Below are 115,343 nucleotides of genomic sequence, written 5' to 3' on the forward strand. Positions count from 1 at the left end.
CAAATAAACAATTAAATTTATGCCTGCAGTTACAGGGACTGATTTTTACGGTTGGTACCATATGCGTAGCTTTGATCATTGGTCTGCCGCTCGGCTATGCACTTTTTTCCTATGCAAAACATAATGGAATATTTGGAATGAATATCTATCATGTTCCAATCGTACCAATTTTTATTATGATTTTTTTGGTCGGTCTGTTGCAGATTGTACTTTCCTGCGTTTTAAGCAGTAATCTGAAAAAGGAAACGCTGGTAGAAAGAATAAGGTATCAGGGATAGCAAGTAATATGTAATGAACTAGGTCTTAACGAAGAGGAGAAATAGATAACTTCCATTTTGTATGTATGATAAATCTAAACAGTATTTTAGCAACATTTCCTACTGGTTAATTAAATTGAATAGAAATTAAACACTGTTCAATTGAGCAATCTATGTGAATCTGATATGCTGAGTATACAAAAGCTTTTGAATTTTTTAGGAGATGAAGCAAATGGATATAGGCGTTGTTATAAAAAAATATAGAAAAGAAGCTGGTATGACGCAGGAGGAGATGGCAAACAGATTAGGCGTGACGACACCGGCTGTAAACAAATGGGAGAATAGTAATTCCAAGCCGGATATTGAACTGCTGGCACCAATTGCAAGACTGCTTGATATTTCACTTGATACATTACTTTCTTTTCATGAAAAACTTTCAGATACTGAAATCGAAGAAATTATCAGGAAGATGGACAGGATGTTTTCAGAAGAAGGCTATGAAAAGACTTATGAATGGGCATTGAGACTTATAAAGGAATATCCGAATTGTAACATGCTTATCTGGCAGACCGCGGTAATGCTTGATGCAAGAAGAATAACGGATAAATGCACGAATCAGGAAAAATATGATAAGCAGATTAACGCATGGTATGAGCTGGCACTACATGATGAGAATGAAGAGATACAGCATCATGCAGCAGATTCCTTATTTGGATTTTATTTACATTACACCAAGGCAGAAAAATATCTGGACTATTTTTCAGAATACGATCCTATGAAAAGTTATTATCAGGGAAGATTACTCCAGAAGCAGGGAAAAATCAAAGAAGCATATGAAAAATATGAAAATATTATTTTTTCCGGCTTTAGTACACTTAATTTTGTTCTTTCCACAATGGCGGGACTGGCATTGCGGGAAAATGATATCGGTTATGCGAGATTTTTGTCAGGGAAGGTACAGGCAGTTGCACATACATTGGAAATGGGAAAATATAATGAGTATTCGCCAATGCTTGATATTGTATGTGCAGGGAAAGATGTAGAGGGAACATATAAGGTGGTAAAACATCTTCTTGATAATGTGGGTACTATGTATGATTTTAGAAAGTCCGGTTTATATAAGCATATGAAGTTCAGAGATATTGATGAAGCTATATTAGATGGTGTAAAAGAAAAACTTCTTGAAGGATTCAGAAATGAGGAAGAATTCGGCTACATGGCAGGATATGAACCGTGGGAGAAATTAATTTTTGACAGATAAGTTTTTTGAAAACTGTCGTTTGGTAAAATCTATTCCATTTTTAAAAGTCTTGCGATAAAATATGTTCTGTGAGACGGTGTGCCTGTTGACGAGGAAGAAATAGTAAAGAGAATATAGGAATGAGAAGGAATCGAGAGATCGGTTCCTTTTTTATGCTTAGAATTAATTGATGACAAAATCAAATTGACATATAGAAGCTTGATTGATATGATATAGACAAAATGAAAATGGCATATTGGAGGAACATTAAGATGGATAAAGTTATAAATATTGAAGAGGCATTAAAAAGAATTGAGGAGTTGGAAAAAGAGAATGCAAAACTTCGGGAGGAATTGGAGTATTACAGAAATCGTAAGTTAAGCGGTCGTCAGAAACATAACGCCAAGTGGATGGCAATTTATAATGATTTTGTTGTTGGGTATGAGAGCGGCATGACAATGGTAGAAATTGCGAAGAGGAACAATGTCAGTGAGAGGACGATTTATAGGTATAAAGCGTATTATGACAAAATAAAGAGAAAAGAGGAATAGACCATATTGCTGATGTCAGCAATATGTTATATGAGAGTTGCGGACGATTTTTTTGACCGCAAAATGGATGGAGGAGTTCTATGGCAGAAGATAAAAAGAAAGAAGAAATTGCTGTGATTGATATTACAGAAGAATATTTGAAAGAAAGAATTTATGAAATTCGAGGACAAAGAGTAATCTTAGATGCCGATCTTTCTGAAATATATGGTTATACTACAAAAGCATTTAATCAACAAGTAAAAAATAATATTGAGAAATTTGATGAAGATTTTATGTTTGAACTTACGGATGACGAGGTGGAAAATTTGCGGTCAAATTTTTTGACCGCAAATCTTAACAGTAAGAGCAGATATAATCCTCATGTATTTACAGAGCAAGGATTATATATGCTGATGACTGTTTTGAAAGGACCGTTGGCTGTTAAGCAGAGCAAGGCATTAATAAGAACCTTTAAGAAAATGAAAGATTACATATTAGAAAATCGTGATTTAATAGGTCAGCGGGAAATACTTCAGTTAAGCATGGAAACTGCTAACAACAGAATAGAAATTAACAAAATCAACTCAGATATGATATCTCTTGAAAAGCAGATTTCAGATGTTGCAGAAGGCTTGAAGGATGTTGTGACAAAATCTGAGTTGGCTGATATGATGAACAGCTTTGTTTCAGATGATGATGAAAAGTGGCTCATGTTTAATGCAAAATTTAGTAGTGCAGATGAGGTATATGAGTCCATTTATAAGCAGGCAAAGTCGTCAATATATGTCGTTGACAATTATATTGGATTAAGAACGCTGGTACATCTTAAAAATTCTCCTACAGGAGTAAATATTATTTTATTCAGTGATAATGTTGGAAATAATAAACTTCACAACATAGAATTTGCAGATTTCTGCAAGGAGTACCCAACAGTAAATTTGTCAATGAAAAAGACAGGCGGTATATTTCATGATCGATTTATCGTATTGGATTATGGAACTGCTGATGAAAGGGTTTTCTTATGTGGTGCTTCATCAAAAGATGCAGGCGCTAGAATAACCAGTATTGTTGAAGACTATGGAGTATCTAAATATACCCCGGTTATTGCCACACTGTTGAAAAATCCAACTTTGAATTTACCACAGTAGGTGGAAAGAGAGTAATTTTCACTTTTACAGAGACAATCCAATATCCCATATGATAAAATAAAAAACAGAAGAAAATAATATTCATCCCAAATGGATATTGGAAAGCAAAAAGGATATAAAAGACCTATGACATTAAAGAAAACAATAGAACAACATAAATACACCATATTGTTTTGTCTCATATTAGTATTTGGTTCTATATTGCGGCTGGCGCAGTTAGGAAAGGTTCCGGGCGGTTACCAGATGGACGAGGCTTATGGGGCTTTTAATGCGTATTCACTGTTTCACAGTGGGATCGATTCCACAGGACACTCCTATCCTGTGTATTTCGAGTCCTGGGGAGGCGGGCAGAATGCACTGAACTCGTATCTCATGCTTCCTTTTATGGTGTTCACCGGAGGTAAAATCACTCCACTGGTAGTAAGACTACCGCAGGCCATTGTAGCAATTTTATCTCTGGTGGCGGTTTCTTTTCTGATGAAAGAGATGGTGAATGAAGCGGCCGGACTGTGGGCCATGCTTCTTCTCAGTGTATGTCCCTGGCATATTATGATGTCAAGATGGGGGCTGGAGTCCAATCTGGCACCCGGGTTCCTGCTTTTTGGACTGACCTTTTTTGTTTATGGCCTGAAAAAACCGAGATTACTTATTCTGTCGGCACTTTCCTACGGTTTGAGCCTGTATTGTTATGCGACCATCTGGCCTATTGTTCCACTCCTTCTGTTGTTGGAATGGGGATACGGATTTCTTACAAAGACTTTGAAGATCGACAAATATTTCGTGATCCATGTGGTGATCATTGGATTACTGGCACTTCCGTTGCTGGCGTTTTTACTGGTAAACAGAGGAATCCTCCCAGAGTTCTCCATAGGCCCTTTTTCGGTCTATGTAATGACGGATTTCAGAGTGAATGAAATAGCATCCTCTTTCCGTGATATTTTATACAATTTCAAAAATCTGCTGTATCTTCTGTATCGGCAGGATATCGGTCGTCCCTACGATGTGATCATGCCGTTTGGATTTTTCGGAATCACAGCCAGAGTACTGATCTTTCTGGGAGTTTTTTTACTGGTGATCCGCCTGATCCTAGCCTTACAGAAGAGACAGACAACATTATTATGGATGATATTCTTTCAACTGACCGGCGCATTGCTGCTGGGATTACTGGTTACCGTGGGAATGACCCAGATCAACTGCATCTATATTCCTCTTGTTCTGTGCGGAGCATTGTGCGTGTCTTCTTTGACAGATTTTCTGGGGAAAAAAGTGAATTTCTATGGAAAAATTGCAGTAAGCATTCTTTTGGCAGCACTTCTGCTGGGGGAAAATGTACAATTTGAAAAGGCATATTTTACTTCTTATAAAGAGCTGGTCAGTGCCTATTTTCAGGAAGGCAGCGAGGAAGCTGTACAGAAAGCCATGGAGATTGCGGCGGAAAGCGGTCGTGAGATCGAGATCGAAGATGCCATCAAATATCCCAGTGTTTTGCTCTACGGAGAGATTGACGCTGCAGAATACCTTGCCAACAGGAACTTAAGCGATGTACCTCCCAAGCCGAAGGATTTTCTGGGAAAAGGAATCCGCTTCACCATGGGAATCGACTGGGAGCACATCGACAGAAATAAGATATATATCATTTACTATACAGATGCGGAAAAATTCGATGGATTCGCTCTCCTGCCCTGCCGGGACTGGTATGTGGCGTATTAAAATGAAAATAAAAAAGCCCTCACATATCATAAAAGGTGGGGGCTTTCGCGTGTCAAAAATTATGTTTCATTTACGCACTCAGATCCAGATTCCGTCCAATCAGCATGGCGGCATCGGCAGATTTTTTGTTCTGCTGGTAAGGATTGCTCTCGTCACGGTAACTGATCTTGGTCGTGGTGGTGCCGCCGGCGGTGTAGACGGTGCCGCATTCGGGACATACCGCGGTTCGCAGGGACACTGTGGCGGAGAGAACCTTGCCGTTGTTCTGTGCGGCCTTGTTGTAAGCGTTCGTTACATGCTCCTGTTCGTGGGCACGAACTCTGGAGGAGGAAGCCTGTGGTGAAATATGAGATGCAGATTTGAAGGAGACCATTTCGTTGGAACCATCCTGATATTTCCGGTTCTTGCAGGTTTCGCATTCTGCGGGAGAAGACTTTCTGCCAGGCTTTTCTACATCGGATTTTCCGGGATTTACCACCATACCCTTCTCTTCGGGCTGTGCGGAAGATACCGCACCGGTAGAATAAGCGTATCCGTAATTGCCGGTCAGACTATAATTATTAGAATAATTGATTCCGTAAATACCTGTCATGGGACTTCTCCTTTCTACTACAATATATTTATGGTTAATATCCCTTACAGCCAGTAAGGAATTATCCATCTTGTTGCTTAAGCTGTTAGAATGTAGGTAGCAATTGGATATCTTCTCCTTTCTTGGACTTCGCGTCCGTAACACAGACTGATAACCAGCTCCTCATTCGCAGCGTTCGTTTTATGCAGGTTGAATCACCTCAGGTGCATTCGTGTCACACCACAGTAGATTGAATAGGCAATGAGTAAAACTGGTACTTATCCATTGCAATAATCTTAAGGAGTGACAAATTTATGAACGCAGTAGGTATCGATGTTTCAAAAGGTAAAAGTATGGTTGCTATTATGCGGCCTTTTGGCGAAATTGTTTCCACACCCTTTGAAATTAAACACACATCCAGTGACATCAATTCGCTTGTAAAACTTATCAAGTCTATCGAAGGTGAGTCCCGAATTGTAATGGAGCATACCGGACGCTATTACGAAGTCCTTGCCCATCAACTTTCCGAAGCAAATCTTTTCGTTAGTGCCATTAACCCAAAGCTTATCAAGGATTTTGATAACGATTCCCTTCGTAAAGTCAAAACAGATAAAGCTGACTCTGTTAAAATTGCCCGATATGCACTTGACAAGTGGCAAAATCTGAAACAGTATAGCGTTATGGATGAATTACGCAATCAACTCAAAACCATGAACCGTCAGTTTGGCTTTTACATGAAGCACAAGACGGCTATGAAGAATAACCTTATCGGCATCCTTGACCAAACCTATCCTGGTGTTAATACTTATTTTGACAGTCCTGCACGTAGTGACGGCAGCCAGAAATGGGTCGATTTTGCATCTACATACTGGCATGTAGACTGTGTCCGTAAAATGTCCATAAACGCTTTTATTGATCACTATGAAAACTGGTGCAAACGCAAGAAGTACAACTTCAGCAAGTCAAAAGCTGAAGAAATCTATGGAAAAGCAAAGGAGCTTGTTCCTGTACTTCCTAAGGATGACATTACAAAGCTTATTATCAAGCAGGCAGTTGACCAACTTAACAGTGCTTCTATTACTGTTGAGTCGCTACGCACTCTCATGAACGAAACTGCATCCAAGCTTCCGGAGTATCCCGTTGTTATGGCAATGAAAGGGGTTGGAACGTCACTCGGTCCTCAACTGATGGCTGAGATTGGTGATGTTTCCCGTTTCACTCACAAGGGTGCCATTACTGCTTTTGCCGGTGTAGACCCTGGTGTTAACGAATCCGGCTCTTATGAACAGAAAAGTGTTCCAACTTCAAAACGAGGTTCTTCTGACCTCAGGAAAACACTATTTCAGGTAATGGATGTCTTAATCAAAACACATCCACAAGATGATCCTGTGTATCAGTTCTTAGACAAAAAACGGGCTCAAAAGAAACCGTATTATGTCTATATGACTGCCGGTGCTAACAAGTTTCTACGCATCTACTATGGACGAGTGAAAGAATATCTTGCATCTCTTCCAGAATCTTAATTATCTACTATACCTTTCAGACCAGCACTGGTGTGGTGGTCTTGTTTTGATGTCTAATTTTCAACCTGTATAAAATTTTCAAAGTTCTTTCATTTTAGCCTTGACTTTTTATTTGCAGGCTGCGTAATGTTTTGCTACTCTTCTATTTGCCCTCATTGTAGCACCTGTATCCGGTGAGGGCAAGTTAAGATTGCTGAAAAATCTGCTCTACTTCGGAAATTACCGAAGTCGTTCCCAAGATTACAATGGGATCCGGACAAGAACCGGCCAGAGTCAGTGCCTGTTTCACGGAATCTGTCCATATTGTGCCAATATCTTCTTCTGCCAATGTCTCCTGCTGTTTTTGGGAAAAATGATAATGCGGATTCCCAGATCTGGTGAGGATAATCCGGTTTGCCATACCTTTCATGGATCTGACCACACCGGCATAATCCTTATCCTCCGGAATTCCCACAATAACAGTGCAATTCCAACCCCCCAGATGTCGCAGGACTTCCTTTACATTCTCACAGCTGGTGGCATTGATACAGGCATCCAGCAGAACAAACGGCTTGGAACGCAGGACTTCCATGCGTCCCGGCCAGTGTAGCAGAGACAGATTTTTCCGGATGTCTGGCAAAGAAAAAACTGCGGATTCCCTGCGCAGATCAGACAGCACATCCACACACACAGCAAGTGCCAGAGCACAGTTTTTCGCCTGATGTTCTCCCAGCAACGGAATTTGTAAATCCGCATAAATGTTGTCTCCGATTTCAACATCAAACTGCATTCCGAAGCAGGTATAACGGATGTTTTCCGCATGAAAATCCCGACCGTAGATCTTATAGGGAATATGCAGAGTTTCGGCACGGCGCTGCAGAATTTCCAGAACTTCCGGTTCCTGCTCCGCAAAATAGACACACTTCTGCTCTCCGGTGATAACGTGGGATTTATCTTCCGCAATGGCAGTCAGCGTATCACCCAGTTCCCTCGTATGCTCCAGAAAAATCCGGTTGATCACGGCATAATCGTGACGTACATTATTTACATCATCGTATTTTGCACCTTTACCGCATTCCAGTACATTGAAATCCGTATGTTTTTCCGAAAAATAAGCCAGTGCCAGATCGGCCTGGATTCCCATGGGACTGATACATACTGACTCCGGCAGATCAGAGGCAATATTCAGAATCTCTGGCTGGATCTCTGTCATCAGACGGCAGAAGTCAGATTCACTGATCATCGTATCATTGACACGGAAGCGTTCGCGAAAGTCCGTGATATGAGGGCTGGTCATCAGTCCCACAGAGAATCTTGTCTGCAGGATTCGGGAGATCATGTTGGAAACGGAGCCTTTTCCCTTGCTTCCGGTGACAACGATGCAGGGAGTAACGGATTTTTGCCAAAGCAGGGATCTGGTCAGTTCCGGGTGTCGTTTTCTGGCGTCCTTTGCAGCATAATCCTGATGTGAGGCAGCTCGCAGATAAGAGGCATAGACAAAGTCTTCCGCCTCCTTACGCGTAGTGATTTTATGAAATTGCAGTGATGTTTCGGAAGTGTTATTCATATAAATACCTTTTTGTAGCCTGCAATTTTCCAGATACTTTAGTATCATGTATTTTCGTACACTGTGCAGGCACATATTTGCGCATGAAAAAACTATTTTTTACACTAAGTCTTTTATGTAAAGTCAGATTGTATCGTCTCAATAATTTTTCCCGCAACATTTATGCCGGAAGCCTTTTCAATACCTTCCAGTCCCGGCATGACATTGATTTCGCAAAAATAAGGTTTTTCTCTGCCAAAAAGCAGATCAATTCCCAGAAAATCCAGTCCGGTCTGCTCGTAAATATCTGCGGCTATGGTACGGATGCCGGAAGTGACAGGGTAAGGCTCTACCGAAGCGCCCAGAGCTACATTTGCACGGAAATCCCCCTGGGATATGCGCTGCATACAGGCAACGGCTTCTCCGCGGATGCTGTAAAAGCGCAGATCTCTGCCGTAGCTTTCTGAGATAAATTCTTCGAAGAGCCATTCCTTGGAGGAAGGGTAGTTAAGAGAGAGTTCCTCATAAGAAGCTTTATCCCGGATGCAGACGATTTCTTCTCCCATGGAGCTTTCCAGTCCTTTACCGACAAAGGGAAGGCCCAGTTGTTCTACAATAGAAGAAAAAGGCAACCGTGAAGTTCCCAGAAGATATTTTGGGATCAAAAAGGCTTTGGAATGAAGCCTTCGTACCTGTTCAAATTTATTAATATAGATATTATAAGCAGTTAATGGATTATAGCTTCGGGTGGCAAGTGCATTTATAGCATCCTTTTCCCGTCCCCATTTATAGCGGTTGATGACAAAATCCACGGGTTCCAGTATTTTACCATGATTTATAACACCATGCGGAGAGACCACAGTATCATGGATCCCTACAATCTGCAGATCCATATCCAGGGCAGAAGCTTCCTGTACCAGGCGGTTGCAGGTATAAGCGTTAGTCATAGTATTATATTTTTCTATGATATATCCTCTGATAGGCATAAGGCACCTCGTGATTTCAGTATTCTCATGGTTAACATAGCAAAATGTTGTCAAAATAGCAAGAAATATAGTTCTTCTATTGAAAAAGGACTAATATCCTGCGTATAATAAAAGACATAAGAGCATAAAAGTGGGATGATAATTCCACGATATGCGAATATTGGGTAGAATTGTGGTAGTGCGTAGCACGAAGCAATTCGTAGGTATCAAAGTCGGGGGCTTTTGACCCCGACATCATTAAAATATATTAAGAAGAAACAAAAGAGGAGACATACAATGAAATTACTCGAAGAGCGCATTCGCAAAGACGGTACGGTAAAAGCAGGGAATGTATTAAAAGTAGATTCTTTTCTGAATCATCAGATGGACATTGATCTGTTCAATGAAATGGGAAAAGAGTGGGCGCATCTGTTTGCAGACCGTAAGATTACGAAGATTCTGACTGTGGAGGCTTCCGGTATCGGTATCGCCTGTGTGGCAGCCCAGCATTTTCATGTGCCTGTGGTATTTGCAAAAAAGTCCCAGTCCGTAAATATTGACGGTGAAGTATATTCCACCAAGATCGAATCCTTTACGCACAAGAGAGTATATGACGTGATCGTTTCCAAAAAATTCCTGCATCCGGAAGATCATATTCTGATCATTGATGATTTTCTGGCCAACGGATGCGCACTGGAGGGTCTGATCGACATTGTCAATAAAGCGGGAGCTTCTGTAGAGGGTGTCGGCATTGCCGTTGAGAAGGGATTCCAGAAGGGCGGCGACCTGATCCGTTCCAAGGGTATCCGTGTAGAGTCGCTCGCTATTGTGGAAAGCATGGATGACAAGACCGGAGAGATCACATTTCGATCTTAAGAGTTAGATAAGTTAGATAACTATTCAGAACCACATTCGCAAACGAGTTAATAAAAATTTAATACTTCTCTTGACAAGAAGTCAGACAAATGCTTATACTGACTAATGTTGAGAGAGTACAATAAAGGGGTTGTATGAAGGTGTCATACACCCTTTTTGCGTTGACTCACCGGTTTATCTGCAGATCTGTGCCCGCGCTGCTACATGGATCTGTAACGAAGCAGCAGCGCAGAAAGAGGAGAATTATGAAAAAGAAAGTCGTAAGTTTACTCGCAGCTATGGCTCTCGCAGTTACTGCTCTGGCAGGCTGCGGATCCAATGATGCAGCTACCACCGGCACAGATGCAGCAACCGTTGCAGCTACCACCGAGGCAGCAGGTACTACCGAAGCAGCAGGTACTACCGAAGCAGCAACCGACAGTGAAGCTGTTACCGGTGTAAAGGCAGGTTTCATTTTCCTGCATGATGAGAACTCTACTTATGATCTGAACTTCCTGAATGCAGCAAAAGCAGCTTGTGAGAAGCTTGGTATTGAGTACATGACCAAGACCAACATTCCTGAAGGACAGGAAGCTTATGAAGCAGCTTGTGAGCTTGCTGATGCAGGTTGTAATTTCATTTTCGCAGACAGCTTCGGACATGAGGACTACATCATCGAGGCCGCTAAGGAATATCCCGATGTTCAGTTCAGCCATGCAACCGGAACCAAGGCTCATACAGAAGGCCTTGATAACTTCCACAATGCATTTGCTTCCATCTATGATGGCCGTTATCTTGCAGGTATCGTTGCAGGTATGAAGCTGAATGAGATGATCGCTAACGGTGATATCACCGAGGATCAGGCTAAGATGGGTTATGTAGGTGCTTATACCTATGCTGAAGTTATGTCCGGTTATACCTCTTTCTTCCTGGGCGCTCGTTCCGTATGCCCCAGCGCTACCATGGATGTAACCTTTACCGGTTCCTGGTATGATGAGACCGCTGAGAAGGAAGCAGCTAACAAGCTGATCGAGGGCGGATGTGTACTGATCAGCCAGCATGCAGACTCCATGGGTGCTCCTACCGCATGTGAGACCGCAGGCGTTCCCAACGTATCTTACAACGGAAGCACTGAGGCAGCCTGCCCCAATACCTTCCTGGTATCTTCCAGAGTTAACTGGGAGCCTTACTTTGAGTATGCTATTAAATGTGTAGCAGATGGAACTCCTATCGATACCGATTGGTGTGGTACTCTGGAGACCGGCTCTGTAGAGCTGAGCGATCTTGGTGCTGCTGTAGCAGATGGTACCGCAGAAGCAGTAGAAGCTGCAAAGGCTGATCTGATCGCAGGCAAGGCTCATGTATATGATATCACCACCTTTACTGTAGACGGTAAGACCCTGGACAGCTATGAAGCTGATATTGATACTGATCCTGATTATACTCCCGACCATGAGGTAGTAAGTGACGGATACTTCCATGAGTCCGATGTTGCATTCCGTTCCGCTCCTTACTTCAATGTAAGAATTGATGGAATCAACCTGTTGGATGAGCAGTATTAATTGACTTATTGAAATAGCCCGGACGGCGCAGCGTTTATTGCCGCGCCGCCCTTTTTCTACCTTATGGATCTTTTGCTTTTGCGGATGGATGAGGTAGAAAAGGGGCGGCCAGTGTGCTTATGCCAGGTATTAAAAGACCTGAAAATTGCAGGTCATGGATAAATTGGAAAGGTGACTAGGATGGAAAAAGAGACAAAAGTAGCTGCGGTTTCGATGAAAAACATTACCAAGACTTTTGGATCCGTGATTGCCAATGATAAGGTAAATCTGGATATCTATAAGGGTGAGATATTATCACTGCTTGGGGAAAACGGCAGCGGTAAGACGACACTGATGAATATGCTCTCCGGTATTTATTTTCCGGATGAGGGACAGATCTTTATTAACGGTAAGGAAGAGGTCATCAAATCCCCCAAGGATGCGTTACGGCTGGGAATCGGTATGGTGCATCAGCATTTTAAGCTGATCGATGTACTTTCCGCTACCGAGAATATCATCCTGGGTCTGGAAGGCAGGCTTAATATCAAGGAGGCATCCCGTAAAATAGAGGAGATCTGTGACAAATACGGTTTTGAAGTAGATCCGAAGCAGAAAATCTATGATATGACGGTATCCCAGAAGCAGACCGTGGAGATTGTAAAGGTGCTGTATCGTGGTGCGGATATCCTGATCCTGGATGAGCCTACCGCTGTACTGACACCGCAGGAGACAGAGAAGCTCTTTAACGTTCTCCGGAAAATGAGAGATGACGGCAAGGCTATTGTCATTATTACCCATAAAATGCATGAAGTGGAATCTCTGTCCGACAGGGTGGCTGTGCTTCGTAACGGTCAGTATATTGGAAGCATGCTGACAAAGGATACCACCGTTACGGAAATGACCAATATGATGGTGGGACATGCGGTTACTTTGAATATTGTCAGACCGGAACCTGTGAATCCGAAGCCCCGTATCGAAGTACAGGGACTGACCGTACGTAACGAAGAAGGTATCGTTAAGCTGAAGGACGTCTCCTTTACCGCCAATAGTGGTGAGATCCTGGGAATCGCCGGTATCTCCGGCTGTGGACAGAAGGAGCTTTTGGAAGCCATTGCAGGTCTGCAGGTAACAGAAGCCGGCACAATCAGCTATGTGGAAGATGATGGAAGTAAGGAAATGCTGATCGGCAAGGATCCGTTGAAGATCGCAGAGATGGGTGTATCGCTTTCTTTTGTACCGGAGGATCGTCTTGGCATGGGCCTGGTAGGCAATATGGATCTGACCGATAATATGATGTTACGTTCCTTCCGACAGGGACATACACCGTTTACGAACCGAAAGCCTTCCAAACAGCTTGCAACTGATGTGGTAGAAAATCTGGAGGTTGTAACCCCGGGTATCACCACTCCGGTACGCAGATTGTCCGGTGGTAATGTACAGAAGGTTCTCGTTGGAAGAGAGATTGCGTCTGCACCTACCGTACTGTTGACGGCTTATGTGGTACGTGGACTGGATATTAATTCTTCGTATACTATATATGACCTGATCAATGAACAGAAGAAAAAGGGCGTTGCCGTAATCTTCGTCGGTGAGGATCTGGATGTGCTGATGGAGTTGTCCGACCGTATCATGGTGCTGTGCGGCGGAGAAGTCAGCGGTATCCTCGATGCGAGAAAGACAGATAAAAATGAGGTCGGTATGCTGATGACCAGAGTAGGAGGCAAAGAACATGAAGGAGAAGAATAAAGAGCCTTTGTTTCATATCGTAAAAAGAGATGCTCTCCCCTGGTATAAATCTCTGGGTATCCGTTTCGTAGCGATTCTGTTGGCGTTGATCCTGTGCGGTATCATTACGACGATCACCACGGGAATCAATCCTTTACAGGTATATCAGTCTATTATTCTGGGAGCTTTCGGATCCGTCCGTAAGACCTGGGTTACTTTTCAGAATATTGCGATCCTGTTGTTGATTGCATTGGCACTGACTCCGGCATTCAAGATGAAATTCTGGAATATCGGCGGTGAGGGACAGGTCTTGATCGGGGGTCTGGCATCCGCAGCCTGCATGATCTGCCTGGGGGACAAGCTTCCGGGTGCAGTTGTGATCCTGTGCATGATCGTGGCCAGCCTGGCAGCAGGAGCCATCTGGGGCTTCATTCCTGCATTTTTCAAGGCAAAATGGAATACCAATGAGACACTGTCTACACTGATGATGAACTACATAGCTACCCAGCTTGTGGCATTCTATACCATTGTATGGGAGGTTCCCAAGGGATCCGGTAAGATCGGTATCATCAACCAGAATACCAACGTGGGCTGGCTGCCGCAGATCTTCGGTTCCAAATATCTGTTAAGTATTGTAGTGGCAGTAGTGATTACGATTTTCATGTATGTATATCTCAACTATAGCAAGCAGGGATATGAGATCTCCGTTGTGGGTGAGAGTGAAAATACCGCAAAATATGTGGGTATCAAGGTAGAAAAGGTAATCATCCGTACTATGCTTCTGTCCGGTGCGCTGTGCGGACTGGTAGGTTTGCTTCTGGTAGGCGGTATCAACCATACTGTTACCACCACCATTGCAGGTGGACAGGGATTTACTGCTGTACTGGTATCCTGGATGTCCAAGTTCAATCCTCTGACCATGGTGTTTTCCAGCTTCCTGATCATTTTCATGGATCGTGGTGCCAGTGAGATCTCTACCAATTTTGGACTGAATCATTCCTACTCCGATATTCTGACAGGTATTATCCTGTTCTTTATTATCGGCTGTGAGTTCTTCATTACCTATCGCCTGCAGTTCCGTAAAAAGGCAGAAAAGGAGGAACAGTAATTATGTGGACATTTTTACTTGCATTTATTCCGAGAGCTATTGTACAGGGAATTCCTCTGTTATACGGAAGTACCGGTGAGATCATCACGGAGAAATCCGGTAACCTGAATCTGGGAATCCCCGGCGTTATGTATGTGGGAGGTATCTGCGGTGTCATCGGCTCCTTCTTCTATGAGAGATCGGCAGGCGGTGCGGCAAATATGAACGGATTCCTCGCTATTGCGATTCCTATGCTTTGTTGTCTGTTGGGTTCCCTGCTGATGGGACTGCTGTACTGTTTTCTGACCGTTACCCTGCGGGCGAACCAGAACGTGACCGGTCTGGCCATGACCACCTTCGGTGTCGGCTTCGGTAACTTCTTCGGCGGCTCCCTGATCAAGCTGGTAAACAGTGATGTGCCTTCCATTGCATTGTCCGCTACCAGCAGCTATTTCAGCAAATCCCTTCCTTTTGCGGTGAAGCTGGGATGGTTCGGCAAGTTGTTTTTATCCTATGGATTCCTGGCGTATCTGGCAGTGATCATAGCGTTTGCGGCATCTTATATTCTGAGTCATACCAGAACCGGTCTGCATTTGAGAGCGGTCGGTGAAGGTCCCAATACCGCAGATGCGGCTGGCATCAACGTATCCCGGTACAAATACATTGCTACCTGTGTGGGATGTATGATCGCAGGTCTGGGAGGTCTGTATTATGTAATGGACTATGCCTGCGGTGTCTGGTCCAACGATGCCTTTGGTGACAGAGGCTGGCTTGCCATCGCACTGGTCATCTTCACCATCTGGAGACCGAATATCAGCGTATTCGCATCCTTCCTTTTCGGCGGACTGTATATCCTGTATCTGTATCTGCCCACCGGTATCGAGCATATGGAGTACCAGGAGCTGTATAAGATGATCCCTTATGTTGTGACCTTACTGGTACTGGTCATCACCAGTATGCGGAGCAAGAGAGAGAATCAGCCCCCCGCAAGTCTGGGACTGGCGTACTTCAGAGAAGAAAGATAATAATTTTATAGAAAGACGATTAAAAACGGCGTTTTCCGGAAATTTCCGGAGAATGCTGTTTTTTAGTGCACATTTTGGAAAAAACTCACAGAAACTTTAGGAAAACTTTTGATTTTATTCGGATGGAATTTACCTGTGTCTGTTATGCTGAGATCAATTCAGAGAAAATAAACGGAAGGGAGAAAAAAGATGAAAGTATTGATCACAACAGACTGGTACAAGCCGGCCATCAACGGAGTTGTTACTTCGGTATGCAATCTGCGGGAGGAATTACAGCAAAGAGGACATGAAGTGAAGATCCTGACCTTGTCCCGTACAGCTCGTTCCTACGAAGAAGAGGGTGTGATCTATATGGGTTCCGTGAATGCCGGATATATTTATCCGGGAGCAAGACTTCGGGTGTCCCCGGGACGCGAACTGTATCGCGGGATTATAGAGTGGAATCCGGATATTGTACATTCCCAGTGTGAATTTTCTACCTTTTTCATGGCAAAAAAGATCGCAGAGGAATGTAAGATCCCTCTGGTGCATACTTACCATACTGTATACGAAGATTATACCCACTATTTTTCCCCTTACAAGAAATGGGGCAGGGATATGGTACAGTTCCTGACGCGACAGATCTCCGAGAAGGTGGACAGTATGATCGCTCCCAGCACAAAAATAGAGACATTACTAAAAGACTATGGCATTCATTGTCCGGTATCAGTGATCCCATCGGGGATTGATCTGAGTAAATATGACGCGCAGACCCGGACGGATTCCCGGGAGAGAATCCGAAGAAAATATAAAATGGACCGGAAGACCACAGTGCTTTTATATGTAGGTCGTCTGGCAAAAGAGAAGAATGTGGAAGAATTGCTGGAGTACCAGCAGAAAGTTCAGGAGAGCGGCACAATACTGATGATTGTAGGCGGCGGTCCTTATTTGGAGACTTTACGGAAAAAGGCAGCAGAGCTGGGTGTGACGGGAAGCGTTATTTTTACCGGAATGGTATCACCCGCTGAAGTAGCATCTTATTATCCGGCAGGAGATCTGTTCGTCAGCGCTTCCACCAGTGAGACCCAGGGGCTTACCTATGCGGAAGCACTGGCAGCAGGATTACCGTTATTATGCAGAAGGGATCAATGCCTGCGGGCGGTTGTGGAAGAGGGAAAAAACGGCTGGCAGTACCGGACCGAAGAGGAATTCTTGAAAGACCTGAAGAACTGGAAGGAGAAAGAAGACGATGAACGCAGAGGAATGTGCAGTTATGCAAAACAGTCCGCAGAAATATTTTCCCAAAAAAGATTTGCGGGAAGTATGGAGCAACTATACCAGCGACAGATCGAAGAAAAACAGGTCGAAAGAGAAAAACACCTGGCAAAGGGCCATCAATATTGCATCCTGGGTTAGTCTGATCCTCTGTGGAATACTGGCAGTCTGGGGCTATCAGAGCGGCATTTTCCAATCGGTGGAGACCATGCAGCAGTTTGTGAACCGCTTCGGAATGATCGGTGCACTGATCTTCGTGCTGATCCAGATCGTTCAGGTGGTGTTTCCCATCATACCGGGTGGCATCAGCTGTCTGGCAGGAGTGCTGCTCTTTGGAGTGGTGCCGGGATTTTTCTATAATTATATAGGAATCAGTGTGGGTTCCTGTATTGCTTTTGGAATAGCAAGAAGTCTGGGAAGACCGGTGCTGTACAAGATGTTTCCCGGGAAAATGATTGAAAAATACCTGACATGGACGGAGTTGAAGGGGAGATTTTTGAAATTATTTGCACTGGCAATCTTCCTGCCGGTGGCACCGGATGATTTTCTCTGTTATCTCGCCGGAACAACGAACATGACATGGAAACAGTTTGTGACAGTCATCTTTCTGGGGAAGCCTTTCTCCATTGCGCTGTATAGTCTGGGACTGACGACACTGTTCCAGGTGATTTTCCACCTGGTATAGGAGAGTATACTTATGAAAATTTATATATATAAAGGCGGACTTTCACTGGTGGCAAAAAGCGGCGTCGGCAGCGCCATCCGCCATCAGGAGAAGATGCTGCGAGCAGCAAAAGTGACCGTGACGGACGTCTGGAAAGAGGCGGATATCGTACAGATCAATACTGTATTGCCTGATTCGCCGCTGATGGCACGGCGGGCAAGACGGCAGGGGAAAAAGGTCGTCTATTACGGACATTCCACCATGGAAGATTTTAAGAATTCTTTTATCGGTTCCAATCTGGCGGCTCCTTTATTCAAAAAATGGATCCGCCATTGTTATAGACAGGGAGATGTGGTTATCACACCAACGGAATACTCACGGAAATTGTTAATGAAATATGATCTGCATCGGGAGATTTATGCACTGACCAATGGTGTGGACACTGAATTTTTCCACAAAACAGAGCAGGCAGGTGGACGATTCCGGATATTTTTTCATCTTCCTGTGGATAAAAAGGTCGTGATATCCGCCGGGCATCTGATTCACAGAAAAGGAATCGAGGATTTTCTGGAAATGGCAAAAAGGATGCCAGACATTATTTTTCTATGGTTTGGGGGCGGGAACAATGCGTTGATTCCGGCAGAGATCAAAAAGGCTGTGGCAGAGAAGCCGGAAAATGTGATCTTTGCCGGTTTCCAATCGTCCGGGATCCTGCGGGATGCGTACTGTGGTGCGGATGCATTTGCTTTTTTCAGTTATGAAGAGACGGAAGGAATCGTGGTATTGGAGGCATTATCCTGTGAGATTCCTGTGATCGTGAGAGACATTCCGGTGTATGAAGGGTGGCTTACCGACGGCGAGCAGGTGCGCAAAGCCAGCAATCTGGATTCCTACGAGCAGGCAGTCCGAGACATCTTGTATGAAGAACCGCGGGAAAAAGTAAGACGCAGAATCCGGGCAGGCAGGGCACTGGCGGAGGAACACAGCATGCGGGCGACAGGTGAGAAACTGTATCAGATAGAGCAGAAGCTTTTGTAGACATCCCTCTTGCAAATTCAGAGTCTTTATCATAAAATGAGAGTACCTTACAAAGGAGGTGCTTACGATGAACCTTGTAATTACTATCAGCCGAAGATTCGGAACAGGAGCCAGTCTGATCGCACAGGAGTTGTCTGAGAAGTTGGGGGTGCCGGTGTATGATAAGGCGTACATAGAGCATGAGCTGGATGATGACAGTTATGCTACGGAAGCGGAGGTTATTAAGGGGTTGGCGGAACATCCCTGTATTATTCTGGGACGCTGCGCATCTGAGATCCTGAAGGATCAGCCGAATGTATTTAACGTGTATGTGTGCGCAGATAAGGAAGATCGTATCGAACGTATCATGAAGAAGGAAAGTCTTTCCCACGATGAGGCGAAGGAAATGCTTGAGAAAAATGATGCAGAACGCGCCGCCTATTATTATGAGAATACCGGTAAGGTGTGGGGCGATGTGAACAACTACCACATGATCCTGGATACCACTAAGCTGGGAATCGAGAACTGCGCGGATATTCTGATCCGGTATTTTGAGAGAGTGGAAATCATTTGATAGAATAAACTTACCCATGAAAAGCCCTTTCGGACAGCTTGCTGTCAAGAAGGGCTTTTTATGCGGGAAGTAAACGAACATGAGCAAGTAGGACGATAGTCCGGAATGCGAATGGGCGTTACGATTTCGAGAGTACGCAGTACGGAGAAATCGTTTAGACTATGAATAGTGTATAAATGCGAAACAGATGCCCAATACGGACATCTGTTTTTGTATATACAAGAATCGGTTATTAATAGATGCTTGTACAGAAATCGGTATCTGGCAAATATATAATAATAAAATCAATCAATAACGTAACAACACAAAGTTAAAAATATATTTTTAAATATAACAAAAAATGATATATGCAATTAAAATTTTTAATCAAATTATAAAACGAGAGAAATACGGAATAAAATAGCATTTTTCCAGAATTTATAGGTATATGACAAAAATGTCACATTAAAATACATCAATTAACAAGATAAGAACATAACTTGCTTACAGAAATTATGAGTGTTAAGATAGTGCAATCAGATAAGTAAAAATAGTAAAAATAACAGGTTTTGAAAATAAAAAGTAATCATATGGCAGGAGGATTTCCATGAACAGCGCAGACATAGCAGCAAAATATCAGAAAACTTATTATATGCCCCCCGAGGTGACCTACGACTGGGTGAAGAAGGACAGCATTACCAAGCCCCCCATCTGGTGCAGCGTTGACTTGAGAGATGGTAACCAGGCTTTGATCGATCCCATGAGCCTGGAAGATAAGCTGGAATTCTTCAAGCTGTTGGTAAAGATCGGTTTCAAGGAGATCGAGGTTGGTTTTCCTGCTTCTTCCGATACCGAGTACAATTTTATCCGTGCCTTGATCGAACGCGACATGATTCCCAATGATGTGACCATTCAGGTGTTGACGCAGGCGAGAGAACATATCATCCGCAAGACCTTTGAAGCGGTAAAAGGTGCGCCCCACGCAGTGATCCATCTATACAACTCTACTTCCGTAGAGCAGAGAGAACAGGTATTTAAGAAAGATAAAGAAGCCATCAAGAAGCTGGCAGTAGACGGCGCCCAGATGTTAAAGAATCTGGCAGACGAGACCGAAGGCAACTTCACCTTTGAGTACAGCCCTGAGAGCTTTTCTCAGACCGAGGTGGATTATGCACTGGAAGTCTGCAATGCAGTACTGGATGTATGGAAGCCTACCGCTGACCGCAAGGCCATCATCAATCTGCCCACCACCGTACAGGTGGCAATGCCCCATGTATTTGCCTGTCAGGTAGAATATATGCACAAGCATTTGAAATATCGTGACAATGTAGTACTCAGCGTACATCCTCACAATGACAGGGGCTGTGGCATCAGTGATGCGGAGTTCGGCGTACTGGCCGGAGCAGACCGTGTGGAAGGTACTTTGTTCGGCAACGGCGAACGTACCGGTAACGTGGATCTGGTAACTGTTGCACTGAACATGATGTGCCACGGCGTGGACAGTGGACTGGATTTCTCCCATATTATGGAGATCCGCGAAGCTTATGAGAACTTCACCGGCATGAAGGTACATGAAAGAGTGCCCTATGCAGGAGATCTGGTATTTACCGCATTTTCCGGTTCCCATCAGGATGCCATCAGCAAAGGTATGGCATGGCAGAAGGAAGGCAAGACCGGCAAGCGTTGGGATATCCCTTATCTGCCCATCGATCCTGCGGATGTGGGAAGAGAGTACGAATCCGATGTTATCCGTATCAACAGTGTATCCGGTAAGGGTGGCGTAGCGTTCGTATTGAAGCAGCAGTTTGGCTTCTCGCTGCCCGCAGCCATGAAGGAAGAGGTTGGTTACCTTGTGAAAGGTATTTCCGACAGACGTCATCAGGAATTACTTCCCAAGGAGATCTATGCGATCTTCGAGGAAAATTATATTTATCCCCGCAGCATCTTCAACATTCCGGAGTGCCACTTCAAACAGGAGAACGGCATTCAGGCAGAGGTGACTATCGAGCAGGGCGGAGCTTCCAGAGCCATTACTACTATGGGTAACGGACGTCTGGATGCAGTCAGCAATGCCATCAAGACATACTTTGGTATTACCTACGAGTTGTCTGTATATGAAGAGCATGCAATTTCCAGAGGCTCCAATTCCAAGGCTGCCACCTATGTTGGTATCGTCCATGACGGTAAATTCTACTGGGGCGTCGGCGTAGATGAAGATATTATCAAGAGTTCTATCGCCGCACTGGTGTCCGCGGTGAATAAGCTGGCAGCAGAACAGCATATTACCTCCGGCAGAGAAGAGCGGATCGTGGAGATCATCAGTTTCATCCAGAAGAACTATGTGGATGTGACACTGGATATGCTGGTAGATACTTTCCATCTCTCCAAGCCTTACCTGTCCAAGTACATTAAGGAAAAGGCCGGCATGACCTTCCAGGAGGTCGTTCGGGAAGAGCGCATGAAAAAAGCAAGAATGCTCTTAAAGGAGACCAATCAGACGGTGGAGACCATTGCAGCCAACGTTGGTTACGAGAATGTGGAGCACTTTAACCGCCTATTCAAAAAGGCATATGACATGACTCCGGTACAGTATCGAAAACAGAGCGCGGAATAAAGTACGCCGTGGAACTGCGCCATGCACATTCGTAGACGTACTGCGTCTACTTCATGTACGGCTGTCGCCGTATAAATCCAAAAAGAAAAGCACGTCCTCGTGAGCAAGCTCCCAGGGCGTGTTTTTCTTTTTGGATTTGCATGGCTCGTAGCTTTTAACATAATGACAGGTTTGGAAAACATAAATAAATAGAAAAAACCGTTTTTTTTTATTATGATGAAAACATAGAGCAAGAGAATTCGCAGTCTGGCATTCCGCCGGAGCGTAACGAAAGAAAACATAAATGTAAGAGGCTTACATCGTAAGCAGACAGGAGTAGAAAAATGGAAATGAAAGAGACGATTCTGAAAACTTTCGCAGAAGTATTTGGAGATGCAGAGGGCACCAAGGCTTATTTTGCACCGGGACGTGTGAATCTGATCGGTGAACATACCGACTATAACGGCGGACACGTTTTCCCCTGCGCACTGACCATCGGTACCTATGGTGTGGCAAGAAAGAGAAACGACAATAAGCTGCGTTTCTATTCCATGAATTTCGGACATCTGGGAGTGATCGAATCTTCTCTGGAGGATCTGGTACCCAGCAAGGAAGCAGGCTGGACCAATTATCCCAAGGGAGTGATCTGGGCTTTCGGTGAGAAGGGCATGAAAGTGACTTCCGGTATGGATCTGCTGCTGAACGGTAATATTCCCAACGGTTCCGGACTTTCCTCTTCCGCTTCTGTAGAAGTGCTGACCGGCTATATTCTGAGAGATTTCTTCGGATTTGATGTGACCAATCAGGATCTTGCACTGATCGGACAGTTCTCCGAGAACAAATACAACAAGGTAAACTGCGGTATCATGGACCAGTTTGCCATTGCCATGGGCAAAAAGGATAATGCTATTTTTCTGGACACCGCAACTCTGGAATATGAGTACGCACCGATCCATCTGGAAAATGCGAAGATCGTGATCGCATGCAGTAATAAAAAGAGAGGCCTGGGAGATTCCAAGTACAATGAGCGCCGCAGCGAGTGCGAGACTGCACTGGCAGAACTGCAGCAGGTAGTGAAGATCAAGACTCTGGGTGATCTGGACGAGGAGACTTTCGAGAAGTTCAAAGCTATTATCAAGAGCGATGTCCGCAGAAAGCGCGCAAAGCACGCTGTATATGAGAATCAGAGAACCGTTCGTGCGGTAGAAGCGCTGAAGAACAATGATGTGAAGCTGTTTGGTGAGCTGATGAATGCTTCCCATGTATCTTTGCGGGATGATTATGAGGTAACAGGTATCGAGCTGGATACTCTGGTAGAAGAAGCATGGAAGGTAGACGGTGTTATTGGTTCCCGTATGACAGGTGCCGGTTTCGGCGGATGTACCGTAAGCATTGTAAAGGATGAGGCTATTGACACCTTTATCGATCAGGTAGGCAAGGCATATAAGGAGAAGATCGGTTATGCAGCTGATTTCTATGTAGTAGAGATCGGTGACGGCCCCCAGACCCTGTAAGAAATTAAGATCCGACGAGAATAGAGAGTGCGATGCCGGAGAAATCCGGTATTGCAGAATGGAGAAAAAATGGATATTCAGGTATTAATTCGTAAATTGGTATCCTACGGAGTACAGACAGGACTGGTTCCGGAGGAAGATGTGATCTACACGACCAACCGTTTGTTGGAGCTGTTTGAACTGGATGAACTGGAAGAGCGCGACAATGTGACCATGCGTGAGGATGAACTGGAAGAGGTTCTGAAGGGTATGCTGGATTATGCTTACGAAAAAGGCATTCTCAAGGAGAACAGTGTGGTGTATCGTGACCTTTTCGATACGAAGATCATGGGCATGCTGATGCCCAGACCCAGTGAAGTAATCCGTCATTTCCACGAACTGTACGAGCAGGTATCTCCCGAGGCAGCTACCGACTATTATTACAAATTAAGCAGAGATTCCGACTATATCCGCCGTTATCGTATCTGCAAGGATATGAAATGGGTAGCACCCACCAAATACGGCGATCTGGACATTACTATCAACCTGTCCAAGCCTGAGAAGGATCCCAAGGCTATTGCTGCAGCGAAGCTGGCAAAACAGGCCGGTTATCCGAAATGCCTGCTGTGCCGTGAAAATGAAGGTTATGCAGGCCGTGTGAATCATCCCGCCCGCCAGAACCACCGCATCATTCCGGTGACCATCAATGGCAGCCAGTGGGGATTCCAGTATTCTCCGTATGTATATTATAATGAGCACTGCATCGTATTTAACTCTCAGCATGTGCCTATGAAAATCGAGCATGCGACCTTCTGTAAGCTGTTTGATTTCGTAAAGCAGTTCCCTCATTATTTTGTAGGTTCCAATGCGGATCTGCCCATCGTAGGCGGTTCCATCTTAAGCCACGATCATTTCCAGGGTGGGCATTACGAGTTTGCCATGGCAAAAGCTCCTGTAGAGAGAACCTTCTCTGTAGCCGGTTTCGAGGATGTGGATGCCGGTATCGTGGCATGGCCTATGTCTGTCATCCGTCTCAGCGGTACGGATACTGATCGTATCATTGCACTGGCAGATGTGATCCTGAACAAGTGGAGAGAATATACGGATGAAGAGGCATTTATCTATGCCTACACCGATAACGAGCCTCATAACACCATCACTCCCATTGCCAGAAAGAGAGGAGACAAGTTCGAACTGGATCTGGTGCTGCGTAACAATATCACCACAGAGGAGCATCCGCTGGGAGTCTATCATCCCCATGCAAAGCTGCATCATATCAAAAAAGAGAATATCGGCCTGATCGAGGTTATGGGTCTGGCAGTACTGCCTGCCCGCCTGAAGGGTGAGATGGCGCATCTGAAGGAAGCAATCCTCGCCGGTAAAGACTTAAGAGCTGATGAGGAATTGGCAAAGCATGCAGACTGGGTAGACGAGTTCCGTCCGAAATACGATGCCATCACTGCTGAGAACATCGACGGTATCGTAGAGAAGGAGATCGGTCTGGTATTCATGCAGGTATTGGAAGATGCCGGTGTCTATAAGAGAACCGAGGAAGGACAGAAGGCTTTCGACCGTTTTATTAAATGCTTGTAATAATAGTTCAGCCATAGAATGACAGAACCGGCGATTGGGTGCTTGCACACAAAGCGACGGAGAGCGTGATAACGCGACTTTGCGAATGGCGCGGTCTGAACGTTTGTTGTAAAATGTTTGTTGCGAGGAAAAGGAATTGTGGTGACACAATTCTTCAGACTGTAGACAAAGCTCCTTCCTGTGAGGGAGCTTTGTCTACAGTCTGTTTATTTACCGTTATCTTCTCTTTTCCGAATCATGCCTCTTACTTTTTATAGTACCATCTTCCTGTATAGGGTGTAAGTCGTCACTGATGGTTCGTATAAATAATTTTACGCGTTTTTGCTGTATTTTTTAAGGCGCAAGATTTGTATAATTCCGATAATTGTAGTATACTGTAGGAAAAAATTTTCGTAACACATCAGTTCACCATGTATTACAGAAAAGAGGTTATATTTCAAATGAAAAAGCAAAGCAAAGTAACCAGTCAGTCTGCCATGCTGCAGCAAAACACAAGATCAACCTATCGGATACTGATCATCAGCATCGTTATGCTGATCCTGTTCATCGGATCCAACATGTATCTGAGCCGGATCAATTCCCAGCAGCTGGAAGCTACCATGTATCTGAACCAGTATCGTCTGGGTTCCAAGACGCTGACCGCTGCCGTACAGTCTTACGCAGTCACCGGAGACCAGACCTACTATGACAATTATATGAAGGAATTAAACGAGGACAAAAATCGTGACATTGCCTGGGAAGGTCTTCAGAAAGACGGTCTGACCGACAATGAATGGGCACTGTTAAACCATATTGCTGAAATGTCCAACGGTCTGGTTCCTCTGGAAGAAGAAGCCATGGATAAGGCCGGTTCCGGAGATACACAAGCAGCTATTTCTTATGTATTTGGTGAGGAATATGAATCTACCGTACAGGAGATCACTGCAACCACAGATAATTGTATCAATGATATCCAGGCACGTATGGCTCAGAAGCAAAATACTCTGAATCTGATAATGATCACTACCATGGTGATTTTCATTCTCTGCTTCCTGACCATTGCCCGCAAGATTGTCACCACACTGACCTTTGCAAAACAGGAACTGCTGATTCCCATTGTAAAAGTATCCGAGCAGATGAAAGTACTTGCGCAGGGACATTTTGACAGCCGTCTGGATCTGCCGGAGGATGACAGTGAAGTCGGCATCATGGTGCAGGCCGTTCATTTCATGAACGACAACTTTACCAAGATGATCACCGAGATTTCCGAGATCTTAGGTCAGATGGGTCAGGGCAATTACCGTGTAGAGCCTACGGAAGAATATGTCGGTGACTTTGTACAGATCAAGGATTCCATGGTGAAGATCATTGCCGATATGAAGAAGACACTGTCCACCATTCAGGTCAGCGCACAGGAGATCGATGGTGGTTCCGAGCAGCTGGCACAGGCAGCTACCGATCTGGCAGAAGGTTGTACCGCACAGGCCTCCAAGATTTCCGAAGCATCCCAGATGATCGACGCCATGGCAAAGAGTATTGAAGAAAAAGCCAGAGTTGCACAGGAGACCGCAGATATCTCCAAGCAGTCCGCACAGACGGTTGCTGATGGCAATGCCAAGATGCAGGAACTGAAAGTCGCAATCGGTGAGATCAGTAAATGTTCCGAGGAGATTCGTTCTATCATTCAGGTCATTGAGGATATCGCTTCCCAGACCAACCTCCTGTCACTGAATGCCTCCATCGAGGCTGCCCGTGCCGGAGAAGCAGGCCGCGGATTTGCTGTCGTAGCCGAGCAGGTCAAGAATCTGGCGGAACAGTCCACCGAGGCTGCCGGAGAGACCACAAAGCTGATCGTGAGCACCATCGATGCTGTCAACAAGGGAATCGCCATTGCAGAAGAAACCGAAGCCAGCATGGATCAGGTAATGAAAGAAGCCGAGGCTTCTACCAAGCGTATGGTTGATATGGCACAGGCCCTTCAGGCTGAAGTGTCCAGCGTCCAGCAGATTGATGAAAACATCGCTCATGTGGCCGGAATCGTGGACAACAACTCCGCATCTTCGCAGGAGACCGCCGCTGTCAGCGAAGAACAGTCCGCGCAGGTACATACTATGTTACAGCTGATGCATCAGTTCCAGATCTAGTTTTCAGAATGATAAAGCCTGAGTGCTTCTAAAGAAGCCTCAGGCTCAGACTGTAGACAAAGCTCCTTCCTGTGAGGGAGCTTTTCTTGTGTCATGACTGCAAAAATTATGTACTTACAAGCATATAAGAAGTAGTGAAAATGCCGTATTTACGGGACTTTTCACTACTTTTTTGGTATAATGAAAGTATCAAAATAAAGGCGGTGTTTCCTATGATGACACAGAATGCAGATAAGAAAAGAGAGCAGATTCAGATGTTCTGCATGGATGACCTTGTTCCGCAGGATCATCTGCTGCGCCTGATTGACCAGGCAATCGACTGGAGTTTTATCTATGATCTTGTGATCGATAAATACAGTGCAGACAATGGCCGCCCCAGCATGGATCCGGTCATGCTCATTAAAATTCCATTCATCCAGTATCTGTACGGCATCCGAAGTATGCGCCAGACAGTAAAAGAAATCGAAGTCAATGTCGCATACCGATGGTTCCTCGGTCTGGAAATGATGGACAAGGTTCCCCATTTCTCTACGTTTGGAAAGAATTATACCAGACGCTTTAAGGATACTGATCTTTTTGAACAGATCTTTTCCCGTATCCTGCAGGAATGCTATAAATACAGACTGATTGATCCTTCCGAGGTCTTCGTGGATGCCACCCATGTAAAAGCACGGGCAAACAGCAAAAAGATGCGGAAACGGATTGCAGATGAGGAAGCACTGTTCTTCGAAGAGCAGTTAAAGAAGGAAATCAACGAAGACCGGGAAGCGCATGGGAAAAAGCCTCTGAAAGAAAAGAAGGAAGATCCCAAAGATCCCCCCTCCTGTGGTGGCAGCTCTGATGGAAAAGAAGAAAAAACGGTCAAGGAAAGTACAACGGATCCGGAAAGCGGATGGTTCCGAAAGGGTGAACATAAAAATGTTTTTGCGTATTCCGTGCAGACAGCCTGTGACAAAAACGGATGGATTCTGGGTTATAGTGTAAATCCCGGCAACCAGCATGACAGCCGGACATTTAAATCCCTGTATGATAAGATAAAAGACATTGGCATTCAGACACTGGTAGCCGATGCAGGATACAAAACACCAGCGATAGCAAAGTTACTTCTGGATGATGGTATCACACCGCTTCTACCGTATAAACGCCCCATGACCAAAGATGGTTTTTTCAAAAAAGCCGAGTATGTGTATGATGAATATTTTGACTGCTATGTATGCCCGAATGATCAGGTGCTGGCTTATCATACGACGAACCGTTCCGGATACCGGGAATACAAGAGCTGCGGAATCGTCTGTGAAGGATGTCCATATCTGAAGCAGTGCACAGAAAGCAGGGATCATGTGAAGGTAGTGACCCGGCATATCTGGGAGCCGTACATGGAAAAGTGTGAGGATATCCGGCATACGATTGGGATGAAGGAAGTGTATGCGCAACGGAAAGAGACCGTAGAGCGCCTCTTCGGAACAGCAAAAGAAAACCACGGATTCCGCTATACACAGATGATAGGAAAAGCCCGGATGGAAATGAAAGTCGGGCTTACGTTTGCCTGCATGAATCTGAAAAAACTGGCAAAGATGATAGCCAGGAAGGGAAAAAGGGGAGCCCAAAAGTGTTTATTATTGATCAAGTACACACTTTTTGAACCGAAAACAAGAAAAACGCTTCTGGAGTGCTGACCAAAAGCGTTTTGTCTACAGTCTGAGGAATTGTGGTGACACAATTCTTTTTTCTTAGTATAATAAACCCATGAAATTCTTATTAACAGCTATTAATGCAAAATTCATACATTCCAATCCCGCCATATACAGCCTGCGGGCCGGTGCGGGAGAAAAGTTACAGCCCTATGTGGAACTGGCGGAGTTCACCATCAATGAGTCTCTGGAAAGTATTCTGGAGGGGATCTGGAAGCGTCAGCCCAAGGTAATAGGATTTTCCTGTTATATCTGGAACTGGAAGCTGATCCGGGAAATTCTGACGGAATTGCCGAAGATCCTGCCGAATACGGAGATCTGGCTGGGAGGACCTGAGGTGACTTATGATGGACCGGGACTTTTAAGAGAGTTCCCTCAGGTTACCGGAATTATGGTGGGAGAAGGAGAAGTCACCTTCCGGGAGGTACTGGACCAATATGTGCGGGAAGCAGAAAGCACCGGACAGTCCGAACAACAACCCGAATCCGGCAGCACAGAACAGCAGGCAGCAGACCGAATGGGAACGGTTGCAGGAAAGACCGTTGCAGAACGCTTTGGGCAGATCTCCGGCCTGTGTCTTGCCTCCGGTTATACGGCACCTAGAGAACTGACGGATTTAACCACACTTCCTTTTCTCTATGAGGATATGGAGCCTTTTACGAATCGTATCATCTATTATGAGACCAGCAGAGGATGCCCTTACCGATGCAGCTATTGCCTGTCCTCCATAGATAAGAAAGTGAGACTACGTGACATAGATGTCGTAAAAAGAGAACTGCAGTTTTTTCTGGATCAAAACGTAAAACAGGTGAAGTTCATTGACCGGACGTTCAATTGTGACCACAAGCATGCCATGGAGATCTGGCGGTATATTTATGAACATGACAATGGCGTCACCAACTTTCATTTCGAGATTTCCGCCGATATTTTGCGGGAAGAGGAGATTGCCCTGCTGAATCGCTTCCGTCCGGGACTGGCACAGCTGGAGATCGGGGTACAGTCTACGAATCCGGAGACGATAAGAGCCATTCACCGTGTCATGGATGTGGACAAGCTGGAGAAAATTGTAGCGGCCATTCACAGAGGACAGAATATTCATCAGCATCTGGATCTGATCGCGGGTCTTCCCTATGAAGATTATGAGAGTTTCAGCAGATCCTTTGACAGGGTGTATGCAATGCAGCCGGAGCAGTTACAGTTAGGCTTCCTGAAGGTATTAAAGGGATCCGATATGCATGAGCACGCACAGGAGTATGGAATCCGCTATCTGGAACTGCCGCCCTATGAAGTGTTGTACACGAACTGGATCAGCTATGGAGAGATCCGGAGATTGAAACGGATCGAAGAGATGGTAGAGCTATATTATAACAGCGGCCAGTTTACTCATACCCTGCCTGTATTGGAAAAAGCATTTTCCGGTCCCTTTGCCATGTATGAGGCGCTGGCGGATTATTATCAGGAGCAGGGATATTTTACCAACAGTCCGGCCAGAGCTTACAGATATCAGATCTTATTGGAGTTTGCAGCGATGAAAGATCCGGCCAACCGTGAGATTTACAGAGAACTTCTGACTTATGATATGTACCTTCGGGAGAATCTGAAGAGCAGGCCTGCGTTTGCGGCAGAGATCACGGAAGAGGAAAAACAGGATATTCGCCGCTTTTATCAGACAGAAGAGCATGAGAGACATTATCTTTCTGCCTATGATCAGTATGACTGGAAACAGTTAAGCCGAATGACACACTTAGAACTGTTCCGATATCCGGAACCCCATTACGTGTTGTTTGATTATCAGGAGCGGAATCCGCTCAATTATGAAGCCAAGGTACAAGTGATCGGGTATCCGATACTATAAGTACAGGAGGAGCTCGGTTCATAAGAATTGAGGTAGGCAGTCAGAATATATCAGAAGTACTGTGGAAGGATAAGAAAATAGTATGTATGACACTTATGTCAGTATAGATTTGGAGACCACGGGCCTGAATCCCAAGAGAGATCGGATCATAGAGATCGGTGCGATCCGTGTGGAGCAGGGACAGATTGCGGAAGAATTTTCTACGTTTGTGGATCCGGGGCGGAAATTGGAAGAACGGATCACAGAACTGACAGGAATCCGGGACGAAGACCTTGCGGATGCACCTCAGCTGGATGAGGTTTTCCCCCAATTATTAGAATTTATGGGAGAATTACCGTTGCTGGGACACAGAATTTTGTTTGATTATTCTTTTTTGAAAAAAGCGGCAGTGGACCGGAAGATTACTTTTGAGAGATCGGCGGTGGACACTTTGCAGGTCGCCCGGAAATATCTGCCGGAACTGCCTCATCGTAATCTGGGGTATCTATGTCAGTATTATGAGATCCCGCATCATGCACACCGGGCTCTGGAGGATGCGAAAGCCACGGACCGGTTGTTCCGAAAGCTGGCAGAATTGTTTTATCAGGAGGAAACCGGTGGACAGGCATCGACAGAATCCGTCGAAAAGAAAGCAAACAATAATCTGTTTGAGCCGCAGCCATTACATTTTCAGGTAAAAAGAGATACGCCCGCGACGAAACCGCAAAAAGAGCGGTTATATCGTCTGGCAGAGCAGCATAAGATAACTTTGGAGGTCGATGTGGAAAAGCTTACCCGCAGTGATGCGAGCAGGCTTGCGGATAAGATTCTTGCAAAGTACGGACGATAGAATTACGTAAAGCGGAACGCAGTTCTTCCGCACGGAGGATCAGATCGGCAATTTTGTCATATTCCTCCCGGCCGGCATAGATTTTAGCCAGCGCATAGTAAGTATGGCTGACGTCGGTGCCGATGGAGACGGCATACGCGAGAACCGTTTCCGCATCTTCTGTCAGACCGGATTCCAGAAGCAGATCGGCCCATTGCTGCAGAGTACGTACCAGTACGGTGTAATTCTGATCATACTGGGACAGCGGTGTAATGTTCGCAGTGCCGTATTCCAACTTGAGGTCGGTGTTGGTGAAGCCTGTGAGATTTACGACCGGCTGTGTGGATAGATAGGTCAAAAGCTCCTTATATTCCCGGGCTTTTTCATCCTCCGACAGAGCATTCATGGGAAGTTTTTCCAGAGGAATCTTTACATAATCCAGACCATCAAGGGGTTTTTTGCGGACAGAGTTGGCCTTTTTTTCCCGGTCCCAGAATTCCTGCTCTTTCTTCTCGGTAAGGGCTCGCTGACGACGTGTATTCTGTGCCACAACAAGGATGGTATACACGAAAACAATAAATATGAATAAACTTGCCAAAAACTTTAAACTCATATATAATATCCTTTCAGAGTAAAAGTGATTTTTGAAGCATTTATGGAGGTTTTTACCATGTTTAATATGAATAATAAAAAAGTAAAACAGCGAATCTCCGCAGCTATCATCGTGCTGCTTGTGATTGCTATGATCGTACCTACTATAACATCTATTTTCTACTAATTCAACTGCGGATGGAACAGTAGATGTGCCCGAAGGAAGGGCAGAGGAGTATTATGAATAAGTATCGTAAGGGGTTTTACGGCATTCTGTTATTGACTTTGACAATGCTGTTCGGAATGACAGCGCAGGCCAAGACAGATGATACTATTAAGACAGGAATTTATGCCGGGGATGTGGAACTATCCGGAATGACGGCACAGGAAGCAACAGCGGTTATCGAAGAACATATCGAAAGTCTGAAGGATGTGGAGATCACACTGCTTGCGGCAAATGATCACGATGTGACCACCACAGCCGGAGATCTGGGTGTGACCTGGAAAAATCCTGAGCTGGTGCAGGAAGCATTGGAACTGGGGACACATGGAAATGTCATTGAGCGTTACAAGATCCTGATGGATCTGCAGCATGAAAATTACGTATATCCCATTGAACTGGATTTTGACTTACAGGCGATCAACGATCTGCTGACCAGATGCACTAAGTATGATCAGGAAGCCATCAACGTCTCTCTGAAGCGGGACGGCGGTAAATTTACCGTAGTGGAAGGTCAGACCGGATATGTGTTGGATGTGGAGAAATCTATCGATGCGGTATATGACTATCTGACAGAAGAATGGAATCATGAGGCCTGCAGCATTCCTTTGGAGATCGTAGTGGATGAGCCGAAGGGAAGTGCTGAGGAACTGGCACAGGTAACGGATGTATTGGGAAGCTTTACCACATCTTATAAGACATCCGGATCCTCCAGAAGTGCAAATGTGGCGAACGGCTGCAGTCTGATCAACGGAACGACTCTGTATCCGGGAGAAGAATTTTCTACTTATAAGACGGTATCTCCTTTTTCCGTGGCGAACGGCTATTACATGGCGGGTTCTTATGTCAGCGGAAAAGTGGTAGACAGTCTGGGCGGCGGTATCTGCCAGGTATCCACTACCCTGTACAATGCAGTATTACTTGCGGAGCTGGAAGTAACGGAACGTTATAATCATTCCATGATCGTAGGCTATGTGGATCCTTCCGCAGATGCAGCGATCGCGGAGAGCTCCGGCAAAGATTTTAAGTTTGTAAATAATACAGATGCACCGATCTACATAGAAGGCTATACGCATGACAAGCAGATCACGTTTAACATCTATGGCAAGGAGACCAGAGCTGCCGGACATTCGGTACGTTATGAAAGTGAAGTGCTGGAGACGATCACACCCCCTGCGGATCAGATTTATGCGGATGCCGGTCAACCCATCGGTTATATCGTAACAGAGAGTGCGCATATCGGCTATAAGGCAAGACTGTGGAAGATCACGATGGAAAACGGTGTAGAGGTCAGCAGAGAACAGGTCAACAGCAGTACTTATAAGATGGTGCCCCGCAGTGCCACTGTGGGAACCGCTACCTCGGATCCCCAGGCGTATGAAGAGATCATGGCAGCTATCAGTACAGCGAATATTGACCATGTGAAAAATGTGGCAGCAGCGTTAAATGCAAGAGCAGCAGCGGCTGCTGGGCAGACAGAAATCGTAGACGACTAAAGGTGAGACAATGAACAGCGGTAAGGTACCCGTGAACGTCTTGAAACGTTCCGTTCTCAGACAACTGAAGAATAAAAGATCGGAAATAGCAAATAGCGCAGGTCTGGGGGCAGACTGCGCTATTTTTGAGCCTTTTTCGGAGGGGCAGCTGGTGACCTGTGTTCAGGAGGGCGTAGTGGAGCTTTGCTGTGAGAACGATCTGGCGGAAGCGGAAAGAGAAGATCCATCCGTGATGCCTATGCGTCGCTTTTTCCAGAAATGTGCCAACAATCTGGCAACTGCCGGTGCAGAGCCCGTGGCAGCGGAATTGGTGATCTTCCTGCCGGAGAGCGTGGAAGAACCGGAATTGAAAGCACTGATGTCCGAAGCGGAAGGTATTGCCGCAGAGTTAAACATACAGATTATCGGCGGACAGACCAGAGTAAGTTCCGCGGTACGGCAGCCCCTGGCCACGGTGACCGGATATGGCATCCGCAAGACTGGTGCGGTGCAGATGGATGTGCGGAAGAAGCTGGCGGGACAGGATATTATCATTACGAAATGGATCGGCCTGGAAGGCACTGCGGATCTGGCGGCCCGGAACCAGGAAGAACTCCTGACGAGATACCCGGCGTATCTGGTGGAAGAAGCTGCGGCGTTTGATCGGTATTATTCTATTTTGCCGGAGGCCGCTACCGCCGTGAAGTCCGGCGGTTGTACCATGCATGATATTTCCGAAGGCGGTGTATTTGCAGCGCTGTGGGAGATGGCAGAGGGTGCAGGTGTTGGACTGACAATAGATATGAAGAAACTTCCTCTCAGACAGGAGACAGTGGAGGTATGTGAATTCTGTAATGTAAATCCGTATGAACTCAGATCCGGCGGCAGCCTGATCATTGCAAGCCCGGAGGGAACCGCAGTGGTGGAAGCACTGGCGGCAGAGGGAATTCCGGCAGTGATCGTAGGAAGATTTACAGACAGTAATGAACGACTGATCCTGAATGAGGACGAAGTTCGTTATATGGATCGTCCTCAGAGAGATGAGATCTATAAAGAAACAGAATAAAAGGAGATAGAGGCATGAGAGAAGAATTATTAGCGATCATAGAGAAGAACAGCAGGATCGATCTGAAGGAACTGGCAGTGATCCTGGGAGTGGAAGAGATCGATGTGGTAAATGAACTGGCAGCACTGGAAGCAGAAGGGATCATCTGCGGTTATCATACCCTGATTAACTGGGAGAAGACAGACATTGAAAAAGTAAGCGCTCTGATCGAGGTACGTGTAACTCCCCAGAGAGGCCAGGGCTTTGACAGTATTGCAGAGCGTATCTACAAATATCCTGAAGTACGCAGTGTGTATCTGATGTCCGGAGCGTATGATCTGATGGTCATTCTGGAGGGTAAGACCCTGCGGGAGGTATCTAATTTTGTATCTGACAAGCTGTCCACACTGGATTCCGTGCTGAGTACAGCAACGCATTTTATCCTGAAGAAATACAAGGATCACGGAACCGCATTTGCTGTAAAAAAAGAAGATGAAAGAGAGATGATCACCCCATGAGAAATCCATTAGCTGATAAAGTAGTGGATATCAAACCATCGGGTATCCGCAAATTTTTTGATATTGTAAGTGAGATGCAGGATGCAATCTCTCTCGGTGTGGGAGAACCGGACTTCGACACTCCCTGGCACATCCGGGATGAGGGCATCTATTCCCTGGAAAAGGGAAGAACCTTTTACACCTCCAATGCAGGTCTGAAGGATCTGCGTCAGGAGATCTGCAACACGATCCAGAGAAAACAGGGTGTAACCTATGACTGGCAGCACGAAGTGCTGGTAACGGTCGGTGGTTCCGAGGCTATCGACATCGGACTGCGTGCCATGTGTAATCCGGGAGACGAAGTGCTGATCCCCCAGCCCAGTTATGTATCCTATGAGCCCTGTGCGGTCCTGGCAGGAGCAACGCCGGTGATCATTGATCTGAAGGCGGAGAATGAATTCCGCCTGACTGCAGAGGAACTGGAAGCAGCGATCACGGACAAGACAAAAGTGTTGATCCTTCCTTTCCCGAACAACCCTACCGGTGCCATCATGGAGAAGTCTGATCTGGAAGCCATTGCGAAAGTTATCGAAGAACATGACATTTTTGTTATGTCTGACGAGATCTATTCTGAGCTTACTTATAAAGAGAAGCATGTGTCCATCGTCAGCCTGCCCGGCATGAAGGAGCGTACCATTTACATTAACGGTTTCTCCAAGGCTTATGCCATGACCGGTTGGAGACTGGGCTATTGCTGCGGACCGGCTGCTATCATCCAGCAGATGACGAAGATCCATCAGTTTGCCATTATGTGTGCACCTACCACCAGCCAGTATGCGGCAGTGGAAGCATTGAAAAACGGAGATCCCGACATCGAGGAGATGCGCACGGCCTATAATCAGAGAAGACGCTTTTTGATGAATGCGTTCCGTGAGATGGGACTGGAATGCTTTGAGCCTTACGGTGCATTCTATGTATTCCCCTGCATCAAGGAATTCGGCATGACCAGTGAAGAGTTCGCCACCAGATTCCTGGAGGAGGAAAAAGTAGCTGCCGTGCCCGGAACCGCATTTGGTGACAGTGGCGAGGGGTATCTTAGAATCTCCTATGCGTACTCCCTGGAGAAGCTGAAGACCGCCATCGGCAGACTGGGACATTTTGTAGAGAAATTAAGAGCAGAACAAAATAATAAATAGTTACAAGCATTTTTAAGTAACTATCCGGAATCGCAGTCCATAAGCGGTGTCGGATAGTTACTATGCTGTAGAGGATAAATTATGCATATGATATTACACCAGCCTGCACTGGAAAGAGTGCTCTTCTTGAATTATTAATCTGTTTTTATCGGCAAGATATAAATGGATTTTAAAAGTAAAAAATTTGAGATATATTGCCGATGGTGATATAATATTTCCGGTGAGCCGTTTTACGGAGGTTGTGTATGAAATATGTAAATGTAAATGAAATAGCTGCAAAATGGAATTTATCAGAAAGAAGTGTAAGAAATTATTGTGCCCATGGAAAAATTCCGGGTGTAATTCTTGATGGGAAAACATGGAGGATTCCGGAGGATGCCGTAAAGCCGGTCAGAAAGAAACGAGCGGAAAAAATAGCAAAAGATCTTTTGACCAGATTAAAAATGGAAAAGGAAGCAGGGATACCGGGAGGAATATATCATAAGGTTCAGATCGAACTGACATATAATTCGAATCATATGGAAGGCAGCCGCTTGACCCATGATCAAACCAGATATATTTTTGAAACGAATACCATTGGAATTCAGGATGAAGTTGTGAATGTGGATGATATTGTTGAAACAGTCAATCATTTCCGATGCATTGATCAAATAATAGAGTTGGCAAACTATAATCTGAGTGAGGCATTTATTAAACAGTTACATTATATTTTGAAATCAGGAACGTCAGATAGCAGAAAAACGTGGTTTGCTGTTGGTGAATATAAACGTTTTGAAAATGAGGTCGGAGGAAGCGCAACAGCAAAGCCCGCCGATGTATCCGGAGAAATGCGGAATTTATTAAGCAGATATAATCTTTCAAAACAAAAGACGTTGAAGGAAATAATACAATTTCATTATGAATTTGAGAAGATACATCCTTTTCAGGATGGAAATGGCCGTGTTGGAAGATTAATTATGTTTAAGGAGTGCCTCCGTAATGGAATTACCCCTTTTATTATCGAGGATGATATAAAGGAATTCTACTATCGGGGGCTGAAGGAATGGAAGAACGAACAGGGATATCTTATGGATACCTGTCTGACTGCTCAGGATAGATTTAAGGTATACATGGATTATTTTGGACTGGAGTATAAGGATTAAAAACTATATTTTTTACGGAATCAGGAATGAATTCAAGTCTTAATTGCATACCGGGTCCCTGAGCCAGCTTCTGGACTCATTAGCGGAATATCCTGCAAAGCAGGATATAAAGTGCGATAGCACGAATTCGTGAGCTTATAATTGATATAAAAGAAGACAGATAAATTGAGGTGAAGACTATGGATTATCAGGGAGTACTTGGTCGTTTTACATATGATAACGGAACAGATATCCGGAACCGCATATCGGCAGTAGAAGCCGGTGATTATCGGGAAAATAGGGATATTATCAACGAGATCGTCCTGTGGAAGATGAATCGCAGACCGCAGGTGACAGAGGAATTGATAGATGCCATCTTTTCATTAAAGGAGATCAAAACCCCGTTACAGGTACTGATGGATGAAAAGACAGAGAGGGTTGTAGAAAAATTACTGCAAACGAAGGGAATGCAGCTTCCAATGGCGAGTACGGTATTGCATTTTTATTACCCAGAGATATTCCCCATTATTGATCAGAGGGCGTATCGGGAGCTTTATGCTATGGATTATCCCAAAACGATGACGAAGATCCCCATGCTGACAGAGCTCTATCTCAAGTACATAAAAGATTGTTGGGAGTATCAACAGGAGAAGTGCCCGGAAATTGCATTTTCTCAGATAGATAAAATCCTGTATCAGTTAGATAAGGAAAAAGGTAATAAAGTAATATATTAAGATGCCAGGGTCAAAAGGTCTAAGCCCACATGAGCTTGCTCATAAGTGGGTGAAAGACCTTTTGACCCGCCCCGATATGAGCATAAAAGTGGGATGATAATCCCACGATATGCGAATAGAGGGTAGGATTGTGAGAGTGCGTAGCACGGAACAATCCGTATGCATCAAAGTCGGGGGCTTTTGACCCCGACATCATATTAATTGAGCAATAGAACGAAAAGGAGAATTATGCATATTATATTACACCAGCCGGAGATCCCGGCAAACACCGGAAATATTGGAAGAACCTGCGTGGCTACCGGCACCAGCCTGCATCTGATCGAGCCGTTAGGCTTCCGTTTAAATGAAAAAGAGATCAAGAGAGCCGGTATGGACTACTGGCAGCATCTGGATGTCACCCGATATATGAATTTTCAGGAGTTCCAGGAAATGCATCCCGGAGCGAAGATCTGGATGGCAACCACAAAAGCACATCAGACCTACACCGATGTAAAATTCGGACCGGACGATTACATCATGTTCGGCAAGGAAAGCGCCGGAATCCCCGAAGAGATCCTGGTAGAGCATGAAGAGACCTGCATCCGTATCCCTATGCTTCCCGAGATCCGTTCCCTGAATCTGTCCAACTCTGTAGCAATCGTATTATATGAGGCGCTCAGACAGCAGGGGTTTGAGAGCATGCAAAGGGATGGAGAATTGCACCGGCTGCATTGGAAGGAATCATAAGACTGTAAAAGGAACAATTCGGAGGAATGTTCCTTTTTGATTGGAAAAAATGTATTAAATCATAAAATATTGGTCAGAAAAAATGTTGAATATACAATTGATTTGATCGGAAAAAATGTGATAAACTATATTATGTAAGAAAGGAGGCCGCCAATGAAACGATTTGCCATGAAACAATTACAAAGCTGGAAAGAAAAGGGAAAAAGAAAGCCCATGATTATTATGGGCGCAAGACAGGTGGGAAAAACATGGTTAATGAAGGAATTCGGAAGACAATTTTTCCCCAAAGTGGCATATGTATCCTTTTATAATAATAAGAGAATGAGCGATGTCTTTGAGATGGATTTTGACATTCAGAGAATTCTTATGAATCTTAATATCGAAACAGGGGTCACAATTACTCCCGGAGATACGTTGATCATTCTGGATGAAATTCAGGATGCACCGAGAGTCCTGGAATCTCTGAAGTATTTCTGCGAAGATGCACCGGAGTATCATGTTCTTGCAGCGGGGTCCCTGTTAGGAGTAGCGATTCATCAGGGAGTATCTTATCCGGTAGGCAAGGTGGAACTGTTGGACCTCTATCCTTTGAATTTTAGGGAATTTCTATGCGCCATGGGGGAAGAAGCTTTGTCTGGGGCATTGGACAGCAAGGACTTTTCCATTATAGACAACTTTTCGGATAAATACCTATTTTGGCTAAAAAACTATTATTATACCGGTGGAATGCCTGCAGTAGTTGATCTTTTCAGAGAGCAGAAGGACTATGCCGGTGTTCGGGAGTTACAAAAAGACATAGTACGTCAGTACCGGGGAGACTTTGGAAAACATATAGATGCCAAAGATCTTCCCAGAATTCGTATGGTATGGGAATCCATTCCGATACAGCTGGCAAAGGAAAATAAGAAGTTTTTCTTCGGACAGATAAAAAAAGGTGCCAGAAGTGCAGATTTTGAAATTGCGATACAGTGGCTCTTGGATTGCGGACTGATTTACAAGGTAAATCGTGTGAATGAGCCACATGTACCGCTGGCTGCATACAAAGAGATGAACGTATATAAACTGTTTGTACTGGATGTAGGACTGCTGGGGGCAATGAGTGATTTAGATGCCATGAGTATTCTGGAGGGCAATGATATTTTTGTTGAATTTAAAGGCGCATTGACGGAACAATACGTATTACAACAGATTATTTCGGATACAAAATATACACCTTATTATTACGGAACGGAAAAAGCAACCTTTGAACAGGATTTTATGATACAAATGGGAAAAGATGTTGTTCCCATCGAAGTAAAAGCAGAGACCAACCTGAAATCGCAGAGCCTGAAATGTTATTGTGAAAAGTATCATCCGCAGAAAGCTATCCGCTTTTCGGCAAAGAAATATATTGATCAGGGTTGGATGAAAAATGTACCGTTATATGCGGTGTGCACTTTGTAATGAGTAGATAAAAGTACAAGGAGAAAATATTTATGCAGATCCATGATACAGCATTTATAGCTCCCGGTGCGGTGGTGCTGGGAGATGTGACGATCGGAGAAAACAGCGGAATCTGGTACAATGCGGTGGTCCGGGGCGACAGAGATTCCATTGTCATCGGCAGAGAGAGCAATATTCAGGACAATGCGGTAGTGCATCTGGGCAGCGGATATCCGGTGGAGATCGGAGACCATGTGACCATAGGACACGGTGCGATCGTCCATGGCTGTAAGATCGGTGACAATACCATGATCGGTATGGGAGCCATTCTGATGAACGGCTGTAAGATTGGGAAAAACTGCATCATCGGTGCCGGAGCACTGGTGACGCAGAATGTGGAGATCCCGGATAATTCCCTGGTCGTCGGTAATCCCGGGAAAGTAAAACGTGCTGTTACCGAAGAAGAGATTCGGTGGAATCTGGAGAATGCGCAACTTTATGTGGATGAGGCGCAGGAAGAGATAAAAAGAGCATTTCCTTAACGGAAGTGCTCTTCAAATAATGTAATATTTAGCAAACTATATTCAAAATTATATCTTATGAGAGTGTACGAAAATCTTTGCTAGTTGATATTAGCTGTTGAATTTATATAATTTGATTTCTGGATCTGAAGTAGTAAGTAGATCATCTACAAAATATTGATGCATACGTGGATTGTTAATATCTGCTATTTTCATTAATAAATTTCGGATAATAGGGTTTTTAGCATGATCAATGTCATTTTGTTCTAGGCCGATACCTAATAAAAATTTTTCTAAGTTTTCAGCAATACGAACAGATTCATTTTCAATAAGATGTTCTTTGTAAAATAATTGTTTCATTGGGTAACCTCCTGTTTTTTTATATCTTTAATATGACAGAAAATAGTGGTGTAAAGTTTTTTAATAGGAAAGTTACACAATGCGATCCGTTAGAATCTCTTTTTCATATTTTTTTGGAGAAACATGAAAGGTTTTTGTAAAGGTTTTAATAAAATGAGAGTAGTTCTTGAAGCCAACCGCATAACAGATTTCGGTAATTGATTTTTGCTCAAGAATCATTTTGTGAGCCATGAGCATACGTTTGGATATTACATAGTTCCACAGAGTATTCCCAGTGTAATATTTAAAAAGGTGATTGAGATGGGAACTACTTATATTCAGGTATCTGGATATTGAAGCTACTGATATATTTTCCGTGTAATGATCATCTACATATTGGATAGCATTTTTAACAAGATCAGGAAAAACAGTAATCCCTTCATTTACTTTATTCTGATTTTTTTGGAGAAATTGTATTAAATGTATCAGCGTGATACTTAACCATGTTTCCAAAAGAATATCGGATCCAAACTCATTTTTGGTATTATAATATTGTTGAATCATCCTTTCATTATTTAGAAATTGATTTAAAATTTCATCGGGCAGATGGAAGAAACAGCAGTTATACTGTTCTAAAAATCTGTATATATTGCTGACAGGAGTAGACAATTTCTTTATTACATCTTGGTTTACATGGATAATGACACGCTCATACGCCGTTTCTTTTATAAGATATGGACGATGGAGTTCGTTAGGAGATACTATCAGAGCATCTCCGCGAACCAGATGCTTTCTGATGTTACCCGCAAAGTAATCAATATCTCCTCTAAGAAATACATATATTTCATACTGATCTGAGTGAATGTGTAAGTCAGAGCAGTCTTCTCCTTTTGAAATGACATGGGAGATACTGATGGGCAGATTTAATTCCTCTATTGTATAATTGTTTTCCTGAAAATCTGTTGACAAGCTGATCCTCTCTTTTGACATGGTAAATACCGTATAATATCCACTCCTAAATTGATTTACATTAGTATAGCATGATATGACATAAACACAATAGAAAATGCAAAGATTTCTTTTACAGTTGAGGTACAATATAGATATCAAAACGTTTTGAAGATGAAAAGTTACTATGTGGATAAGAACAGATGATGCCAGGGAAAAGGAGATTTGATATGTTATTTCCGGTAGATAATGAAGCAAGACAGATTAAAGAGTTAAACGGTATCTGGAAATTTAAGAGAGATAACTATTATAAACAGGGATTTGAAGAAAAATGGTTTGAAAAACCATTGGAAGATGTAATCGATATGCCTGTACCATCAAGCTATAATGATATTACTACAGATCAAGAACTGAGAGATCATGTAGGGTGGGTATGGTATGAGAGAAAATTTGCAGTTCCAAGATTATGGAAAGATCAGAGGCTTGTACTACGATTTGGAAGTGTGACGCATCATGCTGTAATATATCTGAACGGAAAAGAAATTACTCGCCATAAGGGTGGTTTTTTGCCCTTTGAGGCAGATGTGACGGAAATGGCCAATGAAGGGGAAAATCGTTTGACAGTAGCAGTAGGAAATATACTGGAATGGGATTGCCTTCCTGTTGGTCATATAGAATATGTTAGGGATGAGATGCATCCCGAAGGCCAGATGGAACAAAAGTTTGATTTTGATTTCTTTAATTATTCGGGTATTCATAGACCGGTCAGATTATATTGTACGCCCAAAGAATATATTGAGGACATTTCGGTTAGAACGACAGTAGATGATAAGGATGGGATGGTACATTATGAAATAAAAACTAATGCAGAAGAGAAATTCATAAAAGTATATATCCGGGATGAAAAGAATCAGGTAGTTGCTGAGAGTAATGAGATGAAAGATATGGTTTTGGTAAAGGACGCACAACTCTGGCAGCCGGGATCAGCTTATTTATATAAACTGGATATTTATTTTGGACAGGATCATTATACTTTGCCATTTGGAATTAGGACGATTCAGCTGACAGAAAAACAATTCTTAATCAATGGAAAGCCTTTTTACTTTAAAGGATTTGGTAAACATGAAGACAGTGATATCAGAGGCAAGGGATTGGATGAGGCATTAAATGTCAGAGACTGTGAATTGCTGAAATGGATCGGTGCAAATTCCTTTAGAACTTCACATTATCCTTACGCAGAAGAAATGATGCAAATGGCCGATCAAAAAGGAATTGTGGTTATTGATGAAGTACCGGCGGTTGGAATGAACTTTTTTGATGGCGAAAATGGAGGTATTTTCACAGAAGATAAAGTAAATGAAAAAACACTAGCATATCATAAGCAGGTATTGAAGGAATTATACCAAAGGGATAAGAACCATCCTTGTGTTGTTATGTGGAGTATTACAAACGAACCGCATTCCAGCGAAGAGGCCTCAAGAAATTATTTTGAGGAAGTTACAAAATATATTAGAAAACTGGATAGTGAAAGACCAATAACAGGAACCATGAATGTTGATGTGGAGGAGGATAAGATATCACAGTTTTTTGATGTAGTATGCATTAACAGATATTTTGGCTGGTATGTCGGAGCTGGCAAAATAGAAAGGATATATCCTAGCCTAAAGACAGATTTGATAAAGTGGCATGAAAAATACGGAAAACCTGTCATTGTGACAGAATATGGTGCAGATACAATAGCAGGATTGCATAAACTCCCCGAAGTGATTTTTTCAGAGGAATATCAAAAGAGGTGTATTGAAGAAAACAATAAAGCCATGGATGAATGCGATTTTGTGATAGGGGAACATATTTGGGCATTTGCAGATTTTATGACGGCATTTGGACTAAAGAGGGTTGATGGTAATAAAAAGGGTATATTTACGAGGGAACGACAGCCTAAGACAGCAGCGTTTGCAATACGTGAACGATGGAGAAAAATGTTATAATTGCACATTAAGTAATGCCAGAAACAGAATGGTAAAAATCTGTTTCTGGCATTTTATAATGTGAGAAATTATTGTGATTGCCTATTCGGCTAAACCGATTCGTTCAAATTGTTCTTTAGGTGCCTGATTATCCTTCATCATTTTCTTCATTGCTTGGCAGAGGTGGTCTTCTATATTACTGTCATGAATAGGGCATTTTTGCTCAGGATCTGTAAGGAGATCAAACAACATAGTACCAAAACGATAAGAATCTGTAGAGCGATGAACAGGAACTTTAAAAACCCCACTTTCTTTCATAAAATTGAAAGCATTCTTATCACAAAGTTCTGCTTCTGACATTTCTTCCCGGGAAAAAGGCCGATCCATATGGCAAGGCATAGCAGTATATTCATATAACGGCTGATTCTCAGGATCTTTACAGGAACGCATATAAACATATCGTCCGTCTGTAATACAGATATGACCACCAAAGATACCGAAAAGTGCATAATTACGTATGGGTGTATCATTTCTTATGACAGGGGTCAAACTATGACCATCCATATACTCTGGGGGAGCAATTTGAAAGAATTCGGCTAATGTAGGTACAATATCAATAGTTTGGGCAAGCTGATTCCTCCGTTCACCTTGAATGGGATTTCGTGGGTCATAGATGAAGAACGGGATGTGGATCAGTTCTTCATACATAGGCTGAACATTTTTACCCATCCATTCTTTTTCACCAAGCATAAAGCCATGGTCAGTATTGACAATAAGCATGGTATCTTTCCAAAGGTCGTATTTATCCATCATATCTAATACTTTTCCAAGATAGTGGTCACACATACTCATAAGTGAGGCGTATTCATAGCGGACATGTCTGGTAGCGGCCTCTCCATATTCGTTCTTTCCATAATCGGGCCAATCCAGATTTTTACCATGGTAGTTATCAGGATATAATTTTTTATATTCATTTTGGGTATAAAAAGGTTCATGAGGGTCGAAAGCCTCTATCTGTAAGAACCACAGGTCTTCATTATGATTTCGTTCAATAAAATCAAGGCCGCTTGTAAAGGTTTTACATTGTGGCATAGCAGTTTCAGTTGTGATAAATTGCCGGTTTACCCAGTCGTGACGCCAACTTTGTGTATTTTTGCGTCGAGAAAGCGTATCAGGGTAGTCAGGCCAGGCAACCTGTCCCATCCATGGATCTCCCTGTTGTCCACGAACAATTTCATGACTGTCAAATTTGGTTAAATAGCAAGAGCCGCCATCCTGCCAGTAATGAAAATGGTCCGTGGAAATATGAGTGTAAATTCCCGCATCTTTCATACGCTTAATGACAGAGTCGTCAAACGGTTGCATAGGGCACCAGGATGAGTGAAGAAAATTGTAGCGCCCTGTGTGCAATTCTCTGCGTGCGGGCATACAGGGCATGCTTCCGCCATAGAAACAGTCAAAAGTAAGAGCCTTTTCAGCCAGGCGCTGAAATTGTGGCATGACGGTCCAGCTGCAGCCATAGTTGGGAAGAAAATGCCGGTTTAAGGAATCAAACATTATCATAATTGCTTTCATAAATATATAGCCTCCTGTTTTATATTTCTTTACCACGATAGGAAGAAGGGGAAATTCCTTTTACTCTCATAAACGCTTTGTACATTGTGTTGCTGGATGAAAACCCTGTTTTCTTTGCAATCGTAGTAATCGTCAAATCGGTAGTTGTCAAAAGCCGGATCCCCTCATCAATTCTAAGGCGTAGTATTCTGTCGTTTAAAGTTTCGTTGCAACAACTTTTTAGTAACTGAAATACATATTTTTCAGAGATATGGAAAACATCTGCAATGACTCCTGCACAAAGGTTAGGATCGGTATAATTCTGATCTATGTAAGCCAAAATATCTGTCCCGAGGCTTCTGGCGGTACGAGCCATTACAATCTCATATTGCTGTTGCAATTCAATATTCAGACTACGGAATACTTCATAAACGGAATCCAGATCGTATTCGTCCAAATCATTTGGAAGAATAGGAGCGTGGTAGCGTGTTTCCCCGTTTCGTTCTGCTTCCAATGAAAACTGATTGCAGACAGTTGCATAAACGGAACGAAGAGAAAAGAACATCTGGCGCAGTTCTACAGAATTTTGTTCGGAGTGACTGATTGTCTGGTGGATGGTTTCCAAAATCCGATCAGCATTTTGACCATTTCCACTAAGCAAAGCGCGTTGAAGGTTGTCAAGATCCTGAATGCTAATCAAAGAGCGGACAGCACGAGAGGAATAAGTGTGAGTAAATACATATACACCGTCAATGCGGTATCCGGCGGATAAACGTCGTTTTGCCTGAGTGGAAGCATGCTGGGTGTAGGAAATATCCTGAAAAGGATTGCTGATGCCCACTTTAACAGACTGATTATGGAGTTCACGTATATGTTTTAAACAATTGCTCAACAGATCTGACAGACCTGAAACAGATTCCATTAGGCAGTATATATAGTTTTCTGCCTGATATAATATAATGGTTTTCTGACTTAGCTGTAAAAGCTGCTCATAAAGCAATTCTTTTAATGATATTTCTTTAGAAAAAGTCGTTTTTTCCGGTATAGAAAAAACAAGGGCATTCATAGAAAAAGAAAAATCCCCAAAATACTGTTGAAAAGAGTGAATCTCCTGCTCTGTACTTAGACCAGAAATAAAAAGTTTTTCTTTTAAGCTGTCGGCAACCATAGTATCAAGACTTTCGATGGTTGTCTTGCAATGATTGATTTCCGAGATCATATTTAATACAGTGCCTTCAATTTCCAAAAAAGAATTCTGCACATTGGGCTGTCGATCCATATCGTGAATGATATGAAGGATTCGTTCAATAGGGCGCGAGCGTCTGTAAGCAAAGTAAATGGATGCAATCGTGCCTAAAAGAAATGCTATCCCCAGATCAGCAAAAACTAAACGGATCGTAGCCTGATGAATTGGTTTGAAGTATTCATTTTTGACTCCGATTGTAAGATAACCTTGATCGCTTTGCGGTAAATTTATTATTTCCCACGATTTTTCTGCTAAATTATCTGGATAGTTATGTTGAACTAGAACCTCACCATCGCCATTTTTCAATACAGTAAATCCATAGTCAGAAGCAGACTTTAAGAGAAAACTTTTAGCAACAGCATCCGGGTCTAACTGAACAATCACCAGCATTCTTACATTGGGATCTCCGTAAGTAGGAAAATAATAGGAAAAGTTCAAGGAGTTTCTTATTTCTTCGGAATTAACGCAATCTGTTAGTTGGTCACTATAAAAAGAAATGCCAGTATTATTTAACGGAAAGGTTTCTAACCAGTCAGGAGTTCCTTCGAAGGCACTTGATTTTATATAGGAATAAAAAGAATCTCGGCTGTCAAAAATATAATTTTGTGTAAGTACATAATTGAATTTGGGAAGGTATACCAATACATCCTGAACATACTCAAGATTTTGATAGTACAGTTTAATTCGTTTTTGCAACAGTGTCATGTCATAGAATAAGGAAGAAGATGAACTGCGCGTACTGTTATAATAAATGGACGTAAAATCGCGATCACTGTATAGATTTCTGGTGGCGTTAAAAATAGCCTGCTCTTGGAGATCCAGTTCTCCTAACATACTGGAGGCGTAATCACGTATTTCCGCAATAGCCTGATTTTGTTCAGAACGTTCAAATGCCCGGCATACAGGAAAAAAACATAAAAGAACCAAAAAAATAATTGCAACATAGGTAGATGCAAAAATAAAAAAATCTTTTTTGGCAAAATTGTATATTTTTTCCATATAATCACCTCAATTTTTTGTAATGTGTATACATAATATAGGATGTTTGAAAGGAATGTCAATGGCATAAAGTGAAATTCGTATGGAAGTGTACTAATTTCATTGCCAAGGAAAAATGTCAACTTTACTTTTTTAATTGTGCAGTTTAGAGTAAAAAACACAAAAATGATACGTGAATTCGTCATTTTGACAATTACAAAGAGGAGGCATTGTATGAAACGAAAAGAAACGTTGACAGGAATCTGTTTCGTTCTTCCAGGGCTGATTGGATTCATCATATTTATATTGATACCCGTGATCATGTCATTGGGAATCAGTTTTACGGAATGGAACTTTCTGAAGGGGTGGGATTCAATAAAATTTACAGGATTGAGAAATTATTTGAAACTGTTTAAAGATGATTGGTTTGTTGTATCCTTAAGAAATAACATTTTATTTACTGCGGTGACAGTACCTTGTCTGTTAATTTTGGGATTAGTGATGGCAGATCTGATTAACAGACATACATATGGAGGGTCTGCTATACGGGTAATGATATTTATTCCATACATTGCCAGTGTAGTAGCAGTATGTACAGTATGGCAGGTAATGCTTCAACCGAGTTACGGCCCGATCAATGAGTTCCTGCGTACTATTGGAATTGAAAACCCTCCGAAATGGTTGGTTGATGAACATTGGGCATTGATTGCAATTATGTTGATTAATATCTGGTCGCAGGTAGGATATTATGTTGCGGTATATATGTCAGGACTTAAAAATGTTCCTGCTGATTTGTATGAGGCAGCACAGATTGATGGCGCATCCAGCATTCAGCAATTCCGGTATATTACAGTACCGCAGGTAAGTCCGACGACTTTTTTCCTGGCTATAATGGGAATTATCGGTTCATTTAAGGTATTCGATATGATCAGCGTATTAACAGCAGGTGGACCGGGAAATTCTACTTCAGTAATGGCTTATTACATATATAAGACAGCATTTACAGATTTTAAAATGGGCTACGCCTGTGCACTGGCATGGGTCTTGTTCCTTTTGATTTTCGCAGTTACATTAGTACAGTGGAAATTCCAAGATCGTTTTGCTAATGAATAGGAAGGAGGCAGTATATGAAAAAGATACAGATACACAAAGTGATTTTTACAGTTTTTTTATTTGCGATTGGCTTCACTATGCTGACTCCGTTACTATGGATGATTTCCACATCATTTAAACCGGAAAACGAAGTATTTCAGTTTCCTATCAAATGGATTCCGGAACACAGTGTCGGACTTGCCAACTATAAAGAAGTGTGGGGATCTGCCTATAATTTTGGAATGTACTACCTGAATAGCATTAAGGTGACGGTAATATCCACGGTTCTTCAAATTTTGGTATCAGCTTTAGGAGCTTACGGATTTACAAAGATTAAGTGGAAAGGCAGAGATCAGCTTTTTTTAGTGTATTTGGCAACAATGATGATCCCGGCACAGGTTATGATTGTCAGTCGATTTGTAATTATGCAGAAAATGAACCTTTATAATACACACATGGGAATTATCATGATGACCATGTTTAGCCTATATGGAGTATTTTTGCTACGTCAGGCCATGATGGCAATTCCGGATTCGCTCTGTGAATCTGCCAAAATAGATGGTGCTGGTCACTTGAGAATATTTTTTCAAATTATATTCCCGTTGGTAAAGCCCTCTATTGCTACATTAGCGGTATTGAAATTCGTATGGACGTGGAATGATTATCAAACACCATTGATTTTTTTAAGCAACCGTAAACTATTTACAATTCAGCTAGGTATGAAATTATTTGCTTCTGAATCTGGAAGCATCTATTCCCTGACTATGGCTGCAGCTGTATCAGCAACGATACCATTAATTATTCTGTTCCTGTTCGGGCAACGTTATATTATTGATGGAATTGCTTCGGGTGCGGTAAAGGGTTGATGTAAGGGTATTTGTAACATTTACATATACACACATGAAAGGAGAAGAATTATTATGAGAAAGATGAAGAGAGGACTCAGCCTGGTACTGGCTTCCATTATGGCAACCGCCTTAGTAGGATGTTCCGGTGGAGAAAACACAGAAACAACGAATACAGCTACCACGACTGAGAACAAGGAAACAACAGGAACTACTCAGGTAGCAGATGAAAATCAGGAGGAAATTACTCTGCGTTTTGTCAGCTGGCAGACCAATCATGATGAACAGAACCAAAAGGTTGCGGCAGCATACAAGGAACTCCATCCTAATATTAATGTGCAGTTTGATTATGTAGGTGACATGAACAGTAATGACTATCTGACAAAGACTGATATTATGCTGATGGGTGGCGAAGCAATGGATATTCTGATGGCGCCTAATTACGCTTCCTATATTGTGCGTGCGGAGTCTGGATCCTACCTGTCTCTCGATGATTATTTTACTGAGGAAGGAACTACTGCAGAGGACGCATACAATGTAATTGTAAGAGTAAACGATCAGACATATGGTATTCCGGGAGAAATGAAATATAATCTGGTTCTTATCAACAAAGATATGTTGGATGCAGCCGGACTGGATGTACCTTCTTTGGATTGGACCTGGGATGATTATCGTGAATATGCTGAAAAGCTGACAAGTGGAAGTGGAGCGGACACAAAATATGGTTCCTATTTTCACTCTTGGGGGAGCTGTAACTTATGGGGAATCAGTAGTGGAAAGGGTGGAAGCACAATCTTTAATGATGATAAAACCTTAACTTTTGATAATCCCAACTTAGCTAAGTTCTTGCAGCTGCGTTATGATATGGAAAATGTAGATCATAGTTCTACACCGTTGGCAGATGTTAAAGCTCTGAACATGAATTATCGCGATCAGTTCTTTAATGGAAATATTGCAATGCTTCCCATGGGAACAGCTATGCTTAGTGACATTGGAAATGAAAAATATGCACATGATTTCGTAACTACATTTGCACGCCAGCCTTTATGGGACAAAGATGGTGAACATTATAATGAAGCAGGTGGAAATATCTTTTCTATTGCAAAGACATCCGAGCATCCCAAGGAAGCATATGATTTCTTACGGTTCTGGACAACGGAAGGTGTAGATATTAAGGGAATGTTTATTTCTAATGAAAAGGGAGCTGTGAAATCTGATAGTGTAAAGCAGATTATTGCCGGATTTGAGGATAAGCTTGACACAGATACCTTAACCAAGATTATGGATGATCCGGATTGGGTTGACAGCTATGGAACATACATTCCTGATTATCAGAGTGAAATTGATAACATTCTTACAGAGGAAACAGATAAGTATCTTCTCGGATCTCAGTCTCTGGATGACACCATCAAGAATTTGATGGATCGTGGTAATGAAGTAATAGAAGAAAATAAGTAGAGATATAGAAAAATCGCTTAAGTCGGAAGATTTAAGCGATTTTTCTAAAAAGGAGTCTATGGAAGAAAAAAATAAAAAAATAGTACTATTGAAATTGTTTATATCTACGCTATATTTGAGCACTTTTACATTTGGTGGGGGATATGTCATTGTTACACTGATGAAGAAAAAGTTTGTGGACGAATATCATTGGATAGAGGAAAATGAAATGCTTGATCTGGTGGCAATAGCACAATCCTCTCCGGGAGCCATAGCGGTAAATGGTGCGATTGTTGTAGGTTATAAACTAGCAGGAGCTGCAGGGATCTTTGTGGCAATTCTGGGGACCGTTCTGCCTCCTTTTGTCATTTTATCAGTAATATCTATATTTTATAATGCTTTCAGAAATAATTGGCTGATCAGTCAGTTGTTGGAGGGAATGCAGGCAGGAGTTGGTGCAGTGATAGCTTCTGTTACGGTGGATATGGGGCTGCCTATTATTAAGGAAAAGGATCCTTTATCTCTGGTCATTATGGTGGGAGCGTTTATTGCAGCATGCGTGTTTAGCATAAATGTAGTGTACATTGTGCTAACGTGCGGAATAATTGGTGTAATACGTACACTTCTTTCAAAAAGGAGAAGCGGAAAATGATATATTTACAATTATTCTGGAGCTTTATTCAGATTGGGATGTTCAGCTTTGGTGGTGGATATGCCGCCATGCCCTTGATTCAGGGACAGGTAGTCACTGACCATGGATGGCTGACTATGTCAGAGTTTACGGATCTTATTACGATATCACAGATGACACCGGGGCCGATTGCGGTTAATTCTGCAACCTTTGTAGGACTGAAGATTGCAGGTATACCTGGGGCAGTAGTAGCAACACTTGGATGTATTTTGCCGTCCTGTATTATTGTGACAGTGTTAGCAAAATTGTACTTGAAATACCGGAGTATGGATATGCTACAGGGAGTATTGCGTTCACTTCGTCCGGCAGTAGTGGCGATGATTGCATCAGCTGGAATTTTGATTCTTATGACGGCCTTCTGGGGAAACAATACGATAACTTTTACTGGAACAAAATGGGTCATGGTATTGATTTTTGCCATATGTGTAGTTATACTGCGAAAAACAAAGATGAATCCTATCTGGGTTATGGTATTGGCCGGGGTAATTAAAGTGTTTGTATCACTTGTATAAGGCGAAAGACAGGAGAACAATATGCCACCAATTAGTGTACTGATAAAACCCTCGTCGGGAATGTGCAATATGAAATGCGATTATTGCTTTTATTGCGATGAAATGAAAAAAAGGATGCGGGAATCCTATGGATTCATGACAGAGCAGACACTTAAGAATGTTATTCGTAAAACAATGTTTCATGCGGAAGGCATGATAAGCTATGCGTATCAAGGTGGTGAACCGACTTTACGTGGAATTGCGTTTTACGAAAAAGCGATGGAATATCAAAGACATTACAATAAGTGCGGAATACGTGTAAATAATGCGATGCAGACAAATGGGTACTTGATAGATGATGAATGGTGCAAATTTTTTAGGGAGAATCATTTTTTGATTGGCCTTTCGGTAGATGGTACGAAGCAGATACATGACCTTTATCGTCATGGCAGAAGAGGGGAACCGACATTTGACAGGATTAAGAAGGCAGCGGAACTTATGGATCAATATGGTGTGGATTACAATATTCTCACAGTAGTAACACAAAAAACGGCCGGTCACGCAGCGGAAATTTATAATTATTATAAGGAACAGGGATGGAAATATCAACAGTATATTGCATGTCTGGATCCTTTGGGAGAAGACAGAGGGAAGACACCATATGCTTTAAATCCTGAACAATACGGGATGTTTTTGACGGAATTGTTCAACTTATGGTATGAGGACTGGAAAAAGGGTGAACAACCGTATATAAGACAGTTCGAAAATTATATAGGGATTCTTTTAGGCTATCAGCCGGAATCGTGTGAGCAAAGAGGAAGCTGTGGTACACAGAATGTTGTGGAAGCAGATGGAAGTGTGTACCCTTGTGATTTTTATGCGTTAGACGAATATAAACTAGGTAACTTTAACTGCAATCGTTTGGAAGAAATTGATAAGAAAAGAAAAGAAATTGCATTTGTGGAACAGTCTCAAATAGTGGCAGAAAATTGTAAAAATTGCAAATTCTATAAAATATGTAAAGGAGGATGCCGAAGAAATAAGGATTTTAATGCCATGAATGGAGAATATGAAAATTATTTTTGCAAAAGTTATCGAATATTTTTTGATATATGTCTGGAAAGAATGATTCAGATAGTTGAAATAATTAAAAATCAAAAAGGATAAATGCAGAAAATGGACAAATATAAAGCGAGGTATAAGATGAAAGCAGATATCAGATGGCTAGATGATCCAGAAATATACCAAGTAAACCGAATGGATGCACATAGCGACTATGGGAACCACATGTAGGTAGATGCATTACGGAAAAAGAAATGCTTTTAGATCTGGAATATTTTCAAAAGAATCATATTAATGCGGTAAGGACAAGTCATTATCCTAATCAAATTCCTTTTTATTATATGTGCGATGAGATGGGGATCTATATGATGGCGGAAACAAATCTGGAAAGTCATGGCTCATGGCAAAAAATGGGAGCAATAGAACCGTCCTATAATGTTCCGGGATCATTGCCTCAGTGGAAAGAAGCTGTACTGGATAGGGCTAAAAGCAATTATGAAACTTTTAAAAATCATACTTCTATATTGTTCTGGTCTTTGGGAAATGAGTCAGTATTTATAACTTAATTCTGTGTCATCAAACTGAAATTCATATTGAAACGTTGCCGCATCCTCTTTAGAATCTGCATTAAGTAAAATTCCATTACCTGTATATCTTATTATACCGAACATTGTTAAAGTAATATTCAGAAGTGCTTTTCCAAGATTCGTCTTTCCAGTTGCATTGCACCCATAAATTAACATTTTTCCAATAACACCATCCGAAAGACAATCTGTATTAAACTGATAACCTGCAATATTTTCAAAATCTATTGTAATTTCATCTTTAAAGTTTTTATAATTTTTCAAGGTGAACCTTTTAAGCATATCTTATACCATCCTTCACAAAAGCACTAATGAGTAATCTCCTATGCTTACAGTATAACCAAATTTTAGCTTCTCTGCAGTAATATGGTGTAAAAAAATTACGGCATATTGCAACTTAAAATTACAATACATCCACAGAAATATTTGCTTTCTTCTGGCGGCATATAAGCAAAAAGAGCATTTCCCTAGCGGAAGTGCTCTTTTGCGAATTCCATATCCTGTACCAGTTCCAGTGTTCCAAGATATTGCTCCTGCTTATCCCGGACAGCGTAATAAGTCACTAAGAATGTCCGGCCGCCCTTGTCCATCCAGACCGGTACCTGGTCCAGATTCCCTGCACGGAATTCTCCGATAATGCGGCGAACCCGTTCTTCGATCTTAGGCGGGTGACAGGTGAAGACCTCCCGGCCCAATGCCATACCGGGACGTTTGAATACCTTGGGGCCTTCGTTGAAGTAGCGATTGATATTATCGATATCTACGAAAGAGATCTCCAAAGGAATCGTATTCAACATGGCGGTCAGCTGTGACAGGGTCAGACTGCCGCCGGAAAGGTGGATTCTGGTCTCACCATCTGCAAAAGCATGTTCCGCAGACATGGTGCCAACCGTAGAGGCAGTGTCAGCCAGATGTGCTTCCGCAGCCTCCCAACTGTCACCCCGGATACCGAAGCATTCCGCATAATCTTTGGCATCCCGGTAGATGTGATACCATTCCTCCTCCGAGAAATTCAGTGCGCAGTTGGGGAAGAGGATATTGGATTCCTTGTAGATCATTTCTTCCATGCGGTTCAATACGGCATTCAAACGTTGTTTCCATGCATCGGTTTCTTTTTGGTGTTTTTGTTTTGCAAGCGCATTCAGTTCATCCCGGATCTCATCATCCACTGTCCACATGACTGCAGAGGGGCCGCTGATCCCATATTGCACCTTCAAATGTGGATAAAGTAAGTCTCCCTTTCTGGCATAGTGGATAGCAATCTGGCGCAGCTCGTCAAGCAGTTCATTGGAAATTCCATTATTTTCCAATGCCTGCCTCGCACGGGCAATCAGCTTTTCCAGTGCTGCATTTTCCAGCGTAAAAGTTTGCAGGGGATGTCCGGAGATCTGGATCAGGGCGGCAGCGGCGGAGAGCCGTTGGTCCTTTATGTCTTTAGAGTGTAGTTCCTGGGCAGCTAGAGAAGGGGCTGCTGTTTTTTCGGCATTGGCAATTTTCTCTTCTGTCGTGGAACCATGGAACAGGGCGGAATGCACATCACAGAGCCGTTGCAATTCTTCGATGGAAGTACCCTCCCGCAGCAGCTCCTGCTCGGCATGCATAATCTCGGCAGGATCCACATCCTTACATTCCCGGACGAAATCCGCCTGGACATTTTCCAGAGCTTCTCCGTGATTCAAACGTTGTAAGTAAGACTTAATCTGATCTTTCATATAAAAATTCCTCCGGAACCAGTATGCCCCGGAGGAAAGTTTGTTATTCTTTTATTTTTATGATTAATCATCGTAGTGTGTTTTGATAAATTCGCAATCCACTACCAATACATAGAAAACCGAGCCATAATGTTCACTCTCCACGATACGCCCATAATCCAGAACCGTCTTATAAGTTCCATCTTTGACAGCAAGTCGGTATTTGACATAATCATTGTATCCGTTCATGCCGGATTCTATCTGCTGCCAGATGCTTTCTTCTACCTGTGTCAGATCTTCAGGATGCACCAGATTACGGAATTGATGTTTCGTAAAATGCATAAAATCATCCAGATCCGTACATCCTGTCAGCTGAAGCATTTCCTGATTAGCATACAGGATGCGTTCATCCTCCTTTTCGGCCCGGTAGATGAAAAAGGCACCCGGCAGGTTGTCAGAAATATCCGATAATGAAAAACCAAGCTGTGTCCGTTTCGAATTGTGGAAATCCGACCGGTAGGCCAGAGCACCATGTTTTCCCTGTAATTTTACCTCATAGAGTGCAATGTCGGCATAACGGAGAATGTCAGAGACTTTTTCTGCGTTGGCGGGGTATTCCGCATAGCCCAGGGAAATGCTGTAATTGTGTTCGACGCCTTTGGCTGAAAAAGAGCGGGAAGCCTTGCTGAAAGCGTCTATCATTGGGGCAGCCTCTTCTGCACTGCAATCCTTCAGGATAATACAGAACTCATCACCGCCATTTCTGGCAATAATGGAATTATCCGGAAAAGCCTGCACTAAGGATTGTGAAAGCTGCAATAGAACCTGATCACCGATAGTATGACCATAGACATCATTGATAAATTTAAAATTATCCACGTCAAGTAATATACCGACACAGTTTTTTTGCTTATTTCCTTCCAGATACTCCTCCAGCTGCGAATTAAACCCGGTACGATTTAAGAGACCGGTCATAGAATCCGTCAGGGAGAGTCTGCGGAACTTTTTGCGTTGCTCGTCAACGAGCAGTATAGATATCGTAAGAACCTCCAGCAGTAAGATTATTGTAACATCACAGAATACTATCAGTTGTAAAAGTGTGTCATTCTTCCAGCCGCCGGTGGGCATGACTTCCAGCTTCCAGCTACAGCCTCCCAGAGTAAAATCATAAGAGACGGGATCCGTCAGCGTCTCCTCTGACTGGTCTACCACGGCATATTCATCGGTCAGAGGGGAGAGGGTCTTCGATAGCCGGTATTGATAACCGAAACCGGACAAAGAATCAACAGAGTCCCTGAAAATTTCCGGAGTTTTGATGATAACAATAGTCAGTCCCCAAAAATAGGAATTGCCGTTTTCATCTTGTAAAAAAACAGGATTGCGGATAGCAATGCCGTAACCTCCCTGCTTCAGTTCAAAAGGCCCGTGTATGACAAGCAGATCATGATCAATTCCATAATTGACGATCTCTCCGCGGTCTTTGTCGTGGATCAGATCTATTTTACCTGCTTCATTTCCTTCAGTGGAGTAGATATCTGTTACGATACCTCCGGGAGCCAGCTGGATACTTTGGACGTAATCTGCCATCATTCTGTCTGCAATGGTATCAAATTTGTCAATTCTGCCGTCCGCACTGATCAGAAGCTGCTCCAGTGTATCCGTGATACTGATACCGGCATACAGATCTGCGATCATGTTATCACCGTAGGTTACAGCATTCAGTTCCGCAAGAGTGCGGAGATGCCTGGAGTCGGACAGCTGTACCGCATGAGCGATCATATATAAGACGATGCTGCCGATAAGAAGTACCCATAACGGCAGCAGCCATTTGGTATGAGAAAAATTGATTCTATTTCGTGTCATAGTGCTATGCTTCCTTCGTATGTGTTGGCAAAATGATTCAAATTTAATTATAGCATTTTGAAGCTTTTTTGTATAGATACGAAAAGCCATTTCATCCTGTGTGAAAATGCCAAAAACACCGGGCTTCTGATTTGGCACACGGGATCGCTGGGGACGGAGAACTTGAGAAATACCACGATGCTGCATGAGGTGAGTATTCTTTATTTTTAACAGATCAGATTTTTATAGCTGCCAATACACTGTCTGCGATAACGGCTCGGAGAGATACTTTTATAGCGGCGGAAAATGCGGTTAAAATAGCTTAAGTCGTGGAAACCGCAGGAATACGCAATTTCCGTGATACTGTCGGAAGAAGTGCACAGAAGCTCACAGGCACATTCCACCCGGTAATAATTCAGATAATCAATGGGCGATTTGCCAATGATCGAGCGAAACACACGGCAAAAATGTTCCGGAGAGAGCTGCAGTACTTTTGCAAGGTCCGAAAGACTTAACTGTGAGGCATAATTTCTGCGGATATAATTCAGTACCTGTTTGATCTGGTCAGAATCCTGGACAGAATGTCTGGAAGAGGGAGTCAGTACTGTAAATAAATGTTCCCGGAGAATCTGTCCCAGCAGTTGCCACAGCATTCCTATGGTGAAAAATTCATAGCCGTTATTTTTATCTTTCATTGCAGCAAATAGGTCAGAGATGATCTGGCCGCAGGGAGTGCCTGCCGGATACAGAACATTGATCTGGGTCTCAGGGGAAAAGAGCCCGGCATATTTCTGCTGAAACAGTCTTCCGTAATTTTTGATAAGATGGTTCAGATCAAATACCAGACATTCATAGACGCAGTCTTTGGGGATTCCGCCATGTACAGCTCCGGAGGAGAGAAAGGAGGAATCCCCAGGATGCAGTGTGTAAGACTGCCCATCTGTCAACAACGTAAATTCCCCTTGCAGAACCAGTAGAAGTTCGCATTCTATATGCCAGTGGAAGGGCATTTCGTAACGGGGATGCAGCATATCAACATAATAGAGTTCTAACGGAAAGTCAGAAGTTCCTCTCGTCGTATTCTCATGGGAAGCCAGATATCTCATCATTCTATCCTTTCATAAATGAATCGTAACTATTTAAGAACCCATTCGTAAAACCGCTCTTTCAGGTCTTTCTTTTTGCAAATGTGGTCACAGAATATCAATATTGTCCAATATATAATCATTATAAGCAACGACACTACAAAAATGCAACAGTATAATACAAGTAACAAAATATAATACACGGAGGTATGGACATGGAAATCACAGGGATAAAAGATCAGATCTGCGATGTCTGTCACAAAATGTGGCAACTGGGATGGGTTGCGGCCAATGATGGCAATGTGTCTGTCAGACTGGACGATGGAACCTATCTGGCAACACCAACAGGGATGAGTAAGAGTTTCATCACCCCGGACAAACTGCTCAGGATCGATGTTGCAGGTAATGTTTTGGAGGGCTCGGAAGGACTGCGGCCGTCCAGCGAGATCAAGATGCATCTAAGATGCTATGAAAAGAGAGAGGATGTACGGGCGGTCGTACATGCACATCCTCCGGCAGCTACCGGATTTGCCGTGGCACATCGTCCGATGGACATGTACAACATGATCGAGGATGTGGCGGCCATCGGTGCGGTTCCACTGACACCGTATGGCACACCGAGCACGACAGAGGTTCCGGATGCCATTGAGCCTTATTTGCAGGAACATGACGTAATGCTGCTTGAAAATCACGGGGCATTGACAGTGGGAAGTGATGTGATCACCGCTTATTACCGTATGGAAAGTCTGGAACTGTGGGCGAAGATCACGATCAACGCAATCCTTCTGGGAGGAAGCTATGACATTGACCGGAAAAATATCGACAAACTGATCAACCTACGATCCTATTATCACATAACGGGAAAACATCCGGGATACAAGAAATTTAAGCATCCGCAGGATGGAACTCCTACGGACAGATAGGGGAAAGGAGTAAAGGATGGCTGCTTTTACGACAGTGCTTGCTTTTGACCTTGGAGCTTCCACAGGCCGTGCCATTTGTGCGGTCTATGACGGTGAGAGACTGCAATGGAAGGAGATCCACCGGTTCGATAATATACCGGCAGTAGAGAACGGGCATCTTCGCTGGAATATGGAGGCGCTGCTTGGGGAGATCTGTATTGCCATACAAAAGGCGGGAAAGACCGACAGTCTTGCTTTTGATACCTGGGGAGTGGATTTTGGATTGCTGGATACGGATGGAAAATTACTGGAGGATCCGGTTCATTACCGGGACGAGCGGACGAAGGACTGGCCCCGGCGTGTCGCACAGAAAATAGAACTTCACAGCCTGTATGCCAGAACGGGCAATCAGATTCTGGCAATCAATACACTGTTCCAGCTGCTGGCATTACAGGAGGAACAGCCGGAACTGTTAAGGCGGGCAAAGCACCTGCTGTTTATCCCGGATCTGTTGGCGGCAATACTGGGAGCGGATCTGACCTGGGAACGATCCATTGCTTCCACCAGCCAGATGTGGAATCCTGCTGCCGGAACCTGGGATTTGGAACTGTTGAGACAGATGGGAATAGATCCGGGATTATTCGGAGCCATGACAGATAGTGGCAGCATTACCGGAGCCTTGCCAGACGGCACGAAGATCATTGCAGTGGCAGGACATGATACCCAGTGCGCAGTGGCGGCCATGCCTGTGGCAGAGGGAGAAAGCGCAGCGTTTCTCTCCTGTGGCACCTGGAGCCTGATCGGCTGTGAACTGGAGACACCGATTCTGACGAAGGAGAGCTGCGACAGCGGTCTGTCCAATGAATACGGAGCCAATGGCAGGATTAACTATCTGAAAAACATTATCGGATTGTGGCTGATCCAGGAGAGCCGGAGAGAATATGCCAGACAGGGAGAGGAGTATAGCTTCGGAGAACTGGCGAAGCTGGCGGACGAAGCAGAGGCTTTTCACTGTTTTATTGATCCGGATGCACCGGAATTCGTGGCACCCGGAAACATCCCGGAGAGAATACAAAAGTTCTGCCGTAGAACCGGTCAGCCGGTGCCGGAGACAGTGGGAGAGACAGTGCGGTGCATTTACGAAAGTCTGGCGCTGAAATACCGATATGCTCTGGAGCAACTGGAAGGGATGACAGGCAAAAACTTCACAACATTGCATATCCTCGGTGGCGGAGCAAATGCAGGACTGCTCTGTCAGATGACGGCAGATGCCTGCAGACTTATAGTAAAAGCCGGCCCGGTGGAAGCGACGGCTCTCGGGAATATTCTTATTCAGTTGAAGGCACTGCATGCCATACATGATATCGACAAGGGCAGACGCCTGATTGCCGTGACAGAGAAAATAACAGAATATGCACCACAAAACAGAAAAAGAGACGCATGGGAAAATGCGTATCACAGATTTGTTACCATGATGCAAATGGAGAAAGAGAGGTAATTATGAGATACCCTAAGATTGGAATTCGCCCGGTAATCGATGGACGTTGGGGTGGCGTTCGTGAAAGCCTGGAGAATCAGACCTGTGAAATGGCAAAAATTGCCGCAAAACTAATCTCTGAGAATTTGAAATATCCGGATGGAACACCGGTACAATGTGTGATCGGCTGTACCACTATTGGAGGAGGTGCGGAGGCGGCCCGGGTGGCAGAACAGTTTCAGATGGAAAATGTAGTAGCAACCTTGTCTGTGACGCCCTGCTGGTGTTACGGAACAGAGACTTTCGATATGGATCCGAACACCATCAAAGCTGTCTGGGGATTCAACGGAACGGAGCGCCCCGGTGCGGTGTATCTGGCAGCGGTTATGGCGGCACATGCACAGCGTGGGCTTCCGGCTTTTTCCATCTATGGACATGATGTGCAGGATGCAAAGGATACGACAATTCCCGCAGATGTGTCGGAGAAAATCTTACGTTTCGCCAGGGGAGCTGTGGCCGTAGGCTGGATGACAAATAAGGCATATGTCAATATTGGAGCGGTAGCCATGGGCATTGCAGGCAGCTTTTGCGATCCGGATGTGCTACAGAAATATTTCGGGATCCGTGCGGAATGGGTAGATGAAGTGGAAATTCTCCGTCGTATTGCCATCGGCATCTATGATCCGGAGGAATATGAGAAGGCATTACAGTGGGTGAAAGCAAACTGCAGGGAAGGGTTCGACAAAAATCTTGGAAAAGATCTGCCGGAAGTCATCACAAAGTCAAAAATCATTCCTGCGGAAAAAGACTGGGAGTTTATTGTGAAGATGACATTGATTATCCGGGATATTCTGTTCGGCAATTCACGACTGGACGAGCTTGGCTGGCATGAGGAGGCTTTGGGACATAATGCTGTGGCCGGAGGTTTCCAGGGACAGAGACATTGGACGGACTGGTTGCCGAATGCGGACTTTACGGAAGCAATCCTTGCTTCTACGTTCGACTGGAATGGTCCCAAGGCACCGACTCCTTTTGCAACGGAGAATGATACCTGCAATGGTATTTCGATGCTGTTGGGACAACTGATTTCGGGAACGGCTCCCTGCTTCCATGATGTCCGTACCTACTGGAGCCCGGAGGCTTGTGAACGTGTTACAGGTCAGAAGCCGGACGGCGTGGCAGCAAACGGATTTATTCATCTGATCAATTCCGGTGCAACGGCGTTGGACGGGACTGGAGCGTGTGTGGACGAACAGGGCGACCATGTCATGAAACCTTTCTGGAAGATGACAGAGGAGGATATCCGGAAATGTCTGGATGTTACCGACTGGTGCAGGGCAGATTATGAATATTTCCGGGGTGGTGGATATTCCAGCCACTTTCGGTGTATTGCACAGATGCCTGTAACTATGCTAAGATTGAATATTATAGAGGGAATAGGGCCTGTACTGCAGATTGCCGAAGGATGGACAGCAAAATTGCCGGAAGAGATTCATCATGTGATTGATAAGAGAACAGATCCCACCTGGCCGACCACCTGGTTTTGCCCAAGACTGACCGGTGAGGGCGCTTTTACTGACGTATATAGTGTTATGGCAAACTGGGGGGCAAATCATGGCGTGACCGTATATGGACATGTGGGTGCAGACCTGATCACATTGTCCAGCATGTTGCGGATCCCGGTGACCATGCATAATGTGGACAGGGACAAAATCTATCGTCCTCATGCATGGACAAGCTTCGGAACACAGGATACACAGGCGGCGGATTATGCGGCATGCAGGCAGTATGGCCCTTTGTATCAATAAAATCACAGGAAGCAGAGAGAGGAATCCTATGGAGAATTGTCTGAAGGTAGGTATTTTAGGTGCCGGAAATATAGCTGGATCCATGGCAGAAGCGCTGAATGAGCTACAGAAGGAGGGAAAAGCCTGTGCTTATGCTGTGGCATCCCGTTCGCAGGAGAAGGCATTGGAGTTCGCACGAAAATGGAATATCACAAGAGCATACAGCAGTTACGAGGAACTGGCATCGGATCCGGAAGTGGACCTGATCTATATAGCAACACCACATTCTCTGCATTATGAGCAGGCAAAGCTCTGTATGGAACATGGCAAAAATGTTCTGGTAGAGAAGGCGTTTACAGCCAATGCAAGACAGGCTGAGGAATTATTTGCAATGGCAGAGGAAAAGAAGGTCTTTATTACAGAGGCAATCTGGACACGCTATATGCCAAGCCGTGAGATCATAACTGGGTTGCTCCGGGAGGGAGCGGTAGGTACACCGCAGATTTTGGAAGCGGAATTTTCCGTACAAAATTATGAAAATCCCAGGATGCATGATCCGATGCTGTGCGGAGGAGCACTATTGGATCTTGGAGTGTATGTACTGACAACGGCTTCCATGTATTTTGGAGATCATATTGTGAAGACGCAATCTTCCTGTGAGAAGTATCCGACCGGAGTAGATGCTGCAGATGAGATCCAGCTGACCTATGCGGATGGCAGTGCTGCGCAACTGCGCTGTTCCATGGTGGATAAAAAGAAAAACTGTGTAAAAATCTGTGGAACGAAAGGGTATATTTCCTGGGAGAGCAATAACAATCCCAGAAACCTGGAACTGTATAGCCCGGGAGGAATGCTGATCCGTAAAATCACGATTCCCACGCAGATCAATGGCTATGAATATGAAGTGCTGGCATGCCGGGAGGCAATCAGGAACGGGCAAAGAGAGTGTGAGAAAATGCCTCATGCGGAGACTCTTACGATCATGAAGCAGATGGATGAACTTCGGGCACAGTGGGGTGTGAAATACCCATATGATGAATAACGACAGAATCAAAAGAGCGGACCGTAAGGATCCGCTCTTTTGATAAGATAGCTATAGAGTATAATTACAGTATTACTTCTGTCAAATAAATAACAAAGAACACTTCTTTTTACAGAATCTAAAAATAAGTGAGTTTTTCGGCAAAACAAAAAAACAAAGTGCCTTTTTGCGAACCTGAGTGTCTCATACCTTTGCGTAAAATCCGCTATAATGAACTCATCAAGCAAACACATAAATGTGATTGAAGGAGGGTACTAAATGAAGAAGTTAAAATTAACAGCATTACTCGTAACTATGGCAATGACAGCGTCTCTTGCAGGATGCGGCAACAGCGCTTCCGAAGAGACGACAGACGGCACACAGTCATCTCAGGCGACAGCCACGCAGGAAGCTGCTGGTACGGAAACAGCAGAGAACCATGATCCCGTAACTTTGCGCTTCATGTGGTGGGGCGGTGATGAGAGAGCGCAGGCAACACTGGATGTGATCGACAAGTTCGAGCAGGAATATCCCTGGATCACGATAGAAGCGGAGTACGGCAGCAGTGATGGTTATCAGGAAAAGCTGACAGCGCAGCTGGTATCCGGTACGGTAGCAGACATTTTCCAGATGGGAACCGGCTGGATGCCCGGCTATGTAGAATCCAATGCAGGATACTTTGCAGATTTCAAAGATTTCTCAGATGTCTTTGATCTGTCTACCTTCGAAGAATCTATTTTAAAGAACAACGGACAGTTCGACGGACATCAGTACGGTGTACCGACCGGTATTTCCGGACATGCACTGATCTACAACAAGAATGCAGCTGATAAGATCGGTATTGACTTCAGTAGTGATTATACTTGGGACGATATTGTAGAAATGGGCAAGAAGGTCAAGGAGTATGATAAGGATATGTATCTGCTGACCATGGGAAGTTCTGAGCTGAATACCATGATCGTCCGCCCTTACTTACAGCAGTTGACCGGCAGCACAGTTCTGGTAAATGAGACCAAGAAGAGAGGTTTCGAGGAAAAAGATCTGGTGGAGGTACTGAACTACATTAAGACATTGTATGATGAAGGCGTTGCATCACCTATGTCTACTGTTATCGCATACGGCGCAGATCTGGGAACAGATCCTAACTGGATCAACCAGAAATATGTGGCAGCATTCGGATACTCCTCTACAGTAGAGACCTTGCAGGCAGCATGTCCCGATGGAAACTTTGCGGCAGGCAAGCTTCCGGTTATGACAAATGCCAAAGATGAAGGCTGGTACTGCAATGCGCCTCAGTATATGTGTGTCAGCGGTGCGAGCGAACATCAGGTAGAAGCCATGATGTTCTTAAACTACTTCTACAACAATGCAGATGCAGCCAAGATCCTGAAGACAGTCCGTTCCGTACCTCCTACCAGTGTAGGGCAGGAAGCATGTACAGAACTGGGCATTCTGGAAGGCATCGCCAAGGATAGCGTGGATATTATCCAGACCTATACAGGAACCAATGATCTGGGGCTGACCACAGAGGAAGAAGTAACTGCGATCCTGCAGGATGCAGCTACTCAGGTTGCTTACGGACAGGGTACTCCTGAAGACGTTGCCAAGTCAACGATCAGCCTTCTGGATAATTATCTGTCATCCAAGTAATCCCGGATCAGTTTCGGATTCGTACTACACAGAAATGATACTGGGGTATCCTGAAGGATTTCGGGATACCCCAGACATTTACGAGGCGGAGGTACTCTACATGACACCGAAAAAGAAAAAATTAAAAAAGAAGCAGTGGATCGGACTGGTATTCATTGCCCCCTGGCTGATCGGATTGATCGGACTGCAGGTATATCCTTTTGTTGCATCCCTGTTCTATTCCTTTACAGAATATAATATCATGTCCTCTCCGAAATGGATCGGACTGGCCAACTATGTGAAATTATTTACGGCGGATAATGAATTCTGGTATTCCGTAAAAGTTACTTTGATCTACACAATATTTACTGTACCCGGAAAATTAACAGTGGCTCTGATCGTAGCACTGGTTATGAATAAAAACATGAAGGGAATCAATTTCATTCGTACGATTTATTATATCCCGTCTCTGATCGGCGGTAGCATCGGTATTGCCATTCTCTGGAAGCTGATGTTCCAGGAGGAGGGTATTATCAATTCCCTGTTGAAAGCAATCCATCTGCCGACCCTGCACTGGCTGGGAGATCCCAAGACAGCATTACCGACGATCATTCTGCTGCAACTTTGGACGTTCGGATCTTCCTTCGTTATGTTCCTGGCAGCCCTGAAAAATGTACCGGCGGATCTGTATGAAGCAGCGGATATCGATGGAGCCAGCAGCTGGAAGAAATTCGTTAAGATTACATTGCCACAGATTTCCTCTATTATATTTTTCAATATTATCATGCAGACGATCACAGCATTACAAAGCTTTACCAGCTCACTGGTCATTACCAACGGAGGCCCGTTAAAATCTACCTACGTGTTGGGAATGAAGTTGTACACGGAGGCATTCTCTTTCTATAAAATGGGATATGCATGCGCAATTTCCTGGGTGATCTTCATTATGATCATGATCGTTACGATGATTTTATTCCGATTCTCTTCCATGATGGTATATTACGAAGATGGAAACGATTTTTAGGAGGAACATGAGATGAGAAAAAAGCTTAAAAAGAGAAACAGCGTATCCTGGGTGACCTACACAGTAGTACTTCTGATCGGACTGGCAATGTTGTATCCGATCATCTGGATGTTCTTCGCAACCTTCAAGAGCAATGCGGAGATCTTCGGATCTGTCAAACTGCTGCCGTCATCCTTCAGCTTCCAGAGCTATATTGACGGCTGGCATGTGAACAGCAAAATAACTTATACTACATTTTTCAAAAACAGCTTTGTGATGACGATCATCACTACGTTATTTACGGTATTATCCAGTGCGATTGTCGCTTATGGATTTGCCAGATACCAGTTCCCCGGAAAAAAGATTTTGTTTGGTATTCTGATTGCCACACTGATGCTTCCCGGAGCGGTAGTTATGATCCCACGTTATGCAATGTTCAATAAGCTGGGACTGGTGGATACTTACTGGCCGTTTTACTTACAGGGTCTGCTGTCCGTGAACTCGTTCTTTGTGTTTATGCTGATCCAGTTTATCCGCGGACTGCCAAGAGAACTGGATGAATCTGCTTATCTTGACGGCTGCAGTGATCTGAAGGTATTCGTGAAGATCCTTGTGCCACTGATGAAACCGGCACTTTTCTCCGCAGGTCTGTTTCAGTTCATGTGGACTTACAATGATTATACAAACGTGTTGATCTACATTAACTCTGTGAAAAAATATACCCTGTCTCTGGCTTTGAGACTGTCTTTGGATGCAGAATCCGTGGTTCAGTGGAATAAAGTAATGGCAATGTCCTTCCTGTCCATTCTGCCGCTGATCATACTGTTCTTCGCTGCACAGAAGTATTTTGTGGAAGGCATTGCCACCAGTGGTCTGAAGGGTTAAAGCTGAACCGGAATGCGGAAAAACACACAGGTTCCGAGTCCTTCTTTACTGTAAATATGAAGAGTGCTCTCAGAACCATAGGTCAGTGTCAGACGCTTGTTCACGTTGTCGAGTCCGATACGCGTGGAAGCGTCTGACATAAGATCTGATCTCAGCTTCTGAAGTTTGTCTTTTGGAATTCCCACACCATTGTCGGTTATTGATATATGGATCCAATCATCCCGTTTAAAAATCTTAATTTTTACCATTCCCTGGCGATTGCCGGGACGCAGCCCGTGACTGATACTGTTCTCTAAAAGCGGCTGAAGCAGGAGACGCTTAAACGCATGCGGCAGTACAGAATTGTCGATTTCTTCAAAGTAATAAAAACTGTCGGGAAAACGGAACTTCTGTATTTCCACATATTTATGGATATAAGTGATCTCATCCTGAATAGATACCGAAACCTGTGGATTGGCCAGAGAGTAGGAGAGAATATCCGACAGATTGCTGATGATCGTATTGGCGGTGGAAGGACCGCCTGCTATTTTGTAGACTTCGAAATCCAGGGTCTGCAGGGTGTTGACCATAAAATGTGGGTTGATCTGTAGCTGTAGGGCGCTGAGCTCCGCAGCCTGTTTTTTGTATTTCTGCTCTGCCAGCTGGCTGTTTAAAAATGTGGTATTTAAGAACATGCGGATGACATTGTTCATGATCAGGCTGTATTCGTCATCCGGCTGGTCTGCCGGAGAGTCTTTTTCAGTAGGGTAGATACCCTTTTCCGCATTACCGAACAGATCAATCACTGACTGGATCTGTCGGAAATTATCCCTTGTGATCTGATAAGAGAACAGGAAGATAATGAACAGGGTAAACAGCAGCATGATCAGCGGCAACAGCAGATTCTGTGCACAATAGAGAATAATGGCGGAAACAGGAACCAGCTGCACCGTATAATATCGGTAGGTGGGTTGATATATCACATAAGTAAGATAGAAATGATGATCTACCTTTTCCCAGTGAAAGCCATCCGTCAGTGTGGAAAGATCCACTCCGGAAAAGTCGGGAACAGAAGAGAAACCCTGAGAAGCCAGAAGATTCTGTTCGCTGTCCAGGAGAAACATACCGTGTTTCCAGGATGTGGATTTTGCAGACATCATTTTTTCCAGCTCTTCCAGAGACAGGTTGGATACCATGACACCATCCAGATAAGAGAAACGCTTATATACCGTCAGTACATTTTCTGATGTTGATGAGGTGGAATTCTTCATTGCCCGGGGGACAATATATGTGTCCTGATCTTCCGGAAGAGAGGTATAAATATCATACCAGCCGGCGTCCACATCGCTGCTCAGAAAACGGATCGTCTTGTCCGAAGAGAAAAAGATATTATTGTCATCCAGATAAAGATAAAGGCTGTCCACCAGTGGATGGGAGGCGGAGATACTGCCGAGGAAGGTCTTGATACTGTTTAGGAAGACATAGTCGGTGTAAGTAGTCTCTCTGTTGTAGAGAATCTTGCGCATGGATAAGAGTAGCTGGGAATTCAGTGTGATCATTTCCTGCTGGGAAGTGCATACATCCATGGTATTTTCCAGATCCAGACAGAAATCATCCGTAGTGGACTGGGTGGTCTCTTTGATGGCCTGTAGCTGGGAGGTTGCGGTAAGGATCATGATGCATATAAACAAAAGACCGGTAGGAATCAACAGGAGAGAACTCCATACTTTTAAGCGTTTTAAGAAAAATCGGTGCATCATGATAACGGTCCTCTGTTCTCAGGGTTTACTTCCGGCTGTTTTCCTGCACGGAATTCCTGTGGTGTGATCCCATAATATTCCTTGAAATTACGGGTGAGATTTTTGGGGTTCAGATATCCGACGGCATCTGCAATTTCGTAGAATTTGACAGATCGATCCGACAGCATCCGCATGGCCTGCTCCATCCGTACCTGTAGCAGATAACGGGAGAAGCTGACACCGGTATCCGCTTTGAAAGCGGAAGAAAGATAAGCCGGTGAGTAGTGTACCAGAGAAGCAGCCTCTTCCAATGTTGCAGTCTTATAATCGGATTTGATATAGTTTTTCACAATCGCCACATAATCTGCCTCGTCTGCATTGACTTCGTAAGGCAGATAATGGCCCTTCTCACGTTTGTCCAGGGTTTTCCGGATGCGTTCAAAGCAGGCAGACATGGCGTCATATTTCATTGGCTTGATCAGGTAGTCCGTGACATGATTGATAATTGCTGCCCGGGCATATTCAAAATCCTGATAGGCGCTGAAAAAGACGACGATGATATCTTCGTTTTTCAGCTTCTGCGACAGTTCGATACCGGTCATGACCGGCATCTGGATATCGGTCATAACGACATCCACCTGTGGGTGGGCATTGATATATTCCAGGGCTTCTTTCCCATTGGTAAAAGAAGCAACGACTTCAAAGCCGAAGTTGTTCCAGGGAAAAAGATGAATGATTCCTTCCAGAATACGGGGTTCATCATCTACGATGATTACTTGATACATATCAGGTTCCTCACGTGTAAGGTAATATTCAGATAACACGCAGATTATAACATATTTCAAAATAGAATACAAAGCATTCAAAACGAGGAGAAGACAAATGAACGAAAAGAAAATAAAATTGAAAACCGGTGAAATCTGGCAGGAGAGACTGGTGGCAGGCAATGGACACAGCGGAGTGATATGTTCCTGTGAACCCTATGAAGAGGTACTGACCTATCAGAATATAGAACTGCTGATGCCGACAGAAGAACCCAGAATGACTCCGCCGGAAGTGGGAAGTGAGCTGCAGGAGGCCAGACAGGCAGTGCTGCATATGGATGATACTTGGAATGTGCATGGCAGAAAAAGAACATATCTTTATGCCTTTCACCCGGGGATGCAGCTTCGGATCACGACACCGCAGCAGGAGATCAAAGCGTACAGCTGTCGGATGGTAGGAGAGACCGGGGAGGTCATTATGGACTATCGGGATAAGACAGGGGACTTCAGCCGGCATACATTTGTCTCCAGAGAGGATTGTGTGGTGACACAGTATCTGGCAAATGAAAAAAAGGAGCTTCCGGAACTGACGATTTCCATAGACCCACCGGAGAGCCTGCCTAAATTCGGAGTAAAAAAGCGAGGAATCGGACCGGAAGTAAATATGAAATATGAACTAGTCTATGATAAGGCGGCCTCTTATCTCGGACAGGCAGCTCATTATCCGGTATTTTCGGACAGTGAATTGCAGGATAAGGGATATGTGACCATGGTACGGGTCCTGCATATGGGAGGAAGTAAAAGTCTGGAACAGACGGAAGGCAAAAAAAGAATCCATATCAGAGGGGCACGGGCGGTCTGGATCCTTGCGAAAACGGCTGCCCAGGTCGAAATGGGAGAAATGGAAGATTTTCCGGGGGTGAAAGCACAGGAATGCATCGATGCGGTACTGGCAGATCTGGAGAGAACTGTGGCAAAATACCGGACAAAAGAAGGCTGTTGGGATTATGAGAGTGCGTTGGCACTGCAGAAGGAACAGCAGAGGGAGACCTATGGTACGGTAAGTTTTCATCTGGGAGAACAGACAGCGGATTCCGGAGAGGAAGGAATAGAAAAGGAGACCAATACGGAACTGTTACAGCGGCAGAAAAATACGCCGCAGATGTTGCAGGAACTGGTGGAACGGATCTACCGGACAGGCAGATATGTGCAGGCAGCCTGCGCCGGATATTCCGCACCAAGACTGTGCGGACTGTGGACAGGGGAATGGAATCCCGGCTGGAGCGGAGCCTATACGATGGATGCCAATGTGAATATTCAGGTATCCGGTATGAATACCGGGCACATGGAAAAAGCGGCCTGGGGATATATGTATTTTATCCTCCGCCAGATCGGGGACTGGACAGAGAATGCAAAAGCTGTTTACGGCATGTGGGATGCCCTGCTGGCACCGGTGAATACCGACGGTAATCGGGCAATTATGGTAGAGTATGATATTGACTATCCTTTCCAGTACTGGAATGCCGGGGCTTCCTGGCTGATGGTGCCGATCTTTGAGTACTGGCAGTGCTTTGGTAACCGGCAGATCCTACTGCCGGAGGATCTGGCCAAAGCCTGCGGAAAACAAAGCCTGGATCTGGAACAGGAGATTCTCCGCCCCCTGCTGTGGAAGATTTTTCACTTTTGGGAGCAGTTGTGTACACCGGAATATTATACGGACAAAGAAGGACAGCCCCATTATAAAAAGGGAAAGATATTTCTGGAAGACGGAGAACGGTATCTGATCATTCCATCCTATTCTCCGGAGAATCATCCCATTGGTTATACCAGTACGATCACTGCAAATGCAGCCATGGATATTGCGGCTGCGTCCGATGTATTGCGTATGATCAGGGAACTGGAGGAGAGGATCGGTGATGAACGATCGATGGAGCGTCTGACAGCCTGCAGAGAACTTGCAAAAAAGCTGCCGGAATATCAGGCGGACGAGACCGGAGGCTTAAAAGAATGGTCACTTCCACAGATGCGTGACAATCACGAGCACCGCCACATCAGTCATCTTTACTGCGCATGGCCGGGAGTGGAGACCCAGCATGATGTAAGACTTGTGGAAAGCTGCAGACAGGCCATCAGGAATCGAAATACAGGGAATGTCGGCAAGGATGATACGGCCTCCCATGGCTGGCTCCATAAGGGACTGGTGGCTGCCAGACTGAAGGACGGTGAAGGCCTTGGAGAGATCCTTCGTCTGCTGGTGCACAGTGACATTTTCTACAGTAGTCTTCTGACGGATCATAATACGGATCGCTGCAGAGGCGTCTATTGCACGGATACGATCCTTGGATTGCAGGGAATTATTCAGGAAGCGCTTGTATATTCCGAACGGGGCTGGATTGAATTCCTTCCGGCACTTCCGGAGGAGTGGAAGCAGGGCAGTGTGGATGGTCTGATGGCCAGAACAAGAGTCTGCATCCGAAGACTTGCATGGGATCTGGAAAAGAAGATACTGGAAGCAGAACTGGAAGCTTATGAGGATCAGGAGGTCAGAATTTCCTGCCCGGTATTGCAATACGATGCATGTTATTATCTAAAACAGGGAGAACTGCGCAGGATCTGGATTTAATCCACCGGATCCTGGAGCTGCCTGCGGTATTCATTGGCAGTGATGCCGTAATGTTGTCTAAACGCCTGGGTGAAATGCTGGGATGTGGAGTAATTCAGTTTCTCCGCAATCTGCGTGATGCTCAGGCGTTTGTCTGTCAGATAGATTTTTGCCGCAGACATTCGGGCTTCCTGTTTTTTCTGCTGAAAGGTCTTGCCGTAATATTTTTTCAGGAACCGTTCCGTCTGGCGGACACTTAACCCAAGAGTCTTTGCCAGGTTTTCCAGAGTAATGGTCTCGTAATGATAGAGAAAGGCCCGTTCGATGATCAAGGTCTTACCGTCAATGAGATTGGAGGGAGCAAAGTGCTGTTTAGAGAAACGGTTTCCCTCGTAATTACGGACAACTTTTACAAGACACTGTTGTAACAGAGCCTCTACCTGAATCATGTAACCGGTATATTTATATTTTAATTCATAGAAGAGCTGCTCCATCAGTACACCAAGATTCTGGGTATCCGGACCAATCCAGAATCTTTTTTTCAGAAATTTGTCCGCAGTGCTGCCGGAAAAAACGAGGAGAGCATCTTCTTCCTGCAACTGAAAATAGATAGAATATTCCGTCATGGGATCCATAGGGCTTGGAATCTGCTCGTGCTCCACATGGGGGCCTGTCATATATAGTGTGCCAGGCGTAAGCTCATAAGAACTGCCATCAATGACTGCCTGCCCGAGCCCATTAGGGATGTAGTGCAGTTCATAGCTGTTGTTACCGTGGCTGTGGCGTGGCAGTGGCTTAAAAAAGTGTTCGAAAGCAATATTCAGAATTAGAAAAGTTGTGTTGTCGATAGTGGTTTTCACATCGAGACCATAGATGGTATTGTTCGTTGCCTGATTCATGGAGCCTCCTGCTGTCCGGATTTACTGTGACCTGTCTGATGATATTAAGTGTAGCAACGGCAAAGAAAAAAGTCAAATAAAAAAGTACGATAACACGACAAATACACACAACTTATGTCGCAAATATGTCTATTAATCGTATATTTGTAGGATTAGAATGAATGTATCACAGCAACCCACACGGGGAGAGAAAATATGACAGAAGAACATATAATATTTTATTTTTAAGGAGGTTAACAGATGGACAGACAGGAAATGAAACAGAAAAAGATGATGGGAGCAATTCTTCCGGGCAACAGCACAGTAGAACTTAGAGAATTCGATATGCCGAAGCCGGGACATGGACAGGTTGTGGTCAAGGCAATGGCTACAACTATCTGCGGCAGTGATATCCGCTGCATCTACAGGGAACATGTGGGAAAAGGTCCGGAAGGCTATATTCCCGGAACCGTGGCAGGTCATGAACCCTGTGGTCTGATCGTAGAGGAAGGAGAAGGCCTGAAGAGATTCAAGAAGGGCGACCGTGTTATTATTTATCACATTTCCGGATGTGGTGTATGTAACGATTGCAGAAGAGGCTATTATATTTCCTGCAAGAGTAAATTCCGTCAGGCATACGGATGGCAGAGAAACGGTGGCATGGCACAGTACATTCTGGCAGATGAGAAGGATCTGATCGCATTGCCAGATGAACTGACCTACAAGGATGGAGCACAGGTGGCCTGTGGTTTCGGTACCGTATATGAAGCTATCGAAAAGGTAGGTGTCAGCGGCAATGATGCAGTACTGGTAACCGGTCTGGGGCCTGTCGGCCTGGCAACACTGATGTTGGCAAAAGCATTGGGAGCCAATATGCTCATCGGCGTAGAGACGAATCCGTACCGTATTGAACTGGCAAAGAAGATGGGACTGGCTGATTATGTATTTGCACCGGATGAGGCTTATGATCAGATCATGAAAGTGACAAACGGCAATGGTGTGGAGAGAGCGTTCGATGCCAGCGCCAGTGATCCAGGAAGACAGCTGGCAATCCGTGCTACCAGAGAATGGGGCCGGATCGCATTCGTGGGAGAGGGAGGTACCTGTACCTTCAATCCCAGTCCGGACATTATTCATGGTCAGAAGACAATCTACGGCAGCTGGGTAACATCGCTGTGGAGAATGGAAGAACTGGTAGAAAGACTGGTGCGTTGGGGAATTCATCCGGAAGATCTGATCACGGACGAATTCCCTCTGGAGCAGGCAGGGGAAGCTTACAGACTGATGGCAAGTGGAAACTGTGGCAAGGTAGCAGTGGTATTTCCCGAAGACTAAGGGAAGAAAGGTTATCATATGGCAGAAATCATAGAACAGAGCCGGATCCCAAAGCGGACTCTGGTGGACGGATCTAAGGTACCGGCAATCGGACTTGGAACCTTCGGATCCGATAAATATAACAGCGATCAGATTGCAGAAGCTGTATATGGCGGCATCCGGGCAGGATATCGTATGATCGACTGTGCTTCCGTATACCAGAATGAGAATCGTATCGGAGAGAGCATCGAGCGTGTCCTGAAAGAAGGAATCGTGGACAGAGCGGATTTGTTTATCACCTCCAAAGTATGGAATGATATAGCCATGAGCAAAACTCCACATACTCAGTATTTATGCATGTTTGCGAGGCATGGCAACCTCTTTTATCACTCCAAATTTATAGTAACAACCAGCTCCAAATGGTATAATTAAGTTGTCAAAATCAATTCACCGAGAGGAGCTGATTGTTATCTATCGTCAAGAAATTTTGAAAGACATCCGTCTTTTCACTTCACAACCAGTTGCAAAGTTTTACGATTCACTTTTTCTGAATCTCGATTTATCCTTTGTCCCTGAATTCCCTAAAACCGGACGAAAAGGCTTTTCCAATCATGCCATGATTTGTTCGTTTATCGTTATGAAATGTGAAGGCTTTTCAATGATTACGGATCTTGTTGATTATCTTAACAACAACCTTCTAATCGCCCATTACTGCGGTTTTGATATTTCTGCTCCGTTGCCTTCTTACTGGACGTTTGATCGTTTTCTAAAACAGCTTGATAACGGTGTACTTTCATCCATTATGAAATCCCAAGTTCTTTATCTTTCAAAACAAGGTATTGTTGATACATCTTTTATTGGTTTGGACTCTACTCCGATTGCTGCAAACACTTCACAGAATAATCCTAAATCTTTTCTATCCAACAAATTTAAGCCTGATAACCAGCCCAAAGCAGATACTGATTGCAAACTTGGCGTACATACTGCTTCTAACCAAACAAACGAGAAAAAGTATGAATTCTACTGGGGGTACAAAAACCACGTCCTTGTTGACTGTATTTCAGGTCTTCCCATTTATGAACTGACCACTACCGCCAATGTCCATGATTCCACTGTTGCGCTTGATATTTTGGCTGACACACATACCTTTCTGCCGATAACCGAATGTACCTTCCTTGCTGATAAAGGCTATGATGTTAAAAATATCTATAATCAGGTACAGGAACTCTACCAAGGCGAATGTATTATTCCATTAAACAAACGATCCACCAAAAATCCAAAACTTCTTCCACAGGGAAATCCTGTCTGCGATGCCGGGCTTGCCATGTGGAAGGATGGTAAATTTTCTGATAATGGACGTACACGCCAAAAATTCTGCTGCCCACTAAAATCAAGCAAAGACGCTGATTGTCCCTGCCATCACAAAAATTTTTACAACGGCAAGAAGCATCGCGGCTGTACAAAATACATCACCATTCCCGATGATTTAAGACTCTCCGTCGACAGAGACAGCAAATATTTCAAAAGTAATTACTCTCTTCGTACAGAATGTGAAAGATACAATTCACGTTTCAAAAATACAGGGCAGGAACGTATGTGGGTAAGAAATAAATCATCTGTTACCAACTTGAATACAATTGCCCATATAAGTCTGTTAGCGGTTGCTGTTGCGGCAATCACCACCGGCACAGGGCAATCCTATCGTAAGCTTAAAGCTGTAAAGCGGATCGCATAATAAAGAGCTATTCATATCTCCCCATTTGCGTAGGTTCTGGACTTACGTCAGCTTTGCTATGTCATAAATTCCCATTCTTTCCGATTTGCAAAAGCTAACTGCCAAATCCAACTGTTAAATCAATTCGTTTTGCTCATCTCTCTGGAATGATATGCACAATAGAGTGAAGGAGTCCTGTGAGAAGAGCCTGAAGGATCTGCGGGTATCTTATCTGGATCTGTATCTGGTGCACTGGCCTTTTCCCAATTATCATGCTCCCGGCTGTGACGGAGATTCCCGTAATCCGGATTCCAGGCCGTTTTCTGTGACAGAATTTCTGAATACTTGGAGACAGTGTGAGGCACTGGTGGAAGAAGGCAGGGTAAAATACATTGGCATGTCTAATATGACAGTACCGAAACTTCAGGCAGTATTGCCGCTGTGCAGGATTCAGCCGATGTTCTTAGAGATGGAATTGCATCCCGGATTTCAGCAGCCGCAATTGTATGACTATGCACTGTCACAGGGGATTCAACCCATCGGTTATTGCCCCATCGGATCTCCCTCCAGACCGGAGAGAGACCGGACGGCAGAGGATATAGCAGATACCCGGATGCCGGAGATTATGGAGATTGCGGAGCATCATCACGTACATCCTGCTATGATCTGCCTGAAGTGGGCGGTACAGAGAGGACAGATTCCGATTCCTTTTTCAGTAAAGGAATATCAATATGTGGATAATCTGAAATGCATCACAGAAGATCCCTTGACAGAGGAAGAGATGGAGACAATCCGGAAAGCAGACAAGAATTGCCGCCTGATCAAAGGTCAGGTATTTCTGTGGCCCGGCGCAACCGACTGGCAGGATCTGTGGGATGTGGACGGAGAAATCACGTCATGAAAGGGGTAAGCGCATGTTAAAAGGAATTCCGAAGATATTATCTCCCGAGTTATTAAAGGTACTTTGTGAAATGGGACACAGTGACAGACTGGTTATCGCAGACGGTAATTTTCCGGCTGAGTCCATGGGGAAGGATGCAATCGTGATTCGGATGGACGGACATGGTACGACTGAGATTCTGGATGCCATTTTGCAGGTGTTTCCATTGGATAGTTATGTGGAGCATCCGTTGAATCTGATGGAGGTGATGCCCGGGGATCCGATGGAGACGCCGATCTGGGAGAATTATGAAAAAATCATCGCAAAACACGATTCCCGAGGTGGCAGTGCCATTGGACAGATCGAGCGCTTTGCCTTCTATGAGGAGGCAAAAAAGGTCTATGCCATTATTGCAACCGGAGAGAGTGCACTATATGCCAATATCATGTTACAAAAAGGTGTGGTAACAGAATAAGGCAGCTGATAAGAACAGGAGCAAAAGCATCGGCGGTAAGCGGATGCTTTTGCTGTTAAGAAAAACATGTTAGAATACAGTCAGGATCAGGGAAATGTGTGCAAAAAAATATATAATAACAGGAAAAAAGGAGAAATGGCATGAGTAGGTTATGGTATGATCATCCGGCATCGGAATGGGAAGAAGCTCTTCCTATAGGAAATGGCAGAATCGGTGCCATGGTCTACGGAGGTACGGACAGAGAACGGCTCCAGGTAAATGAAGAGAGCATCTGGCTGGGTGGACCTGTAAACCGTCACAATCCCGATGCAAAAGCAAACCTGCCGAAGATACGACAACTCCTTCGGGACGGCAGAATTCCGGAGGCTGAGCATCTGATGGAGACCGCATTATCGGCCTGCCCGGAAGGAATGCATCCTTATCAGACACTTGGGGATGTACAATTTTTCTTTGATGGGATCGAAGGCGGCAGAGAACGGAAAAGCGGTAAACTGCGGGATATGATCCTCTGTGAAGGAACAAAACATTATGAGAGATGTCTGGATCTGGAAACGGCAATCTGCCGGACAGAGTTCACTGTTGGTGACAGTATATATGAGAGGGAAATATTTGCTTCTCACCCGGCGGACTGTCTGGTGATGCGCTTCCGCACAAGGGGCAAGGGGAAAGTGAATTTTCTGGCGAAACTTCGAAGAGAGAGCTGGTTTGATGGAACTTGTAAGGTTGGAGAGAATGGCATAAGACTTTATGGCAATCTGGGAAGAGGCGGATATGAATTTGCCATGGAACTGCGTGCTGTGTCTACTGGCGGACGGATTTTGACCCAGGGGGAATGTCTGAGGGCAGAAGGGGCAGAGGAAGTGGTGCTGTGGTTTACTGCAGATTCCACTTATCACTACAGTACACCAGAAAAGGATCGGTATGCGGAAGCGTATCTGAAAGCTGGCAGGGAACTGCCTGTGGGGCTGGATGAAGAACTGACTGGCTCTGCAAGAACAGAGTTCCTATACCAGATGGCAATGCAGACACTTCTGGCAGAGAAAATGGATCAGCGCCTAAAGGCGGCGATGCTTCTGTCTTATGATACCCTTAAAGCAGAGCATGTGGCAGATCATAAATCTTTATATGACCGTTTTGTTTTTGAAGTAGAAGGCGCAGAGCGGTACGAGAATCTGCCTACGGATCTGCGCCTTGAGAGACTTCGGAAAGGGAAGCAGGAGCAAACAGAACAGACAGAAGACGTGGGATTGATGAAACTGCTCTATGATTATGGACGCTATCTTACGATTGCTGCCAGCAGGGAGGGAGGACTGCCGACCACACTGCAGGGACTTTGGAATTATGAATTTTTCCCGGCATGGGACAGTAAGTATACCATCAATATCAATACAGAGATGAACTACTGGCATGTGGAAAACTGCAATCTGCCAGAGTGTCATATTCCCTTATTTGAATTGTTAAAAAAGGTGCAGAAGAACGGCAGATATACCGCCAGAGAAATGTATGGGTGCCGGGGATTTGTGGCGCATCACAATACGGATATTCATGGAGATACCGCACCACAGGATACATGGTATCCCGGGACTTACTGGGTGATGGGAGCAGCATGGCTGTGTACGCACCTATGGATGCATTACCGCTATACAAAGAATCTGGTATTTTTACGGGAAGCTTTCCCTGTCATGGCAGAGGCAGCACTATTCTTTGTGGATTATCTGGAAGAAAAAGACGGATATCTGGTGACAAATCCTTCTGTTTCACCGGAGAATACATATATCCTGCCGAATGGACAAAAAGGATGCTGCTGCATCGGTGCAACCATGGACAATCAGATTCTGAGAGATCTGTTCAGAGGATGCCTGGGAGCCTGGAAGGAACTGGGAGAACAGGTACCGGAAGCCTGTGAGATTCCGGAAGTCGGTGACATAAAGGAACTGATGGGAACAATCCGCAAAATATACGACAGACTGCCGCCAAACAGGATCGGCAGTGACGGACGCCTGATGGAATGGATGGAGGAATACGAGGAAGCAGAACCCGGACACCGCCATATTTCCCATCTGTATGGGCTGTACCCCGCCGGAGAGATTACTGTAGACGGCACCCCGGAACTGGCTGAGGCCTGCCGCAAGACCCTGGAATACCGCCTGTCCCACGGCGGCGGACATACCGGATGGAGTAGGGCATGGATCACGAATCACTATGTCAGCCTGTGGGATGCTGAAGCAGCATATGACAACATCCGGAAGATGTTGGAGGTCTCGACCTATCCTAATCTGTTTGACAAACATCCTCCGTTCCAGATTGACGGCAATTTTGGGATCTGCGCTGCCATGAATGGGATGCTGGTTCAGAGCAATGAGGAGAGAATCCTGCTTCTCCCTGCATTGCCGGCTGCATGGAAGACCGGCTCCGTACGGGGAATGCATCTGATAGGAAATCTGGAACTTTCCATGAGCTGGAAAGACGGAAGAATCACTGGTGCCGTTTTTACTGCATATTCGGATGTGGATACTGTGGTGAAATATAAGGAGACCGAAAAAAGACTGCAATTAAAGGAAGGTGAGATCAAAGATATAATGCAGTATTGACAGGTAAAAAAGTAGTGGATTGATGTACTTAGGGCTGGCTGTCGCACCAGCGACTTGGTACAATACCTAGGGAAAGATAATCAGTTACGAAAGAATATGGCAGGAAGCATACATAAAAGATTGTTGGGAATATCAGCAGGAAAAGTGTCCGGGAATAGCATTATCCCAGCTTGATAAAGTATTGTATCGGCTGGACAAGGAGAAGGGCAATAAGGTAATATATTAATGCATGCTGGAACGGAAAAGGCGGATTCCTCCGATGGAAGGAATCGTCTGCGGAATGGAGATTAGTATGGAATATATATCAGATGTACAGGCAAAACAGATGATCCTGGAGGTAGGCCGGAGGATGTATCAGGGCGGCTTCGTGGCGGCGAATGACGGGAATATCTCCTGTAAGGTGGGGGATAACGAGATCTGGGCGACACCCACGGGAGTCTCGAAAGGCTTCATGACAGAGGACATGCTGGTTAAGCTGGATCTGGAGGGGAATGTGTTGGAGGGAACGCACAAGCCTTCCAGCGAGATCAAGATGCACCTCAGGGTATTTAAGGAGAACCCGAAAGTACAAGGCGTGGTACATGCACATCCTCTGACGGCGACGGCGTTTGCCTGTGCGGGCATCAGTTTGGAGGAGCCGGTGCTGATGGAAGGGGTGCTGTTACTGGGCTGTGTGCCGTTAGTGCATTTTGCCCTGCCGGAAGCGGTGGCACCCTATTGTCGGGAATACAATGCTGTATTACTGGCAAACCATGGCGCACTGACCTGGGGGGATAATCTCATGCAGGCCTATTACCGTATGGAGACTACGGAATATTATGCGAAGATACTGATGATGAATAATTTTATCTTAGGAAAAAAGACCCTGCTATCCCAGGGACAGGTCGATGACATCATTCGCATCCGTGCAGGATGGGGCATTACCACGGGCGGCAGACCCATCGGACCGGAGAGCGCGCAGAATCTGGAGGATATCTGTATCTCCCGGAAAAATAAATAAGCTATAGGGAAAACAAATGGCTGTGAAGAGGTGATTTGTTTTCCCGGGCATATTAGTGCGATAGCACGAATTTGTGAATTTATACATGAGTTTATAATAGAAGGCAGTGTTAGAGACTTCTGCGAAAGCAGCCTCCAACAGGGCCTTCTTTTTGTGCTTAATTTGCGTAATTACATAGAAGCAGGCAGGGGGAAAAGCTTCTACAGGACACAGATTTTTCACAGACTGAACACTTTTTCAATACAAAATCCAACTATACTTGAGAAAACAACGGAAATTGGACGGAATAGCAATTGGAGGTTCGCCGTGAAGAACAAAGAGATCAAACAGATATTTTTTTCCCGAAAGAAAAACAAAAAATGGATCATCGTTGCGCTGGTACTGGTACTTACGCTGGGCGGCGGTTCTGTGGCAGCAGTGGTGATATTACATAAAAACAACAGTCAGTCGGAATTTTCCATGCCGGGTAATATGGCGGGACTGACCTTCACGGAGGATATGATTGCTGCGTCAGGTGTTACCAATGTCGGTATCACGGAGGCGAGCTTTGACGTGGAAAATCTGACAACAGAGTTAGAGATCGAGGAAGTCTACGCGGTCTCCGGGGAAGAGGTAACGGCAGGAGATAAGATTTTAAAGCTTACGGAGGACAGTGTGGAGGAAGCCAGAAAAGAACTGGAGAGAGCGCTGGAGGATGCGGAGCTTGCGTATCGTACCGGAGCCATTGAACATGAGCAGAACCTGATCACAGCGGAGTATACGAGAGACAGTGCCATTCTCACCGGACAACAGGCTAAGGATGTCTATGATGAGACGGTAGCAAGTCTGCAGAGTGCTGTGACCAGGGCGGAAGAGGAATTGCAGGATGCGGAGGATGATATAGCAGAGTATGAATCCTATGTGAATGACGGTTCCTATAAGAGCTATTTCAAGGTGGATGAATATCAGGCAATCTATGATGAGAACCTGAAAGCCCTGACGGACAAGATGGATGAGTGGGGCATCAGTTGGTCTCAGGTCACCGGCAGTGGTGGTGGATCAACGCAGCTGAGTGCTGATGTTTCCGGAAATAATGCGCAGCCTCAGAGCGGCGGAACTTCCAACGCCAGCATTTTGGCTTCTCTTTACAGTATTCTGGAACAAAATCTGAAAGATTTGGAGGAAGCAGAAGATAAATATGAGGATGCAGTCACCAATGCTTCTTTTAACTTACAGACATTGCAGTTAAAGCTTTCCAGTCTCCAACAGGCCGTCACGGAGGCGAAGGAAAATTATGAGATCCAGCAGGCGCAGGCAAAGCTGACCTATGAGACTTCCCTGTCCGGCGCAGAACGGGCAGAGAGCGATTATAATACTACGGTGGAAAAAGTTAAGTCCGATCTGGCAGCTCTGAAAAGTACTTATGAAGATGCCAAAGAGAATCTGGAACTGTTTGAAAGCAGTGTGGGAGACGGATATTTCTATGCCTCGGAGGACGGAACGATCCTGCGGACCATGGTGCGGGCGGAGCAGGCTCTGACTTCCGATGCAGTGGTATTCGTTTACAGCAATCCGAAGGAGCTGACGGTCACCGTATCGGTAGATCAGTCGGATATTACAAAACTGACTGTAGGCGACAGTGCTTATGTGCAGTCCTCCGCAGGCAGCGGATATACCGGTGTGATCACAGCCATTGATCCGGTATCCTCGTCTAGCAGCCGTACCAGTGTCACTTACAGCGTGACGGTACAGATCAATGTAGAAGATGAGGAGGACAGTTTAAGTGCCAACGAATCCGTCACCGTAGTGTTCGGCATGAAGGAGGAAGAGATCGAACAATTACAACAGAGACAGCGTATGCAGGGAGGACAGACACAGTCATGAAATTAAAAAGACCACATTTTGATAAACTGAAATCCCTCACGAAGAAGCAGAAAAAACTGATCCTGGCGGGGATCGCACTGTTTCTGCTGATTCTGGCGGCCAGTTATACCGTGTTCATCGCACCGTTACTTCAGAAAGAACAGTGGATCTACAAGGAAGAGACCGTGGAGCGTGGTACTTTAAAGGTAGGTGTTACTGAGAGCGGCTCTCTGGAATACAACACAAAATCCATAGATTACAATCTGGATCTGGACGTCAGTGACGATGACGAGGATGACAGTGAGGAAGATGACGATGATACCGTACAGAAATATCTGAAGATAGAGGAGATCTATGCTGCCAGCGGGCAGCGTGTCACCGAAGGCGAGGAACTGCTGAAATTCACGGAAGACAGCGTGGAGGCGGTTCGGGCGCTGTTGCAGAATGCGGTAGTGGAGGCGCAGGCAGACTATGCGGAGGCAGAGAGTACCTATGAATTGTCCCTGCTGGAAGCCCAGACCGACTACGATACCCAGAAGATCAGTGCTTCCTATGCGGCATCCATCCGCAATACTTCCGGTACGAGCGTGACGAACAAAGTGGCATCTCTGCAGGTACAGCTGGAGCAGAAGCAGGCGAATACAGCTTCTCTGCAGGAGAAGCTGACAGAAACTCAGGAAGATTATCAGGATGCATTGGAAGATTATGAAGCGGCAAAAGAAGGTTATGAAGGCGCCGGAACCGATAATACAGTGAATTTTATGACGATCCAGAATGGTTATCTCAGTGCCAGATCCAAATACCAGCAGGCAAAATCAGCGTTGACGCAGGCAGAGGATGCTTTATCGGAGAATGAAAGTGCTATTACCGATCTGCAGAACCAGCTGGCAGCGGCACAGGCAAAGCAAAAAATCGATAAGCTGGATACAGAAGAGACCTATCAGGAAGCGGTGATCACCGGGCAGAACGCCCAGACCACTTACAATGCGACCGTGGAAGATCTGAAGGAGACCTTACAGGAAGCGGAAGAGACGAAGGAAAAACGGGAAGAACAGTTACAGGCCTTTGAAGATTTTGTCGGAAGTGATGGTATTATCTATGCCACAGAAGATGGTGTGATCACAGAGGTCAGCTACGAAGCGGGAGACCGCCTGACGACGACAGGAGCTTTGTCTTCCTATGCAACGTCGGATGACATGCGGATCTCCGTGGATGTGACCCAGGAGGATATTGTGGATCTGAAGGTTGGAGATGCGGTAGATATCACCTTTACGGCATACCCGGAGGATTCCTATACCGGAAGCATTCTCTCCATCAATACCACGGCTACTTCCGATTACAGCAACACGGTAAGCTATACTGTGGAGATCAGCGTGGAAGGTGAACTGGAGCAGCTCTATGGCGGCATGACCGCAGATGTGATCTTCGTTACTGAAGAAAAAGAAGATGTCCTCTATGTATCCCGTAAGGCGATCGTAGAAGAGAACGGCAAGACTTATGTCTATCGTAAGACAGCACTGGGCGGCAGGGAACTGGCAGAGGTAGAGACCGGTATCACCAACGGTGTGGACATCGAGATCCTGTCAGGACTGGAAGAGGGCGATACCATCTACCTGGCAAGTAAAGTCAGCTCCGAGGAAGAAGTCAAGAGTACGGAGGAGACTGCTGATTCCGGCAGCAGTTCTGATACCGCAGTGGGCAGTGATACGGAGTTCGGGATGTCGGAGGATATGCAGATGCCGGGAGGCGGTGACATGCCACAGGGTGGTCCCGGGGGTGGTAATTCCGGCAACTTCGGCGGTGGAATGCCGGGCGGTCCCGGAGGACAATAAATCAGACGGATGGAGCAAATGTTGAAAATCAGACAGGAATGATTGGGAACAGTTATGAAGCAGAATGAAAATGGGAAAAAGATCAAAGAAAATATAAGAAATCAAATGCGCCGGATCGGATCATGGAAAAGCTGGTCTAAAAAACGCAAGGTCACCACAGGTGTCTGTGGTGTCTGCGTGATCGCTGTAGTGGCTGGTGCCATTGGTCTCTCCGGTGGTTCCGATACGGAAGTCATCTATAAAGAGACCACGGTAAAATATGGGACACTGGTCAAAGGTGTGACGGAGAGCGGCTCTGTGGATATCGGTACGGTGGATCAGACCTTTGATCTGGATATGAGTGCCCTGCAGAGAACGGATACTTCCGGCAGCCGTTCCTCTGGCGGCGCCTCCGGTAGTACTGCCGGCAGCAGCTCTGGTTCTGGTGGTTTTGGCGGCATGAGTGCTTCCGGCGGCGGAGCCCAGGGAGGCTTAGACATGTTTGGGCAGATCTTCAATATGGGAGGCAGCAGCTCTGGCAGCAACGGTGATGATTCTACTCTGACCGTGGCGGAGGTAGTGGTCTCTGTGGGGCAGCAGGTGTCCGAGGGAGATCCCCTGTACCTGCTGGAAGAAGACAGCGTCTCCGACCTGGAAGACGAATTGCAGTCTAACGTTGAGAAAGCAAAAGCGGATCTGGAGGCGGTGGAAGCCGACCAGACCCTGTCAAAACAACAGGCAAAATACACTTATGACAGCAGCACTGCTTACGGCAGTTATATTGACACCGAGTACAGTACTACATTGCAGGAGCTTCAGAATACGGTGGATTCTGCGGAGAGCACACTGGAGCAGGCGAAGAGCAGCCTGGAAGATTACCGGGCACAGCTGGAGGAAGTAACGGCAGCCTATGAGGATGCGGCACAGGTATTATCGAACTGTAAATACAGCCTGAACAGTACGGACGCAGCAGATGATACTTACGGATATGTCTATTATGCGCAGCTGACGGAGCAGGCACAGTTCACGGCAGATTCCCTGGAGCAGCAGAAGGAAGAGCTGGAACAGAGAGTAGAGCAGGCGGAGGAAAATGTAACCACTGCCGAAACCGCCTACAATAAGGCAAAACGAGAACTGGAGCAGGGGAAACTGACCGCAGCCGAGACTCAAAAACTGCGGACACTGGCTTACAATACCGCACAGGAGACCTATGACATTGCACTGGGGTATCTTGCGCAGGAATTGTCCGATCAGCAGGAAACCTATAATGAGACACTGGAAAAATGGAACGAGTTCAGCACCTATATCGATGGTAATGCAGTATGTGCAAGATACAACGGTGTCATCACCGGCGTGGAGCTGGAGGCCGGAGACAAAATCAGTACCGGAACCTCTCTGGTTACCTTATACGATATGGACGAAGTGACCATGACGGTAACAGTAGATGAAGATGACATGACGAATATCTCTCTGGGATCTGCGGCAAATATTGCATTGACGGCATATCCGGAAGATACCTTTACGGCAAAGGTGACGGCTATCGGAGATGCAACATCGGATTCCAGTGGAAACATAACTTATGACGTAACTGTCACATTAGAAGGGGATGTTTCAGGACTGTTCCAGGGCATGACAGGAGATGTGACTTTCGTTACGGAACAAACGGAAGAAGTGCTGTATGTCTCACGCAGAGCCATTATCACAGAGGATGACAAGACTTATGTAAAAGTGAAGACTGCAGATAGCAGCATTGTGAAAAAGGAAATAACGACAGGACTGTCAGATGGTTCTAACGTGGAGATCTCAGGAGATATTGCAGAAGGAGATACCGTATTGATCGAAAGCAGCATTACGAAGTAGAGCGGAGACCTGTGGGAAAGTAAGGTCAATGGAAGGGAAGAAGTAGAATATGAGATTATCCGAAATATTGCGTCTGGTGTGGCTGAACCTGTCACAGAATAAATTCAAAGTGATCCTGACTTCCATCGGTATCGTTGTGGGATCCGCCACCATAATGCTGGTGCTGGCGATAGGTACCGGTGGAAAAGAAGAAGTGGCGGAGCAGTTCAAGAACCTGAATGCCGGAGCCATTGATATTTCCTGTGACAGCAGTGACAGCGGCGGTTTTAGCTTTGAAATGCCGGGCGGTGGAGGAAGCGTTACCGTCACCAACATGGGCGGAGGACCCGGAGGAGGTTCCGGCGGCGGTACGTCTGGTGGTTCCGGCGGTGGCATGGATTTCGGCGGATTCTTCGGATTCGGACAGGAGGAAGAGAGCGAAGCCGTGACATTGACCAGTGAAGACTGTGATGATCTGGCGACTTTTGTCTCCGGAATCTCTGCAACTACGATCTCTTATTCCACTACAGCATCGGTGGAGGGAGGCGACATGACCTCTGCTTCCTATTACACCATTGCCGGTGTGGAGGACAATTATGCTGCCATCAGTAATCTGGAAATGGCCATAGGGGATTTCCTCACAGAAGAAAACAACGAGAGCAAGGAAAAGGTGTGCGTACTGGGTGCCACCGCGGCAAAGGAAATTTTCGGAAGCGCCTACGATGCTTATGACGGTATAGTCTATATTGATGGGCGCCCCTATATAGTGTCAGGGGTACTATCCGAGATGGGAACTGTGGCATCCGGCATCAGCCCGGATACGGCAATCTATGTACCTTACGAAACCGGCATCAAATACATTACCGGTACGAATATCAGTCCAACCATCACGGTCATTGCGGAGGATGTGAATCAGGTGGATACCGTAATGACGGATGTGGAGAGTGCCTTAAAAGAAAGCTATCCCAACACCACATTTACCATCAGCGATGCCGGAAGCAAGATGGAGGCAGCCTCCGCTTCCAATGAGACTTTGACATTACTGCTGATCTCTATGGCAGTGATCGTATTTATCGTCGGCGGTATCGGTATTATGAACGTGCTGTTTGTATCCATCAAGGAGCGTACCAATGAGATCGGTATTTTGAAAGCGCTGGGCTGTTCCCGGAAGGATATCCTGTTGGAGTTTTTATTGGAGGCAAGCTTTACCAGTCTGGTAGGAGCGGTACTGGGGGTATTGGTGGCGCTTGGAATCACCCCGTTAGTGCAGTTGTTCAACGTGAGAGTGTCCCTGTCGGTACAAGGTGCAGTATTGTCGCTGTTGTTTGGTGTCTTCACCGGAAGTATCTTCGGCTTCTATCCGGCGTATAAGGCATCGAGACTGATTCCCGTAGAAGCTTTAAATCAGGAGTAGTGCGAAAGGTGTAAGGATTATGATGGAAAACGCAATGATCACCATGAAAAATATAAATAAAGGCTATATGCTGGGAGAGGAGCGTCTGCCGATTTTGAAGGACATCAATTTTCAGGTAAATAAGGGAGAATATGTGGCAATCTTAGGCCCTTCCGGTTCCGGTAAGACTACGTTAATGAATATGATCGGCTGTATGGATGTGATGGACAGTGGGGAATATTATCTGGATGGCATGGCAATCCACGAGACCAAAGAGGACGATCTGACCATGGTGCGCAACCAAAAGATCGGGTTCATTTTCCAGAACTATCAGCTGATCCCGACCTATAATGTCATGCAGAATATTATCATGCCCCTGCTGATGCGCGGCATGACCCACGAGGAAGCAGAAGAAAAGTGTAAAAATACGATCAAACTGCTGGGGCTGGATCATCGTATCGGACATAAGCCCAACGAATTGTCCGGCGGACAGAAGCAGAGAGTATCCATTGCCAGAGCACTGGTGGGACAGCCGGCGATCCTTCTGGCGGATGAGCCTACCGGTGCACTGGATCAGACCAGCGGTAAGGAAGTACTGAAGCTGTTCCGGGAACTGAACGATATGGGCAACACCATCGTCATGATCACCCACGACCTGGGCGTTGCCCAGTCCGCGAAGCAAATTGTCCGCATCGTGGACGGACAGTTGCAGGAGTAAAAGACGCCCCCTTTTCCAGCTTGCGTGTGTCAGATGCATATAGTAAAATAGTACACAGAAAAAGCAGAACTAAAATAAGCTTTTGATATGGGTGGATTATGAAGAGAAACAGTGACAGGCGTTCGGAAAATACAATCGTATTCAGCTATCTGAGAACTTATTTGATCGTATTGATCATACCGTTGATCATCTGCTCTCTGTACTGCGGGCGGGTGATCAGCATCCTGGAGCGAGACGATACGCTTCAGGCGGTGGAAAAGCTCCGCTATTCGGAGACATCGGTGGACACGCTGCTGGAAGAGGCGGAAGGCGTCGGCAGTATGATCCTTAATAATGTAGCGGTGCAGAATTTTACCGGCAAGGCAGACGCGCTGCAATATCCGAATACCTACAGTATTATAGAGCTGCAGAGGACATTGCCGGATATTTCCTATACAAATGAAAATATCTACGGATATTTTATTTTCTTTGATCAAAGCCAGCTGGTGATCAACAGGAACATTGCGTACACTTATCCGGACTTTTATGAGCTGTATTTTCATGAACAGCAATATGATACCTATGAGGAGTGGCTGCAGAATAAGACCGGGATGAACAGACAATACGGTATTCTCGCAAGCCGTGAATATCTCTTCGGACAGGCAGGCATCACCGAAGAGATGATGACCTACGATGTCCCGCTTCCGTCATATTCCTTTGAAGACAACAGTCTGGTCAGAGTCTGTATCCGCAAGGCTGCGGTGGAAGCATTGATGCCGACACTGGCAGAGGATACGGCACAGATGATCCAAAATGACCAGGGGAAGCTGTTATATTGTGAAGGAATGATTGATGCACAGGAGACGGAGGAACTCCTCGCAGCCTCCGGTCGGGAAAAGGATTATGACGGCGTACATTGCAAATATATTCGTTATCAGGGCGAGCAGTATCTGCTGTTGTCCGCCACTTCGGAACGCACGGGATTGACATATTCCTTCCTGCAGCCGTCCCTTGCCGTCAGAGTCAGAGGACTTCAGACGGTGCTGTATATGGTGCTGCTGATCCTCTTCGCCGGACTGGTGGGAATCATCCTCAGCATCCGGATGTCTTATAAGACAGCGCGACCGATCAACGAACTGTTGAAAGAAGTACTGGTGAATGATAATGAAGTCAATGGAAATACGATGTTTTCCCATCTGCACAATTCGTACCGGAGACTTATGACAGCCAACAGCGAGCTGCAGACCGCGATGGAAGAGCAGAAGCCTTTTCTGCAGGAGGTGTTCAGCTATCAGCTGTTGTACGGCAATATCGGTCTGGACGATGATATCTATAAAAATGCGGATTACGTACAGTTTGCCTATCGGGATAAGGTATTCTGGGTATTGCTGTTCCGCGGCAGAACGGAACAACTGCCGGAGGGACCCTTGCAGGCGCATAATCTGTATACCATCGTACTGACGGAACTGATCCGCAAATTCCTCCCGGACAGACAGGTGATCACAGCCGGTGAAGACAAAGTTATCGTGATCATGGAATTGCCGAAAGAGCAGCGGGCGGAATACCACAGACAATCCGAAGCTCTGGTACAAAAGCTGGGACAGGAGCTGCCGGAAGCGCTGGCAGACGGGATCGGGGTATACGGCGGAACCGTGGCAGAGGATCTGGCGCAGATCAGTATTTCTTATGAAAATGCCATGTTGATGCAGCTCTATCAGGAAAAAGACGGCTCCCGGAATATTATTTGGTATGAAAAGCAGAAGCAGGTGAATACCTATCCGACGGAAGAGAAATGCCGTGCGCTGCTCCATCAGGTACTGAAGGGCGATGTGGAAAATGTCTATCAGACGTTTGCGGATGTGATCGAAGAGTATTTTATTCAGGGAAGCCTGAATCCCTATCTCCAGAATCTGCTGCTGGATGAGCTGCAGATCAATCTGGTACGGATCATGGATATCCTGCGGGTATCCGACAACGAATATCAGGAATTCTGCCAGAGACTGGAGCGCAATCATAATGACGATATGCTGGAGCGGATCCGGATCACGAGGAATCTGTATCTGGAGCTGGGACAGAAGGTATACGAGCGGAAAAACGGCAAGGTCGTGGAGCTGTCCGCAGTGATCGCCTATTTGAACCTCCACTATGCAGATCAGGATCTGTCGCTGACGAGTACGGCGGAAGCCATGCAGGTAAGTGAGGGATATCTGTCCACACTCTTCAAACAGGAAACGGGAGTAAAGTTCTCCTCCTACGTGGAACAGCTTCGAATGGAGCAGGCAAAACAGCTGCTGAGTACAACATCCATGACCATACGGGAGATCACACAGCGGACGGGATACACTTCGGAGAATTCCTTCTGCCGGGCGTTCAAGAGAGTGACCGGTATGAGCACGACGGAATGGAAAACCCAGGAAAAATAAGGGTTTTCGGACATATTGAAAGGATTGCATATTCATTTTAAGTAAATGAATATGCAATTTTTTTGCGCCTTTTTTGGGGAGGAAGTTTTGCATATGCGTCAAAAAGAGATGGATATATACAACACCATATGGGGTGTGTTTTAATCGGGCTATCAGGAGGGCAGACAAAAAGCTGCCAAACAAAAAACAAAAAGAAAAAGAGAAAGGAGAGTTGTGGGAGATGGCAATCGCACAAAAAAAATCAGCCGGAGCCTCCTCTAAAAAAAGCCTGTTGAAATATCTGCAGGGGCACTGGCAATTATATCTGATGATCCTGCCACCGATCATTATGCTGTTGATCTTCGCATATGGACCGATGTACGGTATCCTGATCGCTTTCAAGGATTACAAGGTATCGCAGGGAATCTGGGGGAGCGCATGGGCGAAAAACCACGGGTTCTACAATTTTATCAAGTTTTTCAAAAATTATAACTTCTGGGAGTGTATACGGAATACGTTGACCCTGTCCCTGTATTCCCTGTTAGTATCTACCCCCTGCTCGATCATCCTGGCATTGTGTCTGAACTATGCAAGAAATGTAAAGTACCGGAAAACCGTACAGATGATTACCTATTGTCCCTATTTTATCTCTACTGTCGTGTTTGTAGGTATCATCAAACTGGTGCTGGATACCAGAATCGGTGTGATCGGAAGCTTCTTATATGATACGTTCGGTCTTAACATCATGGGCAGCGCATCCGCATTCCCGTCTCTGTATGTATGGAGTGGTGTCTGGCAGGGAGCCGGATACGGAGCCATCATCTATATGGCGACGCTGGCAGGCGTAGATATGCAGCTCCATGAGGCGGCGATCATCGACGGCGCAACGTTATTGCAGCGGATCCGCTATATTGATCTGCCGGAGGTGATTCCGACAGCAGTCATTATGCTGATCCTGAATATGGGAAGCATTCTGAATGTAGGATCCGAAAAAGTGCTGGCGATGCAGAACCAGAACAACCTGAGCGCATCCGAGGTCATCAATACCTATGCCTACAAGGTGTCACTGGTTTCCTCGTTCCCCGATTTCTCGTATTCTACGGCGATCGGACTCTTCCAGTCACTGGTGGGACTGATCCTCGTACTGGGAGCGAATAAAGTGGCGGATAAGGTATCCGGCAATGGATTTGTATAGGAGGCAGGAAGACGATTATGGAAAAGAAAGGAATTACGCAGGATAAAGTCGTGTACTTTATCAACAATATACTTCTTCTGATCTTCGCAGTCATTGTCCTGTATCCTCTGATCTATGTGGTAAGCTGCTCTTTCAGCTCGGGAGATGCGTTGATGGGGGGAAAGGTGCGTCTGTTACCAGTGGATTTTACTTTTGAAGGATATAAGACGGTATTTGGATATACTTCTATCTGGGTCGGATATAAAAACACGATTATTTACACTTTTATTGGTGTAGTGATCAGTCTGGTGATGACGCTGCTGGCGGCATATCCGCTGTCCAGAGATGATTTCAGAGGGCGGAAGGGATTCACACTGTTGTTTGTGTTTACCATGATGTTCTCCGGAGGCATGATCCCCAGTTATCTGCTGGTCAAGAATTTGCATCTGCTGAATACGATGTGGGCGGTGATCCTGCCCGGTTGTGTCAGCGCCTATAACGTGGTCGTTGCCAGAACCTTTTTCAAGCAGTCGATCCCCAAGGAGCTTCTGGAGGCAGCAGAGTTGGATGGTTGTTCGGACTTCAAGTTTTTTATCAAGATCGTTGTACCGCTGTCAAAAGCGATTATCGCAGTGCTCTGCCTGTGGTGCGCGATGCCGTTATGGAACGGATATTTCAATGCCATGATCTACATTCAGGATGAGAAAAAATACACGTTGCAGCTGGTATTGCGGAGAATTCTGCTGATGTCTCAGGTAGATTTCTCCAATGCAGCATCTCTGGATTTTGATCTGTTGGCAAAAAATCAGTATCTGAGTGAAATGCTGAAATACGGAACCATCGTACTCAGTTCACTGCCGCTGATGATACTGTATCCGTTCATTCAGAAATATTTTGCCAAGGGCGTTATGATCGGATCGGTAAAGGGCTAAAAACAATAAATCAAATATCAATCAAAAATAGTAAACCGAAGGTTTATTATGATAAAATTATTTTAAACAGGAGGTATTTCATGAAAAAAAGATTTTTACAAAAGCTGGTGGCTGTGGCAACCGCAACGACTCTGATGGGAAGTATGCTCACCGGATGTGGCTCACAGGAGACGCAGGGGGAGAATACGAGCACCGGGCAGGAAAGCACGACAGAGGAGGATCCGTTCGCGTTTGATTCTGTCAGTGATGTGACATTCCCTCTGAAAGAGAAGCTGACACTGGATGTGTTCGTATATGCTGCCAATACCGGTGGTGGTACAATGCAGGACAACTATGTGACCGACTGGATCGAGGAGAAGACCAATATTCATCTGAACTTTGTATATGACGTAGATGGAGATGAGGCGAAGACCAAGTTGAATCTGGTTATGACAGATCCGGACAGTATGCCGGATATCTTCCTGGCTACGAGATGGTCCAAGGCAGAGACTGCATTATATGCAGAACAGGGGTTGATTCTGCCGCTGGATGATTATCTGAAGGATGCTACAAGATGGAACGAACTGAATGAGATTAGTCCGATGAGAAAGGGCGACCTTGTATTATCGGATGGACATATTTATACCTACGGTGGAGATGGAGAGAGCTTCCATAATAACTACCAGAACCGTGTATGGATCTATAAGCCCTGGGTGGATCAGCTGAATGACGGCAAGATGCCGGAGACTACCGATGAACTGTATGACTTCCTCGTGGAGGTCAAGACACAGGATCCTAACGGAAACGGCAAAAATGATGAAATCCCCATGAGTGGATATATCGGAGGCTGGTGTTCCGATCCTACTGTATGGCTGATCAATGCGTTTGTACAGTGCAACAATCCTCTGAGCAATACGAACCCTACAGTCGGTGCAGGGCTGACTGTGAAGGATGGTAAGGTCAATTATTCCGTTATGACCGATGAATATAAGCAGGCATTGACTTTTATTAACAAGCTGTATGCGGAAGGGTTGTTGGATACACAGACCTTTACTCAGGATTCCAATCAGTTTGCGGCATCTCTGAATAATGAAGAGCATCTGGTAGCTATCCATGCAAGTGGCAGAAATCAGGCAGATAAGGCAACATTTAACAATGGTGAAGACGGTGACTGGGAGAACTGGGAAGTACTGGAGCCGGTAGCTGGTCCGAACGGTATCCGTCTGGCAGCCAGAGATCTGAACAATTATTTCTCCAGCGCGCTGGGAATCGTATCTGCAAACTGCAAATATCCGGAGATCGCAGTGGCACTGTTTGATTTCCTGGCAAGTGAAGACGGATCTCATACACAGTCTGAAGGACCTCAGGGATATGCATGGGATTATGTAACAGAAGGAACCGGTCTGGGCGGTGGAACCGCAACTTACAAGGTAACAAAGCTCACCGATGATTTTGACTGGACAGCAGCAGGTTTTGCGAAATCTTATGAGCATTACAGTTGGCCTTCAGATGCTTGTATCCGTACTGACAATGCGGAATATCGTGGACAGTTACTGGTAGAGAACCCGAAGATGAATCTGGAGTATATCTTACAGCAGGCAGCAGAGAAGTATCAGAAGTATGCTCCCGCAGATGATACACTCGTACCCAATATTGCCTTTGATACCGAATCCGCACAGAAGATCTCCGAATACTCTCTGACGATCGGCGGATATGTGAATCAGGCTACCGTACAGTTCATCACAGGTGATCTGAACATCGACACAGATTGGGATAACTATATTACGACTTTGAAAAATATGGGCGTAGAGGATTATCTGAAGATCTATCAGGAACAGTATGACAATTATATGGCAAATGCAGCAAAATAAGGAGAGACAGGAGCAATATGACAGGATATTTTAACAATCCGATTCTGCCTGGATTCCATCCGGATCCAAGCATATGCAGAGTGGGAGAAGATTACTATATGGCAACTTCTTCGTTCGCATATTTTCCCGGAATTCCGCTGTTTCACAGCAGAGATCTCGTACACTGGGAACAGATCGGTCATGTGATCCACAGAAGAGAACAACTGGATTTTGATAACTGTCAGATGGCGTTGGGGCTTTGGGCCCCAACGCTACGCTTTCATCAGGGAAGATTTTATCTGATCAATACCTTTGTATCAGAAGGACTCCATGAAAAGCGGATGAATTATATTGTGACAGCAGAGAATCCCGCAGGTCCCTGGAGTGATCCGGTTGTCGTGGAAGGTGCGGATGGCATCGATCCGAGTCTGTATTTCGGGGAAGATGGAAAAATGTGGTATATCGGTAACTTTATCTGCCAGCCGGAACAGTACGACGGACATCATGGGATCTATCTGCAGCAGATCGATCCGGAGACATTTCAGTTCTGCAGCGAGCGATATGTTCTGTGGGACGGAATACAGACACAGGGAAAATGGCTGGAGGCACCGCATATTTATCATCATGGGGACTGGTACTATCTGATGGTGGCAGAGGGAGGCACTTTTACCAACCATTGTGTGATGATGGCGAGAAGCCGCGAAATTACGGGACCTTATGAGATCTGCCAGAGAAATCCGATCGTGACTCACAGACATATGCCGTTGATGAGCGAGATATCGGTGGTGGGTCATGCAGATCTGGTGGAAACCACCCGGGGCGAATGGTGGATGGTATTGCTGGGAGTCCGTCCCTATGAAGGATTCCACTATAATCTGGGTCGTGAGACGTTCCTCGTTCCGGTGACATGGGATACTGAGGACGAATGGCTGAAAATAGACAATGCCAATGGACAGGTGAATTCCAGAGAACGTAAGCCGGAGCTGGAGGAGACTGTATATCCCGTGCGTGAGAGCTTTACCGGATTTGAAGGAGGCAGGCTGGGACTGCAGTGGAACAGTGTGCATCCGCTTCCGGAGGGAGCATATTCCCTGACGCGGAGAAGCAGCTTTTTAAGCCTGCGGTTGCGGAGTGAGAGACTGGAAACCGTGAGCACACCCTCCTTTATCGGCAGACGACAGGAGCATAAGGAATTCCAGGTGCAGACTGCCATGGAATTCGAACCGCAGTCGGAGGATCAGGAGGCAGGACTGGCTCTGTTACAGGATGAAGGCTACAATTATCAGTTTCTGATCGGAAGTGAGAATGGAGCGAAATGCCTGCGCCTGTATCAGGTAGAGCAGGGTGAGAAGATGCTGCTGAAGAGTTGTGTCCTTCCGGAGCAGGGCAGATGGTATATGACCATACGCGGGCAGGCAGAATATTATAATTTCTATATTTCATCCGAAGAAGGCAGTCAGGAACTGTTCTATGAAAAGGCTCCGGCAGCGGTTCTGAGTACCCGATATCGTGACGGATTCACCGGCGTGTATATCGGAATGTATGCTGTGGCAGCTACGGACAGTGACAATTATGCGGAATACGACTGGTTCCAGTATACACCTGCGTAACAGATAAAAAATAATAGAAATATACAGATATAAGGAGACAGAGAGTTGAAACGAAAGGGAAATCTATGTTATAAAGGAATCGGTCGGCTGTCCCCGCAGACAAACTACAGTGAGGACGGAGTGTTACCGGAGGATGGAATGCCTGTCGGAACAGGTCGTATGGGGACACTCGTCTGGCTGACGCCGAATGCATTGCATATGCAGATCAACCGGGTGGATGTCTTTGGAATGGATTCTTCCTCCCATTCCGTGAACGGAACGGATTCGGATTTTTCGGAGGGATGTGCCTTTTTTGATATCGAACTGGGCAGGATGGATCAGCCGGTATTTGATGAAAATACGACACAGGAGCTGTCGGTCGAGAACGGTCGTATGACCATCCATGGCAATGGTGTGGAAATCTGCTGTTATGGAAATATGACGGAAGAGCATGGTGAGGAGGATTTCCTCATCGTGGAAATACAGGACAGAAGACCGCAGAAGGAACGGCTCCGTGCCGATCTCCGGACACTGCGCTTCTTAAGTCAGTACCCGGTCGGATGCAATAACCGTAACTATCGGAATCCGGTGATGTACAAAGAAGGTGTTGTCTCCTACCAGAAACAGAACTACCAGCTGTCAGAATCGCTGCTGCACAAGGAAGCACACCGGATTGGACTGGAGCAGATCTTCACAGAGAAGGCGTTCTATTGTCGGAGTCTGGTGGAGGTGGAGGCGCCGGGCAGCAGGGTGAATACCTGGTATCGCAATCCTACAGAGGTGGTGCTGGAGACAGAGGCGGAGGATGGGAATTACGTATTTGCCATCGCGTCCTACGCAACATTGCAGAAGGATATGGAGTTCCGGAAGATTCCACTGGCAGAGCGCTGCGCGGATATGGCAGCTCTGCGGAGGCAAAACGAAGCGTGGTGGAAGAGCTTTTGGGAGAGAACTCCGCTATATGATTTCACCAGTGAAAATGGCAGAGGACAGCAGATCACAGAGGATATCGACTATTTTTATTATATTATGGCGATCACATCCAGAGGCAGTTATATGCCGCGGTACGGAGGACTGCTGTTCAGCACCGGCGGAGACTTCAAAATGTGGGGTGCACAGTACTGGTGGCACAATTCATCCTGTTATTATGCCGCATTGATCTCGTCGGGCTGCACAGAGCTGGCGGAAGCTTTTGTAAAGCATATGAAGAACTGGCAGCAGGCGTGTGAAAAGGCAGCCGTACAGCAATGGGGCAGCAGGGGACTCTGGATCCCGGAGACCACATGGTTCAACGGACCGGAAGAGATCCCGGAGGAATTGCAGACGGAATTCCAGGAACTGTACACTTGCAAACGGGACTGGAGCGAGCGGACGGAAGCATTCCGAAAATTCGCAGAAGGACGTAACAGCTTCGATTCCCGTTACAGCTATCTCTCCCACAGAGCGGACGGCAGGGAAGAACGCGGTTTCGGACCGTTTGGATATGTCAGTCATATTTTCTCCACGACAGCGAAGATCGCTTACTGGATGTGGCGGCTGGCAGAAATGAAAAATGATGAGAACTGGCTGCGGGAGAATGCTTATCCCTTCCTGAAGGGATGTGCGGAATTGTATGTGAATCTGCCGCTGATCCGGGAGGAAGAGGACGGAAAGCTCCATATCATACATACCAATAATCACGAGGTGATGTGGGATTGCAGGGATGCGGTATCCGAGCTGGCGGCAATGCATGGGATCCTGCCGATCGCCATCAAGGCAGCGGAGAGACTGGAAATCGATCAGGAGGAGGCAGCAGAGTGGAAGGAATTCCTCCGGAAGCTTGCGCCGATGCCGGTATCCACGGAACCCGAGGCACTGACGACGGGAGAGGAGCAGGAAGAATGCTGGGCAAGCGCCCGGTCGCAGGCAAGAAAGGGAAATGCCAGCCATGAACACGTTTCCGATCCGTTGATCCTGTATGATCTGTGTACGCCGGAGACGGAAAATGAGGAGATCTGCAGGCTGGGTCAGAATACACTGGCGATGACAATGAGGCACTTTGGCTATGGCAGGGAAGTGAAGGTAAATACGCTGGATATGTGCGTGGATGCGGTGGCGCGTTGCTGTCAGCCGGAAGCGATGGAAGAATTTGTCGGAGCAATGCATGATCTGAAAGATTATGAGAGAGATTTCACAGATCTGGAGGCGTGCGCACAGACAAAGATCCTGGCAAACCGTATGACGCTCAGAGAGGGACCACAGGCACCGGATGTCCAGAGACTGGGACATATCACATCGTCGATGGCGAATGCGGTATGTCAGGGGTATCCCAAGGCGCCCGGAGAAGATCCGGTACTCTATCTATTCTCATCTCTGCCCAGTGGTTGGAACGCGCATATCCGGGTGAATACCGAACATGGCTATCTGGCAGAGGCGGTAGCGGAGGATGGTATCTGCAGCTGGATCCGTCTGATCGGAAGCACGGACAAAATGGTGCTGCGCAATCCATGGGGAGAGCGGCAGGTAAAGATCGCTTACGAGCAGACAGAGGAAATACAGCAGGGAAAATATCTCACGATAAGCGGCAGCTGCAGGATATGCGCTGTATAAAAAGACAGGAAAAATAAAAAAGATAAGAAAAGATAGGAAGAAAACAGGAGAGGGACATGATATTTGATCAGATTTTATTCCATAATGTAGAAGAACTGGAAGAGACGGAAAAAGGGTATTTGCTGCGAAGAGTCTGTAAGAAAGTCCGGGACGGGATCAGTGACGGTGTGCAGAATAATCGTTTTGCCACCGGCGTAGAGCTGCGGTTCCGGATGACAGACGGTGCCGTGGATCTGACGCTGAGCAGCGAACTGGTGGCAGAAAGCGCTACGGTACATATCTTTTTCGGATCTTTTCAGGGAGGCGGGGAATATTCTTCGAAAAATGTCGGTCCCGGAAATACGACGATCCATATAGAATATCCGACAGGCATGGAGAAGCTGCGGCAGCTTGCGGAGGAGTATCATCTGCCCTATGATCCGGAGGTGGTGCGGGTGGTGATGCCCTATACTCCGTGTTATTACGTCGGAGTGAAGGGGAAAGTGGAGCCGCCCCGCAGCGGAGACCTGCCGGAGAAGACGTATCTGGCGTATGGTTCGTCGATCACACATGGAAGTCTCGGATTGATCCAGCCGGATTCCTATGCATTCCGGATCGCACAGCAGCTGGGGACAGATTATCTGAATCTGGGATTTGCCGGGTGTGCGTTGATGGAAGAGGAGATGGCGGAATATCTCATATCCCGTAAAGATTGGGATTTTGCTTCGGTGGAAATGGGAATCAATGCGGTAGGAGAGAAACGGAGACTGGAGCTTGCGGAATTCGAGCGGAGGATCGATCGGTTTACACAGATCCTGGCGGCGGATCCCCGACCGGTATTTGCCACATCGATCTTCGTATTCAATGGAGAGGATGCAGAGCAGGAACTGGCGGAGAAGATGCGCCGGATCGTGCGCAGATATGCGGCAGAACGTCTGATATTCACAGATGGTCTGCAACTGTTGGGAGATCCGACACTGATCTCCGCGGACTGCACACATCCCAGTGTCAGAGGCATTGAGCAGATCGCAGTCCGCTGGGGACATATCATGCAGGAGACCCTGCAGATGACAGACTTTTGAGTATATGGGGTTGGGAGAGCGTCAGATATTGTCGCTGTTCCAGCCCCAGTATTTTACGGTCTGGTACTTCACGTAGACGTGATCCGGCGCGATGCCCATGACTTCGTCGAAGATCTTGCAGATCTCTGCGGTCAGTGCGGAGAAGGCTGCGGCATCCTCGTCGCCGAAGACACTGACATCGACCATAGCCAGCGGCTCGCTGTTGTCACCGCGGAAGTAGAGGTTGTAGTTCGGCTCGAAGCCCAGCATAAGCCAGTTCTCGGATTTGCCGGGAACGATGGAGATTGCCTGTCCGAGGCGGGTTTTTAATGCCTGCTCCTGTTCTGCGGAGACAGACGTACTGATCTTGGAATTGATAAAAGGCATAATAGTTCCTCCTTGTATATTATATAGTCTTTCTTCCATAGTAAATCCGGAATGGGTCGGAAGCAAGGGTTTTGTAAAAGCTTTTTGTGAAAAAATATATACAATGTATACAAAGGAAGTCAATGGCAAACACTTTTTTCATGAGAAACCGGACAATCGTCAGGATCGGGATTTGTAGAGAAAAGAGGCTGCCATGCGGGATGATCTGGGGATAACGACGAGAATAGAGAACGGAAAAGCGTATCTGGAATTCACACTGCCGGAGAAGCTGCGGGAGGGAGACGCTTGTGGCGGGCGGCTCCGGATCGTGATCAGAGAAGCCGGAGACGGAAGGCAGATATTCTGCGGGGAGTATGATCCCGGGGAGCTGGAGCCGATGACGGCGCTGCTGTTGCGGCCGCATCTGTGGAATGGGATGCGGGATCCGTATTTATATGAGGTGGAAGCCTGCGGGAACTTCCGGGTGGATGACGCGCTGACACAGCTGTGGTGGCGGCAGAAGCTGGCGATTTATGACCTGCGTGTCATAGAGAAAAAGGGAATCTTTCTAAACGATGCAGAGCTGCCATTGCACGTCGTGGAATATCATCTGCCGTGGGAGAGCGGGAACGCGGATCAGAGAGAGGAGGATGGCGGCTGGGATCCGGAGATGGTTACACAGGATTTAGAGCTGCTTGCCTGCATGGGAGCCAATGCATTGCTGGTGCGGGAGGAGCCGGACTGCTCACAGATGCGCTTTTTCCACCAGATCTGTCTCGAACGTGGATTCCTCACGGGAAACCGGTGGATAACCGAGGAAAAGATTCCGGTGTATCGTGGATATCCGAGATCCTCAGGCTGCCCCGGCGAAACCGTGCGGGAAGAAACCGCGACCGCCCAGTCACCGGAGGAGCTGCTGGCTCCTGACGGCAGGACGCTGACAGAGAACTATTACCGCTATCAGGCAAAGTGGGGCACACAGCCCGTGCTCTGTCCGGCGCTCTCGACCCTGCATAGACAGCCGGACGGAATGCTCGCTCTGACGGTTTACAGCAATCAGAAAAAGGTAGCGCTCTACATCGAGGGAGTGCTCTTTTTATTCCAGTCCGGCGGACCGGAATATATCTTCGAGGATATCCCGGTGGCGAAGCTGCCCTTGCGGCTGGCTCTGGAAGCCGGGAATCTGAATACGGCGCTGACGATCAGCCGGATCCCTTCGGGTTCACACAATTTTCACAAAGAAATCACCTTTTCATGACATTTGCCTCATACAATAATATAGTCGAATTGCGGGAGCGGGTTACCGCGCAGCAATTCGGGATATCAACAGGTGGGGGAAAGAACACCATCTCAGGGAGGCAAATATGATAGAAGTAAGCAATCTTACAAAAAAATATGGTGACCATATTGCCGTAGATCATCTCTCTTTCCGTGTGGAAAAGGGACAGATTTACGGCTTTCTTGGTCCAAACGGAGCAGGTAAATCCACGACCATGAACATCATCACGGGTTATCTGGCAGCCACGGAGGGTACTGTGACCATCGATGGCAAAGATGTCCAAAAAGATCCGGAGGAGGCAAAGCGTGCCATCGGTTATCTGCCGGAGCTTCCGCCACTGTATGTTGACATGACTGTCAGAGAATACCTGGATTTCGTGGCAGAACTGAAAAAAGTGGCGAAAAAAGAGCGGAAGCAGCAGATTGACGAGGTCATGGAAATGACACAGATCACCGATATGCAGCAGCGTCTGATCAGGAACCTGTCAAAAGGTTACAGGCAGAGAGTCGGACTGGCGCAGGCAATCCTCGGCTATCCGGAGGTCATTATTCTGGATGAGCCCACGGTAGGTCTTGATCCGAAACAGATCATCGAGATCCGAGATCTGATTCGCAAGCTGGGGGAGAATCATACCGTGATCCTCAGCTCCCATATTCTGTCGGAGGTCAGTGCGGTCTGCGACCATATTATGATCATAGCCCACGGTAAGCTGATAGCCAGTGATTCTCCGGAGAATCTGCAGAAGCTTATGAGTGGTTCCATGGAACTGGATCTGGAAGTAAAGGGAAGCATCGCTGCGGTGAAGAGTGCATTGCAGGAGATCTCACAGATCGACCGGATCGAAGAAAATACCGAGGCTCCCAAAGATATTGCAAAACTGAAAGTGATCTCCAAAGAGAATGCCGACATCAGAGAGCAGGTATTCTATGCACTGGCAGATGCAAAGCTGCCTATTTTAGAGATGACCCATGCGGAGAAGTCTCTGGAAGACATCTTCCTGGAACTGACTGAGGATGTGACACCCACACAGCCGGAGAAGCACAAATTATTCTCAAAAAGAAAAAAACCGGAAATGTCAGATGCTGCCGCACAGCAGACAGAAGCTTCGGAAGAGGAAGCACAGCCCGGAGAAGAAAAAAAAACTGTAACTACAAAGGAGGCGGAATCATATGCTAGCCATTTATAAGAGAGAATTGAAATCCTATTTCCGTTCCTTTATCGGATTTTTATTTATTGCAGTCACCCTATTTTTCCTGGGACTGTATTTTAGCGTTTATAACCTGATGAACGGATATCCTTATTTTGCGTATGTGGTATCCAGTGTTACCTTTTTATTCATGCTGACCGTGCCGATCCTGACCATGCGTATTCTGGCGGAGGAAAAGCGGAGCAAGACGGATCAGCTGATCCTGACGGCACCGGTGTCCGTAGGCGGCATCGTTATGGGAAAATTCCTGGCGCTGTTAACTATATTTGCCATTCCCGTAGTGATCATCTGCTTTTACCCGCTGATCATGGCGCAGTACGGCAGTGTTCCCATGGGAGAGGCCTATCTGTCGATCCTGGCATATTTCCTCTTCGGGATGACCGCCATTGCCATCGGTCTGTTCCTGTCTTCCGTGACAGAGAGCCAGGTCATCGCAGCAGTACTTACTTTTTTAGTATTGTTCCTTGGATATATGATGGATTCCATCTGCTCCATTATTTCCAGCACCGGCAATCTGTTGACAAAGCTGCTGCGTTGCTTTGACCTTTACACACCGTTTTCCAACCTGCTAAACGGCACGCTGGATGTATCTTCTATCGTATATTATGCATCCGTTACGGCACTGGTTCTGTTCCTGACAGTACAGTCCATTCAGAAACGCCGTTACAGCATGTCCGTGAAGAACTTAAGCTTCAGTGCCTACAGTACCGGTATGATCGCTGTAGCGGTAGCATTGGTAGTAGTCGTTAATATTATCATGGGCGAGATGCCTTCTAGCTGGACAGCAATCGACATGACCAGCCAGAAGCTCTATTCCCTGACAGATCAGACCGTTGACTATGTGAAAAATATGCAGGATGATGTGACAATCTATGTGTTGGTAAATCAGGACAATCAGGATACCACATTGGGGCAGACTTTGCAGAGATACGATGATCTGTCGGATCATATCACCGTGGAATATGTGGATCCCACCGTTAACCCGATGTTCTATACCCAGTACACCACCGGCAACATCAGCACGAACAGCCTGATCGTGGTCAGCGACAAGCGCAGCAAGGTCATTGATTACAACGATGTCTATGAGTCTTCCTATGATTTTGACTATTCGACGTACAGTTATAACACCACGACTACCGGTTATGATGGCGAAGGACAGATCACCAGTGCGCTGGATTATGTGTTAAATGATGATATGCCCAAGGTATATATGACAACAGGACATAATGAACTGAGTTTAAGTAACACTTTTACATCCGCACTGAACAAGGAAAATGTGGATTATGAGACCGTGAATCTGATGGATCTGGATGCTATCCCCGACGATGCGGCCTGTCTGTTCATCAACGGCGCCACCAGCGATTTTTCATCCGATGATAAGGATAAGGTGATCGACTATCTGAACAACGGTGGAAAAGTTATCCTGGTAACCGGTTATACCGATGAGGAGACACCCAATATAGATGCTATCTTAAGCTACATGAATCTGAGCATTGCCAAAGGACTGGTAGTGGAGAATGATTCCAACGGCTACTACAGAAGTCCTTATTATATCCTGCCGACACAGAGCTCTGACAGCTATACCTCCGGTACCTACGGAAAATATCTGTTCCTGCCGTATTCTCAGGGCATCATCGTCCCGGAGGAAGTAAGTACCGACGAGACAGCCACCGGTGATATTACCTATGATGTATTCCTGAGCACCTCCGACAGCTCTTTTGCAAAACAGGATGTCAACAATACACAGGATTTTTCACAGGGTGAAAATGATGTGAATGGTCCCTTCGCATTAGGTGTTGAGGCAGTAAAGACTTTGGATGATGGGGATGCGACACTGGTCGTGTACGGTTGCGAGCAGCTGTTCACGGATGATGCAAATTCTGTCGTCAGCGGTGCGAACCTGACCCTGTTCACCAATACATTCAGTGGAATGGCAGATCATGAGACCTCGGTATCTATTCCGGTAAAAAGTTATGAGGTCTCTAATCTGGTAGTGGATTCCGCACAGATTCTGCTGCTGGGGCTGCTGGTTACCGTGATACTGCCTGTCGGCTGTGTGATCGCCGGATTCGTGATCTGGTTCCGCAGACGGAAGAAATAATTGAAAGGCGTGAGATATAGATATGAAAAAGAAACAAAGACAGATGATCGGAATGCTGCTGGCACTGGTGGTTCTGGCGGCAGCATTCCTAGGCATCCGACAGTATAATAAAAATGCATCGTCCGCGACTTCCACCACCGAGGATACACAGGAGACGGTGCTGGATGTGAACTCCGATGATATTACCAGCTTTAGCTATGTATATGAGGGAGAGCCCTATGCCTTTGAAAAAGAGGATGATACATGGTACTATGCGGACGATCATTCCCTGAATCTGAACCAGGAGCGTATCAAGGCTATGATCCTGAAGGTGGCACCGTTAAAGGCAGATCAGGTGATTGAAAATGTGACGGATATGTCACAGTATGGACTGGCGAACCCGGAGCGTACCATTCAGTACGAGACTGCAGATCGCAGCGTGATCATTAATGTCGGTAATCTGAATTCCATGACCAGCCAGTATTACATTGCATTTCCTTCGGAAATGAAAGTGTATGTCGTGGCCACCAACGTGGTGACAGGCTTCAATTATACACTGGATGATCTGGTGGAGGAGACTACCGAAGAAACAGAAAGTACCGAAGCGACGGAGACTGCTGAAACAGAAACCACGGAAGCTGTGGAAACGGAAACTGCAGCGACGGAAGCAGATTAGGAATGCTCCCCACGAATGACAATGATGTCATTTAACCTTAATATCGTATCTTTTTGAGGCAGAATGGACAGATCTTCCCGCAGAATGAGGAAGATCGTGACCTGTTCTGCCTCTTCCATTTCCTCCACGGATTTGCCGGCGAAACGTTTATCTACGAATATCTCGGCGATCTCATGAATATCTGCTTCTTTAATATTAGAGAGACTGCTTTTGCGCTGGTACTGTTCCACAAAGCCGGCACTGATGATACCGGTGGGGATAGCCACGGCACCGACACCGAGATAGGCGATACAGATCGCCATGATCCGGCCAAGTGTGGTGATGGGATAGATGTCTCCGTAGCCTACGGTGAGCAGCGTTGACATGCTCCACCAGATACCGCTGAAGGCATTGCGGAATACTTCCGGCTGGGAATCATGCTCCACGCTGTACATGCACAGACTGCTGGCGAGCATCAGGATCAGTACGATGAACACGGAGGAAATGATCTGATTGCGTTTTTCATACAATACCGTAGTGATGACATTGAAGGAATCATACCGTGCATTCAGGCGGAACAAATGAAAGATCCTTGCCACCCGCAGCATCCGGAAGATGACCATACCGGACAGGAAGAAAAAGGGTAAAATTGTCAACAGGTCGATAATGCCGTCGAAGGAGATCAGAAACCGCAGCCGGGAGCGGAACTCGTTTTTATCAGGATATAGATAGTCCGCAGTCCAGATCCGCAGGATATATTCCACACAGAAGATCAGAATAGTGAGAACCTCGACCACATGAAATATCGGAAATAAAAAAGCAAGCTCATCAAAGGTTTGCAGAAAAGTCACCAGAATATTTGCACAGATAACGATAGCAATAAAAATATCAAAGAGCCGGCTCAGACGGTTACTTTTGTCGCCGATCTGGATGATGTTAAATACTTTTTTCTTCATGTTGAATCCTCATTGTTTTCCGGGGCAGCGCAAGGGAATGCTTGTGATTCCATCATACGGAGGTGGAAGAGGAAAGTCAAGAAATGCAGTGACAGAATCCGTCAACTTTCTTAAAAACAGTCATATATTATAGTAAATCCAAATACAATGAAAGGATACAAAAATATATGGCTAGATTTACAAATCAGGCACAGCTTCGCTATGGAAATGAGATTACAAACTCCAATATAGCAGTGGGTGAGATCACGGAGGTATTGTCTGCAACCAAGACAGCAGTGCGGGATACCTACGGGCAGAATGAAAATGTGACGTATGTGATCAGCATTGTGAACTCAGGCACTACAGCATTTAACGGAATTACAGTAACGGATAATCTGGGAGAGTATTTGTTTAATACCAGAGAACTGACACCTCTGACGTATATTCCGGGGACCGTAAAATACTATGCAAACGGAATTTTACAGGCAACACCGGCTGTAACGGCAGGCCCTCCTCTGACAATCACGGGAATTACCGTGCCTGCGGGAGGTAATGTGACACTTACCTATGAGGCTGAGGTGAACTCTTATGCACCGCTGGCAGCAGAGGCTTCCATTACGAATACGGCGACGATTGCCGGGGCAGGGGTCACTCCTGTTACTGTGAACGAGACAGTAAATGCGGTAAGCGGACCGCTTCTTACGATCACAAAGTCCGTCAGTCCCGTACCCGTGACAGAGAATGGAACATTGACGTATACGTTCCTGATACAGAATCTGGGGAATACGGCAGCAGATGCAGCTACCGGTGTCGTGATCACAGATACCTTTAATCCCGTATTGGAGAATCTGACTGTGAATTTTAATGGAACTGCATGGGCAGAGGGAACAAACTATACGTATGATACGACTACCGGATTATTTACCGGAACTGCAGGAGGTATTACCGTACCCGCAGCGACTTACACCCAGGATCCCGTTACAGGAGCGTGGGGGATCAACCCCGGCGTCAGCACGCTGGTGATCTCCGGAACCGTATAAGGGCTGTCGCGCTCCTAAGGCTGGCGCCATGCAACCCATTCGCAGTCACTGCGTGACTTGCTCATGGACGGCTGTCGCCGTATAAATCTAAAATAAAAAGTCACTGGAAGTACATAAATGTCCTTCCGGTGACTTTTTATTTTATCCTTGCATGGCTTGTAGCTTAGCCAAAGTATCTCTTTAACAGACCCTCAAATGCCTTGCCATGTCTTGCCTCATCACGAGCCATCTCATGAACGGTGTCATGGATAGCATCCAGGTTCAGAGCCTTGGCTCTCTTAGCCAGATCAAACTTACCTGCGGTTGCACCGTTCTCGGCATCTACTCTCATCTCCAGATTCTTCTTGGTGGAATCGGTTACGACTTCACCTAACAGCTCAGCGAATTTTGCAGCGTGCTCAGCTTCTTCGTAAGCAGCCTTCTCCCAGTACAGACCGATCTCGGGATAACCTTCTCTGTGAGCTACTCTTGCCATTGCCAGATACATACCAACCTCAGAGCATTCGCCCTGGAAGTTCGCACGCAGATCTGCAATGATATCCTCGGGAGCACCCTTCGCTACACCTACTACATGCTCAGCAGCCCAGGTCTTACCTTCCTCCTGCTTGGTGAACTTGGAAGCGGGAGCGTGACAGATGGGGCACTCTGCGGGAGCCGCATCTCCTTCATAAACATAACCACATACCTGACATACATACTTTGCCATAATTTTTTCTCCTTTTCTCAAATGAAATGTTTTGTTTTTAGTTTTCTCTTTTTGCGTGTGCTTTATCAGCACAAATATATTATGGAACGAAGTCTGTTTTCATTCAGAAAACTAGGACTTCGTAGCAACCCTGGTGCAGGCGGGACAAGTGCCATAGAAATAAGTGATATGTCCCCGGATCCGGCCGTCAAATCTCTCTCCGGCTGTCTCCATGATGGAATCAATACTATCCATGTCCAGATCAATGACGCTTCCGCATTCCGTACACACAAAATGATAATGTTCGGAAGTATCGGCATCAAAATGGTCAACACCGTCACCGACCCGGAGTCGTAAGATTTCTCCCATGTCTGACAAAAGTGTCAAATTACGGTAGACGGTACCGAGACTTAAGTTCGGATCCTGCTGCTTCAGATTAGAATAGATCACATCAGCGGTAGGGTGATCCTTGCGTCCCATGAGAAAGGATTTGATCATTTCCCGTTGTCTGCTTCGTTTCAGTGCCATGATAAGCCCCTTTCTCAATAATAGTAATGATTACTGTTTCTTATAAGCTTATTATACATGATGCGAGAATAATGTCAACAGAAAAATGAAAAAATTTTGTTTATATTTTTTTAATGATATTCTTGCTTCCTTTATACACAGAAGTTGGGAATCATGCTATAATGAGCGAAAGCAAAGTATAAAACATAAATTAACATGCGCAAACTTGTGTTACACCGTGTACAGAAGTACATGGCACTAAAGTCACGGAAAGTTTGCAGTTTGCTGAAAGGCAAGAGTAATATGAAATTTAAAACCAGACTTCGTGTAACATTTATAAGTATTATATTACTTCCGCTGTTGCTGACGATCATGGCGTTTGTGATGATTGCCATTTACCTGATGAATTACTCTCAGGGTCTCAGCCTGACGGATATTGATTATTCCATGATGTCGGAGAATTTCAGGGAATTCACCAATACCACGGATCAGGCGTATTATGTGCTGCTGGACCAGGTGAAGGAAGACAGCAGCAGGCTGGAAGATAAAGAATATCTGGATCATATTAATGAGGAGGTATCGCGGAAGTCTACTTACATTATTGTAAGAAAAGGTGATAAGATGTATTATGCCGGCAATAAAGATGCCGCACAGAAGATTTTTGAAAAACTGCCTGCCTACGGTGAAGAGAATCTGTCGGATGACAGCGGATATTTCTACAATGAACTGGAGAAGTATGTAAAACAGATTGATTTCACTTTCCGGGATGGAACACCGGGCAGCGTATTTATCGTCACGAAGGTCAATTCGCTGATCTCGAGACATCTGCTGATCGATATGTTCGTGGCTATCATAGTGATCCTGATCTTCACCAGCCTGATGCTGACCCAGTGGATCCACAAGGGCGTATTTGAACCCATCAATGAATTGAACGTGGCAATGCGCAAGATCAAGGAAGGCAACTTTGATTATGTTCTGGAGACAGATGCCAAGGGGGAGATCGGTGATCTCTACCGCAATTACGAGGATATGCGTCTGCGGCTGAAGGAATCCACAGAAGAGAACATTCAGCATGAGAAGCAGAACAAAGAGCTGGTCAGCAATATTTCCCATGATCTGAAGACCCCTATCACAGCCATTAAGGGTTATGTGGAAGGAATCATGGACGGCGTGGCAGACACGCCGGAGAAGATGGACAAATACATCAAGACCATCTACAATAAAGCCATTGATATGGATCGTCTGATCAACGAGCTGACCACTTATTCCGGAATTGATAATAACCGGATCCCGTACAATTTCCACCGGATCAACGTGGCGGATTATTTCGGTGACTGTGTGGAAGAAGTCGGACTGGATCTGGAGCAGCGGGGTATCAAGCTGAACTATTCGAATCTGGTATCTCCTGACACAGTTGTCATCGCGGATCCGGAGCAGATGAAGAAGGTCATCAATAATATTATCAGTAACAGCGTAAAATATATGGACAAGCCTGACGGGCATATTGATATCCGTATTCTTGACGAAGTGGATTCCATCCGGGTAGAGATCGAGGACAACGGCAAGGGAATCGCACAGAAGGATCTGCAGAAGATCTTCGAGAGGTTCTACCGCACGGATGCTTCGCGCAATTCCGCCCAGGGCGGCAGTGGCATCGGATTATCCATTGTTAAAAAAATTGTTGAGGATCATGGCGGTTATGTATGGGCGACAGCCAAAGAAGGGGAAGGAACCTGTATGCATTTTGTATTGAGAAAATATATTGAGCTGCAGCCGGGTGGAACCAAGTAATGAATAAGGGAATGAAACAGAAATGGCATGATAATCGATAATACAAGGACATTCTGTAAATGGAGGATAAATAATGAGTAAGATTTTAATTATTGAAGATGAAGTAGCAATTGCAGATCTTGAGAAGGATTATCTGGAGCTCAGTGATTTCAAGGTCGATATCTGCAATACCGGCGATGAGGGACTGAAGACCGCACTGGCAGGCGATTATGATCTGATCATTCTGGACCTGATGCTGCCCGGCATGGACGGCTTCGAAGTATGTAAGAAGATCCGCGAGGAGAAAAATATTCCCATTCTCATGGTATCTGCGAAGAAGGACGACATTGATAAGATCCGCGGCTTAGGGCTGGGTGCGGATGACTATATGACCAAACCTTTCAGCCCCAGTGAACTGGTAGCCCGTGTGAAGGCGCACATGGCCCGTTATGAGAGACTGGTGGGAACTAACCAGAAGCAGCAGAATGATATCGTGGAGATCCGTGGTATCCGTATTGATAAGACTGCAAGACGTGTCTATGTGGACGGTGTGGAGAAGACGTTTACGACCAAGGAATTCGATCTGCTGACGTTCCTGGCGGAGCATCCGAACCATGTATTTACCAAAGAAGAATTGTTCCGTGAGATCTGGGATATGGATTCTATCGGTGATATTGCCACCGTCACAGTGCATATCAAGAAGATCCGTGAGAAGATCGAAAAAGATACTGCAAAGCCTCAGTATATCGAGACCATCTGGGGTGTGGGCTACCGATTTAAAGTATAAAAGAAGAAAAATAAGATCAGAAGAGAACTCCTATGATGGATACAGCAACAAACTGTCTCCAATAGGAGTTTTTTATCTAAAAGTGTGTTATAATCATAGCATTGCGGATTGCACCCGTGAAATTTGATTAGCGATTCCACTGATGAGATAAAGCATCGGCGGAATGGAGTGTGTTATGAACAGTAAAAAAATAATACAGTTGTCTACGACACAGAAGATCATGCTTAGCTTTCTGTGTGCCATATTAGTGGGTAGCTTCCTACTGGCATTACCCATCAGTTCAGCTACCGGAGAAGCGGTTCCTTATATAGATGCTTTATTTACGGCTACCACATCCATATGTGTGACCGGTCTGGTGACGGTTCCCACATATTCCACCTGGAGCGTCTGGGGACAGATCGTGATCCTGTTTCTGATCCAGTTGGGAGGTCTGGGAGTCATTACGGTCATGTACGGTGTGATGATGGGACTGCACAGACGACTGGGACTGGGTAACCGGTGGATGCTGCAGGATGTATTTAATCTGAATAATATCTCCGGAATCGTGAAATTCCTCCGCAAGGTTCTCATAGGTACTCTGGTGGTGGAGGGATGCGGAGCTCTTTTGTACATGACAGTATTTGTGCCGGGATACGGACTCAGAGGCATATGGATTTCGATTTTTAATGCCGTATCTGCCTTCTGCAACGCCGGAATGGATATTATGGCGGAAGACAGTCTGTGCGGCTATGTATTTCAGCCCATGGTCAATCTGGTCACGATGCTGTTGATCATATTGGGAGGTTTGGGCTATATCGTCTGGTGGGATGTACTGCGGGTTTTGAAAAATATCCGGAGCCAGAAGCTGAAATGTTTCCGACTGCTGACACTGCACAGTAAAATAGCACTCACGGTGACAGGAATACTTATTGTAGTGGGAGCGGCGGCATTTTATATTTTTGAATACAATAATCCTCTGACGATGCAGGATTACACGGTGCCGCAACGGATCTGGGCATCCCTGTTCCAGGCAGTAACTACGCGAACCGCAGGTTTTGCCACAATTCCACAAGAGGATCTGACCAATACCTCTGCGATCATTTCGGTGCTTTTGATGCTGATCGGCGGCTCTCCGGTGGGAACCGCAGGAGGAATGAAGACAGTTACGATCGCAGTGCTGCTGGTATCTATGTTTGCCACTATAGGTAATAAGGAGGATGCGGAGCTTTTTGGGAGAAATATTCCGAAGCAGGCGGTGAATAAATCGGTAGCGGTTGTAGGTATGTTTTTTATCATTGCGTCGTTGTCCACAATTCTTTTATCTGCAGTGACAGATGCGGATGTGATAGATATTGTGTATGAAACAGTGAGTGCCACAGCTACTGTGGGATTAAGCAGGAACCTGACTTCCATGCTGAATCTTTGGGGAAAACTGATTATTATCGTGACCATGTATCTGGGAAGAGTCGGCCCCATATCTCTGGTAGTGGCATTCAGCACGCAGAAAAAGAACAAAAATATTGTGAAGAACCCGACAGAAGAGATCAGCGTCGGATAAAGCAGATCGAAGCAACAGGAAGGAAGAGACTATGGGAATCAATCAGACCTATGCAGTATTTGGACTTGGAAGATATGGAAGAAGTGTGGCGAAGGAGTTGGCAGAGAACGGCGCAGAGGTGGTGGCGGTAGACAATAGAGAGGCAGTTGTCAATGCGGCAATCTCAGAGATTCCATACTGTAAATGTGCAGATGTTACAGATCCGGAAGCGTTGAGACAGATCGGTATTGCGAATATTGATGTGGTCATTGTGACCATGGCAAATCATCTGGAAGCCAGTGTTATGGCAACCATGCTGTGTAAAGAACTGGGCGTAAAGACCGTTATCGCCAAATGCGCCACTGAGATAAACTGCAAGATCCTTACGAAAGTAGGAGCAGACCGTGTAGTATTCCCCGAGAGTGAGTCAGGGATCCACCTGGCCAAAAATCTGTTAAGCTCCGGTTTCATGGACATTATCGAATTGTCCCAGGATGTGTCTATGGTGGAAATGGAAGTCAAACAGCAGTGGATCGGGAAGAACCTGATCGAGCTGAATCTGCGGAAAAAATATTCCATTAACGTGGTGGCGATCATCGAAGGAAAAAATGTAAATACCAATATCGATCCGGAAGAACCTCTGACACAGGATATGCGGCTGATCGTTATTGCCAACCGGGCAAAACTCAATAAACTGAAATAGAATAGCTGCGAGCTATAAAAAAGTGAAACTTCTGACGGTGCACTTGAGCACAAGACAGAATGTTTCACTCTTTTTTTTATACGGTGACAGCCATCTGGAAAGCTGTAAACAGGTGATCAGTTATCTGCCCGGAAAGTATTCTCGTTAAAGGCACCCTGTTGCTTAGCCACGATAGTGGTACATACGGCATCACCGGTGATATTGACAGCGGTACGCAGCATATCCAGGATACGGTCGATACCCATGATCAGTGCAATGCCTTCGGTAGGCAGTCCCACGGAGGTCAGTACCATGGACAGGGTGACCAGACCGACACTGGGGACACCGGCAGTGCCGATGGAAGCGATCGTCGCGGTGGCAATGACGGTAGCAATGGCAGCCGGGGTCAGAGGAATACCGTAAGCCTGTGCTATGAAAACAACTGCTACGCCCTGCATAATGGAAGTACCGTCCATGTTAATGGTGGCACCCAGAGGAATCGTAAAGGACGAAATCTGTTTGGAGACACCGATTTTTTTATACAGAGTGTCGATAGACAGAGGGATCGTCGCATTACTGGTGGAAGTGGAGAAGGCAAAGGTCATAACCGGGAAGAACTTTTTAATGAACTTAAAAGGATTCAAGCGGGTGAACACAAACAGCATGACCTGATATACCACGAAACACTGTACTGCCAGCGCCAGAATGACACTTCCCATATATTTCAGCATAGGCACAAAAGCGTCGAAGCCGATGCCTGCGAAGGTCTTCGCAATCAGGCAGAAGACACCGACAGGGGCAGCTTTCATGACTGCAATCGTCATTTCCATCATAATGTCATTGAACTGACTGAAAAAGTTCGCCACAGTGGAGACCCGGTTGCCCATGGCAGCCAGAAGAATGCCAACAAATAAAGCAAAGAAGATGATTGGCAGCATATCTCCGGCGGACAGAGAGGTAAAAATATTTTTCGGAATAATATTCAACAACGTCTCCGCAAAATCTACCTGGGTGGTTGCGACTTCGGTGGCATCCTCCGGCAACGCAATATTTAAACCGACGCCGGGATTGATCAGACTGGCAATACCCAGTGCCACGCAGATCGCCAAGGCAGTGGTGCACAGATAGAACAGGATCGTTTTCACACCCACAGTTCCCAACGTTTTCGTATCACCGATGGCCATTGCGCCGCAGACCAGGGAGCAGAATACCAGAGGGACCACCAGCATCTGCATCAGGCGGATAAAACCATTTCCCAGTACATAGAGAATACCGTTGATCAGAATCGTATCTCTGAAGTACCCTTCCGGC

Annotated in this window: 92 protein-coding genes and 3 pseudogenes (1 of these 95 running past the window's edge); 75 read left to right on the forward strand and 20 right to left on the reverse strand. The window is 45.5% G+C overall.

Annotated elements, in window-relative coordinates; translation table 11 throughout:
- From ACLTOH_RS05755 to ACLTOH_RS05775, 5 genes and pseudogenes are all read left to right on the forward strand, one after another.
- Nucleotides 1-278, forward strand: a pseudogene (locus ACLTOH_RS05755) (ABC transporter permease); the annotation flags it as partial.
- Between the two features lie 211 nt (nucleotides 279-489).
- A complete protein-coding gene (locus ACLTOH_RS05760; protein ID WP_412223596.1) occupies nucleotides 490-1,518 on the forward strand; it encodes a helix-turn-helix domain-containing protein in 1,029 nt (342 codons plus the stop codon).
- Nucleotides 1,519-1,769: 251 nt separating this feature from the next.
- Entirely contained in the window at nucleotides 1,770-2,048 is a 279-nt protein-coding gene (locus ACLTOH_RS05765; RefSeq protein WP_412223598.1) for a helix-turn-helix domain-containing protein, read from the forward strand.
- Nucleotides 2,049-2,128: 80 nt separating this feature from the next.
- A complete protein-coding gene (locus tag ACLTOH_RS05770) occupies nucleotides 2,129-3,175 on the forward strand; it encodes an ORF6N domain-containing protein (RefSeq protein ID WP_412223599.1) in 1,047 nt (348 codons plus the stop codon).
- A 126-nt stretch (nucleotides 3,176-3,301) separates the two neighbouring features.
- Entirely contained in the window at nucleotides 3,302-4,885 is a 1,584-nt protein-coding gene (locus ACLTOH_RS05775; RefSeq protein ID WP_022313320.1) for an ArnT family glycosyltransferase, read from the forward strand.
- Nucleotides 4,886-4,955: 70 nt separating this feature from the next.
- Here the strand turns inward: ACLTOH_RS05775 and ACLTOH_RS05780 are convergent, their stop codons facing one another.
- Nucleotides 4,956-5,477 (reverse strand): hypothetical protein, encoded by a 522-nt coding sequence (locus tag ACLTOH_RS05780; protein ID WP_022313319.1) that lies wholly within the window; start codon nucleotides 5,475-5,477, stop codon nucleotides 4,956-4,958.
- 293 nt (nucleotides 5,478-5,770) lie between these two features.
- Between ACLTOH_RS05780 and ACLTOH_RS05785 the strand changes: the two genes are divergently transcribed.
- The gene (locus ACLTOH_RS05785) at nucleotides 5,771-6,979 is read left to right on the forward strand and encodes an IS110 family transposase (RefSeq protein WP_015568727.1); all 1,209 of its coding nucleotides are present in this window, start codon (nucleotides 5,771-5,773) and stop codon (nucleotides 6,977-6,979) included.
- Between the two features lie 184 nt (nucleotides 6,980-7,163).
- Here the strand turns inward: ACLTOH_RS05785 and ACLTOH_RS05790 are convergent, their stop codons facing one another.
- Complete coding sequence (locus ACLTOH_RS05790) at nucleotides 7,164-8,525, reverse strand: bifunctional folylpolyglutamate synthase/dihydrofolate synthase (protein ID WP_412223600.1); 1,362 nt, start codon at nucleotides 8,523-8,525, stop codon at nucleotides 7,164-7,166.
- A gap of 113 nt (nucleotides 8,526-8,638) precedes the next feature.
- Complete coding sequence (locus tag ACLTOH_RS05795) at nucleotides 8,639-9,490, reverse strand: ATP-grasp domain-containing protein (RefSeq protein ID WP_022313317.1); 852 nt, start codon at nucleotides 9,488-9,490, stop codon at nucleotides 8,639-8,641.
- A gap of 276 nt (nucleotides 9,491-9,766) precedes the next feature.
- Between ACLTOH_RS05795 and ACLTOH_RS05800 the strand changes: the two genes are divergently transcribed.
- The 16 genes from ACLTOH_RS05800 (at nucleotide 9,767) to ACLTOH_RS05875 (ending at nucleotide 31,367) form a co-directional block, all read left to right on the forward strand.
- Nucleotides 9,767-10,345, forward strand: coding sequence for a xanthine phosphoribosyltransferase (locus tag ACLTOH_RS05800; RefSeq protein WP_117465164.1), 579 nt, complete (start codon nucleotides 9,767-9,769; stop codon nucleotides 10,343-10,345).
- A gap of 245 nt (nucleotides 10,346-10,590) precedes the next feature.
- Nucleotides 10,591-11,886, forward strand: a complete 1,296-nt coding sequence (locus tag ACLTOH_RS05805; protein WP_412223602.1) for a BMP family ABC transporter substrate-binding protein — start codon at nucleotides 10,591-10,593, stop codon at nucleotides 11,884-11,886.
- A 180-nt stretch (nucleotides 11,887-12,066) separates the two neighbouring features.
- Complete coding sequence (locus ACLTOH_RS05810; RefSeq protein WP_262594942.1) at nucleotides 12,067-13,611, forward strand: ABC transporter ATP-binding protein; 1,545 nt, start codon at nucleotides 12,067-12,069, stop codon at nucleotides 13,609-13,611.
- A complete protein-coding gene (locus tag ACLTOH_RS05815; RefSeq protein ID WP_117465166.1) occupies nucleotides 13,595-14,698 on the forward strand; it encodes an ABC transporter permease in 1,104 nt (367 codons plus the stop codon). The genes ACLTOH_RS05810 and ACLTOH_RS05815 overlap by 17 nt, the downstream gene beginning before the upstream one ends.
- A 2-nt stretch (nucleotides 14,699-14,700) precedes the next feature.
- The gene (locus tag ACLTOH_RS05820; RefSeq protein ID WP_117465167.1) at nucleotides 14,701-15,702 is read left to right on the forward strand and encodes an ABC transporter permease; all 1,002 of its coding nucleotides are present in this window, start codon (nucleotides 14,701-14,703) and stop codon (nucleotides 15,700-15,702) included.
- Nucleotides 15,703-15,891: 189 nt separating this feature from the next.
- Nucleotides 15,892-17,097, forward strand: coding sequence for a glycosyltransferase (locus tag ACLTOH_RS05825; protein WP_227731782.1), 1,206 nt, complete (start codon nucleotides 15,892-15,894; stop codon nucleotides 17,095-17,097).
- A gap of 67 nt (nucleotides 17,098-17,164) precedes the next feature.
- A complete protein-coding gene (locus ACLTOH_RS05830) occupies nucleotides 17,165-17,641 on the forward strand; it encodes a TVP38/TMEM64 family protein (RefSeq protein ID WP_262594945.1) in 477 nt (158 codons plus the stop codon).
- Between the two features lie 12 nt (nucleotides 17,642-17,653).
- Nucleotides 17,654-18,658 (forward strand): glycosyltransferase, encoded by a 1,005-nt coding sequence (locus ACLTOH_RS05835; protein WP_227731780.1) that lies wholly within the window; start codon nucleotides 17,654-17,656, stop codon nucleotides 18,656-18,658.
- Between the two features lie 67 nt (nucleotides 18,659-18,725).
- A complete protein-coding gene (locus ACLTOH_RS05840; RefSeq protein WP_227731779.1) occupies nucleotides 18,726-19,211 on the forward strand; it encodes a cytidylate kinase family protein in 486 nt (161 codons plus the stop codon).
- A 586-nt stretch (nucleotides 19,212-19,797) separates the two neighbouring features.
- The gene (locus ACLTOH_RS05845) at nucleotides 19,798-21,804 is read left to right on the forward strand and encodes a 2-isopropylmalate synthase (protein WP_337537196.1); all 2,007 of its coding nucleotides are present in this window, start codon (nucleotides 19,798-19,800) and stop codon (nucleotides 21,802-21,804) included.
- Nucleotides 21,805-22,133: 329 nt separating this feature from the next.
- Complete coding sequence (locus ACLTOH_RS05850) at nucleotides 22,134-23,297, forward strand: galactokinase (RefSeq protein WP_118501868.1); 1,164 nt, start codon at nucleotides 22,134-22,136, stop codon at nucleotides 23,295-23,297.
- 69 nt (nucleotides 23,298-23,366) lie between these two features.
- The gene (gene galT / locus ACLTOH_RS05855) at nucleotides 23,367-24,869 is read left to right on the forward strand and encodes a UDP-glucose--hexose-1-phosphate uridylyltransferase (RefSeq protein WP_227731776.1); all 1,503 of its coding nucleotides are present in this window, start codon (nucleotides 23,367-23,369) and stop codon (nucleotides 24,867-24,869) included.
- A gap of 440 nt (nucleotides 24,870-25,309) precedes the next feature.
- Nucleotides 25,310-26,992, forward strand: a complete 1,683-nt coding sequence (locus tag ACLTOH_RS05860; protein WP_412222326.1) for a methyl-accepting chemotaxis protein — start codon at nucleotides 25,310-25,312, stop codon at nucleotides 26,990-26,992.
- A 212-nt stretch (nucleotides 26,993-27,204) separates the two neighbouring features.
- The gene (locus tag ACLTOH_RS05865; RefSeq protein WP_412222068.1) at nucleotides 27,205-28,668 is read left to right on the forward strand and encodes an IS1182 family transposase; all 1,464 of its coding nucleotides are present in this window, start codon (nucleotides 27,205-27,207) and stop codon (nucleotides 28,666-28,668) included.
- 70 nt (nucleotides 28,669-28,738) lie between these two features.
- A complete protein-coding gene (locus tag ACLTOH_RS05870) occupies nucleotides 28,739-30,538 on the forward strand; it encodes a B12-binding domain-containing radical SAM protein (RefSeq protein WP_412223604.1) in 1,800 nt (599 codons plus the stop codon).
- Between the two features lie 82 nt (nucleotides 30,539-30,620).
- Nucleotides 30,621-31,367: a PolC-type DNA polymerase III gene (locus ACLTOH_RS05875; RefSeq protein ID WP_227062484.1), complete on the forward strand. Its 747-nt coding sequence runs from the start codon at nucleotides 30,621-30,623 to the stop codon at nucleotides 31,365-31,367.
- On the opposite strand, the gene ACLTOH_RS05880 is transcribed toward ACLTOH_RS05875, so the two are convergent.
- Nucleotides 31,309-31,959 (reverse strand): hypothetical protein, encoded by a 651-nt coding sequence (locus ACLTOH_RS05880; RefSeq protein ID WP_227062486.1) that lies wholly within the window; start codon nucleotides 31,957-31,959, stop codon nucleotides 31,309-31,311. The genes ACLTOH_RS05875 and ACLTOH_RS05880 overlap by 59 nt on opposite strands.
- Before the next feature lie 218 nt (nucleotides 31,960-32,177).
- On the opposite strand from ACLTOH_RS05880, the gene ACLTOH_RS05885 reads away from it, so the two are divergent.
- The 9 genes from ACLTOH_RS05885 to ACLTOH_RS05925 all read left to right on the forward strand — a co-directional run bounded on the left by ACLTOH_RS05885 (nucleotide 32,178) and on the right by ACLTOH_RS05925 (nucleotide 40,915).
- Nucleotides 32,178-33,653: a VanW family protein gene (locus ACLTOH_RS05885; protein ID WP_117465178.1), complete on the forward strand. Its 1,476-nt coding sequence runs from the start codon at nucleotides 32,178-32,180 to the stop codon at nucleotides 33,651-33,653.
- A gap of 10 nt (nucleotides 33,654-33,663) precedes the next feature.
- Nucleotides 33,664-34,698: an AIR synthase-related protein gene (locus tag ACLTOH_RS05890; protein WP_262594141.1), complete on the forward strand. Its 1,035-nt coding sequence runs from the start codon at nucleotides 33,664-33,666 to the stop codon at nucleotides 34,696-34,698.
- A gap of 14 nt (nucleotides 34,699-34,712) precedes the next feature.
- Nucleotides 34,713-35,195, forward strand: a complete 483-nt coding sequence (locus ACLTOH_RS05895) for an Lrp/AsnC family transcriptional regulator (RefSeq protein ID WP_118730750.1) — start codon at nucleotides 34,713-34,715, stop codon at nucleotides 35,193-35,195.
- Nucleotides 35,192-36,370, forward strand: a complete 1,179-nt coding sequence (locus ACLTOH_RS05900) for an aminotransferase class I/II-fold pyridoxal phosphate-dependent enzyme (RefSeq protein WP_227733999.1) — start codon at nucleotides 35,192-35,194, stop codon at nucleotides 36,368-36,370. Before ACLTOH_RS05895 ends, ACLTOH_RS05900 begins: the two co-directional genes overlap by 4 nt.
- 245 nt (nucleotides 36,371-36,615) lie before the next feature.
- A complete protein-coding gene (locus ACLTOH_RS05905) occupies nucleotides 36,616-37,512 on the forward strand; it encodes a Fic family protein (protein WP_412223607.1) in 897 nt (298 codons plus the stop codon).
- 179 nt (nucleotides 37,513-37,691) lie between these two features.
- The gene (locus tag ACLTOH_RS05910) at nucleotides 37,692-38,225 is read left to right on the forward strand and encodes a hypothetical protein (protein ID WP_412223608.1); all 534 of its coding nucleotides are present in this window, start codon (nucleotides 37,692-37,694) and stop codon (nucleotides 38,223-38,225) included.
- Nucleotides 38,226-38,453: 228 nt separating this feature from the next.
- Nucleotides 38,454-38,951, forward strand: a complete 498-nt coding sequence (locus ACLTOH_RS05915; protein WP_337630410.1) for a tRNA (cytidine(34)-2'-O)-methyltransferase — start codon at nucleotides 38,454-38,456, stop codon at nucleotides 38,949-38,951.
- 153 nt (nucleotides 38,952-39,104) lie between these two features.
- The gene (locus ACLTOH_RS05920; protein WP_412223610.1) at nucleotides 39,105-40,394 is read left to right on the forward strand and encodes an ATP-binding protein; all 1,290 of its coding nucleotides are present in this window, start codon (nucleotides 39,105-39,107) and stop codon (nucleotides 40,392-40,394) included.
- Nucleotides 40,395-40,426: 32 nt separating this feature from the next.
- Nucleotides 40,427-40,915: a gamma carbonic anhydrase family protein gene (locus tag ACLTOH_RS05925; protein WP_337418054.1), complete on the forward strand. Its 489-nt coding sequence runs from the start codon at nucleotides 40,427-40,429 to the stop codon at nucleotides 40,913-40,915.
- 90 nt (nucleotides 40,916-41,005) lie between these two features.
- Here the strand turns inward: ACLTOH_RS05925 and ACLTOH_RS05930 are convergent, their stop codons facing one another.
- Entirely contained in the window at nucleotides 41,006-41,254 is a 249-nt protein-coding gene (locus ACLTOH_RS05930; RefSeq protein ID WP_412223611.1) for a hypothetical protein, read from the reverse strand.
- A 72-nt stretch (nucleotides 41,255-41,326) separates the two neighbouring features.
- A complete protein-coding gene (locus ACLTOH_RS05935) occupies nucleotides 41,327-42,202 on the reverse strand; it encodes an AraC family transcriptional regulator (RefSeq protein WP_227733252.1) in 876 nt (291 codons plus the stop codon).
- A gap of 209 nt (nucleotides 42,203-42,411) precedes the next feature.
- Between ACLTOH_RS05935 and uidA the strand changes: the two genes are divergently transcribed.
- Complete coding sequence (gene uidA / locus ACLTOH_RS05940; RefSeq protein WP_227733253.1) at nucleotides 42,412-44,169, forward strand: beta-glucuronidase; 1,758 nt, start codon at nucleotides 42,412-42,414, stop codon at nucleotides 44,167-44,169.
- Between the two features lie 81 nt (nucleotides 44,170-44,250).
- Here uidA and ACLTOH_RS05945 read toward each other — a convergent pair whose 3' ends face one another.
- Nucleotides 44,251-45,723 (reverse strand): sulfatase, encoded by a 1,473-nt coding sequence (locus tag ACLTOH_RS05945; RefSeq protein WP_337414630.1) that lies wholly within the window; start codon nucleotides 45,721-45,723, stop codon nucleotides 44,251-44,253.
- 19 nt (nucleotides 45,724-45,742) lie between these two features.
- Nucleotides 45,743-47,947 (reverse strand): AraC family transcriptional regulator, encoded by a 2,205-nt coding sequence (locus tag ACLTOH_RS05950; RefSeq protein ID WP_337414628.1) that lies wholly within the window; start codon nucleotides 47,945-47,947, stop codon nucleotides 45,743-45,745.
- A gap of 213 nt (nucleotides 47,948-48,160) precedes the next feature.
- Between ACLTOH_RS05950 and ACLTOH_RS05955 the strand changes: the two genes are divergently transcribed.
- The 7 genes and pseudogenes from ACLTOH_RS05955 to ACLTOH_RS05985 all read left to right on the forward strand — a co-directional run.
- Nucleotides 48,161-49,039 (forward strand): carbohydrate ABC transporter permease, encoded by an 879-nt coding sequence (locus tag ACLTOH_RS05955; protein WP_227733259.1) that lies wholly within the window; start codon nucleotides 48,161-48,163, stop codon nucleotides 49,037-49,039.
- Between the two features lie 14 nt (nucleotides 49,040-49,053).
- The gene (locus ACLTOH_RS05960; RefSeq protein ID WP_337414625.1) at nucleotides 49,054-49,884 is read left to right on the forward strand and encodes a carbohydrate ABC transporter permease; all 831 of its coding nucleotides are present in this window, start codon (nucleotides 49,054-49,056) and stop codon (nucleotides 49,882-49,884) included.
- A 54-nt stretch (nucleotides 49,885-49,938) separates the two neighbouring features.
- The gene (locus ACLTOH_RS05965) at nucleotides 49,939-51,321 is read left to right on the forward strand and encodes an ABC transporter substrate-binding protein (RefSeq protein WP_412223612.1); all 1,383 of its coding nucleotides are present in this window, start codon (nucleotides 49,939-49,941) and stop codon (nucleotides 51,319-51,321) included.
- A gap of 58 nt (nucleotides 51,322-51,379) precedes the next feature.
- The gene (locus ACLTOH_RS05970; protein WP_412223613.1) at nucleotides 51,380-51,952 is read left to right on the forward strand and encodes a chromate transporter; all 573 of its coding nucleotides are present in this window, start codon (nucleotides 51,380-51,382) and stop codon (nucleotides 51,950-51,952) included.
- Nucleotides 51,949-52,503: a chromate transporter gene (locus ACLTOH_RS05975; RefSeq protein ID WP_412223615.1), complete on the forward strand. Its 555-nt coding sequence runs from the start codon at nucleotides 51,949-51,951 to the stop codon at nucleotides 52,501-52,503. The genes ACLTOH_RS05970 and ACLTOH_RS05975 overlap by 4 nt, the downstream gene beginning before the upstream one ends.
- Before the next feature lie 21 nt (nucleotides 52,504-52,524).
- Nucleotides 52,525-53,649, forward strand: coding sequence for an anaerobic sulfatase maturase (locus ACLTOH_RS05980; RefSeq protein WP_337414616.1), 1,125 nt, complete (start codon nucleotides 52,525-52,527; stop codon nucleotides 53,647-53,649).
- A 110-nt stretch (nucleotides 53,650-53,759) separates the two neighbouring features.
- Nucleotides 53,760-54,095, forward strand: a pseudogene (locus ACLTOH_RS05985) (glycoside hydrolase family 2 TIM barrel-domain containing protein); the annotation flags it as partial.
- On the opposite strand, the gene ACLTOH_RS05990 reads toward ACLTOH_RS05985, so the two are convergent.
- The 4 genes from ACLTOH_RS05990 to ACLTOH_RS06005 all read right to left on the reverse strand — a co-directional run bounded on the left by ACLTOH_RS05990 (nucleotide 54,093) and on the right by ACLTOH_RS06005 (nucleotide 58,770).
- On the reverse strand, nucleotides 54,093-54,392 hold the full coding sequence (locus tag ACLTOH_RS05990; protein ID WP_337414614.1) for a hypothetical protein: 300 nt from the start codon (nucleotides 54,390-54,392) through the stop codon (nucleotides 54,093-54,095). The pseudogene ACLTOH_RS05985 and the gene ACLTOH_RS05990 overlap by 3 nt on opposite strands.
- A gap of 203 nt (nucleotides 54,393-54,595) precedes the next feature.
- Nucleotides 54,596-55,840 carry a DUF438 domain-containing protein gene (locus ACLTOH_RS05995; protein ID WP_412223616.1) on the reverse strand — a complete coding sequence of 415 codons (1,245 nt, stop codon included), beginning with the start codon at nucleotides 55,838-55,840 and terminating at the stop codon, nucleotides 54,596-54,598.
- A 63-nt stretch (nucleotides 55,841-55,903) separates the two neighbouring features.
- Nucleotides 55,904-57,682, reverse strand: a complete 1,779-nt coding sequence (locus ACLTOH_RS06000) for a diguanylate cyclase domain-containing protein (protein WP_412223617.1) — start codon at nucleotides 57,680-57,682, stop codon at nucleotides 55,904-55,906.
- A gap of 206 nt (nucleotides 57,683-57,888) precedes the next feature.
- Entirely contained in the window at nucleotides 57,889-58,770 is an 882-nt protein-coding gene (locus tag ACLTOH_RS06005) for a helix-turn-helix domain-containing protein (RefSeq protein ID WP_412200434.1), read from the reverse strand.
- A 185-nt stretch (nucleotides 58,771-58,955) separates the two neighbouring features.
- Between ACLTOH_RS06005 and ACLTOH_RS06010 the strand changes: the two genes are divergently transcribed.
- From ACLTOH_RS06010 to ACLTOH_RS06040, 7 genes are all read left to right on the forward strand, one after another.
- Nucleotides 58,956-59,669, forward strand: coding sequence for a class II aldolase/adducin family protein (locus tag ACLTOH_RS06010; RefSeq protein WP_412200437.1), 714 nt, complete (start codon nucleotides 58,956-58,958; stop codon nucleotides 59,667-59,669).
- A gap of 16 nt (nucleotides 59,670-59,685) precedes the next feature.
- On the forward strand, nucleotides 59,686-61,146 hold the full coding sequence (locus tag ACLTOH_RS06015) for a rhamnulokinase (RefSeq protein WP_412200440.1): 1,461 nt from the start codon (nucleotides 59,686-59,688) through the stop codon (nucleotides 61,144-61,146).
- A gap of 2 nt (nucleotides 61,147-61,148) precedes the next feature.
- On the forward strand, nucleotides 61,149-62,933 hold the full coding sequence (locus tag ACLTOH_RS06020) for an L-fucose isomerase (RefSeq protein ID WP_412223618.1): 1,785 nt from the start codon (nucleotides 61,149-61,151) through the stop codon (nucleotides 62,931-62,933).
- A 28-nt stretch (nucleotides 62,934-62,961) separates the two neighbouring features.
- Nucleotides 62,962-63,954, forward strand: coding sequence for a Gfo/Idh/MocA family protein (locus ACLTOH_RS06025; protein ID WP_412200445.1), 993 nt, complete (start codon nucleotides 62,962-62,964; stop codon nucleotides 63,952-63,954).
- Nucleotides 63,955-64,212: 258 nt separating this feature from the next.
- Entirely contained in the window at nucleotides 64,213-65,583 is a 1,371-nt protein-coding gene (locus ACLTOH_RS06030) for an ABC transporter substrate-binding protein (protein ID WP_412200448.1), read from the forward strand.
- 100 nt (nucleotides 65,584-65,683) lie between these two features.
- On the forward strand, nucleotides 65,684-66,586 hold the full coding sequence (locus ACLTOH_RS06035) for an ABC transporter permease subunit (protein ID WP_178049434.1): 903 nt from the start codon (nucleotides 65,684-65,686) through the stop codon (nucleotides 66,584-66,586).
- 12 nt (nucleotides 66,587-66,598) lie between these two features.
- On the forward strand, nucleotides 66,599-67,450 hold the full coding sequence (locus tag ACLTOH_RS06040; protein ID WP_117465191.1) for a carbohydrate ABC transporter permease: 852 nt from the start codon (nucleotides 66,599-66,601) through the stop codon (nucleotides 67,448-67,450).
- Here ACLTOH_RS06040 and ACLTOH_RS06045 read toward each other — a convergent pair.
- On the reverse strand, nucleotides 67,447-69,189 hold the full coding sequence (locus ACLTOH_RS06045; RefSeq protein WP_412223619.1) for a sensor histidine kinase: 1,743 nt from the start codon (nucleotides 69,187-69,189) through the stop codon (nucleotides 67,447-67,449). The genes ACLTOH_RS06040 and ACLTOH_RS06045 overlap by 4 nt on opposite strands.
- The gene (locus ACLTOH_RS06050; RefSeq protein WP_412223621.1) at nucleotides 69,186-69,953 is read right to left on the reverse strand and encodes a response regulator transcription factor; all 768 of its coding nucleotides are present in this window, start codon (nucleotides 69,951-69,953) and stop codon (nucleotides 69,186-69,188) included. Before ACLTOH_RS06050 ends, ACLTOH_RS06045 begins: the two co-directional genes overlap by 4 nt.
- A gap of 97 nt (nucleotides 69,954-70,050) precedes the next feature.
- Between ACLTOH_RS06050 and ACLTOH_RS06055 the strand changes: the two genes are divergently transcribed.
- Nucleotides 70,051-72,555: a glycosyl hydrolase family 95 catalytic domain-containing protein gene (locus tag ACLTOH_RS06055; protein ID WP_412223622.1), complete on the forward strand. Its 2,505-nt coding sequence runs from the start codon at nucleotides 70,051-70,053 to the stop codon at nucleotides 72,553-72,555.
- On the opposite strand, the gene ACLTOH_RS06060 is transcribed toward ACLTOH_RS06055, so the two are convergent.
- Complete coding sequence (locus ACLTOH_RS06060) at nucleotides 72,552-73,433, reverse strand: AraC family transcriptional regulator (protein ID WP_412200462.1); 882 nt, start codon at nucleotides 73,431-73,433, stop codon at nucleotides 72,552-72,554. The genes ACLTOH_RS06055 and ACLTOH_RS06060 overlap by 4 nt on opposite strands.
- A 240-nt stretch (nucleotides 73,434-73,673) precedes the next feature.
- Here ACLTOH_RS06060 and ACLTOH_RS06065 point away from each other — a divergent pair, with 240 nt between their 5' ends.
- The 19 genes and pseudogenes from ACLTOH_RS06065 (at nucleotide 73,674) to ACLTOH_RS06155 (ending at nucleotide 100,544) form a co-directional block, all read left to right on the forward strand.
- A complete protein-coding gene (locus tag ACLTOH_RS06065; protein WP_262594115.1) occupies nucleotides 73,674-74,747 on the forward strand; it encodes a zinc-dependent alcohol dehydrogenase family protein in 1,074 nt (357 codons plus the stop codon).
- Between the two features lie 18 nt (nucleotides 74,748-74,765).
- Nucleotides 74,766-75,158, forward strand: a complete 393-nt coding sequence (locus ACLTOH_RS06070) for an aldo/keto reductase (RefSeq protein WP_412223624.1) — start codon at nucleotides 74,766-74,768, stop codon at nucleotides 75,156-75,158.
- 1 nt (nucleotide 75,159) lies between these two features.
- A complete protein-coding gene (locus ACLTOH_RS06075) occupies nucleotides 75,160-76,461 on the forward strand; it encodes a transposase (protein WP_412223507.1) in 1,302 nt (433 codons plus the stop codon).
- Between the two features lie 133 nt (nucleotides 76,462-76,594).
- A pseudogene (locus ACLTOH_RS06080) lies at nucleotides 76,595-77,341 on the forward strand (aldo/keto reductase); the annotation flags it as partial.
- A gap of 13 nt (nucleotides 77,342-77,354) precedes the next feature.
- A complete protein-coding gene (locus ACLTOH_RS06085) occupies nucleotides 77,355-77,795 on the forward strand; it encodes an RbsD/FucU family protein (protein WP_412223625.1) in 441 nt (146 codons plus the stop codon).
- A 140-nt stretch (nucleotides 77,796-77,935) separates the two neighbouring features.
- Nucleotides 77,936-80,386 carry a glycoside hydrolase family 95 protein gene (locus ACLTOH_RS06090; protein WP_337417121.1) on the forward strand — a complete coding sequence of 817 codons (2,451 nt, stop codon included), beginning with the start codon at nucleotides 77,936-77,938 and terminating at the stop codon, nucleotides 80,384-80,386.
- Between the two features lie 292 nt (nucleotides 80,387-80,678).
- Nucleotides 80,679-81,386 (forward strand): class II aldolase/adducin family protein, encoded by a 708-nt coding sequence (locus ACLTOH_RS06095; RefSeq protein WP_412223628.1) that lies wholly within the window; start codon nucleotides 80,679-80,681, stop codon nucleotides 81,384-81,386.
- A gap of 306 nt (nucleotides 81,387-81,692) precedes the next feature.
- Nucleotides 81,693-83,249 carry an HlyD family efflux transporter periplasmic adaptor subunit gene (locus ACLTOH_RS06100; RefSeq protein ID WP_412223629.1) on the forward strand — a complete coding sequence of 519 codons (1,557 nt, stop codon included), beginning with the start codon at nucleotides 81,693-81,695 and terminating at the stop codon, nucleotides 83,247-83,249.
- Nucleotides 83,246-85,060, forward strand: a complete 1,815-nt coding sequence (locus tag ACLTOH_RS06105; RefSeq protein WP_412223630.1) for an HlyD family efflux transporter periplasmic adaptor subunit — start codon at nucleotides 83,246-83,248, stop codon at nucleotides 85,058-85,060. The genes ACLTOH_RS06100 and ACLTOH_RS06105 overlap by 4 nt, the downstream gene beginning before the upstream one ends.
- Nucleotides 85,061-85,114: 54 nt before the next feature.
- Nucleotides 85,115-86,899: an HlyD family efflux transporter periplasmic adaptor subunit gene (locus ACLTOH_RS06110; RefSeq protein WP_412223631.1), complete on the forward strand. Its 1,785-nt coding sequence runs from the start codon at nucleotides 85,115-85,117 to the stop codon at nucleotides 86,897-86,899.
- Between the two features lie 49 nt (nucleotides 86,900-86,948).
- Entirely contained in the window at nucleotides 86,949-88,292 is a 1,344-nt protein-coding gene (locus ACLTOH_RS06115; protein ID WP_412223632.1) for an ABC transporter permease, read from the forward strand.
- A 22-nt stretch (nucleotides 88,293-88,314) separates the two neighbouring features.
- The gene (locus ACLTOH_RS06120; protein ID WP_119624288.1) at nucleotides 88,315-88,989 is read left to right on the forward strand and encodes an ABC transporter ATP-binding protein; all 675 of its coding nucleotides are present in this window, start codon (nucleotides 88,315-88,317) and stop codon (nucleotides 88,987-88,989) included.
- Between the two features lie 98 nt (nucleotides 88,990-89,087).
- Nucleotides 89,088-91,391, forward strand: coding sequence for a helix-turn-helix domain-containing protein (locus ACLTOH_RS06125; protein ID WP_119623271.1), 2,304 nt, complete (start codon nucleotides 89,088-89,090; stop codon nucleotides 91,389-91,391).
- 220 nt (nucleotides 91,392-91,611) lie between these two features.
- A complete protein-coding gene (locus tag ACLTOH_RS06130; protein ID WP_119623272.1) occupies nucleotides 91,612-92,565 on the forward strand; it encodes an ABC transporter permease in 954 nt (317 codons plus the stop codon).
- Between the two features lie 17 nt (nucleotides 92,566-92,582).
- Complete coding sequence (locus ACLTOH_RS06135; protein WP_119623273.1) at nucleotides 92,583-93,476, forward strand: carbohydrate ABC transporter permease; 894 nt, start codon at nucleotides 92,583-92,585, stop codon at nucleotides 93,474-93,476.
- A gap of 80 nt (nucleotides 93,477-93,556) precedes the next feature.
- Entirely contained in the window at nucleotides 93,557-95,326 is a 1,770-nt protein-coding gene (locus ACLTOH_RS06140; protein ID WP_119623274.1) for a hypothetical protein, read from the forward strand.
- A 17-nt stretch (nucleotides 95,327-95,343) separates the two neighbouring features.
- Nucleotides 95,344-96,915 carry a glycoside hydrolase family 43 protein gene (locus ACLTOH_RS06145; RefSeq protein WP_119623275.1) on the forward strand — a complete coding sequence of 524 codons (1,572 nt, stop codon included), beginning with the start codon at nucleotides 95,344-95,346 and terminating at the stop codon, nucleotides 96,913-96,915.
- Between the two features lie 45 nt (nucleotides 96,916-96,960).
- Nucleotides 96,961-99,483, forward strand: a complete 2,523-nt coding sequence (locus tag ACLTOH_RS06150) for a glycosyl hydrolase family 95 catalytic domain-containing protein (protein ID WP_412223634.1) — start codon at nucleotides 96,961-96,963, stop codon at nucleotides 99,481-99,483.
- Between the two features lie 56 nt (nucleotides 99,484-99,539).
- Nucleotides 99,540-100,544 (forward strand): SGNH/GDSL hydrolase family protein, encoded by a 1,005-nt coding sequence (locus ACLTOH_RS06155; protein WP_119623277.1) that lies wholly within the window; start codon nucleotides 99,540-99,542, stop codon nucleotides 100,542-100,544.
- Nucleotides 100,545-100,565: 21 nt separating this feature from the next.
- Here ACLTOH_RS06155 and ACLTOH_RS06160 read toward each other — a convergent pair whose 3' ends face one another.
- A complete protein-coding gene (locus ACLTOH_RS06160; RefSeq protein ID WP_119623278.1) occupies nucleotides 100,566-100,910 on the reverse strand; it encodes a phenylpyruvate tautomerase MIF-related protein in 345 nt (114 codons plus the stop codon).
- A gap of 193 nt (nucleotides 100,911-101,103) precedes the next feature.
- Here ACLTOH_RS06160 and ACLTOH_RS06165 point away from each other — a divergent pair, with 193 nt between their 5' ends.
- The 4 genes from ACLTOH_RS06165 (at nucleotide 101,104) to ACLTOH_RS06180 (ending at nucleotide 106,131) form a co-directional block, all read left to right on the forward strand.
- Nucleotides 101,104-102,147 (forward strand): hypothetical protein, encoded by a 1,044-nt coding sequence (locus ACLTOH_RS06165; RefSeq protein ID WP_119623279.1) that lies wholly within the window; start codon nucleotides 101,104-101,106, stop codon nucleotides 102,145-102,147.
- Nucleotides 102,148-102,253: 106 nt separating this feature from the next.
- Nucleotides 102,254-103,354 (forward strand): ABC transporter ATP-binding protein, encoded by a 1,101-nt coding sequence (locus tag ACLTOH_RS06170; RefSeq protein WP_412223635.1) that lies wholly within the window; start codon nucleotides 102,254-102,256, stop codon nucleotides 103,352-103,354.
- The gene (locus tag ACLTOH_RS06175; protein WP_412223636.1) at nucleotides 103,338-105,476 is read left to right on the forward strand and encodes a Gldg family protein; all 2,139 of its coding nucleotides are present in this window, start codon (nucleotides 103,338-103,340) and stop codon (nucleotides 105,474-105,476) included. Before ACLTOH_RS06170 ends, ACLTOH_RS06175 begins: the two co-directional genes overlap by 17 nt.
- Nucleotides 105,477-105,498: 22 nt before the next feature.
- A complete protein-coding gene (locus tag ACLTOH_RS06180; RefSeq protein ID WP_412223638.1) occupies nucleotides 105,499-106,131 on the forward strand; it encodes a DUF4340 domain-containing protein in 633 nt (210 codons plus the stop codon).
- Here ACLTOH_RS06180 and ACLTOH_RS06185 read toward each other — a convergent pair.
- Entirely contained in the window at nucleotides 106,128-107,066 is a 939-nt protein-coding gene (locus ACLTOH_RS06185; RefSeq protein ID WP_412223640.1) for an ion transporter, read from the reverse strand. The genes ACLTOH_RS06180 and ACLTOH_RS06185 overlap by 4 nt on opposite strands.
- 167 nt (nucleotides 107,067-107,233) lie before the next feature.
- Here ACLTOH_RS06185 and ACLTOH_RS06190 point away from each other — a divergent pair, with 167 nt between their 5' ends.
- A complete protein-coding gene (locus ACLTOH_RS06190; RefSeq protein ID WP_022154064.1) occupies nucleotides 107,234-108,085 on the forward strand; it encodes a DUF11 domain-containing protein in 852 nt (283 codons plus the stop codon).
- A gap of 163 nt (nucleotides 108,086-108,248) precedes the next feature.
- Here ACLTOH_RS06190 and ACLTOH_RS06195 read toward each other — a convergent pair whose 3' ends face one another.
- Both ACLTOH_RS06195 and ACLTOH_RS06200 read right to left on the reverse strand, forming a co-directional pair.
- Nucleotides 108,249-108,791 (reverse strand): NADH peroxidase, encoded by a 543-nt coding sequence (locus ACLTOH_RS06195; RefSeq protein ID WP_022154063.1) that lies wholly within the window; start codon nucleotides 108,789-108,791, stop codon nucleotides 108,249-108,251.
- Nucleotides 108,792-108,902: 111 nt separating this feature from the next.
- Nucleotides 108,903-109,298, reverse strand: coding sequence for a transcriptional repressor (locus tag ACLTOH_RS06200; RefSeq protein ID WP_118545923.1), 396 nt, complete (start codon nucleotides 109,296-109,298; stop codon nucleotides 108,903-108,905).
- A gap of 282 nt (nucleotides 109,299-109,580) precedes the next feature.
- Between ACLTOH_RS06200 and ACLTOH_RS06205 the strand changes: the two genes are divergently transcribed.
- The 4 genes from ACLTOH_RS06205 to ACLTOH_RS06220 all read left to right on the forward strand — a co-directional run bounded on the left by ACLTOH_RS06205 (nucleotide 109,581) and on the right by ACLTOH_RS06220 (nucleotide 114,053).
- Entirely contained in the window at nucleotides 109,581-111,068 is a 1,488-nt protein-coding gene (locus ACLTOH_RS06205; protein ID WP_412223643.1) for an ATP-binding protein, read from the forward strand.
- Between the two features lie 73 nt (nucleotides 111,069-111,141).
- Nucleotides 111,142-111,834, forward strand: coding sequence for a response regulator transcription factor (locus ACLTOH_RS06210; protein ID WP_022154060.1), 693 nt, complete (start codon nucleotides 111,142-111,144; stop codon nucleotides 111,832-111,834).
- 175 nt (nucleotides 111,835-112,009) lie between these two features.
- Entirely contained in the window at nucleotides 112,010-113,371 is a 1,362-nt protein-coding gene (locus tag ACLTOH_RS06215) for a TrkH family potassium uptake protein (protein ID WP_118539038.1), read from the forward strand.
- 31 nt (nucleotides 113,372-113,402) lie between these two features.
- The gene (locus ACLTOH_RS06220; RefSeq protein WP_022154058.1) at nucleotides 113,403-114,053 is read left to right on the forward strand and encodes a potassium channel family protein; all 651 of its coding nucleotides are present in this window, start codon (nucleotides 113,403-113,405) and stop codon (nucleotides 114,051-114,053) included.
- Between the two features lie 116 nt (nucleotides 114,054-114,169).
- Here ACLTOH_RS06220 and ACLTOH_RS06225 read toward each other — a convergent pair whose 3' ends face one another.
- Nucleotides 114,170-115,343 carry the 3' portion of a dicarboxylate/amino acid:cation symporter gene (locus tag ACLTOH_RS06225; RefSeq protein ID WP_227733285.1) on the reverse strand. Its footprint extends 104 nt past the window's final position, so the window shows 1,174 of its 1,278 coding nt (coding positions 105-1,278); the start codon falls outside the window, past its right edge — the gene reads right to left on this strand; it ends in the stop codon at nucleotides 114,170-114,172.

The sequence above is a fragment of the Waltera sp. genome (genome assembly GCF_046969025.1).
GTDB classification, from domain to species: Bacteria; Bacillota; Clostridia; order Lachnospirales; family Lachnospiraceae; genus Acetatifactor; species Acetatifactor acetigignens.

What these genes read in the sequence shown, in the direction of transcription:
- ACLTOH_RS06220 (WP_022154058.1), top strand. Translation starts at nt 113,403, where the DNA reads ATGGGAATCAATCAGACCTATGCAGTATTTGGACTTGGAAGATATGGA.
- ACLTOH_RS06140 (WP_119623274.1), top strand. Translation starts at nt 93,557, where the DNA reads ATGAAAAAAAGATTTTTACAAAAGCTGGTGGCTGTGGCAACCGCAACG.
- ACLTOH_RS05995 (WP_412223616.1), bottom strand. Translation starts at nt 55,840, where the DNA reads ATGAAAGATCAGATTAAGTCTTACTTACAACGTTTGAATCACGGAGAA.
- ACLTOH_RS05890 (WP_262594141.1), top strand. Translation starts at nt 33,664, where the DNA reads ATGAACAGCGGTAAGGTACCCGTGAACGTCTTGAAACGTTCCGTTCTC.
- ACLTOH_RS05815 (WP_117465166.1), top strand. Translation starts at nt 13,595, where the DNA reads ATGAAGGAGAAGAATAAAGAGCCTTTGTTTCATATCGTAAAAAGAGAT.
- ACLTOH_RS05970 (WP_412223613.1), top strand. Translation starts at nt 51,380, where the DNA reads ATGGAAGAAAAAAATAAAAAAATAGTACTATTGAAATTGTTTATATCT.
- ACLTOH_RS06165 (WP_119623279.1), top strand. Translation starts at nt 101,104, where the DNA reads ATGCGGGATGATCTGGGGATAACGACGAGAATAGAGAACGGAAAAGCG.
- ACLTOH_RS05795 (WP_022313317.1), bottom strand. Translation starts at nt 9,490, where the DNA reads ATGCCTATCAGAGGATATATCATAGAAAAATATAATACTATGACTAAC.
- ACLTOH_RS06010 (WP_412200437.1), top strand. Translation starts at nt 58,956, where the DNA reads ATGGACATGGAAATCACAGGGATAAAAGATCAGATCTGCGATGTCTGT.
- ACLTOH_RS06015 (WP_412200440.1), top strand. Translation starts at nt 59,686, where the DNA reads ATGGCTGCTTTTACGACAGTGCTTGCTTTTGACCTTGGAGCTTCCACA.
- ACLTOH_RS06185 (WP_412223640.1), bottom strand. Translation starts at nt 107,066, where the DNA reads ATGAAGAAAAAAGTATTTAACATCATCCAGATCGGCGACAAAAGTAAC.
- uidA (WP_227733253.1), top strand. Translation starts at nt 42,412, where the DNA reads ATGTTATTTCCGGTAGATAATGAAGCAAGACAGATTAAAGAGTTAAAC.
- ACLTOH_RS05950 (WP_337414628.1), bottom strand. Translation starts at nt 47,947, where the DNA reads ATGGAAAAAATATACAATTTTGCCAAAAAAGATTTTTTTATTTTTGCA.
- ACLTOH_RS05960 (WP_337414625.1), top strand. Translation starts at nt 49,054, where the DNA reads ATGAAAAAGATACAGATACACAAAGTGATTTTTACAGTTTTTTTATTT.
- ACLTOH_RS06120 (WP_119624288.1), top strand. Translation starts at nt 88,315, where the DNA reads ATGGAAAACGCAATGATCACCATGAAAAATATAAATAAAGGCTATATG.
- ACLTOH_RS05850 (WP_118501868.1), top strand. Translation starts at nt 22,134, where the DNA reads ATGAAAGAGACGATTCTGAAAACTTTCGCAGAAGTATTTGGAGATGCA.
- ACLTOH_RS05975 (WP_412223615.1), top strand. Translation starts at nt 51,949, where the DNA reads ATGATATATTTACAATTATTCTGGAGCTTTATTCAGATTGGGATGTTC.
- galT (WP_227731776.1), top strand. Translation starts at nt 23,367, where the DNA reads ATGGATATTCAGGTATTAATTCGTAAATTGGTATCCTACGGAGTACAG.
- ACLTOH_RS05900 (WP_227733999.1), top strand. Translation starts at nt 35,192, where the DNA reads ATGAGAAATCCATTAGCTGATAAAGTAGTGGATATCAAACCATCGGGT.
- ACLTOH_RS05865 (WP_412222068.1), top strand. Translation starts at nt 27,205, where the DNA reads ATGATGACACAGAATGCAGATAAGAAAAGAGAGCAGATTCAGATGTTC.
- ACLTOH_RS06130 (WP_119623272.1), top strand. Translation starts at nt 91,612, where the DNA reads ATGGCAATCGCACAAAAAAAATCAGCCGGAGCCTCCTCTAAAAAAAGC.
- ACLTOH_RS06040 (WP_117465191.1), top strand. Translation starts at nt 66,599, where the DNA reads ATGAGAAAAAAGCTTAAAAAGAGAAACAGCGTATCCTGGGTGACCTAC.
- ACLTOH_RS06110 (WP_412223631.1), top strand. Translation starts at nt 85,115, where the DNA reads ATGAAGCAGAATGAAAATGGGAAAAAGATCAAAGAAAATATAAGAAAT.
- ACLTOH_RS06215 (WP_118539038.1), top strand. Translation starts at nt 112,010, where the DNA reads ATGAACAGTAAAAAAATAATACAGTTGTCTACGACACAGAAGATCATG.
- ACLTOH_RS06200 (WP_118545923.1), bottom strand. Translation starts at nt 109,298, where the DNA reads ATGGCACTGAAACGAAGCAGACAACGGGAAATGATCAAATCCTTTCTC.
- ACLTOH_RS06070 (WP_412223624.1), top strand. Translation starts at nt 74,766, where the DNA reads ATGGCAGAAATCATAGAACAGAGCCGGATCCCAAAGCGGACTCTGGTG.
- ACLTOH_RS05920 (WP_412223610.1), top strand. Translation starts at nt 39,105, where the DNA reads ATGAAACGATTTGCCATGAAACAATTACAAAGCTGGAAAGAAAAGGGA.
- ACLTOH_RS06210 (WP_022154060.1), top strand. Translation starts at nt 111,142, where the DNA reads ATGAGTAAGATTTTAATTATTGAAGATGAAGTAGCAATTGCAGATCTT.
- ACLTOH_RS06005 (WP_412200434.1), bottom strand. Translation starts at nt 58,770, where the DNA reads ATGATGAGATATCTGGCTTCCCATGAGAATACGACGAGAGGAACTTCT.
- ACLTOH_RS05885 (WP_117465178.1), top strand. Translation starts at nt 32,178, where the DNA reads ATGAATAAGTATCGTAAGGGGTTTTACGGCATTCTGTTATTGACTTTG.
- ACLTOH_RS06145 (WP_119623275.1), top strand. Translation starts at nt 95,344, where the DNA reads ATGACAGGATATTTTAACAATCCGATTCTGCCTGGATTCCATCCGGAT.
- ACLTOH_RS05780 (WP_022313319.1), bottom strand. Translation starts at nt 5,477, where the DNA reads ATGACAGGTATTTACGGAATCAATTATTCTAATAATTATAGTCTGACC.
- ACLTOH_RS05760 (WP_412223596.1), top strand. Translation starts at nt 490, where the DNA reads ATGGATATAGGCGTTGTTATAAAAAAATATAGAAAAGAAGCTGGTATG.
- ACLTOH_RS05870 (WP_412223604.1), top strand. Translation starts at nt 28,739, where the DNA reads ATGAAATTCTTATTAACAGCTATTAATGCAAAATTCATACATTCCAAT.
- ACLTOH_RS06180 (WP_412223638.1), top strand. Translation starts at nt 105,499, where the DNA reads ATGAAAAAGAAACAAAGACAGATGATCGGAATGCTGCTGGCACTGGTG.
- ACLTOH_RS05930 (WP_412223611.1), bottom strand. Translation starts at nt 41,254, where the DNA reads ATGAAACAATTATTTTACAAAGAACATCTTATTGAAAATGAATCTGTT.
- ACLTOH_RS06000 (WP_412223617.1), bottom strand. Translation starts at nt 57,682, where the DNA reads ATGACACGAAATAGAATCAATTTTTCTCATACCAAATGGCTGCTGCCG.
- ACLTOH_RS06175 (WP_412223636.1), top strand. Translation starts at nt 103,338, where the DNA reads ATGCTAGCCATTTATAAGAGAGAATTGAAATCCTATTTCCGTTCCTTT.
- ACLTOH_RS06055 (WP_412223622.1), top strand. Translation starts at nt 70,051, where the DNA reads ATGAACGAAAAGAAAATAAAATTGAAAACCGGTGAAATCTGGCAGGAG.
- ACLTOH_RS06020 (WP_412223618.1), top strand. Translation starts at nt 61,149, where the DNA reads ATGAGATACCCTAAGATTGGAATTCGCCCGGTAATCGATGGACGTTGG.
- ACLTOH_RS05845 (WP_337537196.1), top strand. Translation starts at nt 19,798, where the DNA reads ATGAACAGCGCAGACATAGCAGCAAAATATCAGAAAACTTATTATATG.
- ACLTOH_RS05905 (WP_412223607.1), top strand. Translation starts at nt 36,616, where the DNA reads ATGAAATATGTAAATGTAAATGAAATAGCTGCAAAATGGAATTTATCA.
- ACLTOH_RS06030 (WP_412200448.1), top strand. Translation starts at nt 64,213, where the DNA reads ATGAAGAAGTTAAAATTAACAGCATTACTCGTAACTATGGCAATGACA.
- ACLTOH_RS06060 (WP_412200462.1), bottom strand. Translation starts at nt 73,433, where the DNA reads ATGAATCAGGCAACGAACAATACCATCTATGGTCTCGATGTGAAAACC.
- ACLTOH_RS05965 (WP_412223612.1), top strand. Translation starts at nt 49,939, where the DNA reads ATGAGAAAGATGAAGAGAGGACTCAGCCTGGTACTGGCTTCCATTATG.
- ACLTOH_RS06135 (WP_119623273.1), top strand. Translation starts at nt 92,583, where the DNA reads ATGGAAAAGAAAGGAATTACGCAGGATAAAGTCGTGTACTTTATCAAC.
- ACLTOH_RS05980 (WP_337414616.1), top strand. Translation starts at nt 52,525, where the DNA reads ATGCCACCAATTAGTGTACTGATAAAACCCTCGTCGGGAATGTGCAAT.
- ACLTOH_RS05830 (WP_262594945.1), top strand. Translation starts at nt 17,165, where the DNA reads ATGCAGCAGTTTGTGAACCGCTTCGGAATGATCGGTGCACTGATCTTC.
- ACLTOH_RS06045 (WP_412223619.1), bottom strand. Translation starts at nt 69,189, where the DNA reads ATGATGCACCGATTTTTCTTAAAACGCTTAAAAGTATGGAGTTCTCTC.
- ACLTOH_RS05875 (WP_227062484.1), top strand. Translation starts at nt 30,621, where the DNA reads ATGTATGACACTTATGTCAGTATAGATTTGGAGACCACGGGCCTGAAT.
- ACLTOH_RS05915 (WP_337630410.1), top strand. Translation starts at nt 38,454, where the DNA reads ATGCATATTATATTACACCAGCCGGAGATCCCGGCAAACACCGGAAAT.
- ACLTOH_RS05800 (WP_117465164.1), top strand. Translation starts at nt 9,767, where the DNA reads ATGAAATTACTCGAAGAGCGCATTCGCAAAGACGGTACGGTAAAAGCA.
- ACLTOH_RS05860 (WP_412222326.1), top strand. Translation starts at nt 25,310, where the DNA reads ATGAAAAAGCAAAGCAAAGTAACCAGTCAGTCTGCCATGCTGCAGCAA.
- ACLTOH_RS06160 (WP_119623278.1), bottom strand. Translation starts at nt 100,910, where the DNA reads ATGCCTTTTATCAATTCCAAGATCAGTACGTCTGTCTCCGCAGAACAG.
- ACLTOH_RS05820 (WP_117465167.1), top strand. Translation starts at nt 14,701, where the DNA reads ATGTGGACATTTTTACTTGCATTTATTCCGAGAGCTATTGTACAGGGA.
- ACLTOH_RS05810 (WP_262594942.1), top strand. Translation starts at nt 12,067, where the DNA reads ATGGAAAAAGAGACAAAAGTAGCTGCGGTTTCGATGAAAAACATTACC.
- ACLTOH_RS06035 (WP_178049434.1), top strand. Translation starts at nt 65,684, where the DNA reads ATGACACCGAAAAAGAAAAAATTAAAAAAGAAGCAGTGGATCGGACTG.
- ACLTOH_RS06190 (WP_022154064.1), top strand. Translation starts at nt 107,234, where the DNA reads ATGGCTAGATTTACAAATCAGGCACAGCTTCGCTATGGAAATGAGATT.
- ACLTOH_RS05840 (WP_227731779.1), top strand. Translation starts at nt 18,726, where the DNA reads ATGAACCTTGTAATTACTATCAGCCGAAGATTCGGAACAGGAGCCAGT.
- ACLTOH_RS05925 (WP_337418054.1), top strand. Translation starts at nt 40,427, where the DNA reads ATGCAGATCCATGATACAGCATTTATAGCTCCCGGTGCGGTGGTGCTG.
- ACLTOH_RS05770 (WP_412223599.1), top strand. Translation starts at nt 2,129, where the DNA reads ATGGCAGAAGATAAAAAGAAAGAAGAAATTGCTGTGATTGATATTACA.
- ACLTOH_RS05955 (WP_227733259.1), top strand. Translation starts at nt 48,161, where the DNA reads ATGAAACGAAAAGAAACGTTGACAGGAATCTGTTTCGTTCTTCCAGGG.
- ACLTOH_RS06065 (WP_262594115.1), top strand. Translation starts at nt 73,674, where the DNA reads ATGGACAGACAGGAAATGAAACAGAAAAAGATGATGGGAGCAATTCTT.
- ACLTOH_RS05880 (WP_227062486.1), bottom strand. Translation starts at nt 31,959, where the DNA reads ATGAGTTTAAAGTTTTTGGCAAGTTTATTCATATTTATTGTTTTCGTG.
- ACLTOH_RS06125 (WP_119623271.1), top strand. Translation starts at nt 89,088, where the DNA reads ATGAAGAGAAACAGTGACAGGCGTTCGGAAAATACAATCGTATTCAGC.
- ACLTOH_RS05910 (WP_412223608.1), top strand. Translation starts at nt 37,692, where the DNA reads ATGGATTATCAGGGAGTACTTGGTCGTTTTACATATGATAACGGAACA.
- ACLTOH_RS05775 (WP_022313320.1), top strand. Translation starts at nt 3,302, where the DNA reads ATGACATTAAAGAAAACAATAGAACAACATAAATACACCATATTGTTT.
- ACLTOH_RS06170 (WP_412223635.1), top strand. Translation starts at nt 102,254, where the DNA reads ATGATAGAAGTAAGCAATCTTACAAAAAAATATGGTGACCATATTGCC.
- ACLTOH_RS05835 (WP_227731780.1), top strand. Translation starts at nt 17,654, where the DNA reads ATGAAAATTTATATATATAAAGGCGGACTTTCACTGGTGGCAAAAAGC.
- ACLTOH_RS06155 (WP_119623277.1), top strand. Translation starts at nt 99,540, where the DNA reads ATGATATTTGATCAGATTTTATTCCATAATGTAGAAGAACTGGAAGAG.
- ACLTOH_RS06205 (WP_412223643.1), top strand. Translation starts at nt 109,581, where the DNA reads ATGAAATTTAAAACCAGACTTCGTGTAACATTTATAAGTATTATATTA.
- ACLTOH_RS05825 (WP_227731782.1), top strand. Translation starts at nt 15,892, where the DNA reads ATGAAAGTATTGATCACAACAGACTGGTACAAGCCGGCCATCAACGGA.
- ACLTOH_RS06025 (WP_412200445.1), top strand. Translation starts at nt 62,962, where the DNA reads ATGGAGAATTGTCTGAAGGTAGGTATTTTAGGTGCCGGAAATATAGCT.
- ACLTOH_RS05895 (WP_118730750.1), top strand. Translation starts at nt 34,713, where the DNA reads ATGAGAGAAGAATTATTAGCGATCATAGAGAAGAACAGCAGGATCGAT.
- ACLTOH_RS05790 (WP_412223600.1), bottom strand. Translation starts at nt 8,525, where the DNA reads ATGAATAACACTTCCGAAACATCACTGCAATTTCATAAAATCACTACG.
- ACLTOH_RS06195 (WP_022154063.1), bottom strand. Translation starts at nt 108,791, where the DNA reads ATGGCAAAGTATGTATGTCAGGTATGTGGTTATGTTTATGAAGGAGAT.
- ACLTOH_RS06095 (WP_412223628.1), top strand. Translation starts at nt 80,679, where the DNA reads ATGGAATATATATCAGATGTACAGGCAAAACAGATGATCCTGGAGGTA.
- ACLTOH_RS06050 (WP_412223621.1), bottom strand. Translation starts at nt 69,953, where the DNA reads ATGTATCAAGTAATCATCGTAGATGATGAACCCCGTATTCTGGAAGGA.
- ACLTOH_RS06085 (WP_412223625.1), top strand. Translation starts at nt 77,355, where the DNA reads ATGTTAAAAGGAATTCCGAAGATATTATCTCCCGAGTTATTAAAGGTA.
- ACLTOH_RS05765 (WP_412223598.1), top strand. Translation starts at nt 1,770, where the DNA reads ATGGATAAAGTTATAAATATTGAAGAGGCATTAAAAAGAATTGAGGAG.
- ACLTOH_RS06090 (WP_337417121.1), top strand. Translation starts at nt 77,936, where the DNA reads ATGAGTAGGTTATGGTATGATCATCCGGCATCGGAATGGGAAGAAGCT.
- ACLTOH_RS05785 (WP_015568727.1), top strand. Translation starts at nt 5,771, where the DNA reads ATGAACGCAGTAGGTATCGATGTTTCAAAAGGTAAAAGTATGGTTGCT.
- ACLTOH_RS05945 (WP_337414630.1), bottom strand. Translation starts at nt 45,723, where the DNA reads ATGAAAGCAATTATGATAATGTTTGATTCCTTAAACCGGCATTTTCTT.
- ACLTOH_RS05805 (WP_412223602.1), top strand. Translation starts at nt 10,591, where the DNA reads ATGAAAAAGAAAGTCGTAAGTTTACTCGCAGCTATGGCTCTCGCAGTT.
- ACLTOH_RS06105 (WP_412223630.1), top strand. Translation starts at nt 83,246, where the DNA reads ATGAAATTAAAAAGACCACATTTTGATAAACTGAAATCCCTCACGAAG.
- ACLTOH_RS06115 (WP_412223632.1), top strand. Translation starts at nt 86,949, where the DNA reads ATGAGATTATCCGAAATATTGCGTCTGGTGTGGCTGAACCTGTCACAG.